The following is a 114614-nucleotide window of genomic DNA, read 5'->3' as shown; positions in this document are numbered from 1 at the left end:
TCTGAGTAAACTGATGTTGATCCCAGCTAACCTACTGGAGAAACCTTTCCCCCAAGCCTTCAATCATGTCGTTGAAAACCTGATGCAGGAACTGGTCTACCTCTGCCTGCCAATTTTGAGCGTTTCCGTTTCATTATCGCTGGTATCACACTTCGCTCAATACGGTTTCCTGCTGAGTGGGAATTCAATCAAACCTGATATTAAAAAAATCAACCCTGTCGAAGGTGCCAAGAGAATTTTTTCTATCAAGAGCCTGGTAGAATTCGTCAAATCAATACTCAAAGTTGGCCTACTCTGTACCCTAATCTGGGTTACTTTGGAAGGTAATCTACAGGGGCTACTAAACCTACCGGAATGCGGGTCAAGATGTATTATTCCTGTACTTGGTATGATGTTAACCCAGCTAATGACTGTATGCGGTATCGGGTTTGTTATCATTTCTATTGCCGATTATGCCTTCGAACATTACCAACATATTAAACAACTCAGAATGAGCAAAGACGAGATTAAACGGGAATATAAAGAAAGTGAAGGCAGCCCAGAGATCAAAAGTAAACGGCGCCAGTTTCACCAGGAATTACAATCAGGCAATATGCGCGCCAGCGTCAAGAATTCATCAGTGATAATTGCTAACCCAACTCACCTTGCCATCGGTATCCGTTATAAAAAAGGAGAAACACCTTTACCTCTCATCACGCTCAAGTTTACCGATGCCCAGGCCCTACAGGTCCGGCGTATTGCCGAGGAAGAAGGTATCCCCGTATTACAGCGAATCCCTCTCGCACGGACACTTTATCAAGATAGTCTCATCGACCACTATATTCCAGCTGATCTTATCCAAGCCACCGCCGAAGTTCTACGCTGGTTAGATCAATGGCAGGATCGCTCTCCTGAATTATAACCTTCTCCATATATTATTAGACTTTTGATAATGCAAAACCGTCCATACCGATAACGCCACAGGTAAATGTTCACTATGTTTCGATCATCGTCGGCAACTCTATTTATTTAAGGTTTGTTCAATTTATAGCTTGTTAAACCACTTTTCTTTTAAGCGACGAAGCAACTTGATAAAAACTCGACTAATTACGTAAAACGATTTGCGTGTCTTGCATTAGTATCTCTCTAAAATTCTTTTGGAGAGTATCTAAAGATGCAAATTCAGATTAATCCTTTAAAAATATCTTCTCCTACTCATGAAGCAACAAAAAATTATACGTCTCCAACAAACGTTACCAAAAACCCCGTAGTTCAAAGTCTCACCAATGCTTTGAAAAGTGCAGCGGCAACTTTACGTCTCCCAACCGAGACGACCGTTCGTAACCTAATCCAGTCTCCAGCCGCACGGGGCAACGCCACTGTTATGGCAGAAGATGCTGGAAAACGAAACATTACGTTAAAACAATTTGAAAATGGTAGTGTCAGCCTGGAGTTGAATCGCCCGCCATTAACTAGCCTGGTACTCAGTGGAGGAGGAGCTAAAGGCGCCGCCTATCCCGGAGCTATCAAAGCCTTAGAAGAGCAGGGAATGTTAAAAGGCATCCGTACCATGTCAGGTTCTTCTGCGGGCGGGATTACTGCCGCACTATTGGCATCTGGTATGAATGCAGCAGGCTTTAAAAAACTCTCTGATGAAATGGACCTAATTTCCTTGTTAGATAAACCCAACAGCAAGGCACAATCAAACTCGCCCCCTATCACCCGCTCCGGTAAACAGTTTGCGGGTCCTTTTGGCGCACTAGGAAAGCTGGTTGACCTGCTTTATAAGCTGCTTCCACGTATACAGTCCAAAGCTGTACCACTGGAAAAAGTTATCCGCCAGGAATCCGCTAAATCAATGCTAAAGCAGATAGCAGCCCACCCAGAACTTTCCAATAAACCTGACATTACGTCCATCCGTGATCGGCTCAGCAACGGGGGAGGAGTGACATTTAAGGATTTGGATATTCTAAGTAAACACATTCCCGAGATAAAAGCACTGAATATTACCGGAACCGCAATGTTTGATGGTAAGCCACAAATGGTCGTTTTCAGCTCAACACTCACCCCTTACATGGAAATTGCCCGTGCTGCCCATATTTCAGGCTCTTTCCCCATCGTATTTTCTAAACCTGAAGAACACAGCCAACCTTTCCAGTCAGAACAAGAAATTACCCAATTCCAGGACGGGGGAGTGATGCTAAACGTACCGGTCCCTGAGATGATTAATCCACATCATCAACACTCCCCCATTCGGCAAAATGACAACCTGATCTTGGAATTTGAAGGAGAGAAGGTAAAGGTACCAGCCAAAGGTAATCTTAGTTCGACAATAGTAGATTGGATCGTAGGTGCCCCTGTCACGGCCAGAAGCGCATTACAAGTCAACGGGCTGAAAACATACAAAGAACAAATAGTCACAGTCCCGCTAAAAACAGAGATGGGTGATTTCAGCGATACGCTCAACGGTACATTGAATTTCACCATGAGCGGGGAAATAAAAAACCAACTACAAGAAAAGTTGGACTCCGCCGTCACAGAACACTTGCAGAATCGGGAAAAACAAACAGAACAGCACCGTTTTGATAACCTGGAACAAGCATTACTCTCTCTAGATGATGAAATGTTCTCAGCTGTTGCGACACAATCCAAAGAAGCAACCTCAGACATTGCGCAATTCCGTGCTGAAGCCCGGGAATTCCTGTCTGAATTAGCGGCGGTGATTATCAGTGAAGAGAACGATCATCAGTTAACCATAACCCCATTCATGCAATCTACATTGCAGAAACTGGATGCCTTAGCGACGACATCTGAGCGTAAAGCATGGATTGCTGGCGAATTGAATCAGAGCGATAACCCAATATTCCAACGATTACTCAGTGCCAGTGCAGGGAAAAAAACTGACTCCCCTGTATTAGGACAAGCACTGACAGAAGCAAGACGCAGAGATGTCGCTAATATTGCGTTGAATATTACACGTGAAGTAGTTTATCCATCATTATTCCGAATGGGACAACCTGCCTCTAACATCGCACTATTACGTAAAGTCGAACATAGCCTTGCCAGAGCAACAACCGCCGAGCAAGTCAATCAGGCTCTCACAGAACTGGCGGATAACTATGGAGCAAGAATGAAACCTTGGAAAAAACCGTTCTCTTCAACAACGGTAGAACTGGCTAAAGCCTGGATGATCAAAACGGCATAGGAATAATATATGTTACAAGAATGGTTAAAAAAATATCAACTAGAGTTGCCTGTAGCGGGAGAGACGCTGTGTATCAAAAACAAACAAGCTCCCGATGTCCTGCTAGAAAGGTTTGATGAGAATTATTTGCTAGCAGTTAAATTAGGTGATTATCCAGGTAAAGTTCTGCAAGGCGTTATGCTGCAATTATTACAAGTGAACAATCCTTTTTCAACTTTATACCCTGTACGGCTCACTGCTGATGTTGCTGGGGATTTGCTACTATGGCTGCCCCTTTCCACAGAAGCAACAGAAGACGAATGTGATTCTGCTTATCATAAATTACTTGATGGTCACCAAGCCCTAAGTCCTATATTAAATCCACCTGACGACGACATTACTAAACCGACGGAGATGATGTTTGTTTAATTCAGATAAACATCACCACCGTGAATACAGTAAACATAATATAATATGAATTGAGCATTGGCGTTAAAGTATTTCCCAATGCTCAATGCAAACAAAAATGACTCAGGCTATCGTTACCAAATTGCATAATTACAATAAGTTTAAGATAAAACAATAAATTTAAGAAAAATTACCAATGATGGCGTAGTATTCTTTAAACGATATTAAAATAAACAATTCAATGCGCTTGGGTTGATTTCTTCTTTTTATCTATTAATCAAATCGTTCAAACCAAATTTGAATTTCTTATCAAATGATCTATTATTATGCGAGGACTATTTGAGCTATCAGGTTTCATTTTATACTGATTTTGTATCTTTTAATCAATAATATTCAGCTAATCATTACAATAATTGACATATTCTGAATTATTTATACATCACTTGAAATAAAAAGGAGAAAATTTAAGTCTGGATAAAAACTCAGTTTATGACTAACTGCCTATCCATTAGGTTATCTTATTTATTTGCTGCGTTGTTTTAATGTAATAACAATGCGAATCTGAGCAGTGTTTACTACTCATACATAAGAATGTCATTCACAAAAACGGTATGCAACAATTCACACTTACTGAGATAGACGCTAAGAATACTAAATCTATAGGTACTTGTTATTATGAATAAAAATTTATCACTTTTCATCTATCGTTTATAAAACGTAAAAATAATACTATTATTTAGGTAGGGATAGTAGGCCCACCAAAAGAAAAACCATTTTAATCAAAAGGCATTACAATTCACTATCCAATTTAAGTACGAAAAATTATTCTTCCTGTCTATTACAGGTAGTAAAATTAAAGAAAACATATAGTTAATATCAATAAAAATAACGTGATTTATATTTTTTTAAGACAACACCAATAGACCCAGGACAATAAAATGAACGGCATCATAACATCAGGGAAAGGAATGGATATCACTCTATTCCAGAGTAGCATGCCTGCCTTCAACGTTATAGAACATCATCAGGAAGGGATATATATCCTGCTCGAAGGTGAAATGACATGGCAGGACAGTACCCATACCTACGATATCTCCCGCAACGAGCTGCTTTTTGTTCGTCGTGGCAGTTATCCAGCAAAAACTCGCAGTGACACCTGTAAGGTACTCTGGTTGCCCCTGAGTACAACTTTTCTTCACGGTTTTCTGCAACGTTTTGGTACTCTACTTAGTGAAGTCGAACGACACAATGTGCCAACACCCGAATTAATTGCATTTATCTCATCCCCTCTATTGTCTCAAAGTATTCACGGATTAGTTGATCTATTGGCTCATGATTATCCTCCCGCCTTGGGTCAACTAAGAGCAGAAGAATTGCTATTGCTGTTGGCATTTGGGGAGCAAGGTAATTTGCTCATGTCAGTGTTACGACAACTAAGCAATCGCCAGGTAGAACGTTTGCAAAGTTTTATGGAAAATCACTACCTCAAAGAGTGGAAACTTAGCGAATTTGCTAAAGAATTCGGCATGGGATTAACCACTTTCAAAGAGCTGTTTCGTTCTGTATACGGAATATCACCACGAGCCTGGATCAGTGAGCGCCGTATTCTTTATGCTCATCAGCTACTCCTCAATAGCGAAATGAGTATTGTTGATATCTCTATGGAAGCTGGATTCTCCAGTCAATCCTACTTTACCCAAAGCTACCGACGGCGCTTTGATTGTACTCCCAGCCGGGCCAGGTATGGTAAAGAGTAACGATTGGCTAAAATAATCTGACGTTTTTTACAAGTTAACCATTGGCCTGACAGATAAAATAAGGCCATTCCTAATTTAATCGACAAGAGTGACTAGCAGCAAGATGAGCATAGCATGAGCCAGCAAGACCATAATCAGACTCGAACCAGCATGTTTCTTGGCCGCAAAATCTCTGTCATGCAGTCTGGGATTCCGCGCCGGGATCAATTACTCGGAAAATCACAGGCAGCCCAATGTCAAAATGTTGACATTATCAATAACCAGCAATCTGTTTTGTTACAACGTCTTTTACCAAGACACCGTCTGGAAAGCTTGATGAAATCAGTCTGGTTTCGCAGAAGATTAAATTGCGGGCAAGTTTTGAGGCGTGATGAACTACAACAACTCATCAGAGCAGCGGCACAACCAGAATGTGACTGGAATAAAGTACTGGGTGACCACATTAACCTAGCCGACAAATGTCTCTTGCAGCACTGGGTACTACAGCCACTATTTAACTGGTGGCTCTGCCTGTTAGAACCAGAGATTGAACTCTGGTTCACCGAACTTGAGCAGTTACAGATTCAAGAACGGCAATTACGTGCTAAAGCACATTTTTGGCAGCAAGCTGAAAACGTACCATCACAATATCGGGAACGACATCAGCAAGAGGTTATATCCTTGCAAACAGAGCTCAACCAGCGCAAGCAACAGTTAGAAAAACAGCTGGTTACAATTGAAACCCATGCCCACGAAGCGTGGCCAAACTGGTTTACTGGGCTAGATGCACTCCAGACCGACGGCAACCTGATGGCTTTTATGCCAGTACCCAAAGCGCTGTCATCGTGCTGGGCTTGGTTAGCTGCCGTAGAATGTGACTCCGAGGCGACCAACCATTTGCAGCAATGGCTTTGTGCCCGGGCTTTATGTTTACCACGGGACAATTTTTACTGGCAATCGACGATAGCCTAATTATTCAGAGGAAACATGCAAACTCTACTCAATCATTTGGCCAATCACTTGGGCCATAAGCCTTTTGTTTCCGACAGACAAGGACACTACCATCTGCACATTGATAACTACAACCTGTTCCTTCGCCAACAGGGAACCGAACTTGTGTTATCCAGTCCGCTAAACTGGCGTCATAACCTAAAAGATCCGACAAGCGCTGAATTACTAAAAATATTACTGCAACAAGTCACTCACTGGGGACGCTATGCTCCTCAAGCACTCGTCTTGGATGAATCAGAGAATCTTATTCTGGAAGCACGTCTTGATCCTGACAATCTAAATGTTCAAATACTGGAACAGATGATAGCCATGCATATCGACCTACTGGAACAGGTAATGACTTTATTACCAGAAACCCAATCTGCACCGCCATGGAAACAGGTAATATGGCAACCATGAAACAGTTCCAACGGCTGTGCCGTTCCTTACTGTTGTCGTTGAGTATCAGCGGAATGACGCTCCCCTCTGCATTTAGCCAGGATCTAGACTGGTTACCCACACCTTATAACTATCTGGCTAAAGGAGAAAATCTACGGGATGTGCTGGTTAATTTTGGTGCTAACTATGAAGCATCAGTGATTGTCAGTGATAAAGTGACTGATCAGGTTAGCGGTCATTTTGAGCAAGATAGTCCTCAAGAATTCCTGCAACATTTATCTTCTCTCTATAACCTAGTCTGGTACTACGATGGAAGTGTGCTTTATATATTCAAAAATAGCGAAATACAATCGCGTCTCTTTAAGCTTGAGCAGACCAATGCAGCAGAGTTAAAGCAGGTCTTAAAACGTGCTGGCATCTGGGAATCACGCTTTGGTTGGCGCCCTGACTCGACCAACCAACTAGTTTACGTATCTGGCCCTCCCCGCTATCTTGAACTGGTCGATCAGACAGCCTCTGCATTGGAACAACAGTCACTACTACGTAGCGAAAAAACTGGCGCATTAACAATAGAAATTTTCCCACTTAAATATGCTTCAGTCGTCGATCGCAAGATCCAGTATCGTGATACCAATATTGAAGCTCCAGGTATAGCCACCATCCTCTCCCGCCTGCTTAGTGATGCCAATGTCACTACTGTCACTGGTGAAACATCATCTATGGGAGGAAACCATTCAAGCCGTGCTGTCATACAAGCAGAACCTGCTTTAAATGCAATCATTGTACGAGACAATCCTGAAAGGATGTCCATGTATGCACATTTGATCAACGCACTGGATAAGCCATCGGCGCGTATTGAAGTTGCCCTCTCCATCGTTGACATCAATGCTGACAATCTTTCAGAGTTGGGTGTTGACTGGCAGGTAGGTATTAATACCGGACCACGCCATATAATTGATATCACAACCTCAGCCAAGGAAAAGGAGAAGAATACAGGAAAAGGCGAAAACATCGGTTCAACTGCATTGGGTAGCTTAGTCGACCGCCGTGGCTTGGATTATCTACTGGCCAAAATAACCTTGTTAGAAAGCAAAGGCAGTGCTCAGGTAGTTTCCCGTCCGACACTTCTCACTCAGGAGAACACCCAAGCAGTCATTGACCACAATGAAACCTATTACGTAAAAGTTGAAGGTGAGCGGGTGGCTGAACTTAAAAGTCTTACCTATGGCACCATGCTACGCATGACGCCCAGAGTCGTCAAAATAGGAGATGCCCCTGAAATCAGTTTAAATCTACACATTGAAGATGGTAACCAGAAACCCAATAGTTCAGGCTTAGGTGGCATTCCTACAATTAACCGAACCATTGTCGATACAGTTGCCCGGGTTGGGCATGGTCAAAGTCTGCTAATCGGCGGCATCTACCGTGATGAAATGAGTGAAACTGTACGCAAAGTGCCATTCTTAGGCGACATCCCCTACCTGGGTGTCTTGTTCCGTACTACCACTGAACAGGTCAGGCGATCAGTACGACTGTTCATTATTGAACCACGACTAATTGATAGTGGAATAGCTAATTATCTGGCTTTGGGTAACGGTCAGGATCTACGTACCGGATTACTAGCGACACAAGATATCTCTAATCAGAGCATTTCTCTAAGCAAAGCACTAAGTAGTGCACAATGCCAGCCATTATCCCCTGCCCGTCAAGTACAAGAAACGTTACGGCAAGCGGGTAGAAGCTCATTTCTGACCTCATGCCGAATGGGCAAAGTTTATGGATGGAGAATCATCGAACAACAATGTTCACTTAAGGATAATTGGTGCGTTCGTGCACAAAATAAGGCGAGCAGATGAGTTGGAAAATTCGCTTTTACCGCGGACTAAATAAAAGTATTGAGGTCAATTTAGCTGAAGGACGTTTAACCATCGGCTCCGACCCTCTACAAGCAGACATCGTCCTGGTAGATGAGGATGTTGCCCCTGTGCACCTCATCTTAGAAGTAGAACCAGACTCAATCCGTCTGTTGGAATGGGCTGGTGAAACAGCACCAAATCAGAACGGCGAACCGTTGTCGCCAGGTGCCTTATTGCAAGCGCTGGCCCGTCAGGAAGCAGGTCCATTGCTGTGGGCCTTCTGTGACCAACAACATACCTTCCCAAACCAACTTGCCGAACCAGTGATAACACCACACCAGCACCCCGCCAGGCAAAATCGCAACCGAGTCGCAGGCTGGATGCTGATATTCTGTCTGGTACTGGCACTCGGTTTTCTGGTTTTACTTGGACATGAAGGATGGCAAAGAAGCAACACGTCCAATGGTATCGCCGAGCAAGAACTACGCCATTTTCTTAATGACGACTCAGCCTATCGTCAAGTTAGTGTACAAATGACACCTAATAACGGGCCTCTACTGATAAAGGGTTATGTGGACCGCAACCACCATCGGCTGGTACTGCAACAATATCTTGATACTCATCCTCTTAATTACCGCCTGGAGTTACGTACTATGGAAGAATTACTTCAGGGAGTAGATTTCATCTTACAGAAATTAGGTTATACCCAAATCCAAAGCAGCAATGGCAAACAACCTGGTTGGATTCGCCTTACCGGAGAATTAACTGATGCTGACCAGAACTGGAATAACATCGAATCACTACTTAAACGTGACGTTCCTGGATTGCTTGGCATAGAAAACCAGACGATGCTAACCGGTGGTCATCTCAAGAAACTAGATCTGCTATTGGCTAAACATGATTTACCCAACACACTGACCTATCAAGATAAAAGTGATCGTATCGAGTTCACAGGTCAACTGGATGAGCACCAAACTCACAGTTTCTACCGCTTACAGCAAGTATTTCAACAAGAGTTCGGTAACCGGCCAGCTCTGGTATTACTGAATAACAACCGGCTCTCCCGCCATGATGAACTGAACTTCGACGTCCGAGCGGTTTCCTTGGGACGCGTACCCTATGTGGTACTAAAAAATAACCTGCGTTACCCGGTTGGAGCAACAACAGAAAATGGTTTAAGGATCGAAGCAATCCGCAACGATGCCATTGTCATTATCAAAGGGGAACAGCAATTTATCATCAAACTTAACAGGAGCCCCGCTTTATGATGACATCCCTGGAGGCCCGACTGTTCGGTGCCGATCCCGATTATGTCAACGAAATACAACACCTCCTCTCTCAGGCGCTAAACGATATCAAACAACGCTTGAGACGTGGAGGTTCGGTACAAGAATACCAACAGTGGCAGTTGGAAGCTGATGCCATCCAAGCTGCAATGACAATACTTAACACAACAGAAGGGGGCCATCATGGCTCAAATTTTTGAACACACAGGCACAGTCAATACACTCGATCAGGTTGCTGAAAAGCTTAATACCCAAGCCAACACAGCTAACACCGACGTTAGTAACGCAATCACCGCTCTTAATAGCGGCCCTGATAACCCCGCGTTGCTGGCTGAATTACAACACAAGATTAACAAGTGGTCGGTAATCTACAACATTAATTCTACTGTCACCCGGTCCATGAAAGACCTGATGCAGGGTATATTACAGAAGATCTAATCATGACACGTTCACTCAAAGGGTTACTGGCAGATATTGCTCTGGTTGGAAGCGGCCATCACTGCCATAACGAAGCCAACATTATTGCCGATTGGCTGATGTCAAGCGATGAAGGACAAGAAGCAGCAAGCCTGATTCGGCTCTCTTCTTTGACGAACCAAGGTAAATATCAACAGGCTCTGGATTTTGGCCGGGACCTTCCCTGGCCTAGCCTTGAACCTTGGTTAGCTTTGTGTGAGTGGCGTCTGGGGCTGGCATCAGCTCTGGAACAAAGGCTGACGCGAATGGCGGGCAGTGACGATCCACAATTGCTCTCCTTTGTTGACGGCATGCGGGAACAACTGACTCATGAATAGGATTGAAGGGTCATCCTATAACACCGTGGCGCAACCAACGACACAGACTCCGGTCAGTTCTGGGCACCAGCATAGCTTCGAGCAAGCACTGGAAATCCTGCCCGATCAGCAAATGCTGAAAGAGCGGCAGCAACGCTGGATACAGGGCGAACCGCTGGAAACTGTCTTAGGCGACTTCGATTCAACGACACAGCGTAAAACTATCTGGCAGTGGTATCAGACCTTATCGCCTGAAAGCCAACCTTCGCAACGTGCCCAGTTAGAGGCCAAACTTACTACCCCTGTCCAAGAACGCTTGTGGTCACAGTTTGGTGGCTTGGCATTGCCCGTCAACCCATCCCTGGATATACCAGAACTCAGAGCAATTGTTCGTGAATTCGCGCCTACAGGCCGACAACAGGAAACCGTACTTCTCAAGGTACTGGGTAAGATTGAACCGTTAGCAGGTAATGAGTACCTGAGTGACCTAATCCAACGTGAGTTGAAAACACTGATCCCCCGTAACGGTATGATGGATAACCTACTACGAAACTCACACAAACTCGATTTGGAGGAATAATGGACCTACCACAAATAAGTGAGACACTGATAACCAACCTGGATGAACTCAACACACCTCAGGCCAGTGCCGAAAATATTGCACGTTTTGAACATGCTATGTCCAATCAAGATCAGGGAATTGAAAACAACCTGATCAGTGAATTGGGTCAGCTCAAACAACAGCTTACTCAAGCTAAACAAGAACTGGAAACACAGCTAGCTATCCCTGGCAGTGATCCCAATAGCCTGATGCAAATGCAGTGGTCTCTGATGCGCATCACCCTGCAAGAAGAGTTGATTGCCAAAACGGTAGGACGACTCAATCAAAACGTTGAAACTCTAATGAAAGCCCAGTGAGGAGTTGTGAAGAAACCCTATATAATCTGCGTTATGCTCGCTGTCCTGATGCTAACTGGCTGTAAAATCGAACTCTACACGGGAGTCAGCCAAAAAGAAGGCAACGAAATGTTAGCCTTGCTCAGGGAAGCGGGCATTTCCTCTGATAAGCAGCCAGATAAAGATGGCAATATCAAATTGTTAGTTGAAGAATCTGATGTCGCACAAGCTGTTGAGGTACTCAAGAGTAAAGGGTATCCACGAGAAAACTTCTCTTCGCTACAAGATGTCTTCCCCAAAGATGGCCTTATCTCCTCCCCGGTAGAAGAACGCGCTCGGCTCAACTTCGCCAAAGCACAGGAAATTGCCCGAACACTTTCTGAGATCGATGGAGTACTCGTGGCACGAGTACACGTAGTCTTACCGGAGGAGCAAGATAGATTGGGTAAAAAACTATCACCTGCCTCTTCTTCCGTGTTCATCAAACACGCTGCTGACGTTCAACTGGACACTTACATCCCCCAGATAAAGCAATTAGTCAATAACAGCATTGAAGGGCTGAGTTATGATCGTATCAGCGTCGTATTAGTTCCTGCGGCTGGCGTGCGTCAAGTACCATTAGCACCAAGGTACACGACTTTATTCTCTATCCAGGTCACTGAAGAATCACAGGGTCGCCTGGTCGGGCTTTTGATTTTATTATTAGCTTTGCTATTTATCAGTAACTTGGCTCAGTTCCTGTGGCACCGAAGCAAGGTGCAATGATGGCGACAGGATTAACTCCTTACCAGTTCCGATTCTGCCCTGCCAGCTATATTCATTCTGACCATCTGCCACCAGAATGGCTTTCAGTCTTGTCCTCCCTTCCTGAATGGCGTAGCTCTCCTAGGATCAATAGGCTGTTGTTGACTCAATTTGATCTGAATGTGGACTATGAATTGCCGACCCGGTTGGGAAATATCGCCCTATTAAAGCAATCCTATCTAGAGCAGATTCTTACCTGGCTGGGAGCCTTACTTCATGGACAAGCTATTCGCCATTGCCTGCTGGCGACAGAACTTCGCCACTTGCATGACTCACTCGGGAGAGAGGGGCATCGTTTTTGCTTAAAGTACCTCGATATCATCATCGGCAACTGGCCGCCCAGTTGGCAACGTCCATTGCCGCCTACAATTACTGCGAACTATTTTCGTACCAGCGCGCTACAGTTCTGGCTAATGGCGATAAGTCCCCTTCCTGCTGATTTCGTTAAATGTCTGAACCTGCGGCTTCCTCTCCATGAAAACCTCCCAGACTGGCCGGTCAATCAGACAGAACGACCATTGGCACAAGCATTGTGTCTCAAATTAGCTAAACAAGTGAATATAGAATGTTACCTTTTATTAAAATAACAAAAGAACACCTTCAACTATCTCCTGAACTTCTGATACTACGTAAAGCAGACTATCAGACCTGTCTCAGTGCCGAATCATTGCTTGATGCCGCCCGTGCCCAAGCGAGAGAAATTGAACGAGAGGCTCAAACAGTTTATGAGCAACAAAAAGAGCTAGGTTGGCAGGCAGGAATTGATGCCGCTCGTGCAGAACAAGCTAGCCTGATTCATCAAACTCAATTGCAATGCCAGCAATATTACCAGCAAGTCGAGCAACAAATGACCAATGTGGTATTACAGGCTGTACGAAAGATCCTGAAGAATTACGATCAAATTTCCCTTACCTTACAGGTGGTTCGAGAAGCGCTTTCATTAGTCAGCAACCAAAAACAGGTCATCCTACGTGTTAATCCTGAACAGGCCGCAACAGTGCGCGAACAGATATCTAGAGTACATAAAGACTTTCCTGAAATCGGCTACTTAGAAGTGACTGCTGATGATCGCCTCGATCAGGGCGGTTGCATTCTGGAAACAGAAGTCGGGATCATTGATGCCAGCTTAGATAGCCAACTCGACGCACTCATGTCCGCGATTAATAGCAAATGGAAAAGTTAACAATTCCATCTTACTGATGGATTGCGAAATGGCTACTTTCAACCTGATAACCAAAGCATTAGTTATTTCTGAGACACCCTCGAAAAAAGACTCAGATTACAAAAAATCAGTTTTGAAGCAGAGATGGCTAGACACACAGTAGCAGCTTATGTCGATGACCAAAAGGGTGTCACCTTCTTCGAGCCTAAAACATGACACACGACTACCACCAACTCATATCTGTTCAGAGCGATCTGGATAGACAAGCCATTTTGTGGTCACTACGCCCCTTAACCGGGGTAGATATGACTGACTACAGGCTTTGGTTAGAGCGCTTCATTGACGGCATTGAGCAACACCTTATACCCATCACGACACAACAGCCAAAGGATCTCCCCTTCCCTAATGAGAGTTTAATTGCCAGATACAAACCACTACTAGGCTATAGTTCAATGGGAGTTTTAATATTCGCTCTCTTTTAAGCTGCCGAGATGAAAGAACAAAACAGAGAGTCAAGCAAAATACAACTGCCACCACGCAAAAAACCCGCAATTAAGCGGGTTTTAACTTATTAACAACTTTAACTGCTCAGGATATTACCTTCATCGCTATCGTAAAGTCGTTAATGGATTCAAGCAATTAAGTCAAATCAGGATAATACGATAACATTTACCGCTGATGGACCTTTAGCACCATTCTCAATAGAGAATGAAACTTCCTGTCCTTCTTCCAGCGTTTTGAAATTATTGCTCTGAATTGCAGAATAATGAACAAAAACGTCTTTGCTACCATCTTTCGGAGAAATAAAGCCAAAACCTTTATCGTTATTAAACCATTTTACTGAACCAGTCATTGCATTAGACATAGAATTTTCCTTTAATTTTATTTAAGTTGCCATAAGGCATATTAGGTCTGTTTTTCAGTTTTACTTATGGGTACTAATTAGAAGGAATTCGCAATGAAGTGGTATCGTGGATAACGCTAAATGGTGAACTGCTTTAACTTGCTTTTCATAAAGTAGGTCTGTACTTCCAAACCAGTGACGCTATTAACTCACATTTAATGGCATTTGGCAAATTTTAATTTCATTTTTTTTCTATTGGTGTTCCCCTGCACCTAAATTGCTACTTTGTCCACATTGAATAACTCCACTATCTATCTATAGCCATAACTGGCTAAACATAAGAAAATTTTATGCTGCAAACTATGTTGTCAGGATTTATGAAAACTGACTTAAATTTACAGTTGTCTCCTAACATTCTAATGTATCCTACAACCTGTAACCTGAGATTAGTTAAACTAAAGTTAATATCCATCTTTAAATAGACATTGCAGTTAACAAACTATTTTCCCAGGGAAATATTCCTGATGTCAAAACAATTATTAGAAATATCTTATAAGAAAAATATTCATAATTAGTTCCAATATAAAATAATAACATAATCCCAATACGGTGTCATAATATGGAACTTAAGTGGCTTAATAATGTTAAAATCAGTATTAGGACCTATTACTGGAACGTTTGCATATATATTATTCAATGTATCATTTGCCGCGATCATATATGATTGCGATAAACTGCCTCCAGACAAGTGTATGTCATCATTGCAGCTTATGAAATTACTAATGCTATAAACAAATGTAGTAATTTGTGAATCAAGGAGTTTTTCTAACTCTACTATTTCTTCATTCACCTATATTATTAACAAATCAAACAAAATAATGATAGCATTTTAAAAAATTAATTTTTTCATTCAAATAATAAAATATATAAATTAATTGAGCTGATGAAATAATCCCTTATCACCTCCTTAAATTAAGTTTTAAGTTAACCTTTATAGTAAACTCTGTTTTTTATCTCACAAATATATTATTACTTTTCATTTATCGTATATTGTTAATGATTGAATATAAATATAGCTAAAGATCTATCCTTTGCCACTAAATTCTTAACATTTTATCCAACATTCATGTTGAAACATCAAAATTCCATAAACTCATTTATGTTAAATAATAGAATCAGATAATTACTTCATTATAAATACAGTCAAACAATAAAAACAGGATAATATAACTCAACTCTGATTATTATTTCACAACAAAATAAAATCACAGAAAAAACACCCCCTAAATGATAATACCACTTAGTAATTATCAATAAAATTCACAAGGATTTGAAATTTACTCTTTTGATCTTTTGGAAATATATGGATAATCTGACTCGTTCAATCTGGAGTCCCATTACCTAATAAAGTAAATGAACTCCTATCGAAATGCACATCGATGTGCTTACTTGGCGATGACTCACATATGGAAAATTGACTCAATCCTTTACAGGTATATCTCAAATATATCCCTCAAGAAACCCATTGACCATATTAAATAAGCACCGTTATTTACCTTAACTAAAACTAGCCTAAATAATTTCAAGACTCAAAAATACTCTGAGAACATCTTGAAACCCACCAATTTTGAACTATATTTACATTAATTCACGTTTATTTAACTGCAAAATAACATTAATTCTTAAAAGGGTAAAATAATGAACGAAAAATTTATCTGGGTCCCTGAGAAAGATCAATCATACCGTCACGAACACGGCAGTCAAATTATTACCCCATCAAGTTCTTTCGATAAAAATGTTGGTTTCACCTTCACTATGGACGCGGGAGAAAATACATTAACACTGGATACCACCACCGATGACACGAATAATACTAAAGCAAATCATATTCATTGACCTTACAAGTTATCAATTGAACTGAACGAAAGCGACAAAGTCTATAAGCCAGAAAATACAGATAAAATTTTAGGGAAAACAATAAATATATCATCATGAAATCTTAAAATATCTGGAAATAAAGAAAAACCTTTTAATTTTTATCTGAATCATCACCAGTCATCTAGATATAGAATTGAACTACAAAACTTAAGTACCTTTAAAATAGAAAACGCTGGCGTTGTAAGAATCAGCGACGACATAAAGACAGCACTAACACAAGAAAAACCAACAGTAGATATGTCAGGAAGCAGTTGTTTTACGATCAAACAAACACCAGAAAATATAGAAAACTTTATCTCACTAAATTGTTATTTCTCTATCAGTAAATTCGCTCAAGCTAGTCTTGAAAGTCACCTTGTTGCTATCGATGGTAGCAGTATTATCTTACAAGATAATGCACAGATGTTAATAAGCGCCCAAGCATTGGATATAAGTAATGCCATTTTCACCCTAAAAGCCGGAGCCACTTCATTAAATCTCAATTCCCTGGATGGCATCAACTTCCCATTAGATATTTACAGAGAAGACTACCCTAAAGGTGTGTTCAATTTCATGGCTAAAGGGGAAAAGAATATAGGAAAAGTCGTCATCGATGTTGCACCAAAAGATGCTAAGGCTTATGGTCTTAATCCAATGCTGCGTAAAAATTTCACAGCCATCAACGGAAGGGTAGTAGAAACCGTAGACCAGATGAAATATTTTGATTTTAATTATGGAACAGATACCCGCAACGGTAAGCCAGTCGGAACTATAACTATCTCTCTTAGAAATCCTAACCTGCAATTACCTTAGCAAATAGATTAAAGGTACGACATAAAATACAATGGCGTACCTCTCAGTATTACCAAATTATCCCTGCACCATACACCTATAAGGCTAAAGTGAATCAAACCCATTAGAAGCCCCTCACACTTACCCATTTTCGCCCTTGCTCCCGCTCAACAACGCTTTCTATACTCCCAATTACCGACGTTTCTGTTACATAGTACCTGTTATCACTTAGGATCTGGTTTCTATGCCCTCAGTCTTTACCAGTTTTGCACAATGGGTTAACACGTTCTCGCCACGTGCTCTACGCAGAAAGTTAACTGCTCCTCCCCCTAAAACTCCTGGCTGTGGTATAGCTGATTTTCTCCTGATGTTGGTGGGAGGTGCCAGTCCGCTACTGTAACAAGGAATTATAGACAAAACGAACATAACCAAATGTCTGATCCAACAGCCCGGCTTGCTAAGATATGGAATAAAAACAATAACTTGTATGCACGCTTCATAGCGTTACGCACTACCATAGGAAAATGTGAAAATGCAAAAATTAATCATTAGCAGAAAAACCGCCTCTTTTCCTTTCCATCCTGAACAGCGAGGTTTCTCGGAGTCTAACTGATGAAGCAGGAAGTCAATCAACGACACCGTGCCCTTTCCGATAGCTACGGCTGGGAGCGGATCTTGACTAACAGCCCCAAAATGATGGCCTTGTGCCGAGATACAGCGAAAATTGCCCGCAGCCATGCGAGGGTATTGATCACCGGCGAAAGTGGCACCGGTAAAGAACTAATCGCTAAAGCCATTCATTACAACAGCCCACGGGCTAAAGGACCGTTCATCAAAATCAACTGTGGAGCTTTACCTGAATCTTTACTGGAAAGTGAACTGTTCGGCCATGAAAAAGGGGCCTTTACTGGCGCACAGATACAACGTCAGGGTCTGTTTGAACGCGCCAATCAGGGCACTCTGTTGCTGGATGAAGTTGGCGAGATGCCTCCTAACTTACAAGCCAAACTACTGCGTGTATTACAAGAAAAAGAATTTGAACGCTTAGGCGGCAATCAGACTATTAAAACCGACATTCGTTTGATTGCAGCAACCAACCGTAATCTGACTGCTATGGTGGAAAGAGGAGAATTTCGTCATGATCTCTTCTACCGTCTTAACGTTATCCATCTTTCTCCACCTCCACTACGAGAACGCCCTGAAGATATTACCTTACTGGCTCATCATTTCCTGCAAAAATTCAGTGCAGAAAATAATAAAGAAATCATCGGTCTAGACGCTAGTACTCAGACGATTCTGGAAGCGTATCATTGGCCGGGTAATGTTCGGGAACTCTCTAACGCTCTTGAACGCGCAGTGATCATGAGCACTGGATTTATTATTTTCCCTGATGATCTACCAGAACATCTGTCATCTGAGCAATCCTCACAGCTAAACTCTGATCGCCAAAACACGCTGGAGCAAAGCCAAAGCCTAAAAGAAAGCGTTAAAGCCTATGAGCGCGAGCTGATCAGTGCTGCATTGGCAAACAATCAAGGCAATCGTGCACAAACTGCCCGGATGCTGGGGATCAGTCGCCGGGCGCTAATGTATAAACTTCAAGAGTACCGTATCTATTCGCCTGAATCTGACAAAATAAACCGGATAAGATAAGCCGCTGACCAAGGAGGCTATGATCATCAAGCAATAACATGCTCATCATGCCAAAAAGATGAAACAAAATGTGCACACCTGTGCAAAATTCTGCACACCTCTTCCCTGTTACTCATGTGGCCCCACATAGTTCCTCCCCCTACCAGAGAAATATAATTCATTAAATTTCAATAAATTATAAATATTTTTCATTTAAACCCAGCATCTTACTACGGCTGGCATAGCCATTGCTTTCCTGATATGAGTCAGTTTCTGTACATCATATATAGGGAATCAATGTGAAAAATAAATGCATTAGCATCCAGCAAGCCGCAAAGCATTTTTATGATGGCATGACTATCATGATAGGCGGTTTTATGGGCATAGGGACACCTCCCCGATTAGTCTCCGCATTACTAAACTCCGGTGTAAAAGATCTGACCCTAATTGCCAACGATACTGGTCACATCGGCATGGGTATTGGTCTTCTTGTGACGAATGACAAGGTGAAAAAAGTCATCGTCTCACATATTGGTACTAACCCAGAAACCGGACACAAAATGATTGCTGGAGAACTAGAAGTGGAACTGGTTCCTCAGGGTACGTTGATTGAACGTATTCGCTGTGGCGGAGCAGGTTTGGGCGGATTCTTGACCCCTACTGGAGTAGGTACTGTTGTAGAAGATGGAAAACAAAAAATAACCCTCAATGGAACAGACTATTTGCTGGAACTGCCGCTGCGCGCCGATCTAGCACTCATTCAGGCCCATCTTGCCGACTATCATGGTAACTTGACCTACCAATTAAGTGCGCGAAATTTTAACCCTTTGATCGCTCTGGCTGCTGACGTCACGCTGGCTGAGCCGGATGCGCTAGTTGAAGTGGGAGAAATTGCACTGGACTACGTTATGACACCTGGCGTACTTATTGACTACATCGTTTATCCGGAGGGAAACTAATCATGAACGCCAAACAACTTATTGCCCACCGTGTAGCACTTGAACTACAAGACGGTGACGTTGTCAACTTGGGTATCGGCATACCCACGCAAGTCGTGAACTATCTGCCCGATAATATTCATATTACCCTCCAATCAGAAAACGGTTTTCTCGGCCTGGGGCCCATTACAGAAATCCACCCCAACTTGGTTAACGCCGGTGGAAAACCCTGTGGCATTCGGCCCGGAGCCTCCATGTTTGATAGTGCCTTCTCTTTTGCTCTGATCCGCGGTGGTCACGTAAGCACCTGTGTTTTGGGCGCTCTTCAAGTTGATCAACATGCCAATCTAGCTAGCTGGACGATACCGGGAAAAATGGTCTCCGGCATGGGGGGCGCCATGGATCTTGTCACGGGTGCCCGCAAAGTGATCATTGCAATGGAACACTGTACCAAAGATGGTTCTGCAAAGATTGTCAAACAATGCACTCTACCACTTACCGCCGTCAATAAGGTCAACATGATTGTAACTGAACTGGGTGTCTTCTACTTTGAACAAGGCCAGTTAATCCTGAAAGAACATGCACCAGACGTCACACTAGAGATTCTGCGGGAAAAAACCGAAGCAGAATTTAGCGTCGCACATGACCTCAAAGTCATGCCCATTCCAGTATAAGAGCATGGCGTCTAAATATCCGTGCCATTCACCACTTATTTTAATAAGTCTAGCAAATATCTTCATAAAAAATTTCATGAAGGAATGGAAAAATAATTTTCAGCTATTAAATATAAATAGCCTGGCTATATTTCCGGTTACAAAATGTTAAATTATTTATTTACACTAATTATACAAAAATAGTTAACCACCTAAGTTATAAGGACATTTCATTATTCTTATCCCGAACTAGACTATGATTAACGTGAATTACACAGCGTTATTTTTAAAATAATTCAATATGTTTATTATAAAATAGTATTATTTAACTTGAGGAAAGTATATGAGTCCCAAGAATGATTTTAAAGCTTTTTCCATTAGTAATAATGCGAATGTAGTGAGTCAAGAAAGATATGAAGAAAACCCGACTTTAAAGACTGGATTTCCACCAGAAAATATTACCACTCATTTACTCAATAAGGTATTACGTCAATCTTCAACAATATCATCTATAATAGCTGACTTTATCGCTACACAATCTGGCAATGATGTTCTTGATGATGGAGATATAGTCAAACTCACTACTCAATTAAATAAAGCCTTAGAAAAAAAGATCGCAACAGAAGTTCCCAGTGCTTCATTAACTCAAAAAGGAATAGTTCAACTCACAGACAAAACCGGCAATAGTAATTCACTTGCAGTCACTCAGAAACTTGTTTCTGATGTAAATAATAATGCTAACAACAGATTGGCAAAAAACCAAAATGGCGCAGACATTCCTGATAAAAATGCGTTTGTGAAAAATCTCGGATTGACGGAAACGGTGAGTCAGGCCAAGAATGCCGTGCCAAATAGTAGAAAAATTAACGGCAAGGCGTTGACTGGAGATATCATTCTAAATGCTGGGGATGTGGGAGCATTTAGGCTCGGATTAACAGAAAGATACACTGTTAATAACCAAGTCCCTTGGAACGCCAACACAGGGTTATATGATTTGCTGAACCCTGGAATAGATTCTTCACATATCGCTCATTTCAATAATGGCATTGGAAGTTGCCCAGCTTTTCAATTGAAAGTGCAATACAGAAATGGCGGGATTGCTTATCGCTCTGCCCGTGATAGTTATGGTTTTGAGGAAGATTGGACTTATATTTACACAACAAAACATAAACCGACTGCGGCGGATATCGGAGCATATGCAAAATCCGAAGGATCTGAATTTATCCAGCCAAAATATGTGACTCAAGCGAATATAACTGATTTTACAGCATGGATAAAATCATTGCCGCAGGGCGGTCATGCATTCAGATTTAACGGGGATCATGGCATTGGCTATCCATGGTCAGGCGGCTATATAACCAGAATGAATGATATATGGGCAGGATTTGTCGCGCATTATGGCTATAACGATATTAGCTTTATCCACGGAAATGATGGGGGCGGAAATACAAAAGTTAGCCGGCTTTGGACAGATAAAAATGCACACCCTGACGCTAACGGCATTCTTAGAAGAGCCAGCCCAGTTGTAGATATTCATCCAGACGGAACCTACGAATTAACCAGCGAAGCTGAGGGAATGACTGTTAAGCGTGTAGATACCGGGAAATATCGTATCAGTGGCTGCAACGGTTTTGCCAAAGATGGAGCATGGGGAATTCACGGTGGAACTGTCGTTCCAGCAGATAGCAACGGGTTAAACCTTATTTGGGTTTGCGAATCGGTAGACACATCCAGCGGTGATATAACCATCGAATGTTACCATCGTCAAAATACAGACGCGCCGAAATTTGCTCAAAATAAGCGTGTCAAAAGCGTAACTGCCACAGGAGAAATCGTTTATTACAATGATAGTGAACCATGCGATATTCCAGACGGAAGAGTAATTAATATTCGAGTGCAACTACCTGAAAAACAATAATAATGTAATCAGGGCTATATAGCCATGTAATAGAATCTCGGTATTCCTCTCCAGGAAAAATAAAAGCGGTGTAAATATGTATTACCAATAAAGCAATAAACATTCTCATTGATATAATGCCAAGTGAAAAATCACATTATTTCACTTGGCAGACAACAGCCAACAATTCCCTATTCTTACTTTTGGCACCTCCGGCCATCCAACATTAGCAGCTTGTAAAATATCTACCTTGCTTAGTAATACTCTGTATTACTTCCATTCTGGTAAAGCAGCCTCTTCTGTTTTTTGAAGCTTTTAATAAGCGTATTTTTGTTCAGTCATTATGCTGCTCTTACTATGTAATTAAAAGCAATGTTGCGGGGACGGGTTTCATGTTCACCATTCATTCCAATAGATTTACCTTCCCCTAAACCCCCTCGATAGCTAGCTCCTCCAGTCATACTGCCACGCACAGGATCTGTATCTTCAAGAGTTTGACTCGGGCTATCAGTAGTCGAAATGCAATGATTGTGCCTTTTAAACGCATCAGCCTGAGCGCTCAATAGATTACGTCCAATATCGATGCCACGCCCATCATCCCATCCGCGGATAAACTCACCCCTTAAATCGGGTAATCTACCATCAGGATAAGCTTCAGCTAATTTCGGGTACTGTAATTTATTAAAAGCTGAACCGTTACAAGTGAAATAGCCAATAGGTGGATGGGGCAACGGCCACGGAATAGGAGAACCGACAGGAACTTCACTGGCTATTTTAATCCGATTATCTATCTCTTCACGGGTATATTCACGTAATGAACTTATTACCTCCTGAATAAGCTTTTGTGTAACCGCCAATGTGTCGCTATTGCCAATCACATTGGTAAGCTGGACAACACCTTTTTGTATTAATGAAGCACTGGGAATATCTGTTGTAATTCTTTGTTCTAATGCTTTGTTTAATTGGTCGGTGAGTCTAGCTATATTTCCATCATCAAGAACATCATTGCCAGATCGTGTTGCGATAAACTCAGCCACAACAGATGATATGGTTGATGTTTGACGTAATACCTTATTTAACAAGTGAGTAGGAACATTATCCGGTGAAAATCCAGTCTGCAAATTCTGGTTTTCTTCATATTTTTCTTGGCTTACTACATTCGCATTATCACTAATAGAAAAAACCTTAAAATCATTCTTGTGACTCATATACCTTCTCCTTAAATTAAATAATTTTCTTTATAATTAACATACTGAATTATTGTAAAAATAATCCCTTGCAATTCACATCAATCAAAGTCTAGTTCATAAAAAAAATAATGCAGCATAGCCAACAGACCAATTCGGTAATTTATAGGAATGCCATTCTTTAGCTATAACTTCAAAAATATTAGTTGCTTGCCTGATTAGCTCCTACAGGATTCGATAAAGTGAATTATTTTATTGTTTTTAAATGATTTTATTTAGTTCAATTATCTTATATGCCCCAGATAAATTTCTTTATCGATATATATCCAAAGGAGGCCCTTCATCTGGATGATTTGGGTAATAACTTTCACTATTATCAACGTCCAGTAATACTTTACCATCAATAGTGGTCAATTCTCTTTGGTTTATTTATAAACAGAACACATCCATCTGATAAAAAAGTGATTAAACTGCTCTGGCTTGATACGAGAAACCGTCAGGGCAATAGCACCATTAACAGATACACTTTCTTTTAACATGTCTGCCTTAGGTGATCTTTCTCATATTCCCACACATCACTCATCTTGCAACAAGTATAAAGTATTTCTCATTATCCAGAATACAGCAGCATATGTCTGGGCAAAATACGCTATAATCACGAGTCATACTTGAAAAATAGTTAGCAGCCATTGTAAATCATAAAAGAAGAATAATGACTTTGTTATGCAGAATAAAAAAGGCACTTAGCAAAATTTGGACACCTTCTTCTTGCCAAGATGCAACAGAGAACATATCCAATGATATCCAGTATGATACACTGACCCCAAAAATAAAAACTGATGACAGCGTAAATGAATACTTTAAAGCACTAGATTTTGCATTTTCAAAGAAAGATGTAAAGAATATTGCTATCACTGGACCTTACGGTGCAGGTAAAAGTACAGTGATACTTTCATACATGAAAGCTCGTCACGATAAAAAACACATTAATGTGTCTCTTGCTGATTTTAATATTTCTGAAAAAGGAAGTGGGAAGCCTTCTGAAACCTCTGAGATTGAACTCAGCATACTTCAACAAATACTCTATAAAGAGAACAGAGAAAATCTACCAGATTCGCGGATAGATAGAATAAAAAATAGAAATAAAAAACATGTCTTTTCAATATTTTCTTCTTTCCTTTGGTTTGTCACCCCTTTATTTATTTTATGCTTAACTGTTTTCACCCCCAAAATACTTATATTTTTCGAAGCAGAAAAAGAGGTTATTCTTTATTTTAAAGAACATTATATTTATCGTATGATTTTATCAATAATCTTTGCACTGATTGGTTTATTTTTCATTATTAGAGGAGCGTCAAAGGCTGGCATTTTTGATAAGAAATTAAAGTTAAGCAAGATAGCCTTTCTGCAAGGTAAGGCTGAGATGACTTCTCAGGAATCTTCTTCCTTACTTAATAATTGCTTAGATGAAATTGTATATTTTTTCTCTGTATCAAAGTATAAAATAGTAGTTTTTGAAGATCTGGATAGGCTAGGGAATACTGAGATATTTGTTAAGTTAAGGGAAATAAACCAGATAGTAAATAATAATATTCGAGGAAATTGGCCGGTTATATTTATTTACGCCGTTAGAGATGATATATTTTTAGGTTCAGATGTACGAACTAAGTTTTTTGATTTTATTTTACCGATAATTCCAGTCATGGATAGTCGTAATGCTTATACTATTTTAAAAGAAAAAATTAAAAATTTTTCAGAGTCTGAGCATAGTCTTCTTAAACAGACATCTTTATATATAAGCGACATGAGATCACTTCAAAATATTGTTAATGAATTCAATATATTCAGAAATATTGTTGATAACAATCAAAATGAAGCAAAGATATTTTCTCTAGTCTTTTATAAAAACCTTTACGCACAAGATTATAATCTCATTGATAAAAAATCAGGCGTCCTGTATTCACTTATAAATGATTACAGGCTAAAGAAATTACATGAAGAATATTTCAAATCTCTTGATGATAAATTATCTTCTCTTTATTCAAGACTAGAAAAACTAAAAAACGAAAAGGCTATATCAGACTCAGATGTAAGAAAGGAGTTGTTGTGTAGGTTTATATCTGAAAAATTATGGCCATATGTTTGTTTTGCACATAAAATTGATAGCTACTATAGTCATTTCAAAACATATAATGCAGAAGAATTTTATAAAAATGATGATACATTTCAAAGTTTCTTTAATTTGAACATCACATTATATATAGGGTATTATTTCAACAAAAACAATCAACAACATGTTGAAATTGAAGGAAATAATGTAATTAATGAGTATAATAAGCGTATAGAACTAGTTTCATCTGATAGAGATAGAGAATATAAAAAAACTCTGGGAGAAATAGAAAAAACCAAAGAAATTATCCGTATACGAAATGCAATATCTCTTGAAAATTTAATTAAATTAATAGGAAGAGAAAAATTCATTAAATTAGCTTATAAATATCTTAACTCTATAAAGGTTCCGGATATTATAGGAAAAGAACAGCTAGGCACTATTCGTTCTGAATTTAAACATGGAGGATTGGACGCACTTTATTATCTACTATCTAATGGTTATCTGATGCAAGACTTTATGATGTTCAGATCTATTTTCTATAAAGGAGCTATTTCAGTTAATGATAACGATTACATTAAATCGGTAGGATTTTATGTAACTTGTGAAGACGCGAACCAAAATTTTGCGCTTGATAATGAGAAAGATGTTATTCAGGACTTGATAAGCCAGCATTTTATATATCGTGAGGGGGCTATACATCATCAACTCATCACATATATGCTGAATCATGAAAACACCTATAATACCTATCTTGATGAAATCATTTCGAACCTCTTTAGTAAATCTGCTAGTGAAATACTAACAGTATTTACTATTCTTGATGAGAAATTCGCTTATTCTGATTCTTTTAGAAAACTTATCATCACTGCACTAAGTAAAAATCATCACTTCGATAAGATGGTTTCAATACTTAATGAAAACGAACTAGGGATCATACAAACGAAGATTGCTGTTAACATAGTAGCCTTTATTGCCCCTGATATATCCTCTCATAGAAATAAGTATCGTGACTTTGTTGTGAATACTGGATATGGATTAGTATCTCATCTTGACAAAGAAACGATAGATTCATCCCTCAATAATATAAAAGTGTTAGACATCATGTATGAGGATATTACTTCTCCTGTTTCTGATATTGAATATCAGGCTTTAAGGTTTGTAGCAGAAAACCATATGTACAGTCTTTCAAAAGATAGCTACAGAATTGTGGTATCCACATTACTGAAAGAAAAAAGTATCACCTATGAGCAGGTTGATAGACAACCAATGTCTTTGATTGTGGAAAATCATCTTCAGGCCGTAAAACAATACATAGATAAAAATATTGATCTTTTTGTTCGTAACATCTTTATCGATTCGGAAGAAGAAAGTGCGACAATTGTTGAGATGCTTAAACATTCTGAATTATGTGATGAACTGAAGACTCAGATTGTAAAAGAAATGTCGTTTACTGTATCAGAGCTTACTATGTTTGCGGAAACAATTGATGTTAGCTCGTAATGTTTAGAATGGTTGCATAAAGATTGAATTATTTTAAATTCTGTTAAATTCCATAACCTATGATCAAGTTTTTCCTCTTTAGACCATTTATCTATTGACTTAGAAACGTAATTTTTACCATTCCCCATGTGTATCCACTCTTTCAAATGATACATAGGAAATAGAGCATCTATTAATGATTCTTCAGTCTGTAATTCTTTGAATATATGAATTTTCTTTTTCAAATGCTCAAACATAGCTTCTGCTGTAGTTGTATTAAAAAGCCCACCCATTATTTTAACCCTCAAATAAATCAAATTCAGTGTAGGATATCGAAAAAAATTTCTAATAATGATACATAAATCTGAATTTTAATAATTTTAGAGTATGTGATAAAAAAGGCTATAAAAATATAGCCATGAATATCAATTAATAACTACAAACATTATTCTATCTCATGGCTAATTCCAGTGGCACCAAACTATTCAGTGGAAACTTTATAAATTAATCGTTCAATAAGCTGACCGTCCATATCAAAATATCTACCAGGCCAAATTTCAAAAAGATGTATTTCGAGATAGCTAGCAATAATCCACTCGTCTTTAGACCAAGGGCAATTCAAAGTATTAACTAATGCAGATGAACTGAGTCCCGCTTCACACGATACAGCCTATACCCCCAATGCAAGCAACTTCTCTTTACCTGCAATCCGATATTTTAGACGCTAATAACGCGCTCCGCTATTCTTCACCAGTAAATACAAACCACTACCATCAGCTAATTTATAATCAGTAGCTTTGGCCTTTGCTGACTCTATCTGTCTGGCATTTAATTTCATATGGGGGTATCACTTTTCATTGAACCTGAACTCCTACAGGATTCGATAAAAAGAATCATATTATTGTTTTTAAATGATTTTATTTAGTTCAATTAGATAACATGCCCCCTATAATGCCCCCAAATTGTTTATGGCTTGAAAAACCTGACTTACATGAACAGCCTAATGCATAATTAATAAAAAATGCTCATCTCTGTATTAGCAAATAGAAATAAAGTATTTCCAAATCTATCATTACGTAGAAAAAGCTTCCATGAAATGCAGCTATATGAAAAAGATTCAATAAATATTTATAATAATGTTAAGTGATAATTACTTTATTAAATAAAGTGTAAAACAACCAAACAGTTTATAAATTAGTTGATTATACTATTTGTTATGCACTATGATATGGAAAATATTATAGCATTAGGTTGTGATTATTAATATCAAAGGAGTAAAAATGGAACTTAATATATTTTCTAAAAATATAAAATCCAGTGGATTTATATTGGAAAATAAAATTTCCAGCATTTTATCTAGTAATAAATGGAATGTGATTAATAATAAATACTATATCGATGATGTTGCTAAGATCGCGAGAGAAATAGACATTATTGCTTATAAAGCGGCTAAAATCGAAGATATATATGTTTATACAACTCTAATAATTAGTTGTAAGAAAAATGAAGATAAAATTTGGGCGTTATTAACAAAAGATCTAAATAAAAACGATCCAAATATAGACCTAGAACCAATTAATAATTGGTCAAATCATCCTATAATAAAACATCAACTTACTAAAAACAATTTTGATAAAAAAAGCATTCCCACTGGTGAATTATATAATAAGCTATTTGGTACTAATAAGCAGATTTTTGCATTTCAGGAGATGTTTAAGAAAAATGGTAAAGTGGATAATGATAAAAATATATTCAACTCAATCACTTCTTTAATGAAATCACAATCTTATGAAATGGATTCTCTATCCAAAAGAAAAAAAGATAGATGTGTGTATTTTTTCCATCTACTATCTATAATTGATAGTGAATTAGTTCTTCTCGATTTTTCCAGTGAAGATATTAGAGCTAAAGAGGTGAGTTCTCAGGTCTATATTAGCAATTACATTATTAACGGAGAATCCGTTTCGTCAAAAATAAATTTCATGACAACAAATGGGTTTGATAAATTAATAATAAATTACAATCAACTTCACAAACACAATTGTAAATACACAAAAAACTGCCACAAAGAGTTTTTCAATGAAGCGTTCAAAAGCTTCGATAAAAGAAAAATATTAACCAGTGAACTTAAAATAAAATATGGGATAAAATTAAAATCTCTCATTTATAAAGAACTAAAGATATATGAAAAATTTGAAATAACCGATATCTGGAAACACAATAATAAAATCCAAGTGGATATAAAAACACAGAGCAATAAATTAATTTATGATTTAAATGATAACAATGAAATAAAAAATGAAATTTCAAATATGATTGAGGACATATTTAAAATAAAAATAGAAAATAGTATTTATTTTAATGATGACATCCCGTTTTAAAAACAAAAAATAAGATATAAAAATTATCAAGTACTTTATATACAATATATTGATAAATCTAACTTACATTCACTGGTGGAAAATGAATACTTTGATTAAAATAATGGAAAAATTCAGTTCACGCCCCCTATTCTTTATTTTTAGCGGATTAACTTTATGTAACTTTTTATCACACAAATCAGCTCTTAAAGATCCATCAATAGAAAATATTTTAATTTTACTTACCGCAATGTGTATTATAGTTTTTATAATGTGGGGATTCGAATGGTTAGTTAACCATTTCAATTACAGTCTTCAAGAAAACGATCGTGGAGACATTGGCTCTTTGATCGGGACTGCAGCTTTAGCCATCTATATAGTCAATATATTTCATTTTCTTAGCGAAAACTCCAATACTTTGAGCTTAAAGATGCTAACGCAGCCTAATTTTATTTACAGTACAACATTATTGCTCTTTGCATTAGAAACAATGAAAATGAGCAGATTCAAACAACGCTAAAATATAATTACTATTAAAAACTCTGGTGCAAGCATTGGAGAAATTAACTCCTAAGAGATTAAAAATACATTATTTACTCTTAATCAATTGGTCGGGAGTTCGAACCTCCCACGACCCACCATAATTATCAAGGATTTGCGTCAAATTCGTGAGTCCTTTTCTTTTTCAAGGATACCTATAGGATACCTTTTCAAAGTAATAGAAAGTATAACGAGTTAATGTAATTGCTGTACAAAACAAGCAGCACACAAGAACAAAAAAACCTTGATCTTAAAAAATGGTTAGATATTGCTCCATTTTTAATCTCAAGGCTCATATCAAAAATTATTCTTTTCACAAAATAAATAACATTGGGTAAGTAATTATTGTTGTGGTTTATTTCTAACCTTTCGCTCAATAAGCTGACCGCGTTGATCAAAATAGCGGCTAGGCCAAATTTCAGAGGGATGTATTTCGAGATAATTAGCGATGATCCATTCGCCTCTAGGCCACGGACGGCTAAGAGTATTTGCCAATGTAGATGAACTGAGTCCCGCCTCACGAGAAACGGCCGCTAAGGTTGTACCACGCTTACGCAATGCAGCGATAATGTCGGCTTGGTGCCAGTCATTTTTAACGTTATTCATTCCTGCTACCCCTTCCATTAATTGAGAAAATTGATGGTGGCGATTCAAACAGGGTTCGCAGTACCGGGAGTAACCATCCGGCGAGGCCGAAGCCTCCCCTGCCTGAACCACCATTGAAAGGGCGATAACAGGCACACTGGTAGAAATTTCCTACCAGTGGGTTACTCTTTCAAGGCTGCGAAACCTTGACCATTGGATTTTGCCAGTGGCGGAGGTACTTTAACTGATTGGTTTATCTGGTTCAATAAGCAAATCAGTATAAACGCTTAACTTTTTGCGTTATAGACCATGAAATATGTTAAGGTGCTGCTGCCCTTCATTTCAGATAAAAATAACTAACATGAATATCGATACATTAAGCGACAAGGAAAAAACAGAAGCATTTATATATATCTTAATCGCACGTGCTACTCATGGTGAATATGACTCGCAAGAATATAAGATTCTACGAAATTTTCTAGTAGGATCTATGGCTTACTCAAGTTTACTACCATCATTTGTTAAAACCTGTCGAGATCCCGATCAATTTTGGCACTTTATAAAGCCAAGATTTAATACTTATGCTGAAAGGCGTGATTATATTTGGAAGGAATTTAATCCTCTTTTAGAACATATAGAAGGAACAGGCCTCGCTGCTGCTGACCAAACTATCACTGATGGCTTACAAAGTTATGATGCTGTTGGAGTCAATGCTGCTTGGGCTAAAGCTCTTGATAGGAGATTAACTGATCCTGATGGCGCAATAACAGCTTCTCGGACACTAATAGAGACAGTATGTAAGCATATTCTTGATGAACAAAAAACTGAATATAACAAGAATAGCGATCTACAAGATTTATATAAACTTGTAGCTACTGAATTGAAAATTTCAGCCAACCAGCATGATGAAATTGTTTATAAGCAGATATTAAAAGGTTGCTCTTCTGTTGTCGGAGGACTAGGAACTTTACGAAATAGACTAGGTGATTCTCATGGACAAGGGAAAAGAGGAGTGAAACCATCCCCCAGACATGCTGCATTAGCAGTTAATATGGCTGGTACTATGTCATTATTTTTGATAGAAACTTGGCAACAAAAATTCAAATAACATCAATTATTCTTAAATAAAATATTTACCTATTTCACTGAGGGCTTGAATGCAAACCCTCAGATAATTTATCTAAATTAAATCACTTTCAATGCAAGTAATTCTCGTTTAAAACTATCACTCATCCCATAGTTTTTATGCTTAATAACCACACGACCACCTGAATTAATTTTTAGCAGCCATTCATTCACTTTTTTAGTGAATTTAGGATCCCATCCACTCAATGTAGCCCAGTTATTGAGGCTTTGAGAAGATAATTCACAATTTTCTTTCTTTAAAAATTTCAATGTATCTTTAATTTTACATTCATCGCTAGAATGCAGTGCTGATGTATTTAATGCATTGAAATTTTGAAGAACTAGTTCATGTATTTTTTGCATAAATCAATCCTAATAAATATCCAAGTCCATAGGTTAAGAGAACAATTATAGTACATAAAATAATCTATATTCCATCAAAAGAAGCTAATTTCTGCTGTTGTTCTTCACTGAGACTAAACGCAAACTCTTCATGCTCTGCCTGCCATGTGCCAAAGCTCATCAGAAATGCAATCGCAGGATCGATTTTATTCGCTGATTTCTTCTTATTCGGTTTTATATTGGCGTTTGCGTCCATTTCCATCACAACGTTGGCTATCGCCCATGCCAACACCGGATCGCCGTTGTGACGAATGACTTTGCGATTAACAAACACCTCAGCCGATTTCGCCACGGGGCTAAAGCGCATATAGGTTTGCGGGAATGGCTCAACCTCAATCCCTGCGCCCTGTAATTGTGTTCTAAGATGCGTGGCATTCCATGTATCGAAGCCCACCAGTTTGATATCAAAGTGCTGGCTGTCCCGTAAAATATCATCACGGATACGATCATAATCAATACAGTCGCCCGTTGTGGTACGTATCCAGCCCATTTGCGCCCATTGACGATACACTGTCCGATTCTTATTGGCAGGATTCTGTAACTGGGCTTCGGGCAGGTAATGGCGGGTCAGTAATAACAGTTCGTTATCCACGGGGAAGGTGTAACAGATACTGGTGATATCCCCTGTTGAGGATAAATCTAATCCGGCGTAACACTCTAACCCTTTTAGGTCGCTTTCATCATAATCTGTCTGGCAGGCTTTCCATGCCCCTTCACCCATCCACGGTGTTTCACCCTGACACCAGATATTAAAGCGTTTGGTTAACATCTCCGTCCATTGTGACGGAATGCCGCAGGCTTTCTGTATCGTGTCATGCAATGCGTCACTGTCTACCGAGACATTGAGATTGGGGTTAGCCTTGATCCAAAGTGTTTCATCATCAATTTCGTTCTCGTCGTCCAGCTCGTAGATCAGGGCAAACAGCGATGCGTTTTGCTCTTCGCCCTCCAGTATCTGGCAACAATAATCATAGTGCTGTTTACAAGCTGAGATTATGTTACTACCCGCTGTAGTAATGGCAAACAGGATACCTTCAGGACGTGCGCCCATTCCCAATTCAAGGGCAGAATACACCGCGTTATCAGGGTGTAAATGATATTCATCGACAATTGCCAGACTGGGATTAGTCCCTTCAATGGTGGCGGCTTTGGCTGCCAATGGTTTTAACAGGCTGTTGCTCTTTGCATAAGTGACTTTGTGTTGTTGGACAGTCACCCGTTTTTTGAGCGGTTTTGATAACAGACACATCTGGCGGGCATCATCAAACACAATACGCGCCTGATCACGGCTCACGGCGGCGGTGTAGATATCCTGCTGCCCGTCCTCCATCACCAGAAACCAGTTAGCCAGTATCGCGGCAACGGTAGATTTGGCATTTTTGCGCGGCACCTGAATGTAAGCACTGCGATATTTCCGGCGACCTGTAGTCTTAACTTTGAAGCCGAACAGATTAGCAAAGGCGAATTGCTGCCACGGTTCAAGCATAATGGGTTTGCCCCGCAAGTGGCCTTTGACATGCGGACAGTGACGGGAAAATGCAATAAAACGTTCTACCACCTCCGAATCAAACACATAAAGCGGGTTATTCAGGTCGTTAAGGTAGCGTTTTATCGCCTGTTTTACCCGTTTACAGGCCGGAATGGTGCCGTTTTCGATATCAAAAGCGTATTGTTCCCATGCGTTCATAGTCGGTCTAGCTCGTCCTCTTCTTCCGTTTCCACCGGATTTTTCCGCCGTGATACCGGATCAAAACCCAGTAATGAAGACATTTTTATCATGATTTTTTCAGCGTCGGCTTTGGCACTCAATGACGGATTACGGCTTTCACTACCCTGACTGTTCACAATGCTAAAGCCTCTGATATCAAGGTCTGCCACCGCTTTTCGGTAAATGGCATAGTTGACGCAGTACAGTTCTAAGTTGTTCCAGTCGGCGGCGGTCAGATCTTCCCGTTCGCCTAAGATTTTTGCCTTGGATTTCCACTGACTGGCGGCAATGTCATTAAGATACGTCGGGGGTTTGGGTGCCCTTGCCATAATTTTCTGTCTCCCTTGTGATTTTATTTTCAAAAAAACTGCCATGCGTAAAAATTGAAGGAGGGGGTCGGTTCCGCTGAGAAGCGCGTTTGTCATTTTTGATACCCCCACCCACTATTTCATTTGTTATTATTCTGCGACTAACCAACCGCGACGCTTTGCCGCTTCTGTTTCCCGTTCCTGATAGATACCCTGTTTGCGCTTCGCTTTGGTGATAGGATCTATCTGTACGGTCTTGCGGTTATGGCAGGGAGGGCATAACGATTGATGATTGGATTCAGGCCAGAACAATACATCAGCTTCACCCTGTATCGGGATAATGTGATCCACAATCGTTGCAGAGGCATAGATATCTTGCTGTAGGCAGTGGACGCACAACGGATTCGCTTTCAGGTATTGCAGCCGATAGTGTCCCCATCGGTTACTGTAGCCTCGTTGGGTTCGGGTTCCCCGTTGTTTGTCCTGCTGCCGTCGGGCTTCCCGTTGGTGTTGTTCACAACGGCCTGACTTCACACGCTCACGGCAATTAGGATAGCTACAGCGCTTTAAAGGTTGCCACGGCATCAGTAAACTCCCACATCACGATAGACAGACCACAATGATTTAATGGTGAAAGGCACCTCTTTAAGATCGGCATCCGTTGCCATCTCCCGATTCTCATACAGCAAACCGATATAAAGCAGACAGCCCACCTTAATAGCAGGGGTAAAGGCCAATCCGTTATCAAACCGCTTGCCAATATGTTGCTGGCAGACTTCCAGCGCGGCTTCGGCATAGCCCATCAATAAGGCATCATCAAACGTGTCGCTTTCATCCAGCCGGCAATGCTGTTTGATTTCATTCAGGGGAATTTCAATTCGGTTCATCAGAATACCCCTCCCTTACAAAGCAGTTCTAAGCGGGTACATTTCGCATCAGGGATAACCGCCACAATGTCAAAAGCAGTTCCTCTGGTATTAGCCCCGTTATAGAGAATGATATTGGCGGTGGTCACGTCATCACGGTAACGCAGCCAGATACGTACAGTGGCCTCAGAGAGCACGGCACCGGATGCCAAACGCTCACGCCCGCTAATCGCCCTCACTTCTGCCCAGACGGTGGCGGCATCCACCCACTTGTCAATAACCTGCCCTGACGGAGCGCGTGACTGCTCGGATTTCTGGATAGTCACCCGATGCCTCAATCTGCCTGCCCTCATTCCTTGCCCTCCGGTTGTTTCTTGATTTCTACCGTTTGCTTCCATGCCTGACTAAATTCATCTCCCCCTTCACGGGGAGCGAGTCCCTCACGTTCACGGGCTTCATTCGGACACATCACCCCCGACTTAATCGCTGTCTCATAGCTTTGAAAGCGTTCTTTCGGATTGGCGCGAAGCAAGTCGGCGGTATCAAACTCCACCTGATAACGAATCCCCCGTTTCGGAGATACCATCAGCAAGGCCGATTTGATTTGCTGTTCAAAGTTGGCGAGCCACGGGCGCATGGTAATGGTCAGAAAGGCGCGGGACGCTTCGCTAAAGTTGCTGTAAGTGCTGTTTGAATACTCTTGCAGAAAGATTGGACTGACGTTGAACATACGGGCGATATCGTCAATCGTGAAACGGCGGGAAGCCAGCCACTCCGCATCTTGGTTACTCATGCCTAATTGCTGGTATTCCATCCCGCCTTCAAGGATCGGCGTTTTCCCTGCATTGCGAGCGCCCTTGTAACGCTCTAGAGCTTCCAGTGCCTTAGCGCCTTTTGTACCATCTAACCAATCAGCGGATTTAATTACCCCTGCCGCCATCATGCCGTCTTTCATGATGCTGGCACCGTGGCGTTGTTGTGCCAGTCCCAGACCTAAAGTTTCACGGCAAATAGTCACAGGTGAGCGTCCAAGAAAACCGTCTTCGGTGGCATAGCGCAGATGCAAGATTTCTTCCTGTAAGTAGGTTTTTACCTTGCCGCTATAAGGTTCGGTGATGGTGTACGCGAACCGGTGATCCGATAATCGTTGTGGTACAACCGTTGACGGTGGGTAAGGATGCAACGATTGTGGCTGACCGTCCCGTCCCCAGACAATCACCGCATAAGCATTGCCATTGAGTAAGCAATGACGCATCAGGGTTCGCTTAAACTGAAACGGCGTTTGACAATCATTCGGGCATTCATTCAGCAAATAATCTACAGGGTGATCACTGAGCCATTCGCGGGATTCTGTCCCGCTCTGGTGCTGAACCCGATAAAGGTAACAGGGCATGGTAGCGACCGCTTCACTGATCACCGTGACAGCATTCATCACCGCAGGTAAGCCCTCCGCCGTAGACGGGGAAACATGCTCGCCCGATTTGGTGTTAGACACGCCCGCCAGAGAAAGAAACTCATCCATGCTCATGCTGCGGGTTTCCGTGTCTTTTCGCTTAAAAGGCCACATAATCACACCTCGGACAGTTGCAGCCAGTAATAACGCAAATCAACATGATTAGGCTTGACGGCATTCAGCGAACGCTTGGCAATCTCTACCCCACTTTCAGGGTAAGCGGGTAAGCTGGTGACAGTGATTTCCCGCAATTCAGCTTCCAAGACGGTTCTGATATACGGTGTTTGACCGACATCCCACTGATCTTTTAGTGCCCTGAATCCAAAGCTCATACCGGAGATATCACCGCGCTCAACCAAAGTCAGCACATCGCGCCCCAGTTGCGTATCAGGCGGCGTTAACTCGAAGCGTAATCCGGTGGCATCTTCGGCAAGCTGTAACGTACCGGACGTGGTACGTCCTAACAGGTTCATGTGGTCATGTTCATACAGTGCCCTGACATCAGCCCCCGAAGTTAAACTGGCGCTAAAAGCATTTGGGGCAAACTGTTCCACAAATTCATCCCATAAAACGTGGGATCGACTGTTCCACTTAATCACATAGCCTGTCAGTTTCTTATCACAGGCAGACAGGGAAGCCGTGCGGATTTCAAAATCGTTATTCATTTTATGGACTCCCAACAAGGGACTTTCGCCCCTTTCGCTTATTTCGACGTGGTTTTCACTTCAAGGATCTTGATTGCATTGGAGTCCACCAGACCGCCACCCAGATATTTATCGGTGTGTACCTTATAAAATCCCGGCTCGGTGATATTGTCGGGGCGGGTGCGGATGCCTGTTTCATGGTCAACGATGAAATAACCGCGTTTGAAGTCACCCAGACCAATCACACCATCGGGCATAAATTCTAGGTAGTGAACAGGCAAGCCCAGTAACATATCAGGATCGCCCGCTTGTAAACGTTCCCGCCAGATATAATCTCCATTGCCATTTTTCAGTTTTTGCACTTGGGCGGCAGTATTGGAGTTCATCACCCATACAGAATTCTTGCGGTATTTATTCTTAAGCAGGAACTTAAGATCAATCAGGCTATCAGCCTCAAGCGTGGTAGCTTCCAGTTTTTGCAATGTGCCAAAATCACGCACCTTGTCGGCTTGGGTGTCACGGGGATAGGACAGGAAGCCTTTCGCTTTCTTGCTACCGTCACCACTCACGAGATCCGTTTCTTCGGTATCCACGAACGTATCGGCAATCTCTGAGGTCAGCCAGCCCAGAACATCTACATCGCTAAAATCGATAATCTCTTGGGTGGTCTTGGGATAAGCGTAAATAGGGAACAGCTTGATGCTCACTTCTTCCATCTTCGGTGTGGTTGTCTCGCCACGTGCCTTGCCTTCTTCGCCGTGTGTCACTGCTGCGCCACCAACCGAAACAAGCTGCTTATACTCGTTGCTGCGTGTGGTTTTAATCGTACAGATTTGGCGCATGACAGATTCATCAGCCAATTGCTGCATGATCTGCTTATTCAGTTCAGGGATAACGGTATAGCCGCCCTCTGACGGAACGCCCGTAGACAAAGTGCGGGTTTCTCCGGCCAGAATATAGTGACGCAATTCGTCATTGCTGAGGTTCTTGCTGATCGGCTGGGGTTTACCTGCCTGATTACGTTCTTCATCAGACAGTGCTTCATAACGGGCAATTTCCGCGTTCAGGGTATCGGACTGGCTGCGCAGTTCGTCGAACTGTTTGACTTCATCATTGGTTAGTGAGCGTTTTTCATCTTCGGCTTTGGTGAGAAGGGAACGCATTTGATTTGTTAGGGTAGATTTTTGCTGGCGTAATTCAAGTAACTTTTTCATAGTGTCTCTATATAAAATATAATCGAGTTAGATTAGCTGTAATTTTTAACACCATGAGAAATAATAGAAAGTCATCGATTTGTGATGAGTAATCACACAATAACATGGGAATAAAAGGAAATTATATATTCAGGGAATTCAATACAAAAATATATTTTATAAACGAGACCAACCTTATTTTTTCAATATATCATATTGCGAAAAAAGAAAATAACGATATTATATTTCTTTTTAATATTTAATTTTATTAAAACCAAGAAACATTTATTATTATTGGTTATTTTAATCTATATAATTAGAAAGTATTAAAGGAAATCTGGAATGAATAGTATTGAATATTACTTTTTGATTTTAAAAATATCCCCATATCAAGGGCCAAGTTTCATTATTGGCATCTTTGAAACTGAACAACTGGCAGAGCAAGCAAAAAAAGAGTATTCCAGCCAAATGAATCAAGAAGACGGAGTTTTGCGCGAAACTCTCGAAATTCAAGCTATCCAGAGTAGTTACAGCTTAGATTCAACTGGTTATGTTGTATCCAGATATGCAGAAGGATTTGGTCAAACATATCGTGATTCTATCAACCTCTACAATGATAAAAAAATAGCAGAACAAGAAAGGAATAAATTGGAAAATCTTATTAATTTTGAAGAAATTACGTTTCCTGAATATCATGCAATGGAAGAAATAAAGCTGAATTTATTAAGAGATATTAAAGAAACTGGCTGGTTATCAAGTGATTATGGTGACGGCGGGTGGAGTTCATTTACTCAAGAAGATACATTGTATGAACTCTTATGACTGTGCTGTTCAGATAGGAGCTTTTATTTCCTATAAAAGCCCCCCTAAAAATCTTTTTCACGCTCTCAGTTATGCACCCTCTGCATAATACTCTGAAAGCCTTGCTACATCTGGGTTTACGGTAATTAATATGATATTCATTAACTGTATCATCTGTTCACTCATTTTTTTACATTAATGAAGAGAATGTATAGTAGTGTATAGCTAAAAAATAACTATACACCTATTATTTCCCTTTAAATACAGATAGATATTTAAAATAGTGCATGGAATGCAGACCTAAACCTAAAAATTTTATACAGCAGGCTTAATTGTTTCGTAACTCAGGCACAGACGGTAGCCACTCTTCTGCTTCTTCGGATAATTCAACGTTATAAGAGTAACCTTTATTGGTTCGCACTTTTCGATACTCCTTGCGGTACTCCAGCATAATTTTGGGAATGGATTCGCCAAACTTGGTTAGCGTCAACGGACGTTCAAAGCCGTGCGCTTCCATAAAAGACAAATAAGCATGATACAGATACAGCCTCGGTGCGCGTGGGCTGATATTCTTATTGCCCATCTTCATCCCAGTAGCTTCATTGACAGACACCAGATAACCGCAAAAGCGATACAGCGGATCGGAATTGCTTTTCACCGTTAACGCTTCATTAGAATCGCGTTGCGCCTGTAGCAGCTTTTTAGCCTTATTCTGGTCGGCAAATTCGCTTAACAAATGCCGAATAATCACAGGCAGTTCCCGGCTGATTTTCTCCGGCAATTGTGGGTCTTTCTCGGATTCTTTGACCGGAATATTAAACGGGAATATCACCCTACGCCGTGCAATCCCGCCGTTACGTTCCGTAAAGCTCATCGGCTCGTTATTGGTGGCTAATACTACCGCTTTAATGACTGTAGAAAATTGCTTCTCATATTTTCCGTCAACTTCAATTAGGTCGCCGCCTGTAATCGCCTTAATGCCTGCCCCTTCACCCACATATTTAACTTGATCGGGTAGCGTAATCAGGCTTTTCCCGACAAATTGATAGCGGCCTCTGGCTTCATCCAATGCTCTCATATTGCCACTGGCTGTATTATGCTCTCCTGCCAATAGTGTTGCTATATAGGTAAAGATACTTTTACCGCTACCACCTTCGCCCGTCACTTCAATAAATAGCTGCCAGTCATAGCGGTTTGCCAGGATCATAAACAGGGCGGCTTTGATGCGATTCATTTTGTGTTCATTGCTTCCCGCCGCATGGGATAGCCAACGGTAAAAATCAGGAGCATGATCCGGCAAATTTTCACCGATAGCAGGCGGGGTGAATGTAATGCCGTTATGGTTCATTAGCCAATGTTCCGGCTGATGTGGGGTAAATTGTTGTGTCGATAATTCATATACACCATTACGAAATCCGATTAAATCCTGCCGCTGTTCGCCGATAACCGGCACTTGTAATTTCATGGCACAGATAGCGTTGTTGATCCCGTTCGGGCTGTAAGGGGTTTCGTGCTGGTCAAAGATTGCCACCATTGCGCGACGCAACTCATTATCTGATACGGTCTGCCATGTCGTTCCGTTAAAATGGTAAACCATATCACTTTCTGGATTGACCGCGACCTCGCCATAGCGCTCGACCACCAACGCCCCGCGCTGACTGGCTGCCATTTGTGCCAGATTGTTGTTGGCTTTTTTTGGCTTCGATTCGTGGATCACCGCTTCTGCTTCCATTAGTCTTTTCTCCCCAACCTGATATAACCCGTTATTAAATGCCTGCTTTGCTGCCTCAATGCCGTGATGCTGGCGATAATCGTCCCAATCGACTTTCAATGCCGTTGACGGTAGTGTTACCCAGCCACTAATCGCTATAGCGGCCTTCTCTGCCGCAATCTTGCCAACGTTCTTTTTCAGCCTGCCGTTTTTGTCCCGTTCGTCCGGCTCGTGCCAGTCATTATCAGCAGCAATAATGATTTTCGCATCTGGCCACTGAGTTCTGACTAGCTCGGCAACTATAGATAAATTGCTTTCATCAATCGCCGCCAGCACGACACCTTTATGTAATTGCCTGACCGTTAAAGCAGTGGCGTAACCTTCGGTGATGATGAAAATGTCCGGCGTTCCGGTAATTTTGGATAAGGGGATAAAGCTGCCTTTCTTCTGCGTACCGGAAACAAGGCGCTTTTCCCCGTTCGGCTTGATGGTCTGAGCGCCCGTGATTATGCCGTCAAGCGTCTGAGTCACCAGCAATAGCGAGCCATCTTTCAATAGCCGTTGATTGGGGCATTGCAGCCCCTTTTTCGCCAGATATTGAGATTTCCCCGTGACAGAGGTTGCCACCAATGCCGCGATACGTTCCGCAATAAGTTTCACTGTTCGAGGCTTTTCTTTGGCGGGCTTAGGTTCCGGTAAGGGCAGTGCCAATGCGCCCGAAACCAACTTAGCCGCTGCAAAAACAGTGATCCCTTTAGCTCTTGCCACTAAATCCAACCCATCACCGTGATTCGGCTGGTCACACTGGCGACAATGCCAGTCACCGTTATTGTTATCATCCATAAAATGAAAACGATCAGTACCGCCGCATATCGGGCAAGCACCATGCTTACCCTTCGCGGGAACACCAACGCCACAGGCTGGCAAAAGGTTTTGCCAGTGATTTATGGCTGATTTCTTCACCGTATGGATAAAATCTATCGGGCGGATTACTTCGTTGTTTTTGCGGCTGTTATATCCATGTGAAGAGGTTTTTTTCATGATTTATTCCTCATAAACAGCCGCTTGAAGCGCGTGATAAACTTCCTGATTGATATCACAGGCCAGTGAAATTAAATCATGTAATTCGGTTGAACAATTATTGCTGGTTTGGTCGAGAATGATGTTAAATAAAGAGATCCCCAACCCCGCACGGTACATTGCCTGATCTAATGGAATAGATTGCTTATGCATGGAGTAGCTCAGCAATTTCAACATTAATGGCTTCGGTGAATGTTTCAAAAGCGCATGCTGAACTTCCTGATTAATATCACGCGCCAGTGCAATCAAGTTATTTAAGTCTATTGAGCACTCGCCCTTAGATTTTTCGAGAATGAATGTAAATAAAGACGTTGCCAAACTCGCACGATATACCGCCTGTTTTAATGAGATAGGGTTATCACGCATGGCTTACCTCCTGAATAGAAATAAGAGGCATAGAGGGAATTTCAGATAAACGGGCTTTGCCCTTTCCGGTTGGGAAGGTATATTGGTACATAGCTACCTCGATACTATCGTTATCGTTGGTGGTTAGATGCCTCGTTGGTGTTCCAGCACTACGAGGCATTGTTATTTTTACATTCAAGGATTGCTTTGATAAAATATGGTAGTTACCATACCTGAACTCATTATAACGGCGGTAGTTACCAATGCAAGAGAAAAAAGAAAAAAAATCATTCGATCGCTCAGGCAGCACAATGAAGCACATTCGCTTCGAAGATGAGCTACTTGAGCAAATAGATTTTGTTGCAGGAAAAGGCAACTTTAGCGCATGGGTTAAAGATGCCTGCCGTGAAAAACTCCTTAATTTAGGAATTGAACCAAAAGGTTGAATTGAGTAAATTTCATTAACTAGGCTCACCAATTTATTTATTCTATAAAATAAAAAGTTAATCATTTTAAGGGTAGCTTTCACAAGGCTATCCTTTTCTTTTGTTACCCAACTAACCATTTTATAAATGGTTGAAATATTATTTTCCTGATTTTTGGCATAGAAAACCCCATCACGGTTATTAGCCATGCTTTTCGTTACCATCATTTTTATTTACTGTGCTTTTTTCTGGTTTTCGGGTGGTTGAGTGTATTTTTTCATTACATCATCTTCACCGCGAGATTCTGCGATACGTTGAGCTATCCAACCATCAACTTCTGATTCAATAAAAGCTATTGAACGAGACCCAATTTTAACCTGTCTAGGAAACTTATCTTCCCCAATGAGCCTGTAGATCCATGCTTTACTGTAACCGGTTCTTCGTTGGACTTCTGGCAAGCGAATAAAATTTTCTTTAGATTCGGTAATTGCTGGCATATAAACCCCTTGTTAACTTGTCCATATTTGATGTTTCTAGACGTGATTAGAACAGGGATAATTAAACCGAAGTCATAATGTGAGATCATCACATTAGAATAGTAATTTGCTTCATACAAAGAATGTATTATGTCTGATAATTTTAATATTTAACTATTTTTAGTTAGAAATAACTATCGGTAGGAGATATGCCAGCCCGTAGAGGTGTACGGATTTTCGGGAGCGACCCTAGGCATAGCTTTATTCTTTAACGTCTTGGGTAGTCTGCTAAAGGCAATTATCGCTTTCTATTCATACAGCTAAGCTCGTTTCTTAAATTTGCCCTGCACCACATTTTCGCCCTGTCCGAGTACATCCATATAGTCGGCATACCATTGCAGCATTTCCCGACGACCATCTAGATATTGGGCGTGGTTATAAGTTCCTCGGATGCTGTTCTTATCAACATGCGCAAGTTGTGTCTCAATCCATGCAGTGTTATAGCCCTGTTCATGCAAAACTGTACTCATGGTATGACGGAATCCGTGGCCTGTTGCCCTTCCATCATAACCAATACGTTTAAGAACCTGATTAATGGCGGCTTCACTCATTGGCTTACTTGCATCATTCCTGCCATGAAAAGCAAAGTTAAATCGGCCTGTGATCGCTTCCAGCTCTTTCAGCAAGGTCAAAGCCTGTTCGGAAAGGGGGACGATATGAGGCCGACGCATTTTCATGCGTTCTTGTGGGATTTCCCAAATTGCTTTATCGAAATCAATTTCTGCCCAAGTAGAGGCTCGCAGTTCTATTGTTCTTAATCCGGTAAGTAAAAGTAATTTGGTAGCGATTTGAGTAATCTTTGTGGGGAGGTGATCAATTCTGCATTAAATAAAAAGATAGGGATTTGGCCGAAAGGCCTTGATATGATTGAGGTATAGGGGGAAGAGGCGATTTTGCACTATTCAGCGAGAATTGATAATTTTTGTTATTTTATGCGTTTAATTCTGCACTGTTTTGATCGTAGTTTGATAATGTTTAAACAGCATTTACAGGGTGATTGAATAAATATCAAATATCATAATCACCCTGCATTTTTATTTACCGCCTGAACGATACCAGTTTCAGGTTCCACGCTCCTTTCATCATTGCTAATGCGGCGCAAAATCTCTTTGTCCATCGCTTCATCACCAGGCAACGCAATCCTAATTGCTTGCTTTAACGTGTCTCTAATAGGCAAGGAATTGATAGCATCCTCAACATCTTGTTTTACTTGAGGTGTTTGTGTCATTGTTAATAATCCCTCTACACCTTTTCGGTGAATTAATCTCAATAACTCATTGATATCTTTGGCAGATAACGATTCAAATACATATTGCCATGCAGTAGATAACTGTTCGTCTTTCTTTTGCTCCATAAATGACAAGGAGTCTTTTCTGCTTGTGATTTCAGATGTACCTGCGGCGATCCACTCTACGCTCACTTGCTCCACTTGTGATATCTTTAGTGCCACATTGAGCGATGGCTCTGTTCCTCTTGTTAAGTAATTGTTTAACGTAGAAAAAGACAACCCCCAATCTTTCGCAGCAGCCCTAATACTGCGATCACCTATCAGTTGCTTTAACCTTCCTGCAATACTTTCCTTTGTCGGCTCGACAAAGGAAACTTCAGCTATTTTCTTTCCATTCATTTTCTTTTCTTTTTACATGTTGATTTATAAGGGAAAAATAAGATTAACTTTGACTTGATTCACATGTGAGAAAAGAAAGTGATTTTTTTGCTTTACATGACTCACTTGTGGATCAATACTGTATCCAGACGGATAACCCCAGCGGATTATCCGCGTGGATAATATTTTAGGGTAGTCGAAATATGAATGGAAATGAAGTGGTAATTCCCGTTGATTGGCATCGCATTGATATTGTGGCGGCTATACACAAAGCAGGTTTCACAATGAGAGCACTTTCAACCTCGGCAGGGTTAGCCCCTGACACATTAAAAAATGCCTTGGCTCGTTCTTATCCCAAAGGGGAGCAAATTATTGCGGATGTTCTGGGGACGACACCGGAACATATTTGGCCCAGTCGTTACTCATACAAACGTAGGATGTGATTATGTTTCTGACAGCGAATGAGTTAATAGGATTGCCTGCATTGCCCGGTTCGGTTCAGGGGATGCGTATGGCATTGAACCGGTTAACCGGGGATAACCCTGGGTTTGTTCGCCAGCGTCAGGGAAGTAAGGCGATGGAGTACCATATTGATTGTTTACCGGATGCCGCACGGGAGGCAGTACGCCGCCAGTATTTTGCGGCCGTACTGGCGCAGCCCGTCAATCAGGATGCGATCAATACCCCGGTTGCGCAGCCCGTGAGTCCGTTGGATGAATTGCAGTTAATGCGCCAGTGCCCGGCATTATTGTCCCGCGAACTGGCCACACTGACAGCACAGCAACGGAACGTCGCAGATGCCCGCGCCCTGCTGGCGCTGGAAGTTTTGAACTTACGTGATGCGGGCATGTCCCGTTCGGCGGCGGTGCAGTATCTTTCTGACGGGTCACGTCAGGGCACGCTACCCAGTGCGTTACAGTCGGCCGCCGATTGCGCCAATGCCCGCAAGGGGCGCCGTCGTGGTGTCGGAACCCGTGCCTTGCAGGAGTGGGTCACGATATACCAAAGCACCAATAATGGGGATGAGCGACTGGCGCTACTGGCACCCGGCCATAATAAAGAGGTGCGGCCAGAACACGTGCAGTGGTTTCCTATGTTCCTGTCGCATTATCGTAATGTCAATGGCCCGTCATTACAGGCTGCCTACCGCAGCTTCTGCGAGGAATGGCAACAGGTCTATGCTGACCAGCCCGCCATGCTGGAAACGCAGCCCTCATATGATGCCGTACGACGGGTGATGGCAAAATTACCGAAACGGGAGAAAGCGCGCGGCAGGCTCACCGGATCGGCTGCCCGTGCGCTGGAAACCTACCAAAAACGGGACTGGTCACAGATGCCGGTGAATGGTTGCTGGATCAGTGACGGTAAGAGTTTGAACCTGAAAGTGGCGCACCCCATTCACGGGCGTCCATTTACCCCGGAACTGACGTTAGTGATTGATGGCCGTACCCGCTATGTGGTTGGCTGGTCGCTGGATTTATCCGAAAGCACGATCGCCGTGGCCTCAGCATATCGTCATGCCATGAAGCATCACGGCAAGCCGCTGTTCGTCTATTCCGATAACGGCGGCGGCCAGACCAACAAAACGCTGGATGCCGATATTACAGGGATTTTCCCGCGCTTAGGCATCCGCCATATGACGGGGATTCCGGGCAACCCGCAGGCTCGTGGGATTATCGAACGCCTGAATGCGGTGATCCCCCGGCGCATCGCCCAGAAATTCCAGACCTATAACGGGTTAGGTGCTGACCGTGAGCATGTCCGTTTGACCGATCGCCGGATTAACTCCGCCGTGAAGGCACTGGAAAACCAGCGGGAACTGAATGCCGTCCAACAGGCCGCGCTGGCAAAACTGCCGTCATGGCAACAGTTGCTGGATGCGATTGAGGAGGAAGTTGAGCGTTACAACACCCAGCATGAGCACAGCGAATTGCCAAAACACAATGGCCGCCATCTGACCGCAGCGACGTACCGCCGTGCCGTGCTGGAGACCGAGGGGGATGAAATCGAATATCTGACCCAAATCGAATTGCGTGAGATGTTTATGCCCGAAGTTCAGCGGAGCGCCCAGCGTGGCTGGGTCGAGTTCAACAACAACCAGTATTTTGCTGAGAATCTGATCCAGGTGGACGGTGAGAGTGTGCGCGTGGCGTATGACATTCATGATGCTAATGAGGTCATCATCCGCAAAATGGATGGCACCTATGTTTGTACCGCTATCTGGAACGGTAACCGGGTGGCCGCCGTGCCAACCACAGCAATGGCGCAGGCTGTTGAGGCGCGACGCAATCGCCGCCTGGCGCGGGTTGAAGATAAGCGCCAGGAGATTGAGGCCGAGGCGCGGCCTGTCCTGGAATCCACGCCCTTGCCGGACTTTGGCGGATTTATTCCAGCGCCAGAAAAAACAGCAATACCGAACCGCAGCTATTCCTTCCTGCAAACGGAATTTGAGCAGCATATGAAAGATGCAGGCAATTACTAATATTTTAGGGGGTTATGATGTCTCTTGTTCAAGAACTGACGGAATTAATGGACGAAAAATGCTTTTCTCAGGCGCAAGTTGCGCGGGGCATTGGTCGCAGTACTGCCATGATTAACCAGTATTTACAGGGTAAATACAACGGTGATACCGCCACGCTGGAAAACCAACTGCAACAGTTTATCCGGCGTGAACGTGACCGGGCAAAACTCCGCCAGATTGTTCCTGAATTTATTCCAACCTATACCGCACGTAAAGGACTTGAGGTGATCAGGTTGGCGCATATGGACGGTGAAATCAACGTTATCTATGGCGATGCGGGCATGGGGAAAACGATGGTCATGCGAGAGTATGCCCGAACCAATGCGGATGCCATTTTGATTGAAACTGACCCCGGCTACACCGCCCGCGTGATACTGGAGGAACTGTGCAATCGTCTGGGTGTCAATCGTCGCGGCAACCTGCACGACATGAGCGAGGCGTGCATCACTGCCCTGCGTGGATCTGGGCGAATTATCCTGGTGGATGAAGCGGAAAACCTGCCGTACCGCGCACTGGAAACCCTGCGCCGTATCCATGATAAATCCGGTGTAGGTATCGTTCTGGCGGGCATGCCTCGCCTGATACTCAACCTGAAAGGCAAGCGCGGCGAGTATAAGCAGCTTTATAGCCGTGTCGGTTTTGCCCTGCCAATGGGGGACAGCCTGCCGGAAGCGGACATTCAACAGATTGCCAGCAGCCTGTTGCCGGAGGTTGACGGGGATGATATCCGTCAGGCGTTGTTTAAGGCGTGCAAAGGGAACGCGCGGCGGCTGTTTAAATACCTGCGGGGCGTGTCCCGTGCCAGCCAGTTGAGCGGGCAGCCCGTTGACGTCGGCATGATTAACGAATTCTCAAAAATGCTGATTAATTAATGAGGCACATATGTTAATTGATTTGGATACCCAAAATAGCCAATTGTTGTCCGCATTGATTCAGGCGGAATCGGTGGTCACCGCGTTATCTGAGCGGGGTATCACTGTCCTCAGTGTGATGATGCGGGATAACCGCCCCCGTATCCACATTGCCCGTCACGCTTACTGTGAGCAGTTGATCCGTGAGGGTCAGGCCGCTTATCTGCATTTTGGTCAGGGGCAGTTTAAACAGGGGATTTTTAATCAGGGTGGTTGTCAGGTTTATTGGTCGGAATCTTTACATTAAGGGGCGCAATATCATGGCAGTAAAAATTGAGATCTTAATTACCAGTGAGTCGGGGGAATTGCGGCATGAGCTGCAAGCAGGCGCAGCCGTTGCCGGGGAATTCACCCACCAGGAATACCGTGCAGCCGAAAGTTTGTACAGTGCGATTGGTGAATTGCTTAAGAACCATAGCGAAGGTTTGGTCATGCATCAGGCCGCCACACAACATAATCTTCACTAACTTTAACGTAATCAGGAAAAAACATGTCAACGAAAATACAACAATTTACTAAAAAATCCGCACCGGACGGCTATTGGATCGATGCGAAAGGGGTGTTGACTCCGGTGGAAATCATCAAAGAAATCGACTTTGAGCGTGACGCGCTGGTAGGGGAGCTTGTGCAGATGGCTTTTCGGGCGAATGAAGTGCTCGAAGAGCTTAAATTACGGGGATTTGCGGATATACAGGCGTTTGTTGATCTCTCTGCCGAGAAGTACGGCGCAGTCAAAGGCGGCAAAAAAGGCAATGTCACGCTGTATTCCTACGATGGGGACTACAAAATCCAGCGTGCCATGCAGGACAGAATTGCCTTTGATGAACGTTTGCAGGCAGCCAAGACCCTGATTGATGAATGTCTGGCAGACTGGACGGAAAATGCCCGCCCGGAAATTCAGGTGCTGATTAATCAGGCCTTTATCACCGACAAAGAAGGCGACATTAACACCGGGCGCGTGCTGGCTCTGCGTCGTCTGGATATCGACGATGAGCGCTGGGGGAAAGCCATGATGGCCATTGGTGAAGCTTTACAGGTGGTGGGCAGTAAATCCTATCTACGGGTGTATGAGCGTATCCGGGATACTGACCAGTACCGCCCCATTGCTCTCGATATCGCGGGGGTGTGAGATGGCCGGACGCAATCACTATGCTGCCTACTCATCCGTTGCCGCCCATGCAGAACGCAATACCGATTATCTGAATGCAGCAATGCTATGGGATAACGCGGCGCATTATGCCCGCAGCGCAATGGCACGTATCTGGGCAGAACGGCGCTGCGCATTTTGTCAAAACGCCGCCACCAGGGAATGGGGAAAGCCGGATGAAAGCGCCGCAGTTTAACCAGCGTTTCCCGATAGGGCACTGTTTTATCTATCAGCCTAACCGGGTTTTACGGGGCGGCCAGACCGTCAGAACGATTGAGCGGGCGCAGGACTTAAATAATATGACCGTGGTGGAAATCAGTACCGAACCTTATTTAGTCCGAATTGAACATTTAACACCGGCTTAATGTAACAAACTAAAAATTAAATACTTTTTAATATGGCGTAAATCTGCCAGGGGTTGGTTTACGCCAAAATTCAGCTAAATTAATGAGGAAGTTATGTCTTATTCTTATATTGTGACCCGTACAGGACGTCATTTGAACTATTCCAATGTCACGCCTGCTGATATTGATATTCGTGATATTGCGCAGGGTCTGGCAAATGAATGCCGCTTTAACGGCCAAATCCAAAATTTCTATTCTGTTGCCCAGCACAGCATTTACGTTAGCCAGCTCGTTCCGCCTGAGTATGCGCTGGAAGGTCTGTTGCATGATGCCGCAGAAGCTTACTGTAAAGATCTCCCCAGCCCACTCAAGGCTCTGCTGCCCTCCTATCAGGTTATTGAACGGCGTATTGATGCCATTATCCGTTTGAAATTTAATCTGCCAGTCCTCACTAGCGATGCAGTCAAGCACGCTGACTTAGTGATGCTGGCGACAGAACGCCGCGATTTGGATGTTGATATAGCGGGAAAGCCCTGGCCTATCCTGACGGGGATTTGCGCCAGTGACGATATCGCCATCATGCCACTCACCCCACCACAAGCCTTGTCTGCTTTTATGAACCGTTACCATGAATTAACGGAGGCGTTATGAATCCACGTCACCAATGCACAGCGTGCGAGAAATTCAAATCGGTTGATCGTTCCGCGTTGTCAGTGGGCGACCGCGTGACCTTTACTCACACAACCCGCCGGGAAACCCGCAACCGTATCACCTACCAGATGAAAACCGTCAAGGGGCGCATTCAGCAAATACAGGGTGAACAAGTGGCGGTGCGTTCCGGCAAGAAACTGTATTCGTTACCTCTGAGTGCTGTTAATCCGGCAGGCGCACCCTCAGCACTCTTCTATGCCATGGTGGGAACCTGTACGTGTGGGGGCAATAATGAGCATTGATTTAGCATTATTAAAACAAGAAATTGTTGACTGGCATGATGTTGCCAATGAGGGCTGTGATTTATTAATCGAGCATGCTGATAAGAAGATGGATTTTCAAATTGGCAAAATTTTTCAATGTAAAACTCCCGAAGAACAACGTGCATTCAGAGTCGGCGTTCTTCTTGCAAAGGCTCAATTTAGGGATTTGCCCTTCAAGACAGAACAGGAGGAAGATCATGATTAAACAGCTTTCACTGGTTGCCGCCATTGCGATAGAAATTAGCAACCAGCACCCCGGCACCACCCTCAGTCAGGCGCAATTAGCGACCATCATCGCCGCGGCCAATAATATTTGTGCGGCATTTGCACAACCTGAAATCCCAGAGCGCGATCTCTGTGATAGCTGTAATGACTGGCCACGTGGCGGCTGCCATTCCGGCTGTGTGGCCTATAAGTGAGGTGATTTATGACCAGTCAACAGCTTATTCGCCTGATTCATATCGCCAAAACCCAACTCAAATTGGATGATGAAACCTACCGGGCGGCGCTGGTTGCCGCGACGGGCAAAACATCCTGCCGCGGTCTGTCTCATCTGGAATTGAAAACGGTCTATGATGTGTTTGTCGAACGTGGATTTAAACGCCGTTTAAAACGTGAATATCAACGGGTTAAACCCGGTTTAAAGGGGCAGCCGCGAGCGCCTGAAATTGCCAAAATCCGGGCTATTTGGATCACCATGCACCAACAAAAATTTGTGATTGACGGTTCTGAAACGGCGCTGAACCAGTTTGTCCAGCGCCAGACCGCCAAAATCAATGGCGGTGTTGGTGTGGCCGAAGTGGGCTGGCTGGATGAATCACTGGCCTGTCAGGTTTTGGAGTCCCTGAAACAGTGGCACGGCCGGCTCATGTTGGGCGTTATGCATGTGCGGGGTCAGCACCTGCCGGAACGGCGGGGATATGATGCCCTGTGTGATGCATACAATAGGGGGAAATCCTGATGAAAATTGGTCGCTGCCCCATTTGCCATTCTGATTTTCACCTGGATGCCGTACTGGAGGATGATGCCGCCCGTCAATTACTGGCAAAACTGGTTGATTTGCCCGCAGGTTGTGCCCGTCATCTGGTTGCGTATATCGGGTTATTCCGCCGGGAGCGGAATAACCTGTCCAATAGCCGGGCGTTGAAACTGGCGGAAGGTGGTGCAGAATGGCTAAAGAACCAATAGCACTGGAACATGTCCAACAATTATTGCCGGAGTCGCTCCGGCATATTGCCACCCTGATCGGTTATCCCGCAACGTTGAAACTGATTGAGACATTCGGCGGCACCACTTTCCCATTCAGTCAGGGAAAGCACCCCCGTGGGCATCATCGCCAGAAAATGCTGGCGAACGCCATCGGAGCCGCCGCCGCGGACTGTTTGTCACAGCATTTTGCTGGGACGGAAGTGTACATCCCCAATGCTGCGGCAGCCATGCGGGAATGGCGTAACCAGCGGTTTTTATCGGAGTTCAACCAGTTGCTCAATGACGGGAATTCGGCATTGATGGCAATTTCCAAACTGTGCCCTATATTTGGTTTTAGTGATAGACATGCGTGGTCACTCTTATCGCGTTACAAATATTCTGATACGCTAAATCATCAATGTAATTTGTTTTAAACGGAGGTGATGAGAATGAAAAGAGTTTTACTGGGGCTGATGCTATCAACGTTATCACTGAGTTCTTGGGCTGTGGATGGTTATAAAGGTGTTAAATTTGGTTCATCTATTGATGATGTGATTAATTCCAAATTATGCACATATAAAAAAATAGAGAATAGTGTTTATAATATTAAAGAAGTATCATCTTATGTATGTTATGACCTCAACTTTTCAGGGAAAAAAACAACAGCGATATTTACGTTTATCGACAATAAATTTCAAAGAATAAGCATAGATGTCGACCCAGATACCGCCTACTTGATGGAGGCTTTGCAACATAAATATGGTCGCCCGTCTTCTAGACCTGACCAAGACCAAATTGCCCTCTCAAAAACCACTGGTATACCAGTGTCATTTGGTTTTGATGATGATACTATTTTTGTAGCAAAAAGATATACGAATGGAAATAGTTCAGCTCTACTGATTTACACAACTTCACATTATGAAGAAAAAATTCGTCAATTATCTACTTCTAATCTTAGTCAAGATATTTAGGTAACCACTGAACCCCTTCAACCTGTCTAATGCCGCAAAACCTGAAATACTGAACACCTTCCATTTTTTGGCAGGTGTTTTGTTTTTTGGGGGAAACATGCAGATCACTATCGAACACACCGAATTAGCGCAACTGGAATCCCTGCTACCGGATTCCGCCCTGCAATTGATCGACGTTATTGGTTATCCGGCCACTGCCCGGCTGATTAGCCGTTTTGGGGGCGTAACCCTGTCCGCCAAAACCGGCAAAGCCGCCGAACGCAGCGGCGGCGTCTATCGCCTGTTACGTGAGGTGTTGACTGACGAGGAGTGTAAAACGTTGATGGGCTATTTAGGGGATGCGCCGTTTTACATTCCCCGCTGCGAAACCGCGTTTCGTTCCCTGCGCAATGCCCGCTTTCTGGGGGAACTGACAGCATTATGCCAGGAGGGATTATCCCGCCGTCAGGCGATGGCGCGGTTGTGCCCCCGTTATGGCTTCAGTGATCGCATTGGCTGGAAACTGGTCAGTGAGCAGGCGGCGGAGGCTGTCCCTCAGTCACGTTTATTTGATTGAAATGTCCCTGATATCTGTGACACACTAAACCATGCCATCCAGCAGGCGACTGGCCTGCTGAACCCCCTCAAACGCTCCCCCCTTTTACCCTGCCATACACTGCGTTCATTGATTAAACAATGACATGAGGCACCGCAGGGATGAACGATGATAAATACTCCCATGCCACGTACGGTATTTCCGGCCTGATTGCCTGTTTTACCGGATTGTCCCTGTACGAATGGGGGTTCCTGATTGGTGTATTTGCCAGTATCCTGCTCGGCACATTGACCTACCTCCTGAACCGTCGTGAGCAGCAAAAACGCACCCGCATTTTGCAGCAAATTCTGGATCGCAGTGCGTCCCCGGAAACGCTGTCCGACATCGTGTCCCGTTCGCCAAAGGATGTCTAGTCATGGAGATGAAAAGCCGATTGAGCGCTGCCGTTATCGCCGCCATTCTGGCGGGCGCGGGTTCGGAGGTCATTCTCTCTCAGTTCCTCAATGAGAAAGAGGGCAATCGGCTGTCTGCCTATCAGGATGCGGGCGGGGTCTGGACGATTTGTCGCGGCATCACGCGGGTACAGGGTGCGCCCGTTCGTCGGGGTATGCGGCTAACCGCTCAACAGTGCGATGAATTAAACCGGATTGAAGCCCAGCGGGCCATTGACTGGGTAAAACGCCATGTACAGGTGCCGCTGACTGAACCGCAAATCGCCGGCATTGCCAGTTTCTGCCCGTACAATATTGGTCCCGGCAAATGCTTCTCTTCGACGTTCTACCGGAAGCTCAATGCCGGCGACAAGAAAGGAGCCTGTGCGGAAATCAAGCGCTGGATATTTGACGGCGGTAAAGATTGCCGCAAAACCCAAGGCCAAGCCAATGGCTGCTATGGTCAGGTTGAGCGGCGTGTTCAGGAGGCAGAGTTAACGTGTTGGGGGCTGGATAAATGAATCTCAGGCTCACCCACTATACCCTCATTGTGTTGGTTATTGCGGTAGTTTTAGCTGCATTCGTCGCCCACTTGTACCGCGCAGGGTATCAGGAGCAACAGCGGGTTAACCGCAGCCAAGCAAACGAAATCCAGCAACTGACCGACACCATTAACTACCAGATCACACACATTGACATGCTGCATGAACAGGATGCTAAACGTCTTAAGGTACTCGCCAATGCCAAATCTGAAATTGACCGGCTGCACACTGCTTCTCTTGCTCATCCTGAGCGGGTGTACATCAAGGCCTCCTGCCCCGTGCCTAAAACCGTTACCGCCCCCCGCGTGGATGATGCAACCCCCGCCCAACCTGCTGACGCCGCTGTCAGAAATTATTGGTTACTCCGAGAACGCATTGCCACCTCCGAACAGATGATTCTGGGGTTGCAGGACTATATCAAAACACAATGTCAATAAGGTGACCGATGACTAGTCAGATTAATAACGAATATGCAGATTCCGTATTGTCATTTTATTTGTTTGAGGGTGATTTTGGTGATGGGAGTGAACGCTGCCTAAAAGACAAGATCGGCGTAACTCGCAAAACCTGCCGCTGCTATATCTGCGATAAAATCATTCCGCCGAAATCCACCGCCAGATTATCGACGTGGATTTTTGACGGTGAAATTCATAATTATCGCTGTTGTTCTGATTGTTGTGATGCGATGGCGAAAAATGTGAATGGCGATAACGATGATGATTATTACCTCATTCATGATCGGTATGAAATGGGTGAAACATCCAGAATGAATAGGGGGCATCAATAATGAAAACATATGATTTTCCTCCGTACAGGATCAGTAGTCGGATGTATCCAATAACCGTTGTTTTAGAGCGTATTACCCATTTTCAGCCCATTGATTACAACGGTAATAGCGGAACGGCTATTTTTCTGGATACCGGTGTAGAGGTTTACACCAGCATGGGTAGTTGGGACGTCAGAAAATTGTTGAACGATGCTAATGGAGAAAGAGAAACACTATGAGCAAGCAACCCCGTAGCGGGAATAATCAGGTTTTAACAGCGCTGAACGCGTTAAATGATCGCCTGGATCATATTGATGACCAGATGGAGGCCATTCGCGAAGATGCCACCAATGGGGCGATGCGACGCGGGGCGATTGCGGGGGCAGTTTCCGGCACGGTGGCGGGCTGTCTGGTTTCGACGGTCGTGTTGTTGTTACGTACCAAAATGGGTGTCTGAGATGGCCTATCCGCAGGAGACGCGAGATAAACTCCGCCGCATGTATATCTTCAATCAGTTATCACTGGAAGTGACCGCCGCACAGTGCGGTGTGGCGTTCGTCACTGCCCGGCGCTGGAAGAAGGAGGCACAGGAACGCGGCGACGACTGGGACAAAATGCGTGCTGCGCAGACGATGGCAGGCGGCGGCATTGAAGAAGCCGGCCGCGCGGTGCTGATGAGCCTGGTGGTGCAATGCCAGACCACAATGGAACTGCTCAACACCACGCCGGATATGCTGCCCCAGCAGCGGGTGGAGTTATTGGCGAGCCTGGCGGATGCGTTCAATAAGGCGACCAGTGCCAGCAAGAAAATCTTACCGGAAACCAACGAACTGGCAACCGCACTGGAAATTGTCCAGAAACTGGGTGCATTTATTAACGAGCGGTATTCACAACATAACGCGGCCTTTCTGGAGATTTTGGAAGCGTTCGCCATGGAGTTAGAGCAACATTATGGCTAAAAAATTCTCAATCAAAGACTTTCGCGCCTCGCTTCAGGACTACATTGTCAGCCTGCGCCAGACCATTGAGGCGGAGTGTCTGGGGTTTGATGCGGACGCGAACGCGGCTAACGAACGCCGCCATAATGTGGACAACGTGGTTAACGGCTATAGCTTCTTTGTCGAGACCTATTTCCCGCACTATGTGCGCCACCCGTCGCGCAGCCAGTTGCATAATTACCTGTTTACCCGCCTGCCACAGATTGTGGCCAGTTCGGCGGCCGAAAGTGACGCCATTGCCGCACCGCGCGGTGAAGCCAAATCGACGCTGGTCAGCCAGTTGTTTGTGCTCTGGTGCATTATTCGGGGCATCAAGCGTTACCCGGTCATCATTATGGACAGCATTGATCAGGCGTATCCGATGCTCGAAGCCATCAAAGCGGAGCTGGAATATAACCCGCGCCTGCGTAATGACTACCCGGATATCTGTGGTCAGGGGCGCACCTGGCAAATGGGCACCATTGTCACCCGTAACAATATCAAGGTGACGGTGGCGGGCAGCGGCAAGAAGTTACGCGGTCTGCGCCACGGCCCGTATCGTCCTGATCTGGTGGTACTGGACGATATCGAAAATGACGAGATGGTGCGCAACCCGGAGCAGCGTGACAAATTGCATGCCTGGCTGACCAAGACCGTGATGCCGCTCGGTGAGGCAGGCGGCAAAACCGATATGGTCTATATCGGTACAATACTGCATTACGATTCCGTGCTGTCCCGTACCCTGAATAACCCCATGTGGCGAACGGCGCGGTTTAAAGCCATTATCCAGTGGCCGGCCAATATGGCGCTGTGGGATCAATGGGAAGGGCTGGTCAATAATAAGCTGTTGGATGCCGCTGACCGTTTCTATCACGAGCACGAAGCCGCCTTACTGGAAGGGGCAATCGTTTCGTGGGCAGCGCGTCCCCTGCTGGCGCTGATGCGTATCCGCGTGCGTGACGGGCACGGCACCTTTGACTCGGAATACCAGAATGATCCAGTCAGTGGGGAAGATGCGATTTTCGCCAACAGCATCATCTTCTGGTCGAATCATTTATCTGACTGGCTCTATTACGGGGTGTGTGATCCCAGCCTGGGCAAAATGAGTAAAAACCGTGACCCATCCGCCATTCTGGTCGGCGGCTTTAACCGGATGACGGGTATCCTGGATGTGGTGGAAGCTGATATCCGCCGCCGCCTGCCTGACAAAATTATTGCCGACATTATCCAGTATCAGCGCCAGTACGGCTGCCTGACCTGGTCGATAGAGTCCGTCCAGTTTCAGGAGTTTTTGCGTACTGAGTTGGTGAAGCGGTCGGCACAGCAGGGTATCCCCGTACCTGCCGTTCCGGTGATGCCATCCAGTGACAAAATCTTACGTATCGAGTCGTTACAGCCCCATATGGCGAACGGGCTGATCCGTTTGCACCCTACCCAGCACACCCTGATTGACCAGTTACGTCATTTTCCGAAAGCGGATCACGACGATGGCCCCGATGCCCTGCATATGTTGTGGTCACTGGCGGTATCCCGCGCGGGCAGTACCGAAATTTATACCCGTGCCCGGCGTGATGGCGGACACCGTTTTGGGTCGGGCGCGTGGTAATTGTGGAGAATATCATATGAATAGACACAGGGTTATAGCCTATCTGGGGTTTGTTGGGTTTTGGTTTTTTGTCACGCTGGTGATGGGTATTGTGCTCTCTAACTGAGGAAAAATGTCGTATGGCAATTGTTGATATCTACGGTAATCCCCTCCAGCGGGAGGCACTGAAAACACCCCAGACAGTGAAAACGGCACAGATGCAGCGCATCTATCCTGACCATCCGTCGCGGGGAATGACCATCCGTAAACTGCCACGCATCCTGCAAGCGGCCGAACAGGGTGACCTGAGTGCGCAGGCCAGCCTGTTTGGCGATATGCTGGAGCGTGATGGCCACATATTTGCGGAAATGGAGAAACGTAAAAACGCGCTATTAACGCTGGACTGGTCGATTGAACCACCCAAACGGGCGACAGCACAGGAGCAGGCCATCACGGCACAGGTGCAGGAATGGTTTGATGCCCTGCCGGAGATTGAGGATATCATCCTGAATGGGATGGAGGCAGTCGGGCACGGGTTTAGTTGTCAGGAAATCGAATGGGAGCAGGTGGACAAAGTGTGGTTGCCGCGCGCGTTATATTTACGGCCCCATTATTGGTTCCGTACCCTGCCGGAGCAACGGGATGAGATCCGCCTGCGGGACAATAACGGGTTGTATGGCAGCCCATTATGGCCGTTCGGCTGGCTGGTGCATCGCCACAATGCCCGTAGCGGGTTCGTGGCAACCAGTGGGTTGTATCGGGTATTGGTGTGGCCGTACCTGTTTAAAAATTTCAGCCTGCGGGATCTGGCTGAATTTTTGGAAATCTATGGCCTGCCCGCCCGCATCGCGACATACGCCCCCGGTACGTCCGATGATGACCGCGATCGGTTGCTGGATATGCTGGTCCGTTTGGGTCATGATGCGGTCGCGGCTATCCCTGCCGGAAACGAGATTAAATTCGAGAGTGCGGCATCGGGTGGCAGTGACCCGTTTATGGCGATGATCAACTGGGCCGAACGGACACAATCCAAAATCATTCTGGGCGGCACACTGACCACGCAGGCAGATGGCAAATCGTCCACCAACGCGCTAGGGAATGTGCATAACGAGGTTCGCCACGATTTGATGACCGCCGATGCCCGCCAGTTGGAAGGCATGTTTAAGAGTTTGATCCAGATGATACTGGCGCTCAATGGTCATACACATGTCAATCCGCACCGGATGCCACGCTTTGTGTTTGATACCCGTGCCGCCGTTGATTTACCGCAGTTTGCCACGGCCATATCCACTCTGGTTAATCAGGCGGGGATGGAATCTATCCCGGTTTCCTGGGTGCATAAAAAGGCCGCCATCCCGACCCCACAGGATGACGAACCGACCTTACAACCCCGCATCACGGGCATACTGCCAACGCCATTGAGCCACGGCCTGTCCCGTTCTGGTCTGGGGGTCTTAAGCCAGGTTCATGAGTCAGCGGATATTGATCCGGCCCAGATTGCCCTGGATAATGCCCCGCCGCTGTCTGACCCGATAGGGGCGGCCATGAGCCAGTTACTGTCCCCGCTGGTCAGCGCCCTGCAATCCGGCCAGAGCGTGGATGAGGCGATGAATATTGTGGCGGCCAGCTACCCGGATTTGGATGACAGCACGTTACAGCAGCTACTGGCACAGGCGATTTTTGTGGCCGATGTCTGGGGGCGCCTCCATGCCGACACGTAATAAAATCAACCTGGGGTATGTGATCGGTTTGCCGCCTAAAGAAGCGATTGACTATTTCCAGCGTAAAGGTTTTGCCATCGGTTTTAACTGGCACGAGGTGGAAGCGCTGGCGCATGCCCGCGCGTTTACCGTGGCTGGCGTGTTAAAACTGGATGTGCTGGCCGACATCCGGGCGGAACTGCAAAAATCACTGGAAACCGGGCAGACCTTCCGCGACTTTCAACGCAACCTCCTGCCGATACTGGAACGAAAAGGCTGGCTCGGTAAAGGGCTGGTTGCCGATAACGACACCGGCGAACTGCACGGTAAGCGGCTGACACCCCGCCGCCTGGATACGATTTTTAATACCAATATGCAGTCAGCCTATATGGCTGGCCGCTATCAGCAGCAGATGGACAGCGTGGATGAGCGCCCCTATTGGGAGCGCGTCGGGATTATGGACAGCCGTATCCGTCCCAGCCATGCGGCGCTCAACGGGTTTATCGCCCGCTATGACGATCCCATCTGGCAATCCATCTACCCGCCGGACGGCTATCGTTGCCGTTGCCGGGTGCGTACCCGCAGCGAAGCGGATGTCGAGCGGCTGGGGTTGATGGTGCAGTCGACCGAGGGGCGGCGGGTTGAAGTGCAGCAGGAATATGGCGTTCCGGGTGAAACCCGTCCGGTAATGGGCTTTGAAAACCCGATGACCGGCAAGGTGTATACCCCCGATCCGGGCTTTGGGTTTAACCCCGGTCAGGTGAGCTGGCAGCCCGAACTGGACAAATACCCGCAACCCGCCGCCAGTCAGTATGTCACGGGGACGTTAACCGGACCGGACTTTATCCGGGTATTTAAACAGGCACTGAAACAGGATGCACCCTCATCGTTACAGCGTTATCCGGTTGCCGTGCGCCCGCGCTCTGGCGGGTTACCATCTGACCCGGTGACGGTCGATGCGCCGACCCTCAAGCGGCTGGCAGATCAGGAACAAATTGACCTGGCCGATTATCTGGCGCTCCAGCAGATTATTGAGCAGCCCGAACGCCAGCACCTGGCGAAAGACGGCACGCAGTATTATGGCGCAAGGCGGACAGGAGTATGGTGGATAGTCAGCGTGCGCGAGGGACAATTACACAATGTGACCCAACAGGCGGATTTCCATGTTCCAGATTGATATTGATCTCAAAGAATTTCAGCAGGTGATGCAGCAACTGACGGACGGGCTGGGTGACCGCACCCCTATGATGCGCCAGATTGCTGCGACGATGGCCGATGCGGTCGAGGAAAATTTCAAGCAGCAGGGGCGACCTGCCTGGCTGGGCTGGAGTCCGGCTTATGCCAAAAAGCGGGCGGGCGGGAAAATCCTGCAACACACCGGGCGACTGGCGAGCAGCATCCAGCCATTCAGTGATAACGATGAAGCCCTGGTCGGTACGAATGTGATCTACGCCCGTATCCACCAGGAGGGCGGCACTATTAATATGCCTGCCCGTAGCCAGCAGGCGCATTATCGGCACAAAAAGGGCAAGCGCCGTTTTTCCAGCAAAGCGAAAGCGGATCACAGCCAGTGGAACACCCTGCCGGCTTACAAAATCCAGATGCCTGCCCGCCCGTTCCTGAAACTGACCGACAGCGACGCGGGACAGATCCAGGATATCCTGGAACGTTATCTGCAACAGTTGATGGATGCGCCCCGATGACGGGAGTGTAAAAACGCCCTGCGTGCCATTATGGGGCGTTTGAATCTGTTTTGATACAATGTGTTGCCTTTAACCGGTTACGCCCGTTTAAATCGTTTTTAAACGGGGTTTAAATGGGGTTCCGGTTCAGGGCAAAGCGCGATACACTGCCTGCCAGCATTTTCCGCCCCTATTTTTCGTTTTCTGCTCGCTATTCAGTCACCTGCTGAACCCCCTCAACCGCATCCCCGATAATGGTGCCGTTATGCTGCGGGCATGAAAACGACCATTGCCGCTTTAACCTCGCTTATCCGGGGTAACCACCAGAACGAAATCCAGCTTTTCCCGGCCGGAGAGTTTCGCGCTAACGATGGCCGCCCGGCGGATTGTGCTAGCTGGGTGATGACCCGTGAGATTGCCGACCACCTGATCCAACAGGTGGCTGTACGTGAAACGCCGCTGGTGATTGACTACGAGCACCAGACCCTGCGTGCGATTAAAAACGGCCAGCCCGCCCCGGCGGCGGGTTGGTTCCAGACGCTGGAATGGCGCGAGGGCGCAGGCTTGTACGCCACCAACGTTGAATGGACAGACAAAGCCCGCAACGCGATTGCCGCCAAGGAATACCGCTTTATTTCCCCCGTATTTTTGTATGACCAACAGGGTCACGTGACTGCATTACTGCATTCGGCGCTGACCAACACCCCGGCACTGGACGGGATGGACGCGGTGATGCTAGCCGCTGCCTCCCAACTGGCTGCCCTGAATACCCCACAACCGGAGGATCATTCCGTGGATGACGAACTCATCAAGGAACTGCTAAACAATTTACGCTGGATGTTGAATTTGCCTGCTACTGCCACGACGGAAGACATCAAGGCCGAGCTGCAAAAAGCCATTGATTTAATTTCGAACGGTCAGGGCACCGCCACGGCGGCCAGTCAAGGTCTGCTCGCCTTGCTGCAAGCCCAGAAGACCCAGATTGCCGACCTGTCATCAAAAGCCTATGACCCGGCCAAGTACGTCCCGATTGCAGGCTATCAGGAGCTGCAGGCACAACTGAACAGCGAACGCCAGCAATCGCAGGTGAGCCAGGTTGACAGTCTGGTGCAGGCAGCGCTGAGTGATGGCCGTTTAACCCCGGCGCTGGAGGACTGGGCTAAATCGTTGGGTCGCACGAATTTTGCCGCACTGACGACCCATCTGGAAAAGGCGCAGCCCATTGCCGCGTTGTCATCGCTGCAATCGGGCGGACAAATCCCTGCCGCAGTGCAACCCACATTAACACAGACAGCGGAACTGGACGCGGATGCCCTTGCCATTTGCAACCAGTTCGGCCTGTCCCCTGATGACATTCAGAAACAACTGGGAGAACAATAATCGTGGCAATCGATCGCAATACCCCTCATCGCGAGGGTGAGTTATTCAGTGTGCCCTGTGACGCGGGTGCACAAATCGGGGGCGGCCATCTGGTCTGCGCCAATGCCGCCGGTTTTGCCGTGCCGGGTCAGGCCGATGCCGGACTGACGGTGCTGGGCGTGGCCGATGAGTTCGCCGATAACCGCGATGGTAAACAGGGTGAACGCCAGGTCAGGGTACGCCGTGGCCGTGCATTCTATTTCGACAATGACAGCGCCCAGCCCGTGACCCAGGCGCAGGTCGGCCAATCCTGCACCCTGACCAACAGTGTGACGGTCAAGGCCATCAAAGGCGACACCTTGCCCGTGGTCGGTCGTGTGCTGGAAGTGTCTGTCAGTGATGGCGTTCTGGTTCTGATTCAATAGGAAAATCTGATGCTTGTTAATAAATCCAATTTAAATGTGCTGTTCCTGGCGATTAAAAGCACCTTCCAGAATGCACTGGATGCCGCGCCGTCGCAGTGGGAAAAAGTCGCCATGAAGGTGACCTCAACCAGTAAGGTGAACGATTACACCTGGTTGTCGAACTTCCCAGCCATGCGCAAATGGGTCGGCGAGAAAGTGGTTAGATCCCTGTCCGGGCATAAGTACACCATTGAGAACGACGACTGGGAAGCCACGATCGAAGTCGATCGCAATGATATCGAAGACGACCAGACCGGCCAGTACGCCATTCAGGCCAAAAGTGCCGGCCAATCGGCGGCGGCACTGCCCGATGATATTGTTTTCGAACTGGTGAACTTGGGATTTGAACGCCCGTGCTACGACAAACAATATTTTTTTGACAGTGATCATCCGGTCGGCACCCGGTCGGTTTCCAACAAAGGGAAAAAGGCGCTGTCCATTGAATCGATGGCGAAAGCGCAGGCGTCCTACGGTGCCGCCCGCACAGCCATGCGTCAGTTTACTGACGATGAAGGGCGTCCGCTGAATATCAACCCGAACATTCTATTGGTGCCGCCCGCGCTGGAATACACCGCCCGCGCACTGATGACTGCTGACCGTCTGGAAGACGGCAAAGTCAACCTGTTTAAAGGCACGGCCGAAGTCGTCGTCGAACCGCGCCTGACCCATGACAGCCGCTGGTATCTGCTGGATACCACAAAATCCATCAAACCGATTATTTATCAGGAGCGCAAAGCGCCGGTGATGGTGGAACAAACCAGCCTGGACAGTGACGATGTGTTTACCCGCCGTCAATACAAGTTTGGCGCCGAAGCCCGTGCCGCAGGCGGTTTTGGCTTCTGGCAATTGGCTTACGGATCAACCGGAGAAGAACAATAATGCCGATCTTAATTACAGCTAAAGTCGCGGGTTTCCGCCGCTGTGGTATCGCCCACAGTGACAACACCACGTCCTACCTGGATGATCGTTTTACCGCCGCGCAACTGGCCGAACTGCAAGCCGACCCGATGTTGGTGGTGTCTGTTGTCAATGAGGCAGATGTGCCGTCACCGGGGGTTGATATCCAGACTCAGGTTGCCGGACTGACTGAGGAAGTCTCACGCCTGACTACCGAACTGGACACGGTGACCGCAGAGCGTGATGCCCTGAAAAAAGACCTGGCGGCACTGAAAAAGGACGCGAAGAAGCCAACTAAAGAGGACTAACTATGTATGCCACCCAGCACGACATGATCCTGGCCTTTAGTGAGCGTGAATGTGTCAGTCTCTGCGATCCCGAAATGACCGGACAGATTGATGAGCAAACCATGAATGCAGCCTTAACCCGTGCCAGTGCCGAAATTGACGGTTATCTGGTCGGGCGCTATGCCACGCCGTGGCCGGATACCCCGCGCATTCTGGTCGGCCGTTGCTGTGATATTGCCCGTTACCACCTGACGACAGCCCATCGGGTGATGTCAGACGAAATTCGCCAACGTTATGAGGATGCGATCCGGTTTCTGGAAAAAGTGGCCGCCGGGCAAATCAGCCTGGGACGGGCTGATAACGGGCAAATTATCCAGTCCACACCTCAAATGGCGTTTGGCAGCAGTCCCCGCCAGTTCGGCCGTGATGCGACAGGGGGAGGGGCATTTTGATCACCCAGATAGAACAGGCCATTTGTCAGCGGCTGGCCGAAGGATTAGGCAAGATGACCCGTACCGTGACCAGTTACGGCGGGGAAATCGACGAGGATTTGGGGCGGATTGTGCGCGTGTTACCGGCGGTATGGGTCACGTTTGGCGGTATCAGCAAAACCGAGCCGGTTAGCGTGTCCAAACGCCAGTACAAACCGACCGGACAATTTGTCGTGATTGTCGGGGATTACAGCACCCGCAGTGAAGCGGCCTCCCGTCGGGGTGGCGTCAACGTGAATGAGATCGGGTGTTATCGCCTGGTCTACGCGGTCAGGCGGCTACTGACCGGGCAGGATTTGGGATTGAAAATCAATCCCCTGGTGCCGGGTCGTGTCCGTACCCTGTTTAATACGCAGGTCGCTGACCGGGCGCTGTCGGTCTTCGCTTGCGAGTTCGATACCCAATGGCTGGAGGGGGCACTGGCGTCAGGAGCCTGGCCCGAACACACCCGTGACCGGGCACACCCTGACTGGTTGTATAACGAATACAGCGGCCAGGTGTCCCAGCCAGACCCTGACCTGTTACGGGTGGGCACGAGCTACGACCCGCCCGGTATGGGATCACCCGATGACCCGGCTGATTTAGTCAATCTCAGGAAAAACACATGAGTACGTTAATTGTGACTGCCGCGCCGGGGCTGCGTGTCCCGCTGGAAAACCAGTCGCGGCGCTACATTGGTGCCGAACCCGTGACGGTGCCGGATAGCGCCTATTACCGTCGGTTAATCACGACGGGGGATTTAGTGCCTGTTGTTCCCACCCCGACAAAGGTGGGTAAGTCGAGGAAACATGATTAGTTTTGATACCATTCCGTCCAGCATCCGCAAGCCGGGCAAGTATTTTGAATTTAATACCCGCCAGTCATCCCGCACCTTGCCGGGCAACCCACAACGGGTATTGATTATCGCCCCGATGGACTCTGACGCCCAGGCCGCAGCACTGACCCCGCTGGATATCTATTCCGATAACGACGCCGCCCGTCAGTTTGGCGCTGGCTCACTGGCGCACCTGATGGCCCGTGCCGCCATTCAGGCCAATAGCTACCTGCAATTGCAGGTGATTGGCATCAAAACCGCCACGGCGGGTCAATCCGCCCGTGCCACGCTGAGCCTGACGGGTCCCGCGACAGGCAGTGGCACCCTCTATTTGTGGGTCGGTGATCAACGCCTGGATATTCCGGTGGAATCCGGCGACAGCCTGGAAACCCTCAACGGGGCCGTCGTTGCCGCCGTGACAGCGGCAACCGCATTACCCATCACGGCCAGCACGCTCAATCAAGGCAGTGACGAGTCGCCCCGCTACGTGATCACACTGGCAGCCCGTCAGGCGGGGGAATTTGGCAATGCCATTCGCCTGAAAACCGAATGTACCGCGAAAGGGGTCGGGGTAACGTTGTCCGCGATGGACGGCGGTGAAAACGATCCGGATATCCAGCCGGCACTGGACGCGGTGTTTGCCGCCGGCCATCAAATCATTGTCAGCCCCTTCAGTACCCAAACGGCGTTACGGGCCTTGCGTACACACCTGGATAAAACCGGCAACGCCATGGAGCAGCGCGGGGCCATTGGTGTGGCAGGCTGGACAGGCACACTGGCAACGGGCACGACGCTGGCAGGCGAGATTAACGCTGGCCGCCTGACGCTGGGCTGGTATCCCGGCTCAGCCAAATTGCCCGCGGAACTGGCCGCGGCCTACGGTGCGGTGATTGCCAGTGAGGAAGATCCGGCGCGTCCCCTCAATACCCTGCCGTTGACCGGCATGGATATCACCCCCGTGACGCACCGTGCCAGCCGTAACGAACAGGAAAACGCCCTGCATAACGGGCTGACGCCGATTGAGGTCGGGGCGGGTAATCGTGTGCAGATTGTGCGAGCCATTACCACCTATACCCGAAACGCCGAGGGCGTGGATGATATTGCGTTATTAGATCTCACCACCATCCGCACACTCGATTACACCCGCAAGGCGTGCCGTGAGCGCATTTCACAGCGTTTTCCCCGTGACAAGCTCAATGAGCGGACACGCCAGAAAGTGCGCTCTGAATTGCTGGATGTCCTGCTCAAACTGGAAGAGTCTGAGATTCTGGAGAACGTCGAAGAGAACAAGGACAAGCTGCTGGTCGAGCGCAATGATAAAGATCCCAATCGGCTGGATGCGGAAATTCCGGCGGATGTGGTCAATGGCCTGCACGTGTTCGCCGGCCGTATTGACCTGTATTTATAAGAGGTGTTAACCCATGTTAGAAGAATATGTCGGCGCGATTGTGCTGGAAGTCGATGGCCGCGAAATTGAGGTCACCGATTTGGACGTGCAAATCAACACCGGCCGCAAGCTGGTCAAGACCATGAATAAAACGGGCAGAGCCAAGGGCTACACGAGCGGTATTGCCACTTATGACCTGTCGTTGTCGGTGGTCATTCCGCTGGATGGCGATCTGGACTGGGGCAACCTGGTCGGCGTCAAAATCACCCAGTACCCGGTCAATGGTAAAGGGGGGCGACGTACCTCCTATCTGGACTGTTTCACCACCGAAGTCGGCGCGAAATACACGGTCGATAACGAAGCCAAGCGGGATATCAAAATGGCGGCCGTCCGGGAGGTCATCGAATGATGACACACACCGGAAAATTGCTGTATGGCGTTGAACATGGCGGGCAACTGCACTACGAATTTGAGGTCAAGTTGCCGACCATGCGCCAGAGCTATGAGGCGCTGGATGAAACGGAATCCGTGTGCGGCTCTGTGGACGGGCACGCGTCTGACCTGCATTACCGTATGGCGGTGGTGACAAAATGCCTGGTGAACCTGGGCAACATCCCGGCCGCGGACATCACCACAGAATTACTGCTGGATCAACTGACCAGTGATGATTTTGACCGGCTGGAGCAAGCCATTGCCGATGTTAAAAAAAAGCGGCTGCGGCCACCGAACGACGCAGCGGAATAATGTTTGTCAGTATCGCCCTGGGGCAATACGGCCTCAGTCATGAACGGATTATGGCAATGAGCCGCCCTGAACTGGATGGCTGGATTGCCGCCCTGGCGCGGCTACAGGGTGCACCAGCCAAATCCCCGCGCCATAAGCGGAGCAAATCCCTGCGCCAGACTCAGAAAAAACAGCCCATCCAGCGAGGTTAAGGCATGTCACGTGATCTAAAAATATCTTTGGCGGTGTCGTTCCGGGATGAAGCGTCGCGGGATGTCATCAAACTGTTGCGGGATGTCACCAAAGGGGCGGAAGATGCCGGAAAGGCCGCCGACCGTGCGGCTGAGCGTGAAGGCCGCCAGCAGCAACGTCGTCGCAAAGCCTCACAGGAGATGACCGCCGCCGCCCGCCGGCAGGCACGGGATGACCGTGCCCGCGAAACGCTGGGGGTGCGTGCCGAGCGGGCCATCCAGCGGGAAATCACCCGCACCATTGCCAGCTATAACCGGCTGGCTCGCAGCGGAACCTTGTCCGTCGCCGAACAAAGCCGGGCCTATGATGCGATGCGCCAGCGGGTGGCGGCGCTGCGCAATGAAATGCAGGGGGTCAGCCGGCTGGCAAAGTTAGGGGCATTTGGCAATAAATTTGGCAATAAGATGATGACCGTGGGCGGCGGACTAGCAGCGGGCGGGATGGTCGTGGCGAAACCGGTCAAGGAGCAAATGGGATATGAACAACGGCTGGCGTACCTGAGTAACACCGCGTTTAATGAGCGGGATGTCGCCGGCCGAAAAGCGGGCAAGGCCGAGCTGCATAACATTATTCGCACGTCGGTTGAAGCGGGTGGCGGCACCAAGGAGCAGGCCACGGATTTACTGAGTGAAATGTTAGCCAATGGTGCGTTCAGTTTTGATGAAACCAAAACGTTAATGCCCATATTACAACAATATGCGACGATCACCCAGGTCAGCGGCGCGCAGTTAGCCAAAGTTATCGAATCGCTTAAGGGCTATGGCATCACCTCCGCCGACGATATGATGAAAGCCTTGGATGCCGCCATCCGGGCAGGACAGGAAGGATCGTTCGAATTTGCCGATATGGCCCGATGGTTACCGGAAATTTTGTCAAAAGCCAAGGAAAACGGCTACGCTGGCCTGGAGGAACTGGTTAAAATTCTTTCCTATACGCAATCGGCGAAAAAAAATGCCGCCTCATCCGATGAAGCCGGCAATAACCTCGCGAATTTAATCGCTAAACTGAACAGCACCGATTTATCCCGGCGGGCGGCCAGGATTAAGTTTGATGGTTATGGTATCGATATTGCGAAAACCCTGGCCGATGCCCGGGGAAAAGGCATCGATCCGCTGGAAACCTTAGTTTTATTGACGGACAGGATCGCCACGCAAAACCCCGAATTACGCAATATAGAAAAGGCCCTGGCGAGTACGGACCAGAAGTCACCGGAATATCAGCGGTTATTACAATCGCAACAAAAGATATACGAAAGCTCGTCTATCGGCAGATTACTGGCCGACCAACAGGCGATGATGGCCTTGTTGGCGATACGTAACTATCGTCAATTCATTAGCGATGTTCAGGCGGATGTGCGCAAACAATTAACGATGCCCAAAGGCCAGGGTGAAGGGGCGAGGTCTCTGGTCGTTATTGCGGATGAGAATGAGTTTAAACTCCAGCAGGCGAAAAATGCCAAAGACTTTGCTGAGATGGATGCTGTCAAACCGTTGTCAGACTTCACGGGCGATGTCTCAAAATTGCTGACCGATTTAAGCAAAGAATTCCCCACTCTCACTACCGCCGTTGTCGGGGCTACCACGGCCATTGAGGCGATGGCGGTCGCGGCGGTCGCCTTTGCCGGCCTGAAATTTATTACCGGCCGGAGCGGTATACCGCCCGGCAGTACGGCGGCGGCAGGCGGCGGCTCTGGTGGCAACACTGGCCGATTTGGACGGGTTGGCCGTTGGCTGCGTACCTCGACCAGCGGCCTGACAGGGAGTCTGTCACGGCTGTTATCCACGCCAGCGGGTCGCGCCATTCCGGGTATTGGCGCCGGGCTGGCGGCCTATCAGGGCACCCAGGATTTTCCCCTATTCCAGATCCAGAGCAAGGATGAAAAGCTGGCCGAAGTGCGCCAGCGTCTGGGACGTGAACTCACCGAACTCGAAACGGCCCTCTATGGCACCGCGGGGGCAAAGGATGCCTGGAACGACATTAAATCCCTGTTTGGCGCTGATGAGGAACTGGCCATTAAAAAAGCGCCTGTCACGATGCAGGACGTGGAAAAAGCTGGCATTGTACCTACAACAGTCAATACCTTCCCAAAATCACAGACCAACACGGCACCGCCTCCACTGCCACCGATTACCATTAATTCTCAGTTAACGGTCGATGGACGTGTACTGGCCGAGGCGACAAATCAATACAATGCCGCTGAGGCGGGACGCGGAACCGGAGGGCTATATCCATGAGCTGGCGTGATGATCTGCAAGACGCGGCCTTTCGTGGGGTGAAATTTGATGTCCTCAATACCCAGGACAGTATCGCCCGTGATCATGAAGACCATGAATACCCCTTTATGGATGGGGCAACCGTCATGGATTTAGGCCGCAAGGCGCGAAATTTCCGTCTGTCTGCGTTCCTGTGGGGTGACCGTTATAAACGTCAGTTGGATGCCCTGATTAAGGTGCTGGACACGCCCGGCACGGGCGAACTGATACACCCGATTTATGGTTCTATTCCCAAAGCACAATGTATCGAGTACCAAATCCAGCATGAAGCCGAAGGGGTCGATGCCTGCAACGTGGAGCTGGTTTTTCTGGAGTCCACAACCGGCACTCAGCTACACGGCTCGGCACACCCTGAACAGTTGGGTGACAGCCTGTTTGATAACATCACCGAACTGACTGAACGCGCGTCAGATTTGTTTGAGCAGGTGATGGCGCCCGTCCATAAAAATATGCGCTACCTCGCCAAAGGCAAGGCGGCGTTGTCCGGCATGTTAAACACCCTGACCCTGATGCGTGGCGAGATATCCAGCGTGGTCAGTCAGGGGATTGATTACCTGAATTATCCCCGCGCATTTGTTCACGACCTGCAATCCATTCTGGATGTGCGCACGGGCGGCATCGGGGATTTGCTGAATCTCAAATTCCCCGGCGTGATCAATTTGGGTCGCAGTGGGCGTTCATCGGGTAGCAGGGATTCATCGGACAGCCCGGCCTATTCTGCCCGTCAATCCGCCTCGCGCCGCCAAAATGAGGGGTATTTGCCGGGTAGGACAACCACGGCCGCCGTCCTCAGTCAGGGGATCAGTGCGACAACCTTGTTATCGGCGTGGGGGGACAGTGTCGCGGTCATACACCAGTTAACTGCATTGCCTGCGGCGCTGGTTCAGCGTGATATGGCCGCCCCCGTTCCCATGCCGGTGGATGCCAGTCTGGCGGATGTCCGCGATCTGGGTGTGCTCTATCAGGTCATGGCAGCGGGTGAACTGGCGAGTCTGGCAACCGCGATTTTATCTGATGAGGTACAGCCTGACCAATTATCGCCGGATGATATCACCAGCATCATCAATACAGTCAGGACTGCTATTCTGACCGCGATGGTCGAGGTTCGGACACAATACCAGCCCAGCACCCAGCGCATGAGTGAAGACAGCGAGCCGGTGGGGTTGTTGTGGCGTGGCGTGGTGTCCCAGTTGAAACTCATCGCCCTGGAATTGCAGACGCTGGCGATCATCGTCATGAACCGCCGCCCGCCGTTAACCCGTCGCACGGTCACCTCATCAACCACCAATTTGTATTTGCTGGCGCATGAGTGGTATGGCGACTATCGCCGTGCCGCCGAACTGGCTCGCCTGAATCCGTGGTTACGTGATCCGAACGCGATTAAAACCGGAGATATACTCAATGCCTATACCCGATAAGACAGCCGTGCCATTCGAGGATAAGCCTGTCCTGTTGTTAAATGGCAAGGTGCACGGTGGCTGGCAGCACTACCGCATTGATAGCGATTTTCTGAAATCCGCCGATGCCTGGCAATTGTCGCTCGGCCTGCCAGATGGGGTATTCCCGGTGGATGCGGTACGCGGCGCACCCGTAAAAGTGAAAATCCGTGATACGGTGATTTTGTCCGGCCGGGTTGACAGCGTCACGCGGGACGTTTCCCGCCGTGGCGTCACCCTGAGTTTGAGTGGCCGTGATGATGCGGCGATTTTGGTGGACTGTGCCGCCCCTATTTTTAGTGCCCGCCAGTTAAACCTGGATGAAGTCATTGCCAGTATCGTTCGCCCGCTTGGTATCACCCGCATCCGTATTCAGGCGAGTGGCATGACACGCAACGATCGGGTTCATATCGAACCCGGTGAACGGGCATGGGATGCCCTGGCACGGGCCGCGGCGGCGCGAGGCGTTTGGCCGTGGTTAGATCCCGATGGCACGTTGGTTATTGGTGGCCCAGACTACAGCAGCCCGCCCGTGGCAGATCTCATCATGCGCCGTGATGGTCAGGGCAATAACCTCATTTCGTTGTCAGACATGCGCAATATACAGGGCTGTTTCTCTGAATTAACCCTGCTGGCACAAAGCCATGCCTCGACCACCGATAACCAGAAACTGAAGCCGGTGGATGTCACTGCCCCTCAAAAGTTTACCGTCACTGACACTGATGATGATTCAGGCAACCAGGCGAAAACCGGACACCATAATTACCGGATTAAAGTCACTGACCCGACTGTTCCCTATTATCGCCCGCAAATCCTGACGAACGGGGATGTGGACAACCAGCAACAATTGCAGTACCGCGCCCGTAAAGCGCTGGCTGACGCCCGTTTAACCGGGCTGGATATTCGGGCGGAAGTTCACGGCCACCGTACCCCCAACGGCGAACTGTGGCAACCGGGGCAACGGGTGCGTATCCAGAGCGAACTGCATGGTATTGACGGCATCTACTTCCTGATGGGTCGTGAGTTCATCGGCGGCCGTCCGGGAGGGATAATGACCTCACTGCGATTTAAAGAGGATGGTGTGTGGATCCCTGACGCCTATCCAGACAAGAAAAAGAAGAAAGGCAGCAAGAAAAAAGGCAAAGATCAACTCCGGGCGGTGCCCGTGTGGGAGAATAAATAATGTGGCCGCAAGTCAACCAGCGTATTAACCAAGCATTAAACAGCATTAGAATGGCCTTCAGGGCGGTGTTAGGCACGACCGACAGCCGGGGTAAAGTGCAGACGATTCAGGCCGAGGGGCTGGCGGGCGAGCAGCTTCAGGGACAGGAATTTTTCCAGCAGTATGGCTACACCTCTAACCCGCCACCGGGCACGATGGGCATTGTCTTGCCCCTGAACGGCCGAACCTCACACGGCATCGTCATCGCCACCGAGCACGGCGCGTACCGCCTGACGGGGCTGAAAACGGGGGAAGTGGCTGTCTATACTGATGAGGGCGCAAAAATCGTACTGAAGCGTGGCCGTCTTATCGAAGTGGACTGCGATACCTATCGGGTTAACTGCAAAGTATTTGAGGTCAATGCGGCGACCAAAGCCGACTTTAACACGCCCCTGGTCACGACCAGCGAACAACTCACCGCAATGGCACAAATCACGGGTCACGGCGGGATGGCGATTCAGGGTGGTAAAGGGGCGACGTTTGAGGGTAATATTAGCCAGACCGCGGGCAGCTATCAGACCACCGGAGACGTTCAGGCAGGCAACATTGCCTTGAAAGGCCACAAACATCCGAACGGTCACAACGGCAGCAATACCGGCTCTTCCATCCCATAATCATCTGCTGAACCCCCTCAACTGCTGATATTTGCCCATGCTGCCACACTGTGCAGCATGGACAGATTATTAAATCCCCAAACGGGTGACTATACCGGCACCCGAACAAACAGCCTGGAAAATGCGGTTTACCTGCGGCTCATGACGCCATTGGGTAGTTACTGGGCTGATCCTGCGCTGGGTTCCCGTTTGCACGAACTGACCCGTGAGAAAGACGTGTCACGCATTTATGTGCTGGCGCGTCAGTATGCTGAACAGGCGTTACAGCCGATATTGGATGATGGCCGTGCCGCATCAATCAGCGTGACGGTACATCGTGACCAGCACAAGCGGGCGCTGCTCTGGATTGAGGTCACTGATGCCGCAGAGCAGACCCATATTTTTAAACACACCGTGAGAATCGCCTGATGTGGATCACCCCGGAATTTCAGCAAATCCGCGATGACCTGTTGCGAGACATCAAGAATCAATTGCCAGATGCCGATACCGGCGCTGACAGTGATTATTTTGCCCGCGCCTCATCGGTGGCGAGCGTGGCCGAGGGGATTTATCAGCATCAAGGCTGGATTGTCCGTCAAATATTCCCGGATACGGCCGATAGCGACTATCTGGAACTGCACGCCCGTACCCGTAACCTGACACGCAAACCCGCAACAACGGCTAAAGGTATCGCGAGCCTGACGGGTTCACCGGGCGCAACCCTGCCCGCCGGGGCGGAAATGCGGGGTGAAACCGTATCCGTTAAAACCACGGTTGCGGTGACTATTGATGAGCATGGACAAGCGAAAGTCGCGGTTATCGCCAACCAGTCCGGTGTCGCAGGCAATCTGCCATCACCCGCCGATGCTGAACTGGTCAGTGCCCCAATGGGGATGAATAGCCGTGTGGTTGTCCAGACATTAACAGGCGGCACCGATGCCGAAACCGATGCCAGTTTGCTGACACGACTCCTCGATATCATTCGCCGCCCGCCCGCGGGGGGCAACAAATACGATTACCGCCGCTGGGCACTGGAAGTACCGGGCGTCACCGCTGCATTTGTTTACCCGTTACGCCGTGGTCTTGGTACGGTCGATATCGTGGTCACGTCAGCCGATGGATTACCGTCAGCAGACACTATCAAAGCGGTGCAGGAACACATTGACGGTGTTCGTCCTGTCACGGCCAAAAACTCACTGGTATTGGCACCCACATTACGCCGCGTGGATTTTGCTATTGAGGTTGTTTTGGATGGCATCACATTGGCAGCGGTTCAGCAGGAAATCCAAAACGTTATCACCGACGCCATAGGACGGTTAGCACCCGGTGAACCGTTGATCCGCAGCCAAATTGAAATGCGTATTTCCCTGATCCCCGGCATTCGTGACCGCCATATAGTTGCGCCAGTAGAAAATGTTGTCGCATTGGTGGACAAGGATCACCTCGAATGGTTGCGGGTTGGTCACATCACCGTCAGGCTTTTTGCTGCATGAAATCATTACTGAAACAGTTATTACCCCCCGTCAGTTACGCACTGGATGCTCCGTGTCTGGATGCAGAACTGGAAGCGGAAGCGCGACAGTTGACGCAGGCAGAACACAGTGCCGCGCGTGTCAGTGGTGCAATTACGCCATTTTTCGCCCAGTCACTGCTGCCTGATTGGGAACGTGTTCTTGGCATCACCCCAAATGCAAAACATAACTATCAGCAACGGCTGGAAATGGTCTTACTGAAACTGGCCGAAACAGGCGGGCTGTCGATTCCGTATTTTACCTCGTTGGCTGCCCGTTTGGGCTACACGATCACCATTAGCGAACCCCAGCCCTTTCAGGCCGGTATAAACCGGGCGGGTGACAGGCTGATGCACCCTGATTCATTGTGGATCTGGATAGTAAATATTCATGGTGCACGCACGCAAATATACCAATTCAGGGCGGGCAGTTCGGCGGCAGGCGAGCGGTTGTTATCGTTTGGCGATCCCGTTATTGAGTCTGTTTTTAACGAACTGAAACCTGCTCATACATTCTGTCATTTCACGTATCAGGAATAGGAATATGCAAGAATTAATGCCCCCTGTCAGTACGCCTGACAATGTGTTTCATGATGGCGACCCCACCACGGGCGCATTCGGTACGATAGTCCCTGCATTGTGGCTAAATAATATCCAATTTGCCGTCAGAGATCTCCAACAGGAATGCAAAAACATTCTGACTAGCGCGGGTTTTGCCCCAGACCCCAGAAAACAAAATCAACTGGCCGACGCGATCAGTCAGTTGATTAAAATTTCTGTGCCGGCCGCGACTGTAGGCCGTTCGGGGATTGTGTCACTGAGTAACGCGACTAACAGCAACAGTGAAACCGATGCCGCTACATCAAGGGCAGTTAAAGCAGCCTATGACAATGCCAATACCCGGCTGGAAAAATCCAAGAACGGCGCGGACATTCCAAACAAAAACGAGTTTGTGAAAAACCTCGGTTTAGCGGCAGGCTCGGCGTTACCCGTTGGTGTACCGATTCCATGGCCGCTGGCAACGCCGCCGGCTGGGTGGATGAAATGTAACGGTGCTACATTTACCGCTGCTCAATATCCCGAACTGGCACGGGTATACCCCGCATTGCGATTACCAGATTTGCGTGGGGAATTTATTCGAGGATGGGATGATGGGCGAGGAGTCGACGCTGGGCGTGCACTGCTTTCATTACAACGCGATTTATTTAAGTCGCACAATCATTATATTTTAAAATCATGGGCTTCAGATAGAGTCGACCCGTCAGGAGGCGGTTACGCCGTTGGCGCAGATGCAGGAGGTTATCTGACCGATATACCTATTTCCAATGAATATACCGGGGGCAACGAAACCCGCCCACGTAACATCGCATTTAACTACATTGTGAGGGCAGTATAATGATTGCAAAATTAGACAAAAATCATATCGCCACTGTTGCGGGTAATATTACTGTTTATAACTATCATAGCGAGACACGGGAATATAGCTCTGCATCTGAGGAGTATTTACCCATAGGTTTTGGCGTCCCTGCACATTCCTGTATTGATGCACCAGATGACCACAAACAGGGTTATACCATCTGTCGGTCATTGGATTTATCCGCGTGGGAATACGTCGCAGATCATCGCGGCGAAACTATTTACAGTATTGAAACAGGTGCCGCGCAGGTGATTACCGAACTCGGTGATTATCCACCAAAAACAACACCAGAGGCACCCGCAACACCGTTTGATAAATGGAACGGCAAACGGTGGGTCACAGATACTCAGGCACAACGCCAGTATGAACAGCAACAGGCTGAACAGCAAAAATTATCATTGCGACAACAGGCTGATATTGCTATCACTCCATTACAGGACGCCGTTGACCTCAATATCGCCACCGATGCCGAACAGTTTGCGTTAACCGCATGGCGACGTTACAGGGTGCTGCTCAATCGGGTGGATTGTTCGACCGCGCCCGATATCCAATGGCCGGAGCAACCGGAGTGATAAAAGGGGCTATGCGCCCCTATATTATTTGTATTATTCCTATTCAGCTAATTTTTTCTGTTGTTGATTCCAAATGGAGTTTTCCGGCATTTGCACTCGGATGGATATAGACCGTCCGCCAGGAATATCAACCGGATCGCCATCTGAATACCCCTGCCGCACATTTTTAGCGAACTCCGGTGCATTATGGTGCTCTCGGTGATAGGTCATTAATTTAATGGAACCGTCCGGCAGCACTTTGTAATCGACCCAAATCAACGGCAGTTTATTTTTGCACATCGGTATTTCCACCCCGCCATCAACACCGCCCCACGCAGCATCGGCATTGAATCCCAGCACGTTTTTGATGAGATAGACGCCCTCAGATAAACGTTCAACCGTTGCGCCTGCTGATTCGTCGTTGGTCTCGAATTCGCCAGCGCTCCAGATTTTGATGATGGGTGAGGCGCGTTTCATGAATCCGTCAACGATGGTGTAATCTGTGTTGAGGGTGATCGTGCCGCTACGTTGTGGTAGAAATATGACATATAAATTATTGTCCGTTCCTGTATACCGCTCGTAAAAATACAATTGAGGCTGTCGAATGGTAAAATCAGCCTCAAATCCAAAAAATGTATTGCGATATTCATCGGATCGAAAATTAATACGAGGCCATCGTCCTGCTACCTCGGCGGTATTAGACCTTTGTCGGAAAAATCTCTCAGAAACCCAATCACGGTCAGCCGCATTCGCCGCTAGTCGCTGTGTTTCCGCCAAACCGAGGTTTAATACAAATCAATATATTGACCTATCCATCTGATATAATTGCCAATTATGGAATAAATGGAGTTTCAAATGGCAAAAATTGGCTATATCCGCGTGTCAACAAATGACCAAAACAGTGATTTACAGAGAAATGCATTGATCGGGGTGAATTGTGAACAGATTTTTGAGGATAAAATCAGCGGGAAAACAGCCAATCGACCGGGATTAACACAGGCGTTGGCGCACCTGAAATCAGGCGACACACTGGTAGTCTGGAAATTAGACCGATTGGGGCGCAGTGTGAAAAACTTGATTGCGCTGAACGAGCGGCTTAACAATGATGGGGTTCATTTCCAGAGCCTGACCGACAGCATTGATACCAGTACCCCGATGGGACGGTTTTTCTTCTATGTCATGAGTGCGCTGGCCGAAATGGAACGCGAGCTGATTATTGAACGTACGAATGCTGGATTAGCGGCAGCACGGGCACAGGGGCGAATTGGCGGGCGTCCAGTGGCACTGCCGGAAGATAAATACCAGCAGGCGATCCAATTATTGAATCAGGGAAAAACACGGCGTGAGATCGCCAACGCGTTTAATATTTCACTGTCAAGCACTTACAAATACCTGCCTGTAGGTCGTGCGGCTAATGATGATACTTTTAATTAGGTGTTTTATTCTGCACTGTGCATTATGGGGCGGTAATTTCACTTGAAATAGTGCAGAATATACCGCCAAATAGTGCAAAATTGGCCGCCGCGCTACATCTTACTTCCGCTATAGAGGGAAAGTGCCTGTAGAAACGCGGGTAATTCATCAACATTCAAATGCGGGAAATGTTTGGCTTTCGGTGTTGCTAATGCTCCAGCCAGTTCAGCAGCAGGATTATATTCTGCTCTTCCTGTGACAATTGCGTATCTGAAAACTTGGTTACATGCCTGCCTGATCTTTTTCAACTTATCAAGAACGCCGCGCTGTTCCATTTTGCGCAGGACGGTGAGCATGTCTAAGGGTTTGATATCAGTGATGGCATGTTTGCCGATATAGGGGAAAATATCTTTTGTGAAGCCTTCTAAAAGGTCATCTCCATATCCCTTTGACCAATTAGGGAGCTTGTAAGCGTGCCATTCAAGGGCGATTTTTTCAAAGCTGTTATTTACTATGAGAGCCTTTTCTCTTTTTTCCTGTCTTTTAACTTGCCCTGGATCATCGCCATTTACCAATATTTTCTTGGCGTCCTCTCGTTTGTTTCTGGCTTCTACTAACGTTACGGTGGGATAAGTGCCAAATGCCAATCGCTTCTCTTTACCAGCAAAGCGATATTTTAACCGCCAACATTTGGAACCATTCGGGAAAATTTCTAAGTACATGCCCCCACCATCGGAGAGTTTGTACGTTTTGTCTTTGGGCTTTGCGGTGTCTATCTGTCTGGCTGTCAACTTCATTTGGGGGCATCCATTTTGATTGAACCTAACAATGCCCCCTATTATGCCCCCAGAGATCTGTAGATTTCAACATACCTTAGTAGACGCTGGCAGACTGGGATTTCTTAATTTTCGTTGTTTTTTAAGGGATTTGTAGACTTTAAAAGATGTTTGAAGACTTAGAGATGGTACGCCCTACAGGATTCGAACCTGTGACCTACGGCTTAGAAGGCCGTTGCTCTATCCAACTGAGCTAAGGGCGCATCTTGGGAGATGAGCTGCATCAGTAATGCTTCGATGCGGGGTGAGATTATACGGGGACAAACCCTTGAGTCAATGGCTTTTCTTCTTATAAATCTTCATCTGGCTATTTTCTGATTATCAATAAAACTGACAGCACGTTCATGTTCTGACAAAATAGGCGACATCCCAATGTTTGATTTATGGATTTATGAGTACATGCCAGCAAAAATTATTGACGGGAAAACGATTGCGCAGACAATTAGAAGTGAAGTAGCCGAACGTGTTCAACAACGTGTCGCAGCGGGAAAACGTGCTCCCGGTCTCGCCGTTGTTTTAGTCGGAGAAAACCCCGCCTCTCAGATTTATGTCGCAAGTAAACGTCGTGCCTGTGAAGAAGTCGGGTTCGTTTCCCGTTCCTATGACCTGCCAGATACCACCTGCGAAGCAGAATTGTTGAACCTTATCGATCAGCTTAATAATGATTCAAATATTGATGGGATTCTGGTTCAACTTCCTCTACCCGCCGGAATTGATAACGTCAAAGTTCTGGAACGTATCCAACCTGATAAAGATGTTGATGGCTTCCATCCTTATAATATTGGCCGTCTGTGTCAACGCGCACCAAAGCTACGCCCTTGCACCCCGCGCGGCATTGCAACTTTGCTTGAGCGTTGTGGAATCAACACATATGGCCTGAATGCCGTCATTATCGGTGCCTCAAATATTGTTGGTCGTCCAATGAGTCTGGAATTGTTACTGGCTGGCTGTACCACTACGGTTACTCATCGTTTTACCAAAGATTTACGCCACCATGTGGAACATGCGGATTTGCTGATTGTGGCTGTCGGTAAACCAAACTTTATCCCTGGTGAGTGGATTAAACCAGGTGCTATTGTTATTGACGTCGGAATTAACCGACTGGAAGACGGTAAAGTCATTGGTGATGTTGATTTTGAAACTGCATCAGAGCGAGCAAGTTGGATCTCTCCTGTTCCAGGTGGTGTTGGTCCAATGACAGTGGCTACGCTTATCCAGAATACCTTGCAAGCTTGCGAGGAATATCACGATGTGGAAAAAAACTGAAGGTTGCTCATGGAAATTTTTTATTTGGAAGGTCATCCCCATGTGGAACTGTGCGATCTGCTGAAGTTTCAAGGATGGAGTGAAAGCGGCGCTAGTGCCAAGGCAGTGATTGCCGAAGGTCTGATCGAAGTCAATGGTCAAACAGAGACTCGCAAACGCTGCAAAATTACAGCCGGACAGGTTGTCACCTTCAATGGTGACTCTGTTTGCATCAAAGAATAACTAAAATAGGCTCCCCAAAAGGGAGCCCTAATTACCAAGGCCGTTATACTCTATCGAGCTTATTTACGACGCCAGCTCGTCCCTTGCGGACCATCTTCCAGTTCAATGCCCATCTCATTCAACTGATCACGAGCAGAATCTGCCAGCGCCCAATCTTTGTTTTTACGAGCATCATTACGCTGCTTAATCAATGCTTCAATTTTGGCAATGTCTTCATCATCAGCCTGAACACCACTATGCAGGAATTGTTCCGGCTCTTGTTCCAACAGACCTAAAATTCCAGCCAGTTTACGCAACGCAGCCGCCAAACCATTCGCAGCAGATAAATCTTCTGATTTCAGGCAGTTGATTTCACGTGCCATATCAAACAGTACTGAATAAGCCTCCGGGGTATTGAAATCATCATTCATTGCTTCAATGAAACGCGCTTCAAACACTTCACCTCCTGCTGGCGGGACAGAAAAATCTGTGCCACGCAGAGAAGTGTAAAGACGTTCAAGCGCAGTACGTGCCTGTTTCAGATTTTCTTCAGTGTAGTTAAGTTGACTACGATAATGACCTGATAGCAGGAAATAACGTACCGTTTCTGCATCGTAATATTTCAGTACATCACGGATAGTAAAGAAGTTGTTCAGCGATTTGGACATCTTCTCTTTATCCACCATGACCATTCCCGAATGCATCCAATAATTCACATACGGGCCATCATGAGCACAGGTAGACTGAGCAATTTCATTTTCATGATGTGGAAACATCAGATCAGCACCACCACCATGAATATCAAAATGATTACCCAGCTGTTTATTGTTCATAGCAGAGCATTCAATGTGCCACCCCGGACGCCCTTTTCCCCACGGCGATTCCCAGCTTGGCTCACCTGGCTTAGACATTTTCCACAATACGAAATCCATTGGGTTACGCTTGACATCAGCCACTTCTACTCGTGCTCCGGCCTGTAACTGACTAAGGTCCTGACGGGAAAGCGCTCCGTAAGCCAAATCACTTTCGACAGAGAACATGACATCACCATTATCTGCAACATAAGCATGACCACGTTTTATCAACGATTCGGTCAGTTCAATAATTTCCGGTATATGACGAGTTGCACGTGGTTCCAGATCAGGGCGTAAAATGTTCAGTGCATCAAAATCTTTATACATTTCAGCCAACATACGGCTAGTCAGTTCATCACAACTTTCATGATTTTCTGCTGCACGTTTGATGATCTTGTCATCAACATCGGTCACATTCCGCACATATGTCAAGTCATATCCCAGGTAACGCAGGTAACGAGCAACCACATCAAAGGAAACAAATGTTCTGCCGTGACCAATATGGCATAGGTCATAAATCGTGATACCACACACGTACATCCCTACTATCCCTGGATGAATTGGCTTAAATTCTTCTTTTTGACGACTGAGGGTATTGAAAATTTTTAGCATCGGGATTTTCCGTAAATTCACTGTACGCGTGATTAAAAATAACAAATTGATAATTCTGGATTTATGTCCTTATCTCATGAATAAATTTTCGATACGACATAGTCCAATAAGATATTGAAACCTGATATTAAGCACTTTGCAAGGTTGACGATCAAGATAGCTTACTGAAATTAATAGGTACTGACTCATTATGGTAGATGTGATATAAAAGCCACCTGGTCCGAATGCCCTGAATCGGGTTAATCAAAACTATTATTAGGATTTCAATCATGGTGACTTTCCATACCAATTTTGGCGATATCGTAATTAACACTTTCGCCGATAAAGCTCCTGTAACTGTTGAGAATTTCTTAAACTACTGCCGCAATAGTTTCTACGACAATACTATCTTCCACCGTGTTATTAACGGTTTCATGATCCAAGGTGGTGGATTTGAACCTGGTATGAAACAGAAATCGACTGATGCAGCTATCCAAAATGAAGCCAACAATGGTCTGAAAAATAACCGTGGTACTCTGGCAATGGCCCGCACCAACGATCCACACTCAGCGACCGCACAATTCTTCATTAATGTTGTTGATAACGATTTCTTGAATTTCCGCTCTGAGCGCCCTGATGGTTGGGGTTACTGTGTATTTGCAGAGGTTATCGAAGGTATGGACGTTGTTGATAAAATCAAAGGCGTTTCTACTGGCCGAAGCGGTATGCATCAAGACGTACCACGTGAAGATGTCATTATCGAAAGAGTGACCATCAGCGAGTAATTTACTGCGTATGTGCACACTTTTTATCGCGGATTTACATCTAAGCGAACACGAACCGGCGATCACTGCCGGTTTTCTGAGTTTTCTGCGTAAGGATGCTCTTCAGGCAGATAGCCTTTATATCCTCGGTGATCTGTTCGATTACTGGATTGGTGATGATGATGATAATCCTCTCCACCGTGAAATCGCCAGTGCATTAAAAACCCTGCATCAACAAGGTGTTACCTGTTATTTCATTCATGGCAATCGTGATTTTCTAATCGGTTCCCACTTTGCTGAAGAAAGCGGAATAATCTTGCTACCACAGGAAAAAGTCCTAGAACTGTATGGTAAGCGGGTGCTAATCCTGCACGGAGATACCTTATGTACTGATGACGAAGGTTATCAACAATACCGTAAGCGGGTTCATACCCCATGGATTCAACGTCTGTTTTTACTATTACCCCTGTTTATCCGTCAGAAAATTGCCGTAAAAATGCGGGCAAATAGTCAATCTGTCAACAGTCGAAAATCAGAAGCCATTATGGATGTCAATCAGCAAGCTGTTATTGATGCTTTTGAGCGGTATCAAGCTGACTGGATGATCCATGGGCATACTCATCGTCCTGCAGTACATGAAGTTGCTCGACATAATAAAATGTATCACCGCGGTGTGCTTGGTGCATGGCATCATCAAGGATCGATGTTCAAAATAACGGACAAATCAACCGATCTTATCTTTTTCCCATTCTGAATCACCCTTACCAGGTATCAAAATGCAAAGTATAAAGTAACGCAATCGTTTTCCTTAGCGTGTGAGCATGATATGATCCGCGGCCTTAAAGCGCTATATTCGTTCTGGTGGACGTTAAAATACAGGAGCATTTGATTTATGACTGCCCGGCCTGATTCAGCAGGAACAGCTCAGCACAACGCTAAAATCGCCATTGTCATGGGGTCTAAAAGCGATTGGGTAACCATGCAGCACGCAGCTGATATTCTCACTTCTCTTGATGTACCTTTCCATGTTGAAATTGTTTCTGCCCACCGCACACCAGATAAATTATTCAGTTTTGCCGAGCAAGCTGAACGAAATGGTTTTGATGTCATTATCGCTGGCGCAGGCGGTGCCGCCCATCTGCCGGGAATGTTGGCCGCTAAAACCTTAGTGCCGGTTCTGGGTGTACCCGTACAAAGTGCCGCGCTTAATGGCGTAGACAGCCTTTACTCTATCGTACAGATGCCGAAAGGTATTCCTGTCGGCACATTGGCGATTGGGAAAGCAGGCGCCGCAAACGCAGCACTGTTGGCAACACAGATTCTGGCTCGTCATGATAAAGATTTGCTGAAACGCCTTACTTATTGGCGTGAAACACAAACTCAGGATGTACTCGATAATCCCGATCCACGGGAGGAAGTATGAAGCCAGTTTGTGTATTAGGTAATGGTCAGCTTGGGCGGATGTTACGTCAGGCCGGTGAGCCTTTAGGTATCTCGGTTTATCCTGTTGGTCTGGATGCAGAACCCGAAGCCGTTCCTTACCAGAATAGTGTGATTACCGCCGAAATTGAACGCTGGCCGGAAACAGCCCTTACCCAAGAACTCGCTCGCCATAAGGCTTTCGCTAATCGGGATATTTTCCCTCGTCTGGCAGATCGTTTACCGCAGAAGCAATTAATAGATAGCCGGAGGCTTGCAACTGCTCCGTGGCAATTACTTGCTGATACCAGCCAGTGGCCGCAGCTGTTCACTGAACTCGGTAATCTGGTCATCGTTAAACGCCGTATTGGTGGTTATGATGGTCGAGGACAATGGCGCATTCATCCCGGGGATGAAACAGAGTTACCGGATGATATTTATGGCGAATGTATTGCTGAGCAAGCCATTCCATTCTCTGGCGAAGTTTCTCTGGTCGGCGCCCGCAATGAGAATGGCGATTGTGTGTTCTATCCATTAACGTACAACTTGCACCAGGATGGCATTCTGCGTACCAGTATTGCTTTTCCTTCGGAAAATTGTCATCTACAGCAACAAGCTGAAAGCATGTTGTCAGCCATTATGCACGAGTTGAAATATGTCGGAGTGATGGCAATGGAATGTTTTATTGTCGGCGATAATTTACTGATTAATGAACTAGCGCCGCGGGTTCATAACAGTGGTCACTGGACTCAAAACGGCGCGTCTATCAGCCAGTTTGAATTACATCTCCGCGCTATTCTAGATTTACCCATGCCTCAGCCAGAAGTTAACGCGCCATCAGTCATGGTTAATTTGATTGGTACAGATACCAATCCGCAATGGCTCAGCTTGCCATTGGTACATTTACATTGGTATGAGAAAGAAGTTCGCCCGGCACGTAAAGTTGGTCATCTTAATCTTTCTCACACAGATAAAAACGAGTTAAAAAATACATTGCAGAAACTTATTCCAATGCTGCCGCCTGAATACCAGAGTGGCCTTGAATGGGCGCAGGAAAAATTAACTTAGTTAACCTCAGATTTGTACAAGCGAAGCTGAGGGTAAGCCTGATACTGACGTTGTTTGTTTATTGATCTGATTATCTTATTGATTTATAAGAGAACTGAGCAAGAAGTTCTTTTATATCGGATCAGAAGCCATGCAAAGTTATTCAAGATGTGAGACTTATCTTTAATAGCCCAACTCCTTGGGCTATTTTTTATTAAATTAGCTGAAAAAATCCCTAATGAATCAGGAGGATGTAAGGCTTATTACTCTGAATTCCAACCTATTTATGTTGCTTCAATTATCATATTGATCTATTCGCATTAACCGTTCTAGATATAGTATCTACAATCGTTCTGGCTGTTTGATCTATTTCATAGTTAAGTAAATCACTAACTTTAATATTACCCAGATTAGTAGCCCTTAACGTTTCTGGAATTAAGTTCAATTCTATGGTTTTATTTTCTTCATTTATACCATTCATTGTTAAGCTACAACCATGCAGCCTATTTTGCTCAAATTATTACGTTACCGGAAAACTAAAATATTATTTTTCTGTTGATAATGGCATGCCCTACCAGTAAGGCCGATATCTCTTTACCATAATATCCTTATCATGACACACAACAAAAAAGCGGTATTATACCGCTTTAATTCATTGATAAGTTTGATCTCTTTTTAACTCGAACCTGTTACCAATTCAATAGGACCACACTGTCGTTGTAATGGTTATTGTTACCATTTTCGGCACCAATAATGACAGTCCCCGGTTTTCCATCAAATGTGTTATAGGCATAGCGGAGTTTGCATGGTTTGCCATCTCCTGCGATCTCAATGCAGACTTTGCCTGCACCCGACGAATAGGATTTTATCGCTATTAAGTTATCTATTCCCTTACCGGTTAATGTATCTACCAGAATGTCATCAACATACACTTTTACAGTTTGCTGATGAACATCAGTATTTGTGTAGGTTGTCAGCCTAAATCGGGTGTTTTTAGATAATTGGAAACAATATTTACCGATATCATTATTACCACATGTTCCGCCACATTGTTTGCTACCTAATAAGTCAGTATCGACTGATACAGCAGCCTGAATTTTTTTGAAATCGACACCTATCCAATTAGTTTTATTAGGGGTATATGGTCCTCCATCAATGGCATTTAATTTAAGATTAAATCGGATATTAGAATTACCTTTGAAAATGAAGATATAATGGTATCCTCGGGTCCTCCATAAAATAGCTGCATCAAGATTTGCACTGAATTCTGCATATTTCCCTGTTGCTCCTAATTTTTCCGAGATAGTTTTCTGGTTAATCGTATGTGAGCTCACGGTATAATCGATACAATCGCTACCCTTAAAGAAACAAACAACATCTGTTTTGTCTGGGGCATTTATATCTATCCATTCCGTGGCTGCATCTATCCCATTTTCAAATTCGGTTCCTGCTAATCCAGGCCATCCTTCGACAATCGGCTTCGGTCCATCACTTACTTGCGCTTTTTCTATATCGAATTTAAGATATTGTGAACCTTTAAAAAAATATAAATAGCCATTTAAATTAATAATATCGTCGATATGCCTTTGAAATTCGACAGGAAGGTTAGGCCAATCATTATTGATATGTTTTGGATAACCTGCATATACGCTATTAGAACCAGAGATTTCATTGTACTTAATATTTTCTGAATTAAGAAAGAGATAACTTGATGTATTCATTATTATATATCCTTTTTGGTGTTTTTAATCTAATGTGCTGCTTTAATTTTTTGTTTGAAATTAAAATATGGCAAGAATGATTTTAAGATATTCTGCTTTAGTTATGTCATATGGTTTACCTTTTAACATATAGGATGATTTATATTGTTGAAATTAATACTTATGATAGGTCATAAGCAATGTTATATATTATCAACTCGTTAATAGGTTTAATATTGTTGATTTTTCTGTAACTATTTATGCTTTCATGACAACACAGTCTTTAATGACATTTAACTTAGGTTATAATTAACACTTGGTCATAAAAATAACATCATCATGATTGGATGGTAATTATTTTAAAGAGATTAAAAATTCCCGTTGATAATTTTCATAAGTTATAGCAATAAAAGAAATCATAATTTTTATTGTTTATATACACTTTAACGAACGTCTTAAACAATCTCTTTAATGACGAGTAACGACACCAACTAAGTTGGCTCATAAAATGATACCAAATCATGTTATAAAAATATAAAAACTATTCATCCTATATAATCATGAAAGAAAAATGAAGGACAAGTGTTTCCGCTGAATATCTCCCTTAAATAGATTACAGGACACAGCCTAAAATAAATATCCATTTATTACTCCTCATCATAAACCCGAATTAATTAACAATCCTCTTTCAAATTTTCAACACAAAATCACTAAGGTTAAAATAATCTTGTTTTTCTACTCCCCTCACCTTTTATCAATAAAATCAAATATCCCTTTGACAAAACCATTCTATTAGATCAATGCTAGCTACCATTAGCCCAATACCGCATGAGAAGGGGTACCTTTGTGTTATTTGCCTCAAAAACCCACGATACGGAAAACTGCCCACTGCTTTTTTTCTCTTCAAAGATCTCTTTTCCATTTTATTGTACCGCTTATTTGGCAATCGTCTGGCGCTGGATCAACACCTGCTTAAAGAAGAGCCGATTACTTTCAATACTTTTATTGCTGCCAGCAATCAATCAAGCTCAAGCCAGTAATTTTGTTAATTTTCAATCTATTGATACCAGCCTTTATATGCAATTTGAGAATCGGGTCGATCCCCGAAAAACCCTTTCACCGATTTTAGAGGCTTTCGGCGACTATAGTGTCGGCGATATGTACGTCTATAGTATTTGGCAAAACTCGCTGCAAAATGATTATAAAGGTGATAAAAGCACCTACTATTATAAATTTGTACCAAGAGTGAGCTTTAGTAAAGTCACCGGGAATGACATCTCTTTTGGGCCGTTAAAAGATATTTTGTTCGCCCAATGGGTTGCTAAAACTAAAGGCATAGATTACGACTATTTCCCAGGCATCAGTATTGACTGGCAGACAAATTGGATTAGTTGGTTGCGTACAACTTTTTATTTTGAGAATAACGGCAAAAATAGCTGGAATGATCAGCGAATTCATATCGACTATGGAATTCCCTTCAACAATCGTTTAGGTGATTTCCGTATTGTTGGGACTTTTGATTATACATTAGGTTTACATGGACAACCTGAAACTATCGATTTCAAACCAGAGTTACATTACGATTTAGGAAAACGTCTTGGCAATCAACCCGGTCATTTATGGACAGGTATTGTCCTGAACCCAATAAAAAATAAATACAAAATAAGAGATACATCTTATTATCGAACGGATCAATTTAGCTACGGGATCTTTATTCGATATAGTTTTTTCTGATACCACAATAAAATATCAGGAATTTTCTGATCCCCTTTATCCATTATGGAGTCAAGATGCCCATTCAACATGACAGGTTCGGACGTACTTATCAGTGGCTCCTGCTGATACTTTTGGGTTTAGTTTACTTTTTGGTCACCGCAACCACATTTACCTCACTGGGCGTTGTGCTACCCAGCATGATCAAGGAATTAAACTGGAGTTGGACTGATGCAGGTCTGGGATTCACTTTACTTGGTCTATCATGTGGATTATCCAGTTATCTCCCAGCGATGTTGATTCGCCGTACCGGTGTCCGGGCTACCTTACTGATCGGTACACTAACTTTTATCACCGGCTTTTACATCCTCTACAACACTCACAATATCGCCGCTTATTTCACCGGTACAACACTACTAGGGATCGGTTTTAGTCTTATGGCTACTGTTCCCGGAACTTATGTCATCAGCCGACTTTTTGAAAAACAATCACTCGCTTTTGGTATCTATTTCACCATTGGAGGATTAGGTGGTGTGGTTGGTCCGTGGATCTATTTCCTGGCAACGGTATTTTGGGGAAACTGGCGTATGCACTGGGCAATTTCCGGAGTATTACTTACGTTGATCAGTCTATTGACCATTTTAGTTATGCGAGAAGGCAAAAAGGAAAATGCCCATGCTGAAAGAGTCAGCAAACATCAACAAGACCATGTCACTTCCAGTATCTATCGCACCAAAGAAATATGGAATGTCCGGCAAGCACTGCACACCTGGCAATTTTATGCCATTGCAGCCGCTTATACCTCTTTCTTACTCTGTGGGATAACCGTCAACAGTTTTGCTGTAGCTCATATTACTGAAAATGGATTCAGCGAATCTGTTGCTGCTTCTTCGCTCAGTATTTTAGCTTTTATTAACGCATTCTCAAGATTTGCAGGAGGTGCTGTTGGTGAATGGCTCGATCCCAAAAAACTGCTTATCGGCAGTCTGTCGATAATTATCTGTGGTCTTATCGCACTCAGTGCCGCCACCTCATGGACATTTTTAATCCTATTCACTTTGTGTATTGGTATCGGTTATGGCATGACCTTTCTGGCATCCAGCATATTACTGTTCAATTATTTTGGGCGCGCGCCCTATCTGGAATTATTCTCAGTGGTGAACTTAATCTCCACTATCGCGTGTTTCGCCCCTTTTCTGGTGGGAGCCATTAAGGATTATTCAGGTAGTTTCACACCCGCATTTCTTATTATTGCTATACCTGTGCTTACCATTCTGATTATCACATTTACGATGAAACCACCTTTACAAATAGCAAGGAAACATTCTGGCAACAGTTCCTTACTTAACTAAATTTAAAAATAAAATAGACCTGAAAAGGTATTCCTTACAACATAAAAAGAAGGAATCAATGATGGAAAATAAAGAATTCGGAGTATTTCTACCTATCGCTAAAGGTGGATGGATTATTTCTAAAAATACCCCACCACTGGATGCTTCTTATCAGCAAAACCGTGAAGCAGCTATTCTGGCTGATCAAATTGGCCTGGATTTTATTATGTCCATGAGTAAATGGCGTGGCTTTGGCGGCGAAACAGAACATTGGGGCAGTTCGCTGGAATCTGTCACAATGATGGCAGGTATTGCCGAAGTCACTCATCACGCCCGGCTTATCGCGACCATGCATGCCGGGCTACATAACCCTGCCGTGACAGCCAAAATGATCGCGACATTGGATCAGATAAGTCATGGACGTGCCGGACTGAACATCGTCTCTGGCTCCTTTAAAGACGAATTTGAACAAATGGGGGAATGGGATAGCAATTTAGATCACGATCAACGTTACGCAATGACCGAAGAATGGACTCAATTGATCAAACGACTTTGGTGTGAAAAGCAGGTTGATCATCAAGGGGATTACTTTAAATTAAATAATTGTGTTTCCGAACCCAAACCTATTTCCGTTCCTCGCCCTTATTTGGTATGCGCCGGTCAGTCAGAACGTGGGCTGCGTTTTAGTGTACGCCATACCGATGTGTGTTTTATTGGTGGTAAAGATGAAGAAGAAACACGACAAATCAGTCTGACAGCTAAACGTATTGCAGCAGAATACGGTACCACCGCCAAAACCTTTTGTATGAGTACGATTATCTGCGCTGAAACAGATGAAGAAGCTGAAACGCTGGCTCAGCTCTATCGTGATGGTCTGGATATAGAAGCAGTTAAAAGCATGATGCACAGTTTTGGCGTCGATGTTGGCGAAAAAAGTAATGCTATGGTTGAAAGATCCCAAAATGCCTTCATGACCCACACAGCTATTGGCAACCCGGAAACATGTCGCAAACAATTATCAGATTTACTACGTGAATGCGAACTAGATGGGGTCATGTTGATCTTCCCTGATTATGTTAAGGGCTTAACCACTTTCGGCGAAAAAATCCTGCCACAACTCAGAGCTGAATTTGCCTAAACATCGATAAAGAGGTCAACAAATAAAATACTGTTTTCCTCTCTTCTGGGAATGGGCTCGCGACAAACTTACCCATTCCCCAGATATCTACAATTATCCCTTTTGAACCTGCCGATGTAATCCGGTTCCTCGTAACAACCTAATTCCCAGCCAACTACCACACAAAGAAAGCAATAAGCTGCTGATTATTGGCAGTAAGAGCCACATCTGCCATTCTGGTTGCCATGGAAAATCAAAAACCTTTGTTTGCAACAACCAAAGCGCAACCTCCGCGCCTAATGCCGCCGCAAAACCCGCCATTAGCCCAAGCAAAGCAAATTCACTCCAGAGAGTACGACGCAGTAATTGCTTACTCGCTCCCAAGGTACGGTAAACGACTAGTTCAAGTTGCCGCCGGTGCATTCCTACCTGAATCTGTGCTAACAGGAGTAAGATGCCACATACCATGACCAACCCAACCATAACCTCCAGTGCCTTACCTACCTGTTGCAAAATATCCTGAATTTGCTTAATCATTGCCCCCGTATCAAGCAAACTCAATGTTGGAAACTGACGATTAAGTTCAGTCAGAAGGCGGCCATCACCTTCATAATGGAAGCTGGTCAACCAAGTTTGCGGCTGATTTTCCAATGTTCGTTTTGGGAAAATAAATATGAAATTTGGCCGCAAGCTTTCCCAATCCACCAACCGGATACTGCTGACTATGGCACTGAATTGCTGTGTATCGCCACTGAATGTCAGTTTATCACCGATTTTGATTGCCAAACGCTCAGCAACCCCCTGTTCAATAGAAACTTCATTTTCTTTTGGAGGCCAACTACCTTCTGTCAAAGTATTAAACGATGGTAGTTCTTCTTTCCATGTCAGGTTCAATTCTCGCCGCACAATGTTGCTGTCCGGTTCTTTGGTATCTGCCCACGCTATGGCTGATTGATCATTAATTTCCGTCAAGCGGGCCAATACCACTGGATAAAACTCCGCTGGTTTAACCTGATACTGAGCCAGTAAATGCTTTACCCGTGGAATTTGCTGTCCAGTCATATTAATCAGAAAATAGTTTGGGCTATCTGGTGGCAATTGTTGCTGCCAGCGGTCAAGTAAATCGCCCCTGACCGCCAACAACAAAGCAAGTAACATAAATGATAAAGAGAAAGCCGCCAATTGAGTCACCGTCTGAAATGGCTGCCGCAATAATCGGCTAACCGCTAAACGAAAACTGAGATGGCGGGATTTCAGATGACGCAATAGCCACAATCCTCCCCAACCGAGTACAGCCAATAACACGGCAACAATCATTACACCAGCAAGTAACGCCCATAACATAGGGCTGGTACCAGCCAGAAAAACCAGCCCACTAACCACAACCAATGTCACCAATGGCAAGTAATAGCGCAATGGCCAGATGGGGGCGATAATATCATCACGCAGTACCCGTGATGGCTGGGTTGCCATTAATTGCCTGTATGGACGTATTCCCACCAGCAAAGCAATCACAGATAATGCCCCCAATGCCCATACCCACGGCCAAAATCCTGCTTCTGGTAAAGTCTTCGGCAACATAGGTGCCAAAATATGCACTAGCAGATATTCAAACATTAATCCTAAAAGCGCGCCCACCAATGCTGCCGCACCCAATAACACCAACCACTGACCAATCACCCACTTACGCAAAGCCCAGCGCCCCGCACCAAGTGTTTTAAGTACAGCGATCAAGTCATGGCGGCTATGGCAATAGTGAGTCATTGATACTGCCACGGCAGCAACGGCAAGTAATAACGTGAGCAAAGCGGATAACAACAGGAATTGTTGCGCTCTTTCAATAGATTTTGCCAGCGCGCCACTATCCTGCTTCAAGGTATACCAGCGCTGATCAGCCTTAAGTTGTGGATCAATTAACTGCTGATATTGATAAACCGCTTCTTTATCACCGGAAAACATATAACGGTAAGTCAGTCGACTACCCGGCTGAATCGCACCGGTAGACTGGGCATCATCAAGACTGATTAAAATCCGCGGCGCAATCTGGAATGGATTGAAACCACTGTCTGGCTCCTGAATTAATTCTCCGCTGACTCTGAGTGTGGTGTCGCCTACATCCAGATTATCGCCAATTTTGATTTTCAACAGTTCAAGTAAGCGAGGAGCGACCAGAACAGTACCTTTTTCTGCTTTCAAACCGGGTGGATGAGTTTCCAACTTGCCATATAACGGATAGAGACTGTCTGCGGCTTTTACATTAGCCAGTTGAGGGATATCCCCCGCATAAGTCATCGTGGTGAAAGAGAGCTGGCTACTCAACTTTAACCCAAGATCTTTCGCCTGTTGTAACCATCTATTATCTACCGGATAAGATGCTCGCAGAACCAGATCACCGGCCAGAAAATCCCGGCTCTGGTAATGAACACTTTGATCAATGCGATCACTGATCCTGCCTAATGCCAACACGCAGGCTACTGCCAGAGTGAGGGATAACCAAACAATCAATAAAGAGGGAGTGCGCCATTCGCGCCAGAACCAGCGCCAAATCATCTTTCTTCCCTCAATGTTCCATCAACCAGCCGCAAGCAACGTTGGCAACGGGCAGCAAGCTGGCTGTCATGAGTAACCAGAATTAGCGTTGTGGCATAATCACGATTCAGAGAAAACAGTAAGTCAGCGATGCGATCACCGGTTTGTCGATCCAAATTACCGGTTGGTTCATCAGCAAACAGAATTTTGGGCTGGCTGCTAAATGCCCTAGCCAACGCCACCCTCTGTTGCTCTCCACCAGAAAGTTGTGCCGGCATATGTTTCAAACGCTTCCCCAATCCGAGTTGTTCAAGCAATTCGATTGCCTGCTTCTTACTACTATTTTCAGACTCACCACGTAATAAAGCAGGAAGCTGGACATTTTCCAATGCATTCAAAGTCGGAATTAACATAAATGACTGGAAAACAAAACCGACATTCTCAGCCCGTAGTTGTGCCCTCTGCTCTTCATTCATCTGGCTTAAATTATGTCCCAACAGCCGGACTTCACCGTCACTACCATCATCCAACCCGGCAATAATACCAAGCAGTGTGGATTTACCAGAGCCAGATTCTCCCACCAGAGCAATAGTCTGCGCAGGCTCGACAACCAGCCCGACTCCCTGCAATATAGTGATCCTGTGTTCCCCCTGACCAACGTGCTTACTGAGATGCTGAACTTCAAGAATATTTCCCGTTACCATTTACTTTTCCTATTACTATTGGTGTTATCCAGCGCCAGAGCTATTGCGGCGGATACCCTGCTGATTCTGGGTGATAGCCTCAGTGCAGGTTACCATCTGCCTGTTGAACAATCATGGCCTGCTTTGATGGAAAAAAAGTGGCAGAAATCCGGCAATAAAATCACTGTCATCAACGGCAGCATCAGCGGTAACACTGCTGCTCAGGGCCTTGAAAGGCTACCTGAATTACTTAAACAACATCAACCCCGTTGGGTACTGATAGAATTGGGTGCCAATGATGGATTACGCGGTTTTCCCCCACAACAAACAGAACACGATCTGCAACAAATCATCACCTTAGTGAAACAAGCCAATATTCAACCTTTATTGATGCAGATCCGTCTGCCACCAAACTACGGGCGCCGTTATACTGAATCTTTTGCCAGGATTTACCCCAGACTGGCAGAACATAATCAAATTCCCCTGCTCCCGTTTTATATGGAACAAGTCGCTATTAAACCGGAGTGGGTGCAACAAGACGGATTGCACCCTAATCTGGCCGCCCAGCCATTTATCGCTAATTGGATGTCTGACACACTATCAGCACATCTTAATTATTCTTAAGTAGTAAACTATTAGTTTCAACAAATTGATGTATATAAACAGGTAAAGTTATGCAAAAGTCAGTTCTTATCACCGGCTGTTCCAGTGGAATCGGTCTGGTAGCGGCTAAAACACTACATCAACGGGGCTACCGAGTATTAGCAGCCTGCCGAAAACCCGCAGATTTACAGCATATGCGCGAGCTAGGACTGGAACCTATCGAATTGGATCTTGATGACAAAATGAGTGTTGAACGTGCCGCTGCCGAGGTCATCAGGCTAACCAATGGCCGCCTTTACGGACTGTTTAATAATGGCGGCTTTGGTATTTATGGCCCTTTGAACACTATCAGTCGTGAACAACTGGAACACCAATTCTCTACCAATCTGTTTGGTACACATCAACTTACCTGTTTACTACTCCCAACCATGCAACTTCATGGTGAAGGTCGTATTATCCAAACCAGTTCGGTTATGGGACTAATTTCAACCCCAGGCCGTGGTGCTTACTCTGCCAGTAAATATGCTCTGGAAGCATGGTCAGATGCGTTAAGAATGGAGTTGGCAGGTACCGGCATTAAAGCCAGCTTGATTGTGCCAGGTCCGATAAAAACACGTTTTACCGAGAACGTGAATCAGACACAAAGTGATAAGCCGGTCAAAAACCCCAGCATTGCCCGCCATTTTACACTGACACCCGAAGCCGTTGTGCGTAAATTGATTCACGCTTTAGAAAGCCCGAATCCTAAATTACGTTATCCAGTGACTTGGATAACTCACGCGGTAACCATTATGCGCCGGATTTTACCGGGAAGATTAATGGATAAGATACTGACTAAACAGAGTGGTACAACTTGAAAGTTAGGAAAGTAACCTCATCTGTTCAATAATACCCTACAACACCGAATTTAAGAGACTCATTATATGCTAACAACCACTACTGGAATTGACATCAACGAAAGTAATCTGCATCAAACTATTGAACAGTCTATGACTGTGCCGGTTTTATTTTATTTCTGGTCTGAACGTAGCCCTCACTGTCAGGAATTAAGTGTAACGCTGGATAAACTAGCCGCAGAATATGCCGATCAATTGGTCCTGGCAAAAGTGGATTGCGATAAAGAACAAATGATCGCAGCACAATTTGGTTTACGAGCCATTCCTACTGTTTATATTTTGCAACAAGGCCAACCCGTAGACGGTTTTCAGGGCCCACAACCCGAAAAAGCTATCAGAGAGATGCTTACTCGCGTATTGCCTAAGCCGGAAGAGTTAAAAGCGGCTCAAGCTGAGGAACTTATCGCAGAAGGAAAACATCAGGAAGCACTACCGTTATTGAAAGAAGCCTGGCAATTAGCCCCCAAAAACAGTGAAATTGCACTAATGTTGACCGAAGTGCAAATTATGCTCAATAATATACAAGAAGCCCAGGAAATTCTGAATCTTATTCCATTACAGGATCAAGACTCACATTATCATAGTTTACTGGCTCAAATTGAGTTACAAAAGCAAGCCGCGGATACACCGGAGATCCAACAATTGCAACAAGAATTCTCCATTCAACCGGAAAATGCAGAATTGGCGGTTAAACTCGCGCTGAAATTGCACGAAGTCAGTCGTAATGAAGAAGCTCTGGAATTATTACTGGGCTTCCTGAAAAAGGATCTTTCTGCTGCCAATGGTGCAATACGGAAAACAATGATGGATATTATGTCTGCAATGGGAACCGGTAATGCTCTGGCTTCGAAATATCGTCGCCAGGTTTATTCGCTGCTTTACTGATTTATTTGATTAAGGAATTGCTATGGATTTATTTGCTTTTGGTGCCGTACCTATTCTGATATTCATTGCGGTGGTGATTGTATTTACTTGCGTAAAAACAGTACCGCAAGGTTATCAATGGACAGTAGAACGCTTTGGCCGTTATACCCGAACTTTATTGCCGGGTCTGCATATTATTATCCCTTTTATCGACCGCATTGGCCGTAAAATTAACATGATGGAACAAGTGCTGGATATTCCTTCACAGGAAGTTATTTCCCGCGATAACGCCAATGTGACCATTGATGCGGTCTGCTTTATTCAGGTCGTCGATCCTGTTCGGGCTGCCTATGAAGTCAGCAACCTTGAGCTGTCCATCATTAACCTGACAATGACTAACTTCCGTACTGTTCTGGGTTCGATGGAACTGGATGAAATGTTATCTCAACGTGACTCCATCAACAGCCGCCTACTGCATATCGTCGATGAAGCGACTAACCCATGGGGAGTAAAAATTACCCGTATTGAGATCCGTGATGTTCGTCCACCGAAAGAACTGATTTCTGCCATGAACGCCCAAATGAAAGCAGAACGTACAAAACGTGCTGATATTCTGGAAGCGGAAGGTATCCGTCAGGCTGCTATTCTGAAAGCAGAAGGTGAAAAACAGTCTCAGATTCTAAAAGCAGAAGGGGAACGTCAGTCTGCATTCCTTCAGGCAGAAGCGCGTGAACGTGCCGCCGAAGCAGAAGCACGGGCAACCAAAATGGTTTCTGATGCGATTGCTGACGGTAACATGCAAGCAATTAACTACTTTGTTGCCCAGAAATATACGGATGCACTAACCTGTATTGGTGCCTCCAATAACAGCAAAGTGATTATGATGCCTCTGGAAGCCAGCAATCTGATGGGTGCTATTGGCGGTATTACTGAACTGATTGGCGAAAGCAAAAAAGGTAAGTAAACATGATTGCACAGATTACAGATCAGATCCCTTGGCTCTGGTTCTCCTTCGGGGGCTTACTGTTAATCGCAGAGCTTCTGGGAACCGGCGGCTATCTATTATGGACGGGTACAGCCGCTATCGTTGTTGCACTTGTCACTTGGTTTCTGCCGGGAATAAGCTGGGAATGGCAAGGTATTCTGTTTGCAACTCTGACACTGCTATCTGCGATACTGTGGCGCTACTGGTTACGTCGTCACCCGGCAAAAGGTAACGATACACTGAATCAGAAAGACCACCAGCTCATCGGTATCCATACCAAACTGACCGCCGATACCGAAAATGGTTACAGTCGGGTCAAGCTTGCTGATGGCAGTTGGCGAGTTCACTGTGACAGTGAACTACCAGCCAACACCGAAGTAGAAGTCATTGCTGTTGATGGTATTACTCTGAAAGTAAAACCCATCAATTCTCAGTGATGAAGGCAACAACCCGATAAATGATCTATGATGGGGCATGCAGCCCCGTCATCTCCAGGGCACTCTTCCGCCAAAGAAAGCAATTTACTTCTGATTTTCTGTAACTCTTCAATCGTCTTTTCTATCTCAGCCACTTTATGCAGCGTTGCCGCTTTTACATCGGCACTGTGACGATTGGGGTCGCGAAATAACATTAAAAACTCACGACATTCATCAAGCGTAAAACCGACCTGTTTCGCCTGCCGCAACAGCGTTAATTCATCAATATGTTTCTGCTGATAATAACGGTAGCCGTTATCTCCTCTTTCAGGCGGTGTGATCAGATCCTTTTCTTCATAAAACCGAATAGCTTTGCTGGTCAGACCGGTTTTTCGAGCAATTTCACTGATGTTCATTTTTTCCTCTTGACCTTCCCCTGACGGGAAGGTTTAACCTTCGTAACAAGCCAGAGATTCACTTGGGTTGTAGTAAATATAATCAACAATTATTACACAAGTGTAAAAAATAATTACGTCACTATGTATTAGGAGGTTTTTTTATGTCACATACAACTATTTTAACCTTACAGGGACTCTCCTGTATGCACTGTGTTAACCGTGTGAAAAAAGCACTGGGAAATCGTGCAGACGTGGAACAGGCAGAAATTACTCTCAATTACGCCAAAGTCACTGGCGAAGCCTCCCCTAAATCCTTAATCGAAACGATTAAGGAAGCCGGTTATGATGCCGAAATTGCCAGCCAGCCTGATATCGAACTGGCACTATCTGGCCTCAGTTGCATGCATTGTGCCGGTACAACACGTAAAGCTCTGGAAGCTGTAGATGGCGTTGTTGCCGCAGACGTGAATACTAAAACAGCCAAAGTGTATGGCAAAGTCGATACCGATATGTTGATTGCCGCAGTTGAACAGGCGGGTTATCACGCAGAACTGGCTTCTGGACAAAACTTCCCAAAATCTGAGCCGCTGACAATACCTGCTTCAAATAGACCGGAACCTTTGGCAGCGGCAATCTCTTCTGTTCCGGTCGAAAAAACCGATGAATTCGTTATCAGTGATAGCGATGACAGTATCCAGTTGCTGCTGGATGGCATGACTTGTGCCAGTTGTGTGAATAAGGTTCAGAAAGCGTTGCAGAGTGTCGAAGGCGTGGAAAATGCCAGAGTAAACCTTGCTGAGCGCAGCGCTTTAATTACCGGTAGCGCATCACCTGACGCACTAATTCAAGCCGTGGAAAAAGCCGGATACGGAGCAGAACTGATTCAGGATGAAGCCGAGCGTCGTGAACGTCAGCAACAAGTTTCTGAAGCCAATATGCGCCGTTTTCGCTGGCAGTCAGCATTAGCATTGGTCGTCGGTATTCCAGTGATGGTGTGGGGTATGATGGGCGATAATATGATGCTCACGCCAGAAAACCAGACTATCTGGCTGACTATCGGGATTATTACGTTTGCTGTGATGATCTTTGCTGGTGGTCATTTCTATCGCAATGCATGGCAAAGCCTAAAAAACGGCAATGCCACCATGGACACACTCGTAACATTGGGAACAGGTGCAGCCTGGCTTTACTCTATCAGTGTCAACCTATGGCCGGATGTTTTTCCACCACAAGCACGCCATCTTTATTACGAAGCCAGCGCTATGATTATCGGTTTGATAAATTTGGGTCATGCTTTAGAACAACGTGCTCGTCAACGTTCCTCAAAGGCGTTGGAACGTTTACTGGATCTGACACCACCGACTGCCCGTGTAGTGACAGAAGATGGCGAAAAAGAGATACCATTGGCTAATGTTAAACCGGGCATGATATTACGTTTGACGACCGGTGATCGTATCCCCGTTGATGGTGAAATCATTCAAGGTGAAGTTTGGATAGATGAAGCAATGTTGACCGGTGAACCGATTCCCCAGCAAAAATCCAAAGGCGATAACGTTCATGCCGGTACGACTGTACAGGATGGCACAGTACTATTTACTGCCGCCGCAGTGGGTAATCAAACGGCATTAGCACGGATTATCAAACTGGTCCGTCAGGCACAAAGCAGTAAGCCAGAGATTGGTCAGTTGGCAGATAAAATTTCCTCAGTGTTTGTTCCGGTTGTCGTCGCGATAGCTCTGATTTCAGGTGCTATTTGGTACTTCATTGGCCCAGCACCACAGATTATGTATTCGTTAGTCATTATTACCACGGTGCTGATTATTGCCTGTCCTTGTGCCCTTGGGCTGGCAACACCTATGTCGATTATTTCTGGCGTTGGTCGAGCAGCAGAATTCGGTGTTTTGGTTCGGGATGCCGATGCCTTGCAACAAGCCAGCAAATTGGACACGATTGTCTTCGATAAAACCGGAACGCTGACTGAAGGCATGCCACAAGTTACTGATATCCATACTTTCAATGGGTACAGTGAACAAGAAGTATTGTGTTGGGCAGGCGCACTGGAAAATGGTTCGAACCATCCATTAGCCAAAGCGATACTTGCCAAAACCGCAGGATTGTCATTACCGCAAGTTGAACAATTTCGCACTATAGCTGGGCTGGGTATCAGTGGTGAAGTACATGGCACAACCTTGTTGTTGGGTAATCAAACATTGCTGGAACAAAATCAGGTTGATACAGAGGAACTAAAACCACTGATTGCCCAACAGGCAGAGAAAGGCATCACACCGGTTCTTCTGGCTGCGGGCGGTAAAGCGGCAGCAGTGTTATCAATTCGCGATCCACTTCGTAAAGATACTATTACTGCATTGGAACGATTACATCATCAGGGCTACCGTTTAGTGATGCTGACCGGCGATAATCCAGTGACTGCCAATGCGATTGCGCAAGAAGCAGGGATTGATGAAGTTATCGCAGGTGTGTTGCCTGATGGCAAAGCTGAGGTTATCCAGAAACTTCAGGCGGCAGGTCGCAAGGTTGCTATGGTGGGGGATGGTATTAACGATGCCCCTGCACTGGCGCGGGCTAATGTCGGGATTGCCATGGGCGGTGGTAGTGATATCGCGATTGAAACCGCGTCGATGACCCTGATGCGCCACAGTTTGCATAGTGTCGCTGATGCGGTTGAGTTGTCTAAAGGAACGCTGCGCAATATGAAACAGAACCTGCTAGGGGCATTTATCTACAATATACTGGGTATTCCAATCGCAGCCGGGGTGCTCTATCCATTTACCGCAACATTGTTAGATCCCGTGATAGCGGGTGCAGCAATGGCGCTTTCTTCAATTACGGTGGTAAGTAATGCTAACCGTTTGTTGAGATTTAAGCCTAAATCATAATGCATCGACTTGGTTAGATCGTAAAAGTGCGGTATCTATGATCGCACTTTACATTTCTCACCTATCTGACTGACAAATTAACAGCCAAGGCGTACTGGTTTGTTTAAGTGACAGATTGCATTACATCTTTGTTACCTTCTATTTCTGAATTACTCCGGTTATGACCACTTCTGCTGGCTGCGATCAATGTAGCCCAGTCATCGGGTGGATTTCCCCGTCCCAGCATCTTCTCGAAGACCGCATAGGGGTCGGACTTACTACCTTCCGAACGCAACGTCTCCTCATCGTTGACCCAAGCATACACAATGACCTTAGCCTTGGAATCATAACGGAAGAATAGGAGAAACCTTCGACCAATTTTAGATCGACGCCAATGGCGATAGGCGGACCCCAAAGTATTTCCTTGCCGATACTCGCCTCGGGAGGGATCACTTGGCACCACATCTAGAATCAATTTACTTAGTGCTCGAAACAACTTGACGTTAGCATTGCTCTCAAACTTGTCAGGGTCACTCTGCTCAGCCCTTTTTACTGCGTCATGCAGCTTCTGAAGCTGCTGTATTACACAGGAGTGATACAACAGTGTCCATCCATGTCGTTGCATCAAATTACCACATCTCCGTCAATGTCTTCATTTAGATCAATAGTATGATCAGCATTGTATTGCATAGCCTCGTATAACTCTTTAGGTAAACCATTCACATGGCGCCCAGCTCGAATGTCCGCAGACAGTAGATCAAGGAATGCCCCAATAACAGGATCTTCGTGTTCAGCCCCGGCGCGAGTCATGACTACTTCACCACCACGCAGCTCAAAGGCCAGCTTGCTACCTGTATCAATACCTAATGCCTGACGGATAGGCTTAGGTAACGTTATCTGACCTTTGGAAGTCAATGTTGCAAGTTCATAGATAGATATCATAGTAACTCTCCAGTTATTACTTTAATTAAATGGTAAGGAATATTCCTTACATAATTAAGGTAATCTTGTATGCTGATAGAAGTAAAGAAATATCAATGGAAATAAGTAAAGATACAGCAGAAGTACAGCTGTAATATTAACTTGAAAATGGTTAGCCTAAATAAATGCTGAACCGGAGACACAAATGGGACGACTGATTAAACACCTTACTAATATGCTGGGGCTAAGTTCTTCCCGCCGTTATCCTTATCCAGCTTATGATATTACTCTGACAGGTGACAAACATTTGCATCTGGTGGGCAGTATTCATATGGGGACTGAAAATATGTTTCCACTTTCTCAAATATTAATGGATCAGCTTAATCAATCCGATACATTAATTGTGGAAGCAGATGTTACTCAAGCAGGTTTCCCATTTCATAACGAATTTCAATCACACCTCCGTATCGAACAACGTCTATCTTATGAGATGTATCAGGATTTTCGGCGCTATTGCAATGAAATTCGCCAACAAGAAGAACCACTCAATTTATTACCTTCATGGCAAATCGCGTTAATTTTGCAAGCTGGACAAGCACAAAACCTTGGATTACACCCCCACTACGGTATTGATTATCAGCTACTGAATGCGGCCAAAGCACAAGGAAAAATGATCACCGAGCTTGAGGGGACTGACTCACAGATTCATTTACTTAATCAGCTCCCGAATAATGGTCTGTCACTACTAGAAGATACATTGTTACATTGGCACGCCAACGCCCGTGCTTTACAAACAATGATAAGCTGGTGGATGGATTATCAACCTAAACAGCAAACACATTCTTTACCAACAACTTTCAGTGAGGATATCTATCAACTACTGATGATTGATCGTAACAGACAGTGGAATAAATACTTACGGGAATTGCCTGCCGGGCGGTATCTGGTTGTTGTTGGTGCTTTGCACCTGTACGGCGAAAGCAATTTACTTCAGATGTTGCTAGAAGAATCGAGATAAAAAAAGGCCAATATTTCTATTGGCCTATCAAAGAGGAATAACCTGTTATTTTCGTTATTCTTATTATTCGGAGTATCACCTACAGGCAACAGAGCCATAATCAGAGTACCAATTTCAAGATTCCATTTCATCCATTGTCCTTAATTATAAAATTATTCTATGTAATGAAATTGTGACACTAGTGATCATTTTACAAAAGAAACAGAACGTTAACTTTACTTTCATATTTTTAATATCACCTGAAAAGGGCTGCCAGATTGCAGCCCTTATTTGATTTATACTTTATCCGGGGTCATTGATAAACAATTTCACCTTTTGGCTCATAGACAGTCGCTTTCAAGGGTGAATGCTTCTCGATATAATCTTTCAGAACTTCTGCATCAACAAAACCCATGTTGACATAGGCCGGATGATTATCCAGACGAGGGTAACCATCACCACCGATAGCATTAAAGTCAAGCATTGCCAGGCGGTAAGGTTTATTGGGTTCCAGTGGCTTCCCTCCTATTTTTACATCTTTAACACCCTTGCCATCAGCAATCAAATTGACATTCAAGAACTGAGCATAAGCACCAGAGTCAACTTTCATGTTAGCAACTACTGCCAGATACTTTTCAACTTCGCTACCTTTCAGATCAACATAAACCAATGAGTTGGCAAATGGATGCACTTTCAGTACATCTTTATAAGTGATATCGCCGGATTCAATTGAATCACGAATACCGCCGCCACTTATAATAGCGAAATCAGCATTAGCGCGTTCCATCAAAGCAGAAAGGATAACATGAGCCATATTGGTCTGAATAAAACGAACCTTGTTGCGATCACCTTCCAGTTTACCCTCAACAGAACCCACTTTTACGTTTAACTGTTTATCACCTTTATTCTGGTAAGGTGTTAGCAACTTTATCATCTCCGGGTTTTGAGCAATTTCATGAGTGTAATAAACTCGTTCAGTAGAACCGTCTGGTTTTTTCACATTTTTATTAAGATTAATGGGAATTAACTGATAATGTGTCAGCTTAAATTCACCATTGCGGAACTCAAAATCAGCACGGCCAACATATTTACCCCACTCGTGCGCCTGAACAATCCAAGTACCATTCTGACGATCAGGCGAACATGGCGTTCCCGGTACATAATCGATCTGTTTGTAGTTTTTATTTTCCGCAGACATACAAACCGGATCTTGTGAATGGCCACCTACAATCATATCCAAATAACCCGCAGGCAAACTACGCGCCATTTCAACATCACCCGGCGCGTTAGAACCATGATTACCGTTGTCATAGTGCCCCATATGGGTTGCTGCAATAATCACATCTGGTCTTTCATTTTTTTTCAGTTCCTCTACGACCGTTTTCGCTTCTATCGCGGGAACGCGAAATTCAACATTAGGGAAATTAGCAGGGTTACCGATTTTCGCCGTATCATCAGTCGTCAGGCCGATAACCGCAATTTTCACCCCTTGTTTATCAAAGATGGTATAAGGCTTGAACAAACGTTTACCGGTGCCAGTATCGTAAATATTGGCCGCGAGGAACGGAAATTTCGCCCATTTTTCCTGCTGACGCAATACTGACAGCGGATTATCAAACTCGTGGTTACCCAACGCCATTGCATCATAACCTACCAGATTCATTCCTTTAAAATCAGGCTCCGCATCTTGCAGATCAGACTCTGGTACACCAGTATTAATATCTCCACCGGAAAGCAATAACACACTGCCGCCTTTCTTGGTGACTTCTTGACGGATTTCATCAACAACTGTTTTTTGAGCGGCTAAACCATATTCACCGTGGTCGTTATACCAAAAATGCCCATGATGGTCGTTAGTGTGCAAAATAGTAATGTCATAGGTTTTATCTTTTTCCCATGCATTTGCCATTGCTGGAAGTAATGTCATAGAAACAACCAAAGCACAAGCTGAGGTCTTAAACGAAAACTTCATGGTATATCTCCATGTTTTTTTAAGTGAATTGCCATGCAAGAACAGCTTCAAAAGCTAACAAGGCGGGATTAACAAATCATTTCTGAGATAGGTTACGTTATGTGATTATTAGAACATGTTTCGTTTCATTTTTTTGAGCGTATCATCAAACTATCTACGGTGTAGTAAAAAATTAACTATCAGCCTAATATATAAAATGTAACAAATAACGAACAAACTCACCCCCTAAGACAAGCTGGCAGTCAATATGAGCGAACAGAGCAACACAACTACAGTCTCCTCTCATGCAAGTAAAACCAAGAACACCGTTTTTACTATTCTTGGGGCGATTAGCATCTCACACTTATTGAACGATATGATCCAATCGCTGATCCTAGCGATTTATCCTTTATTACAATCAGAATTCAACTTGAGTTTTGTGCAAATCGGTATGATCACGTTGACCTACCAAATTACCGCGTCGCTATTACAGCCACTGATAGGTTTCTATACCGATAAACATCCACAGCCTTATTCATTACCTATTGGGATGAGTTTTACCTTATCGGGCCTGCTACTGCTGGCTCATGCTAACAATTTCCCGTTAGTTCTATTAGCATCTGCATTAATTGGCACTGGCTCTTCGGTATTCCATCCAGAATCATCGCGCGTAGCACGCATGGCATCTGGGGGCCGTCACGGACTGGCTCAATCGCTCTTTCAGGTCGGCGGTAATTTTGGCAGTTCTCTTGGGCCTTTATTAGCCGCTGTATTTATTGCGCCTTATGGCAAAGGCAATGTTGGTTGGTTCTCGCTGGCAGCATTACTGGGAATTATCGTGCTGTTGCAGATCAGTAAATGGTATAAGGCTCAGAATTATATTAAGAATAATCAAGTCAGAACGGCTCCTGTCGTTAAAGTTTTACCAAAAAAAGCCGTGATAGGCTCTCTGATTATTTTGTTAATTTTAATATTTTCCAAATACTTTTATCTCACCAGTATCAGTAGCTATTATACTTTTTACTTAATACACAAATTTGACATTTCCGTACAAAGCGCCCAGCTTCATCTGTTTGTTTTTTTATTCGCAGTTGCAGCCGGAACCATTATTGGGGGACCTCTTGGCGATAGAATCGGCAGGAAGTATGTCATCTGGATATCTATCCTCGGAGTAGCCCCTTTTACATTAGTTCTGCCTTACGCTTCTCTGTACTGGACAAGTATTCTGTCAGTGATTATTGGTGTGATTCTGGCATCTGCGTTCTCTGCAATCCTGGTATACGCACAGGAACTTATTCCCGGTAAAACCGGGATGATATCCGGTCTATTTTTCGGACTCGCTTTTGGTATGGGAGGTATCGGCGCAGCGGTACTTGGTAACATTGCGGACAGAACAAGTATTGAACTAGTTTATCAGATTTGTGCTTTTCTACCGTTACTTGGAATATTTACCGCTTTATTACCTAATATAGAAGACAATAACTAGAAAAATCACCATAATAGCCCCACATAAAAGTCATTTTTTATGTGGGAATAGCCTTTATATACCTCATAAATAATCAAATATATCAATACAAATCCCTGTTACGGGTGATTTAATCCTTTCAATCGATATTTTTTGATGTTTCATTCATTTTTTTAGCGAATTTACCTCAAATTATCTATAAAATACTATTACACCTACCTCTTCACTATGCTATTTAATAGCCTCAGCAAGAAGGAATCTTAATGGAGCATTCGACACCACTTATCACCACTCTCGTTGGCGGGTTTGTCCTCGCTTATTTGCTTGGCATGCTGGCACAACGCCTGAAAATCTCACCACTGGTCGGTTACCTTACCGCCGGTGTACTCGCAGGCCCTTTCACTCCTGGTTTTGTCGCTGATGCCTCACTGGCACCGGAACTGGCAGAAATTGGTGTTATCTTATTAATGTTCGGTGTCGGGCTACACTTTTCACTTAAAGATCTGCTGGCAGTAAAATCCATTGCTATCCCTGGCGCTATTGCGCAAATATTGGTCGCAACACTGCTTGGTGTAGGACTATCAGCAATACTGGGTTGGGAATTATTTAGCGGTATCGTCTTTGGCCTCTGTTTATCAACCGCCAGTACCGTTGTTCTGCTACGAGCGCTAGAAGAGCGTCAATTGATTGATAGCCAACGAGGTCAGATAGCCATCGGCTGGCTGATTGTCGAAGATCTGGCAATGGTGCTGACTCTGGTATTACTGCCTGCTGCTGCCGGTATCCTTGATAATAAGGAAACCAATATCGGACAGTTAATTATGGAACTTGCGATTACAGTCGGAAAAGTTGTTGCCTTTATTTTACTGATGATTGTTGTTGGGCGCCGTCTGATCCCATGGATACTGGCAAAAACCGCCAGTACCGGCTCCCGAGAACTGTTCACCCTCGCTGTATTAGTCATTGCTCTGGGTATCGCTTACGGCGCTGTTACGCTGTTTGACGCCTCATTCGCACTAGGTGCATTCTTCGCCGGTATGGTACTGAACGAATCAGAACTCAGCCACCGCGCCGCTCAAGATACGCTGCCGCTCAGAGATGCTTTCGCCGTCTTGTTCTTCGTGTCCGTTGGTATGCTGTTCGACCCAATGGTACTCATCCAGCAGCCACTGGCGATACTGGCAACGCTAGCAATTATTATTATCGGTAAATCTGCCGCTGCCATGTTACTAGTGAAAATGTTCGGCCATTCACGCCGTACTGCACTAACAATTTCGGTCAGTCTAGCTCAAATCGGTGAATTTGCCTTTATTCTGGCAGGTCTTGGTGTTGCACTTGGCCTACTTGATGGGGATGCCCGTAATCTTGTTCTGGCTGGTGCAATTGTTTCTATTATGCTGAACCCAGTTCTGTTCAGCTTGCTGGATCGCTATCTGGAAAAAACAGAAACTATTGAAGAACAATTATTAGAAGAAACTCTGGAAGAAGAAACTCAAATTCCTGTCGATATCTGTGGTCACACTATTATTGTCGGCTATGGACGTATCGGCAGTTTGCTATGCCAACGCCTACAGGAACAAGAATTCCCTCTAGTTGTTATTGAAAATACCAGAGCCAAATTTGAAGAACTTGGTGAGCAAGGTATCAGTGCCGTCATGGGCAACGCCGCTAGCAAAGATATTATGTCATTGGCGCGCCTGGACTGTGCCTGTTCCCTATTACTGACAATACCGAATGGCTATGAAGCAGGTGAGATTGTTGCCAGTGCAAGAGAGGTTCGGCCAGATCTGAATATTATCGTTCGAGCTGACTATGATGACGAAGTGACCTATATCATGGAGCGTGGAGCTAGCCATGTCATTATTGGCGAGCACGAAATTGCCAAAACAATGGCAAATGTGTTGGCAAGCAGTAAAAGCCAAGGCCATTTAGTTGAGCCTCCCCCTGCATCACCTTTTGTGCCATTAATTTGAGGAAACGCAGAGCCTCTGATGGAATAATTCTTCATTCTCATCGCTGAGCTGGACCATGACTTTACCCTGTATTCTATGACACCACATGAGCCGTTCTGACCACTTCAAGTAGCAGTGATAGGAACGGCTCAGAGAGAACAACACTTTCATTAAAACAGAAATTGAGACAAAGAAACCCTACACAATCCGTCTCTCCATACCCCCAATATGAAAAGACCAATAGGACGACAGCACCAAAGCTCTACGTCAGAGATATAAAACACCTTTTATTGACGTATAAAACATTGAGAACGAAAAAACAGATAATACTAAAGAAGCAAGACGATAAAACAGTTCGGGTTTTAAACAGCTTCTTCCCATATTTCCCAGATATAGCACTTTTCCCGCGCCCACCCAAATCAGGGAAACAGGTAATAACGCACAAACAAAAGTCATCATTGAAAGAGTATATTCTGACCACACAGTAAATGCCGTAAGAGGAAATATGTATGTAGCAAACACAAAAGCTTTAGGATTAAGCAAAGTAGCAAATAATACCGTACCAAAATGAACTTTTGCCTCCCCTTTACCTAATGAGAAATGCCAAACTTTAAAAGCCAAATAAGCAATGTATGTCGAAGCGCAGAGCTTTAAGGCAACCAACAACCATATGAAAGTGTGAGAGATTGTAGATAAAAACACCCCCCACAAACTAATTGCTGTTAAATAACCAAACGCCTCAGCCAAAATCAGCCTGAGTGTACTAATAAAACCATGTGAATATCCAGATGATACCAAAAGAGTATTTGTTGGTCCTGGCATAATTAAGACCATACTCACCATACTGGCAATGATTATATAATCGTAATAGCTATTCATAGTATCCTCAATGGCTGTTATATATAATAATTAATCATTTGAAGTGTAATAGGAAACTCTTAATATAAACTTCATCATGTGCCTTTATCTCCTTAAATTAATAATCATAAAATTATTGTCATTAAATATCATTACTCTCACTTAGCAGCGACCAACTGCATCTTTTGTTAGAATGTTAATAATCTCAATCTCTCCGATTTAATAAAAAACCAGATAAAAAAACCTGTACAAATATCGGCAACAAAACCAAACAATTGCGACAGGCAATAAATATTTCACTGAATGATCTTTCTAAATTATCAAGCATCTCTAGAGCTGCACTATCGAAACCAGAATCGATAAACCCTAACCTAAGTATCGATACACTAGATTCCATCGCCATTGCACTACGCCTCCCTTTTGGCGATCTCCTGACAGGAAATAACGAACAGCATCCCTATTTAGAAAAATGCCAATCTATGAAAGGATACTATGCAAAAAAATATAAATTTCTGTATCGGCTCAAGACATGTAAAATAAACATGACATTTCCAATTCATATAAACTAATATCACTCCCATATATCACTAATAAAGAAATATTTTCCAACCGACTATCTTGATTCTAGTTAACAGAATCAGCAATTGTAAAGGTCAGGTGAAAAATTTTTTATAAATTTCGATTCTAACTCAGTCCATCCTTTAACCAAGCTAAGATTTCCCTAGCATAAATCGCAAAATCAAGGGGTTTTATCTATGATTTTTTCCTCAATCATTCTCATTATAAATACAGAAAATAAAATAATTCCATTCCTACATTTGGCAGTAACCATAAAAAAATAATGGGTAAAATAACAATATTCTTGCAAGTAAAATGCTTACACTATAACTAATTCAGTTAAGGTAACATTCACCAATAAATAATTTTTACCTACTGTTTACTTTCTAAATTTCATCGACTCTTTCCAGCGTTCATTTCCATTTAAGAAAAACAATCACTGAAATTATTAATATGACTTCCTTCTACAATACTTAATTAAATCGCTAACATAGGACGCCCCCATACTCACGATTGTTAATAATGACACTTTCTTCAGAAACTATAAAATCAGACTTCCATTGTATATATTTTGAATATGCTTAACAGCAATGTAATTATGTTTCACTTACTATGAGAAACTGAGATAGATTACCAAGATTAATCATATAACCGACAATGGAGGTTGAAAATCACACTAACCATTTGAGTGATAGTAAAGTAAAAAACTATTTTACGCAGAAAACTAAGATATACAAAAAAAATTAAATCAAACGATTAATTTAAATTTATAACACAATGAAATAAAAAGACATTTTAATAATTTAAAAAAAAACACCATTTTTTTTATTTAAGTTGTTGAAAAAGATCATATTTTAGTTAATACTCCCCAACGTCGAGTGATAATAGTCCTACAGAAAGATGAAAATTCCGAATTGAAAATAAATTGAAGACATTAGAAAAAACTTATTGCTATCGTAACGTAACGAGGATGGCATTTTTTCTAATTCTATTCCAAAAAAGTTTTTCACTGCATTATAGCAATCATCTTGTAAGAATTTCATTACTGATATGGCAATTTATCGCTTGCAATATTGTAACAAAAATAAGAATCATTATCGATAAAGCTAACATACTTACAGTAAAAGATGCTATTTGAGAGAACAAAAAACAGACTTTATTGTGCCAGAATTAATATCAGAGATTATTATCAATAAACATGATGATATACTAAAAATAAATATTGCCTTGAATACCCATAAGAGAATAACGACAATTATTCAAAAATGGTGATATATGCAAGCTACAGTAAACGGGAAATAAGTGCCAAAATGGGTGCGGTTTATTCATCATCGAAATGATCAAGGAGACTATACAAGAATTCTTCATTAGTAAAAAATTGCTTATTCACATCGATTAAAAAAGACAAAAATAGAGGTAAACTCAATTGAGTTTCACACCGCTATAAAAATGTCTGCAATCATATAATCAACTACTAAATTATAACTTTAGTTAGATATAGAATTTTATTATATAGACAAAACTAAAACACATATTTATTAAGGTAAGGTATTTTTAAATGAAAAAGAATTTTATTTGGGCTTCTTTAGTGATGATATTAGGGACTTTTAGCAGTTTCAGTGCATTATCTTATGATGGGAAAATTCAATTTAAAGGTAAGATTATTGAAAATGGATGTACTGTAGCTGCGGGAACAGCGGGAAAAGACATTACCGTAGATTTCGGTAAGTTGTCAAAAAACGTATTTCAAAATAACTTGGGTGCTATTGAAATAAATACGGTTGGAAAAAGTGAAAACTTCACTATAAATTTATCCGCCTGTAGTGTTACCAGAAATCTGGGAATCTTATTCACTGGTACTTCAGATGATGGTAATAGAAATTTTTATGCTTCAGGGGTTGATGGGGTAGGCATTAAAATACACAAACAAGGTAGTGATACAGCAATAGCCCCGGGAGTAAATGTCGCTGACATCGCTACAATCGTTTCAAACAAAGCAGCTATGAATTTCATAGCAGAATTAGTTGCAACAAAAACGACTATTGTTCCTAATGACATTAATCAAACACTCAATTTCACAATCATATATCCATAATTACCAAATAAATATCTTTAATTAGTAAAGGAGTAAAAATGCTTCGCTTTATTACTCCCTTTTTACTTGTCTTTTTTATAGGACAAGTACAAGCAGGGATTACCTTAGGCGGAACCCGCCTTATCTATAATGGCTCACAAAAAGAAGCCACGATTTCTATCACCAACTCGGATACAGAAAGACCTTATCTTGTTCAATCATGGGTAGATAATATCGATAATAGTCAAAACAAAGTGCCGTTCATTATTACACCACCATTGTTTAAGATGGCGAAGGAAAGCGAGCATCAAATCCGTGTTTCATATGTGGGAAATTATCTACCATCGGATCGGGAGTCGATATTTTTGCTCAATGTTAATGCAATTCCGGCGGTTGAAAAAAATGACAACAGCAAGATGATCATAACCATCAAAAACATTATCAAACTGATTTATCGCCCAACAGGGCTATCTGATGATGATGCGAATAATGCTATTCATCGTTTGGAAGCATCACGTAATACCAATGGTGTTCAATTAACTAATCCCACGGCTTATTACGTTAATCTTAATGAGATGAAAATCGATGGAAAATTAATAGCCAGACCAGGATTTATTCCGCCTTTTGGTCACAGGGTATTCCCAGCCCAAAGTGGCATAAAAAGCGTGACGCTGACGGCTATCAATGATTACGGTGGCACAACAAAAGAGTACCAGTTTAATTTCTGATAATATTATCTGATGAGAGTATCGTGAGAAAAGTAATTAGCTTTGCTTTAATAACTTTTTGTTTATCATTGCCAGTACATGCAGAGCTGTACTTTGATATAAATGCATTACAATTATCAGATGAAGACAGAGAAAATATTAATCTGGACAGTTTGGCAAAAACAGATAGTCACATTCCGGGTATCTATAAAGTGAATGTTATCGTCAATCAAAAGGATATTGGCATCAAAAACCTATCCTTTATTGACTGTGGTGAAAAACTCTGCCCTGAATTATCTGTCAGCTTACTGAAAGAAATCGGGGTAAAAACAGAAAGCTTCCCTGAATTAGCATCACTTTCTGAACAAGAAATCATTTCTCAACCAGAGAAATATATCAAACATGCATCGACAGAACTGGATTTAAGCCATCTTACGCTGACGCTGAATTTCCCTCAAGCTGCAATGAGATCACAAATCAGGGGAGATATCTCTCCTGATCAGTGGGATGATGGTTTGCCTATGTTCTTCACCAACTATCATCTGACGGGAATGCAATCCTGGAATAAAAATCAAAGTGAACAAAATCAATATGTGAATTTACGTAGCGGCTTTAATTTAGGTCCATGGCGCGTTCGCCATAATAGTTACTATAATCATACTGATAAGACATCTGAATGGAAATCGCTTAAAACCTATGCTGAACGGGATATTCGCCCATTAAGATCCCGCTTAGTATTGGGAGAAACAACAACTGATAGCATGGTTTTCGATAGTTTCAGTTTTAATGGTATTAAACTGATGTCTGATAGCCAAATGTTACCAGATAGCCAGCAAGGATTTGCGCCTGTCATTCGCGGTATTGCCATGACTCACGCAAGGATAGAGATACATCAGAAAGATAATCTGATATATCAGACTTTTGTTCCGCCAGGCGCGTTTGAAATTACCGATATTTATCCCAGCAACTTAAATGATGATCTGGAAGTCTCTATTTATGAAGCAAATGGCAAAGTCAGAAAATTTACTCAGCCCTTTGCTGCCTCACCATTGACGATCCGTGAGGGGCAAACAAAATATTCTGTTAATATCGGTAAATTCAGTGGCAATAAACAAACCAACAAAAAAAGGTTTATCCAGACAGAAGCCACTTACGGGCTATGGGACAGCACTACAATTTATGGTGGAACAATTGTTTCTTCCGACTATCAAAGTCATGCATTAGGTTTAGGGCATAATCTCGGCCCATTTGGTACTGTATCAATAGATGTCACTAAGGCAGCAACGCGTTTCCCAAATAGAGAAAAGAAAACCGGCCAGTCTTATCAGATACGCTACGATAAAAGTTTCACTACAACGAATACAACGGTGACACTGGCTGGCTATCGTTACAATACTAATGGTTTTTTCAGTTTTAGCGATGCTAATAATAACGACCAATTCACTGATAACGACAGAAATAGCGCGCCGAAAAACCGCATGCAAATAACAATGGGCCAGAGTTTAGGTCAATATGGTAATCTTTCATTATCAGCCTGGCAACAAGATTACTGGCAAGATAAAACCAGCAAAAATCAATCATACATGATGTCTTATAACACCGATATTCATGATATCTCCTTATCATTGAGCTACAATTACCATCGTAATCGTTCAAGTATTAATAACGATCAAACTTTTTCGTTAAATATTAGTGTTCCTCTGGATAAATGGTTGCCATCAAATAATCACAGCGCAACAGTAGATTATGACACCACTTATAATAAAAACAGTAGCAGCCAACATACGATGACATTATCCGGCTCCTTACTGGAACAGCAGAACCTGAACTATATGATCTCTCAGAATTACAGCTACGAAAAATCAGAGAAAGAAAAAGAATCAGGTAATGCCGCCAGCCTATATTACAGAGGCTCATATGGTTCAATTAATGTAGGTTACACGACCGATCATAGAAAAAGTCAGCGTGTGAATTATGGATTAGAGGGCGCGATTATTGCACATCCCTATGGTGTTACTCTGGCGCAGAATATTAGCGAAAGCGGTGCCTGTGCTTTAATTCGCGC

The 114614-nt window shown here is 44.8% G+C and carries 129 protein-coding genes, 1 tRNA gene and 6 pseudogenes (2 of these 136 running past the window's edge); 101 read left to right on the top strand and 35 right to left on the bottom strand.

What is annotated here, in order from left to right; all coding sequences use genetic code 11:
- From sctU to C5469_RS01240, 18 genes and pseudogenes are all read left to right on the top strand, one after another.
- Positions 1–901 carry the 3' portion of a type III secretion system export apparatus subunit SctU gene (gene sctU, locus C5469_RS01325; RefSeq protein WP_166301253.1) on the top strand. Its footprint begins 155 nt before the window's first position, so 901 of the gene's 1056 nt are visible here — the last part of the coding sequence; its start codon lies beyond the left edge, outside the window; its stop codon occupies positions 899–901.
- A gap of 252 nt (positions 902–1153) precedes the next feature.
- Entirely contained in the window at positions 1154–3184 is a 2031-nt protein-coding gene (locus tag C5469_RS01320; protein ID WP_166301251.1) for a patatin-like phospholipase family protein, read from the top strand.
- 9 nt (positions 3185–3193) lie between these two features.
- Positions 3194–3592 (top strand): type III secretion system chaperone family protein, encoded by a 399-nt coding sequence (locus tag C5469_RS01315; protein WP_054477428.1) that lies wholly within the window; start codon positions 3194–3196, stop codon positions 3590–3592.
- Between the two features lie 917 nt (positions 3593–4509).
- Positions 4510–5328, top strand: coding sequence for a helix-turn-helix transcriptional regulator (locus tag C5469_RS01310; RefSeq protein WP_166301249.1), 819 nt, complete (start codon positions 4510–4512; stop codon positions 5326–5328).
- Between the two features lie 114 nt (positions 5329–5442).
- Complete coding sequence (locus C5469_RS01305; RefSeq protein ID WP_166301246.1) at positions 5443–6279, top strand: T3SS regulon anti-activator ExsD domain-containing protein; 837 nt, start codon at positions 5443–5445, stop codon at positions 6277–6279.
- 15 nt (positions 6280–6294) lie between these two features.
- Entirely contained in the window at positions 6295–6717 is a 423-nt protein-coding gene (locus C5469_RS01300; RefSeq protein ID WP_166301243.1) for a YscB family type III secretion system chaperone, read from the top strand.
- Positions 6705–8552 carry a type III secretion system outer membrane ring subunit SctC gene (gene sctC, locus C5469_RS01295; protein WP_278249735.1) on the top strand — a complete coding sequence of 616 codons (1848 nt, stop codon included), beginning with the start codon at positions 6705–6707 and terminating at the stop codon, positions 8550–8552. Before C5469_RS01300 ends, sctC begins: the two co-directional genes overlap by 13 nt.
- Positions 8549–9820 carry a type III secretion system inner membrane ring subunit SctD gene (gene sctD / locus C5469_RS01290; RefSeq protein ID WP_166301237.1) on the top strand — a complete coding sequence of 424 codons (1272 nt, stop codon included), beginning with the start codon at positions 8549–8551 and terminating at the stop codon, positions 9818–9820. The genes sctC and sctD overlap by 4 nt, the downstream gene beginning before the upstream one ends.
- On the top strand, positions 9820–10038 hold the full coding sequence (locus C5469_RS01285; protein ID WP_242689351.1) for an EscE/YscE/SsaE family type III secretion system needle protein co-chaperone: 219 nt from the start codon (positions 9820–9822) through the stop codon (positions 10036–10038). The genes sctD and C5469_RS01285 overlap by 1 nt, the downstream gene beginning before the upstream one ends.
- Entirely contained in the window at positions 10022–10276 is a 255-nt protein-coding gene (gene sctF / locus C5469_RS01280; protein WP_166301231.1) for a type III secretion system needle filament subunit SctF, read from the top strand. Before C5469_RS01285 ends, sctF begins: the two co-directional genes overlap by 17 nt.
- Before the next feature lie 2 nt (positions 10277–10278).
- Positions 10279–10632 (top strand): YscG family type III secretion system chaperone, encoded by a 354-nt coding sequence (locus C5469_RS01275; protein ID WP_166301228.1) that lies wholly within the window; start codon positions 10279–10281, stop codon positions 10630–10632.
- On the top strand, positions 10625–11191 hold the full coding sequence (locus tag C5469_RS01270; RefSeq protein ID WP_166301225.1) for a YopR family T3SS polymerization control protein: 567 nt from the start codon (positions 10625–10627) through the stop codon (positions 11189–11191). The genes C5469_RS01275 and C5469_RS01270 overlap by 8 nt, the downstream gene beginning before the upstream one ends.
- Positions 11191–11529 carry a type III secretion system inner rod subunit SctI gene (sctI, locus tag C5469_RS01265; protein ID WP_166301222.1) on the top strand — a complete coding sequence of 113 codons (339 nt, stop codon included), beginning with the start codon at positions 11191–11193 and terminating at the stop codon, positions 11527–11529. Before C5469_RS01270 ends, sctI begins: the two co-directional genes overlap by 1 nt.
- A gap of 33 nt (positions 11530–11562) precedes the next feature.
- Positions 11563–12273: a type III secretion system inner membrane ring lipoprotein SctJ gene (sctJ, locus tag C5469_RS01260; RefSeq protein ID WP_166301676.1), complete on the top strand. Its 711-nt coding sequence runs from the start codon at positions 11563–11565 to the stop codon at positions 12271–12273.
- Complete coding sequence (locus tag C5469_RS01255) at positions 12249–12899, top strand: Yop proteins translocation protein K (RefSeq protein WP_339413317.1); 651 nt, start codon at positions 12249–12251, stop codon at positions 12897–12899. Before sctJ ends, C5469_RS01255 begins: the two co-directional genes overlap by 25 nt.
- Positions 12878–13495 (top strand): HrpE/YscL family type III secretion apparatus protein, encoded by a 618-nt coding sequence (locus C5469_RS01250; protein WP_166301219.1) that lies wholly within the window; start codon positions 12878–12880, stop codon positions 13493–13495. Before C5469_RS01255 ends, C5469_RS01250 begins: the two co-directional genes overlap by 22 nt.
- A gap of 96 nt (positions 13496–13591) precedes the next feature.
- Positions 13592–13690, top strand: a pseudogene (locus tag C5469_RS01245) (YopT-type cysteine protease domain-containing protein); the annotation flags it as partial.
- A complete protein-coding gene (locus tag C5469_RS01240) occupies positions 13687–13956 on the top strand; it encodes a type III secretion system chaperone family protein (protein ID WP_166301216.1) in 270 nt (89 codons plus the stop codon). The pseudogene C5469_RS01245 and the gene C5469_RS01240, both read left to right, overlap by 4 nt.
- Before the next feature lie 167 nt (positions 13957–14123).
- On the opposite strand, the gene cspE is transcribed toward C5469_RS01240, so the two are convergent.
- A complete protein-coding gene (cspE, locus tag C5469_RS01235; protein ID WP_021323801.1) occupies positions 14124–14339 on the bottom strand; it encodes a transcription antiterminator/RNA stability regulator CspE in 216 nt (71 codons plus the stop codon).
- Positions 14340–16016: 1677 nt separating this feature from the next.
- Here cspE and C5469_RS23420 point away from each other — a divergent pair.
- Together C5469_RS23420 and C5469_RS23415 are read left to right on the top strand one after the other, a co-directional pair.
- On the top strand, positions 16017–16214 hold the full coding sequence (locus tag C5469_RS23420; RefSeq protein WP_242689350.1) for a hypothetical protein: 198 nt from the start codon (positions 16017–16019) through the stop codon (positions 16212–16214).
- A gap of 279 nt (positions 16215–16493) precedes the next feature.
- Complete coding sequence (locus tag C5469_RS23415; protein WP_242689349.1) at positions 16494–17048, top strand: hypothetical protein; 555 nt, start codon at positions 16494–16496, stop codon at positions 17046–17048.
- Between the two features lie 370 nt (positions 17049–17418).
- Here C5469_RS23415 and C5469_RS24375 read toward each other — a convergent pair.
- Positions 17419–17481 (bottom strand): annotated as a pseudogene (locus C5469_RS24375) (helix-turn-helix domain-containing protein); the annotation flags it as partial.
- Between the two features lie 158 nt (positions 17482–17639).
- On the opposite strand from C5469_RS24375, the pseudogene C5469_RS01220 reads away from it, so the two are divergent.
- The 4 genes and pseudogenes from C5469_RS01220 to C5469_RS01205 all read left to right on the top strand — a co-directional run.
- Positions 17640–18680 (top strand): annotated as a pseudogene (locus C5469_RS01220) (sigma 54-interacting transcriptional regulator); the annotation flags it as partial.
- Between the two features lie 278 nt (positions 18681–18958).
- Positions 18959–19618, top strand: a complete 660-nt coding sequence (gene atoD / locus C5469_RS01215; RefSeq protein WP_166301213.1) for an acetate CoA-transferase subunit alpha — start codon at positions 18959–18961, stop codon at positions 19616–19618.
- A 2-nt stretch (positions 19619–19620) separates the two neighbouring features.
- Positions 19621–20271, top strand: a complete 651-nt coding sequence (locus tag C5469_RS01210) for a CoA transferase subunit B (protein ID WP_166301210.1) — start codon at positions 19621–19623, stop codon at positions 20269–20271.
- Between the two features lie 322 nt (positions 20272–20593).
- Complete coding sequence (locus C5469_RS01205; protein ID WP_166301207.1) at positions 20594–22168, top strand: phage tail protein; 1575 nt, start codon at positions 20594–20596, stop codon at positions 22166–22168.
- 320 nt (positions 22169–22488) lie between these two features.
- Here the strand turns inward: C5469_RS01205 and C5469_RS01200 are convergent, their stop codons facing one another.
- Complete coding sequence (locus C5469_RS01200; protein ID WP_166301204.1) at positions 22489–23355, bottom strand: tail fiber protein; 867 nt, start codon at positions 23353–23355, stop codon at positions 22489–22491.
- Positions 23356–24046: 691 nt separating this feature from the next.
- Here C5469_RS01200 and C5469_RS01195 point away from each other — a divergent pair.
- Entirely contained in the window at positions 24047–26947 is a 2901-nt protein-coding gene (locus tag C5469_RS01195) for an AAA family ATPase (protein ID WP_166301201.1), read from the top strand.
- Here the strand turns inward: C5469_RS01195 and C5469_RS01190 are convergent.
- Together C5469_RS01190 and C5469_RS01185 are read right to left on the bottom strand one after the other, a co-directional pair.
- A complete protein-coding gene (locus C5469_RS01190; RefSeq protein WP_166301198.1) occupies positions 26872–27219 on the bottom strand; it encodes a hypothetical protein in 348 nt (115 codons plus the stop codon). The genes C5469_RS01195 and C5469_RS01190 overlap by 76 nt on opposite strands.
- Before the next feature lie 188 nt (positions 27220–27407).
- Positions 27408–27596, bottom strand: a pseudogene (locus C5469_RS01185) (helix-turn-helix domain-containing protein); the annotation flags it as partial.
- Between the two features lie 610 nt (positions 27597–28206).
- Between C5469_RS01185 and C5469_RS01180 the strand changes: the two are divergent.
- Entirely contained in the window at positions 28207–29307 is a 1101-nt protein-coding gene (locus C5469_RS01180) for a hypothetical protein (RefSeq protein WP_166301193.1), read from the top strand.
- Positions 29308–29389: 82 nt separating this feature from the next.
- Positions 29390–29806, top strand: coding sequence for a hypothetical protein (locus C5469_RS01175; protein WP_166301190.1), 417 nt, complete (start codon positions 29390–29392; stop codon positions 29804–29806).
- 362 nt (positions 29807–30168) lie between these two features.
- On the opposite strand, the gene C5469_RS01170 is transcribed toward C5469_RS01175, so the two are convergent.
- On the bottom strand, positions 30169–30432 hold the full coding sequence (locus C5469_RS01170; protein WP_166301664.1) for a helix-turn-helix domain-containing protein: 264 nt from the start codon (positions 30430–30432) through the stop codon (positions 30169–30171).
- Positions 30433–30772: 340 nt separating this feature from the next.
- Between C5469_RS01170 and C5469_RS01165 the strand changes: the two genes are divergently transcribed.
- Entirely contained in the window at positions 30773–31519 is a 747-nt protein-coding gene (locus C5469_RS01165) for an abortive infection family protein (RefSeq protein ID WP_166301187.1), read from the top strand.
- Between the two features lie 77 nt (positions 31520–31596).
- On the opposite strand, the gene C5469_RS01160 is transcribed toward C5469_RS01165, so the two are convergent.
- The 9 genes from C5469_RS01160 to C5469_RS01120 all read right to left on the bottom strand — a co-directional run bounded on the left by C5469_RS01160 (position 31597) and on the right by C5469_RS01120 (position 38131).
- Complete coding sequence (locus tag C5469_RS01160; RefSeq protein WP_166301184.1) at positions 31597–31899, bottom strand: DUF1889 family protein; 303 nt, start codon at positions 31897–31899, stop codon at positions 31597–31599.
- Between the two features lie 64 nt (positions 31900–31963).
- Complete coding sequence (locus C5469_RS01155) at positions 31964–33625, bottom strand: terminase large subunit (protein ID WP_166301181.1); 1662 nt, start codon at positions 33623–33625, stop codon at positions 31964–31966.
- Positions 33622–33975 carry a phage terminase small subunit P27 family gene (locus C5469_RS01150; protein WP_166301178.1) on the bottom strand — a complete coding sequence of 118 codons (354 nt, stop codon included), beginning with the start codon at positions 33973–33975 and terminating at the stop codon, positions 33622–33624. The genes C5469_RS01155 and C5469_RS01150 overlap by 4 nt, the downstream gene beginning before the upstream one ends.
- A gap of 129 nt (positions 33976–34104) precedes the next feature.
- A complete protein-coding gene (locus tag C5469_RS01145) occupies positions 34105–34539 on the bottom strand; it encodes an HNH endonuclease (RefSeq protein ID WP_166301175.1) in 435 nt (144 codons plus the stop codon).
- Positions 34539–34841 carry a head-tail connector protein gene (locus C5469_RS01140; protein WP_046335581.1) on the bottom strand — a complete coding sequence of 101 codons (303 nt, stop codon included), beginning with the start codon at positions 34839–34841 and terminating at the stop codon, positions 34539–34541. Before C5469_RS01140 ends, C5469_RS01145 begins: the two co-directional genes overlap by 1 nt.
- Positions 34841–35173, bottom strand: a complete 333-nt coding sequence (locus C5469_RS01135) for a phage head closure protein (RefSeq protein WP_166301172.1) — start codon at positions 35171–35173, stop codon at positions 34841–34843. Before C5469_RS01135 ends, C5469_RS01140 begins: the two co-directional genes overlap by 1 nt.
- The gene (locus tag C5469_RS01130) at positions 35170–36387 is read right to left on the bottom strand and encodes a phage portal protein (RefSeq protein ID WP_166301169.1); all 1218 of its coding nucleotides are present in this window, start codon (positions 36385–36387) and stop codon (positions 35170–35172) included. Before C5469_RS01130 ends, C5469_RS01135 begins: the two co-directional genes overlap by 4 nt.
- Before the next feature lie 2 nt (positions 36388–36389).
- Positions 36390–36938, bottom strand: coding sequence for an HK97 family phage prohead protease (locus C5469_RS01125; protein ID WP_166301166.1), 549 nt, complete (start codon positions 36936–36938; stop codon positions 36390–36392).
- A gap of 38 nt (positions 36939–36976) precedes the next feature.
- Positions 36977–38131: a phage major capsid protein gene (locus tag C5469_RS01120; protein WP_166301163.1), complete on the bottom strand. Its 1155-nt coding sequence runs from the start codon at positions 38129–38131 to the stop codon at positions 36977–36979.
- 321 nt (positions 38132–38452) lie between these two features.
- On the opposite strand from C5469_RS01120, the gene C5469_RS01115 reads away from it, so the two are divergent.
- A complete protein-coding gene (locus C5469_RS01115; RefSeq protein ID WP_166301160.1) occupies positions 38453–38932 on the top strand; it encodes a hypothetical protein in 480 nt (159 codons plus the stop codon).
- Positions 38933–39239: 307 nt separating this feature from the next.
- On the opposite strand, the gene C5469_RS01110 is transcribed toward C5469_RS01115, so the two are convergent.
- The 3 genes from C5469_RS01110 to C5469_RS01100 are packed head-to-tail and all read right to left on the bottom strand — an operon-like array spanning position 39240 to position 42228.
- Complete coding sequence (locus C5469_RS01110; RefSeq protein ID WP_166301157.1) at positions 39240–41663, bottom strand: primase-like DNA-binding domain-containing protein; 2424 nt, start codon at positions 41661–41663, stop codon at positions 39240–39242.
- Between the two features lie 3 nt (positions 41664–41666).
- Positions 41667–42068, bottom strand: coding sequence for a hypothetical protein (locus C5469_RS01105; protein WP_166301154.1), 402 nt, complete (start codon positions 42066–42068; stop codon positions 41667–41669).
- The gene (locus tag C5469_RS01100; RefSeq protein ID WP_166301151.1) at positions 42061–42228 is read right to left on the bottom strand and encodes a hypothetical protein; all 168 of its coding nucleotides are present in this window, start codon (positions 42226–42228) and stop codon (positions 42061–42063) included. Before C5469_RS01100 ends, C5469_RS01105 begins: the two co-directional genes overlap by 8 nt.
- Positions 42229–42310: 82 nt before the next feature.
- Between C5469_RS01100 and C5469_RS01095 the strand changes: the two genes are divergently transcribed.
- Positions 42311–42493, top strand: coding sequence for a YlcI/YnfO family protein (locus tag C5469_RS01095; protein ID WP_038196713.1), 183 nt, complete (start codon positions 42311–42313; stop codon positions 42491–42493).
- 212 nt (positions 42494–42705) lie between these two features.
- On the opposite strand, the gene C5469_RS01090 is transcribed toward C5469_RS01095, so the two are convergent.
- From C5469_RS01090 to C5469_RS23405, 3 genes and pseudogenes are all read right to left on the bottom strand, one after another.
- Positions 42706–42969, bottom strand: a complete 264-nt coding sequence (locus C5469_RS01090; RefSeq protein ID WP_051870627.1) for a helix-turn-helix transcriptional regulator — start codon at positions 42967–42969, stop codon at positions 42706–42708.
- A gap of 299 nt (positions 42970–43268) precedes the next feature.
- Positions 43269–43805 (bottom strand): annotated as a pseudogene (locus C5469_RS01085) (tyrosine-type recombinase/integrase); the annotation flags it as partial.
- A gap of 224 nt (positions 43806–44029) precedes the next feature.
- Positions 44030–44635, bottom strand: coding sequence for an XRE family transcriptional regulator (locus C5469_RS23405; protein WP_242689348.1), 606 nt, complete (start codon positions 44633–44635; stop codon positions 44030–44032).
- Between the two features lie 182 nt (positions 44636–44817).
- Here C5469_RS23405 and C5469_RS01075 point away from each other — a divergent pair, with 182 nt between their 5' ends.
- From C5469_RS01075 to C5469_RS00840, 48 genes are all read left to right on the top strand, one after another.
- Positions 44818–45057: a helix-turn-helix domain-containing protein gene (locus C5469_RS01075; protein WP_166301148.1), complete on the top strand. Its 240-nt coding sequence runs from the start codon at positions 44818–44820 to the stop codon at positions 45055–45057.
- A 2-nt stretch (positions 45058–45059) separates the two neighbouring features.
- Positions 45060–47096 (top strand): Mu transposase C-terminal domain-containing protein, encoded by a 2037-nt coding sequence (locus tag C5469_RS01070; RefSeq protein ID WP_166301145.1) that lies wholly within the window; start codon positions 45060–45062, stop codon positions 47094–47096.
- Between the two features lie 17 nt (positions 47097–47113).
- Entirely contained in the window at positions 47114–48007 is an 894-nt protein-coding gene (locus C5469_RS01065; RefSeq protein WP_166301142.1) for an AAA family ATPase, read from the top strand.
- Between the two features lie 10 nt (positions 48008–48017).
- Entirely contained in the window at positions 48018–48293 is a 276-nt protein-coding gene (locus tag C5469_RS01060; RefSeq protein WP_166301139.1) for a hypothetical protein, read from the top strand.
- Positions 48294–48306: 13 nt separating this feature from the next.
- Positions 48307–48513 (top strand): hypothetical protein, encoded by a 207-nt coding sequence (locus C5469_RS01055; RefSeq protein WP_166301136.1) that lies wholly within the window; start codon positions 48307–48309, stop codon positions 48511–48513.
- Positions 48514–48536: 23 nt separating this feature from the next.
- Entirely contained in the window at positions 48537–49175 is a 639-nt protein-coding gene (locus tag C5469_RS01050; protein ID WP_166301133.1) for a DUF3164 family protein, read from the top strand.
- Position 49176: 1 nt separating this feature from the next.
- Positions 49177–49389 carry an ANR family transcriptional regulator gene (locus C5469_RS01045; RefSeq protein ID WP_166301131.1) on the top strand — a complete coding sequence of 71 codons (213 nt, stop codon included), beginning with the start codon at positions 49177–49179 and terminating at the stop codon, positions 49387–49389.
- Complete coding sequence (locus C5469_RS01040) at positions 49370–49558, top strand: hypothetical protein (RefSeq protein ID WP_166301128.1); 189 nt, start codon at positions 49370–49372, stop codon at positions 49556–49558. Before C5469_RS01045 ends, C5469_RS01040 begins: the two co-directional genes overlap by 20 nt.
- Positions 49559–49651: 93 nt before the next feature.
- Positions 49652–50188, top strand: a complete 537-nt coding sequence (locus C5469_RS01035) for an HD family hydrolase (protein WP_166301125.1) — start codon at positions 49652–49654, stop codon at positions 50186–50188.
- 74 nt (positions 50189–50262) lie between these two features.
- Entirely contained in the window at positions 50263–50490 is a 228-nt protein-coding gene (locus C5469_RS01030; protein ID WP_166301122.1) for a hypothetical protein, read from the top strand.
- On the top strand, positions 50480–50716 hold the full coding sequence (locus C5469_RS01025; protein ID WP_166301119.1) for a hypothetical protein: 237 nt from the start codon (positions 50480–50482) through the stop codon (positions 50714–50716). Before C5469_RS01030 ends, C5469_RS01025 begins: the two co-directional genes overlap by 11 nt.
- On the top strand, positions 50709–50930 hold the full coding sequence (locus tag C5469_RS01020; RefSeq protein ID WP_166301116.1) for a hypothetical protein: 222 nt from the start codon (positions 50709–50711) through the stop codon (positions 50928–50930). Before C5469_RS01025 ends, C5469_RS01020 begins: the two co-directional genes overlap by 8 nt.
- 8 nt (positions 50931–50938) lie before the next feature.
- Positions 50939–51472, top strand: a complete 534-nt coding sequence (locus C5469_RS01015) for a gp16 family protein (protein WP_166301113.1) — start codon at positions 50939–50941, stop codon at positions 51470–51472.
- Positions 51472–51699 carry a hypothetical protein gene (locus C5469_RS01010; RefSeq protein WP_242689347.1) on the top strand — a complete coding sequence of 76 codons (228 nt, stop codon included), beginning with the start codon at positions 51472–51474 and terminating at the stop codon, positions 51697–51699. Before C5469_RS01015 ends, C5469_RS01010 begins: the two co-directional genes overlap by 1 nt.
- A complete protein-coding gene (locus C5469_RS01005; protein ID WP_166301111.1) occupies positions 51681–52133 on the top strand; it encodes a Mor transcription activator family protein in 453 nt (150 codons plus the stop codon). Before C5469_RS01010 ends, C5469_RS01005 begins: the two co-directional genes overlap by 19 nt.
- A gap of 15 nt (positions 52134–52148) precedes the next feature.
- Positions 52149–52670, top strand: a complete 522-nt coding sequence (locus C5469_RS01000; RefSeq protein ID WP_166301108.1) for a hypothetical protein — start codon at positions 52149–52151, stop codon at positions 52668–52670.
- Between the two features lie 97 nt (positions 52671–52767).
- Positions 52768–53226: a mor transcription activator family protein gene (locus tag C5469_RS00995; protein ID WP_166301104.1), complete on the top strand. Its 459-nt coding sequence runs from the start codon at positions 52768–52770 to the stop codon at positions 53224–53226.
- A 140-nt stretch (positions 53227–53366) separates the two neighbouring features.
- The gene (locus C5469_RS00990; protein WP_166301101.1) at positions 53367–53618 is read left to right on the top strand and encodes a phage holin family protein; all 252 of its coding nucleotides are present in this window, start codon (positions 53367–53369) and stop codon (positions 53616–53618) included.
- A gap of 2 nt (positions 53619–53620) precedes the next feature.
- Entirely contained in the window at positions 53621–54157 is a 537-nt protein-coding gene (locus C5469_RS00985) for a lysozyme (RefSeq protein ID WP_166301099.1), read from the top strand.
- Entirely contained in the window at positions 54154–54615 is a 462-nt protein-coding gene (locus C5469_RS00980; RefSeq protein WP_166301096.1) for a lysis protein, read from the top strand. The genes C5469_RS00985 and C5469_RS00980 overlap by 4 nt, the downstream gene beginning before the upstream one ends.
- Positions 54616–54623: 8 nt before the next feature.
- Entirely contained in the window at positions 54624–54965 is a 342-nt protein-coding gene (locus tag C5469_RS00975) for a hypothetical protein (protein ID WP_166301093.1), read from the top strand.
- Complete coding sequence (locus tag C5469_RS00970; protein ID WP_166301090.1) at positions 54965–55183, top strand: hypothetical protein; 219 nt, start codon at positions 54965–54967, stop codon at positions 55181–55183. The genes C5469_RS00975 and C5469_RS00970 overlap by 1 nt, the downstream gene beginning before the upstream one ends.
- Positions 55180–55401, top strand: a complete 222-nt coding sequence (locus tag C5469_RS00965) for a hypothetical protein (protein ID WP_166301087.1) — start codon at positions 55180–55182, stop codon at positions 55399–55401. Before C5469_RS00970 ends, C5469_RS00965 begins: the two co-directional genes overlap by 4 nt.
- A 1-nt stretch (position 55402) precedes the next feature.
- The gene (locus C5469_RS00960) at positions 55403–55903 is read left to right on the top strand and encodes a DUF1804 family protein (protein ID WP_166301084.1); all 501 of its coding nucleotides are present in this window, start codon (positions 55403–55405) and stop codon (positions 55901–55903) included.
- The gene (gene terL, locus C5469_RS00955) at positions 55896–57527 is read left to right on the top strand and encodes a phage terminase large subunit (RefSeq protein ID WP_166301081.1); all 1632 of its coding nucleotides are present in this window, start codon (positions 55896–55898) and stop codon (positions 57525–57527) included. The genes C5469_RS00960 and terL overlap by 8 nt, the downstream gene beginning before the upstream one ends.
- Positions 57528–57646: 119 nt before the next feature.
- On the top strand, positions 57647–59227 hold the full coding sequence (locus tag C5469_RS00950; RefSeq protein ID WP_166301078.1) for a DUF935 domain-containing protein: 1581 nt from the start codon (positions 57647–57649) through the stop codon (positions 59225–59227).
- Positions 59214–60383, top strand: coding sequence for a phage head morphogenesis protein (locus C5469_RS00945; protein ID WP_166301075.1), 1170 nt, complete (start codon positions 59214–59216; stop codon positions 60381–60383). The genes C5469_RS00950 and C5469_RS00945 overlap by 14 nt, the downstream gene beginning before the upstream one ends.
- Positions 60370–60909 carry a phage virion morphogenesis protein gene (locus C5469_RS00940; protein ID WP_166301072.1) on the top strand — a complete coding sequence of 180 codons (540 nt, stop codon included), beginning with the start codon at positions 60370–60372 and terminating at the stop codon, positions 60907–60909. Before C5469_RS00945 ends, C5469_RS00940 begins: the two co-directional genes overlap by 14 nt.
- 255 nt (positions 60910–61164) lie before the next feature.
- Positions 61165–62268: a phage protease gene (locus tag C5469_RS00935; protein ID WP_166301069.1), complete on the top strand. Its 1104-nt coding sequence runs from the start codon at positions 61165–61167 to the stop codon at positions 62266–62268.
- Positions 62269–62270: 2 nt separating this feature from the next.
- Positions 62271–62672, top strand: a complete 402-nt coding sequence (locus tag C5469_RS00930) for a hypothetical protein (protein ID WP_207628623.1) — start codon at positions 62271–62273, stop codon at positions 62670–62672.
- A 9-nt stretch (positions 62673–62681) separates the two neighbouring features.
- Complete coding sequence (locus tag C5469_RS00925; protein ID WP_166301066.1) at positions 62682–63590, top strand: Mu-like prophage major head subunit gpT family protein; 909 nt, start codon at positions 62682–62684, stop codon at positions 63588–63590.
- Complete coding sequence (locus C5469_RS00920) at positions 63590–63916, top strand: HI1506-related protein (protein WP_166301063.1); 327 nt, start codon at positions 63590–63592, stop codon at positions 63914–63916. Before C5469_RS00925 ends, C5469_RS00920 begins: the two co-directional genes overlap by 1 nt.
- A gap of 2 nt (positions 63917–63918) precedes the next feature.
- Positions 63919–64347 (top strand): gp436 family protein, encoded by a 429-nt coding sequence (locus C5469_RS00915; protein ID WP_166301060.1) that lies wholly within the window; start codon positions 63919–63921, stop codon positions 64345–64347.
- Positions 64341–64994 (top strand): DUF1834 family protein, encoded by a 654-nt coding sequence (locus tag C5469_RS00910; protein WP_422615844.1) that lies wholly within the window; start codon positions 64341–64343, stop codon positions 64992–64994. The genes C5469_RS00915 and C5469_RS00910 overlap by 7 nt, the downstream gene beginning before the upstream one ends.
- Positions 64991–65182, top strand: a complete 192-nt coding sequence (locus tag C5469_RS00905) for a hypothetical protein (RefSeq protein WP_166301054.1) — start codon at positions 64991–64993, stop codon at positions 65180–65182. The genes C5469_RS00910 and C5469_RS00905 overlap by 4 nt, the downstream gene beginning before the upstream one ends.
- Positions 65175–66608, top strand: a complete 1434-nt coding sequence (locus C5469_RS00900) for a phage tail sheath C-terminal domain-containing protein (RefSeq protein ID WP_166301052.1) — start codon at positions 65175–65177, stop codon at positions 66606–66608. Before C5469_RS00905 ends, C5469_RS00900 begins: the two co-directional genes overlap by 8 nt.
- 13 nt (positions 66609–66621) lie before the next feature.
- Positions 66622–66996 carry a phage tail protein gene (locus C5469_RS00895; RefSeq protein WP_166301049.1) on the top strand — a complete coding sequence of 125 codons (375 nt, stop codon included), beginning with the start codon at positions 66622–66624 and terminating at the stop codon, positions 66994–66996.
- Positions 66993–67331, top strand: coding sequence for a hypothetical protein (locus tag C5469_RS00890; RefSeq protein ID WP_166301046.1), 339 nt, complete (start codon positions 66993–66995; stop codon positions 67329–67331). Before C5469_RS00895 ends, C5469_RS00890 begins: the two co-directional genes overlap by 4 nt.
- 50 nt (positions 67332–67381) lie before the next feature.
- Positions 67382–67522 carry a hypothetical protein gene (locus tag C5469_RS00885; RefSeq protein ID WP_166301043.1) on the top strand — a complete coding sequence of 47 codons (141 nt, stop codon included), beginning with the start codon at positions 67382–67384 and terminating at the stop codon, positions 67520–67522.
- A 3-nt stretch (positions 67523–67525) separates the two neighbouring features.
- A complete protein-coding gene (locus C5469_RS00880; protein WP_166301040.1) occupies positions 67526–69796 on the top strand; it encodes a phage tail tape measure protein in 2271 nt (756 codons plus the stop codon).
- Positions 69793–71253, top strand: a complete 1461-nt coding sequence (locus C5469_RS00875) for a DNA circularization protein (RefSeq protein WP_166301037.1) — start codon at positions 69793–69795, stop codon at positions 71251–71253. The genes C5469_RS00880 and C5469_RS00875 overlap by 4 nt, the downstream gene beginning before the upstream one ends.
- Positions 71237–72454: a phage baseplate assembly protein gene (locus tag C5469_RS00870; RefSeq protein WP_166301034.1), complete on the top strand. Its 1218-nt coding sequence runs from the start codon at positions 71237–71239 to the stop codon at positions 72452–72454. The genes C5469_RS00875 and C5469_RS00870 overlap by 17 nt, the downstream gene beginning before the upstream one ends.
- Complete coding sequence (locus tag C5469_RS00865; protein ID WP_166301031.1) at positions 72454–73107, top strand: phage baseplate assembly protein V; 654 nt, start codon at positions 72454–72456, stop codon at positions 73105–73107. The genes C5469_RS00870 and C5469_RS00865 overlap by 1 nt, the downstream gene beginning before the upstream one ends.
- Positions 73108–73164: 57 nt before the next feature.
- Positions 73165–73515: a phage GP46 family protein gene (locus tag C5469_RS00860; RefSeq protein WP_166301028.1), complete on the top strand. Its 351-nt coding sequence runs from the start codon at positions 73165–73167 to the stop codon at positions 73513–73515.
- Entirely contained in the window at positions 73515–74579 is a 1065-nt protein-coding gene (locus tag C5469_RS00855; protein WP_207628621.1) for a baseplate J/gp47 family protein, read from the top strand. Before C5469_RS00860 ends, C5469_RS00855 begins: the two co-directional genes overlap by 1 nt.
- Positions 74576–75136, top strand: a complete 561-nt coding sequence (locus C5469_RS00850; protein WP_166301025.1) for a YmfQ family protein — start codon at positions 74576–74578, stop codon at positions 75134–75136. The genes C5469_RS00855 and C5469_RS00850 overlap by 4 nt, the downstream gene beginning before the upstream one ends.
- A 4-nt stretch (positions 75137–75140) precedes the next feature.
- Positions 75141–75992, top strand: coding sequence for a phage tail protein (locus tag C5469_RS00845; protein WP_242689346.1), 852 nt, complete (start codon positions 75141–75143; stop codon positions 75990–75992).
- On the top strand, positions 75992–76585 hold the full coding sequence (locus C5469_RS00840; RefSeq protein WP_166301022.1) for a tail fiber assembly protein: 594 nt from the start codon (positions 75992–75994) through the stop codon (positions 76583–76585). The genes C5469_RS00845 and C5469_RS00840 overlap by 1 nt, the downstream gene beginning before the upstream one ends.
- A 39-nt stretch (positions 76586–76624) precedes the next feature.
- On the opposite strand, the gene C5469_RS00835 is transcribed toward C5469_RS00840, so the two are convergent.
- Positions 76625–77341 carry a phage tail fiber protein gene (locus tag C5469_RS00835; protein WP_166301019.1) on the bottom strand — a complete coding sequence of 239 codons (717 nt, stop codon included), beginning with the start codon at positions 77339–77341 and terminating at the stop codon, positions 76625–76627.
- 78 nt (positions 77342–77419) lie between these two features.
- Here C5469_RS00835 and C5469_RS00830 point away from each other — a divergent pair, with 78 nt between their 5' ends.
- Positions 77420–77998, top strand: a complete 579-nt coding sequence (locus C5469_RS00830; protein ID WP_166301016.1) for a recombinase family protein — start codon at positions 77420–77422, stop codon at positions 77996–77998.
- Between the two features lie 95 nt (positions 77999–78093).
- Here the strand turns inward: C5469_RS00830 and C5469_RS00825 are convergent.
- Positions 78094–78774 (bottom strand): annotated as a pseudogene (locus C5469_RS00825) (tyrosine-type recombinase/integrase); the annotation flags it as partial.
- A gap of 165 nt (positions 78775–78939) precedes the next feature.
- Positions 78940–79016: transfer RNA gene (locus tag C5469_RS00820), tRNA-Arg, on the bottom strand.
- A 196-nt stretch (positions 79017–79212) separates the two neighbouring features.
- Here C5469_RS00820 and folD point away from each other — a divergent pair.
- Complete coding sequence (gene folD, locus C5469_RS00815; RefSeq protein ID WP_166301652.1) at positions 79213–80079, top strand: bifunctional methylenetetrahydrofolate dehydrogenase/methenyltetrahydrofolate cyclohydrolase FolD; 867 nt, start codon at positions 79213–79215, stop codon at positions 80077–80079.
- Positions 80080–80088: 9 nt separating this feature from the next.
- Positions 80089–80301, top strand: a complete 213-nt coding sequence (ybcJ, locus tag C5469_RS00810; protein ID WP_166301014.1) for a ribosome-associated protein YbcJ — start codon at positions 80089–80091, stop codon at positions 80299–80301.
- Positions 80302–80360: 59 nt separating this feature from the next.
- Here the strand turns inward: ybcJ and cysS are convergent, their stop codons facing one another.
- Positions 80361–81746, bottom strand: a complete 1386-nt coding sequence (cysS, locus tag C5469_RS00805) for a cysteine--tRNA ligase (RefSeq protein ID WP_166301011.1) — start codon at positions 81744–81746, stop codon at positions 80361–80363.
- A 269-nt stretch (positions 81747–82015) separates the two neighbouring features.
- On the opposite strand from cysS, the gene ppiB reads away from it, so the two are divergent.
- The 4 genes from ppiB (at position 82016) to purK (ending at position 84976) form a co-directional block, all read left to right on the top strand.
- Positions 82016–82510 (top strand): peptidylprolyl isomerase B, encoded by a 495-nt coding sequence (gene ppiB / locus C5469_RS00800; protein WP_166301008.1) that lies wholly within the window; start codon positions 82016–82018, stop codon positions 82508–82510.
- 10 nt (positions 82511–82520) lie between these two features.
- The gene (gene lpxH / locus C5469_RS00795) at positions 82521–83243 is read left to right on the top strand and encodes a UDP-2,3-diacylglucosamine diphosphatase (protein ID WP_166301005.1); all 723 of its coding nucleotides are present in this window, start codon (positions 82521–82523) and stop codon (positions 83241–83243) included.
- 138 nt (positions 83244–83381) lie between these two features.
- Positions 83382–83912 carry a 5-(carboxyamino)imidazole ribonucleotide mutase gene (gene purE / locus C5469_RS00790; RefSeq protein WP_166301002.1) on the top strand — a complete coding sequence of 177 codons (531 nt, stop codon included), beginning with the start codon at positions 83382–83384 and terminating at the stop codon, positions 83910–83912.
- Positions 83909–84976, top strand: a complete 1068-nt coding sequence (purK, locus tag C5469_RS00785) for a 5-(carboxyamino)imidazole ribonucleotide synthase (protein WP_166300999.1) — start codon at positions 83909–83911, stop codon at positions 84974–84976. Before purE ends, purK begins: the two co-directional genes overlap by 4 nt.
- Before the next feature lie 280 nt (positions 84977–85256).
- Here purK and C5469_RS00780 read toward each other — a convergent pair whose 3' ends face one another.
- Together C5469_RS00780 and C5469_RS00775 are read right to left on the bottom strand one after the other, a co-directional pair.
- Positions 85257–85457, bottom strand: coding sequence for a riboflavin synthase (locus C5469_RS00780; protein WP_278249736.1), 201 nt, complete (start codon positions 85455–85457; stop codon positions 85257–85259).
- A gap of 187 nt (positions 85458–85644) precedes the next feature.
- Positions 85645–86676 carry a fucose-binding lectin II gene (locus tag C5469_RS00775; RefSeq protein WP_166300996.1) on the bottom strand — a complete coding sequence of 344 codons (1032 nt, stop codon included), beginning with the start codon at positions 86674–86676 and terminating at the stop codon, positions 85645–85647.
- An 825-nt stretch (positions 86677–87501) separates the two neighbouring features.
- On the opposite strand from C5469_RS00775, the gene C5469_RS00770 reads away from it, so the two are divergent.
- From C5469_RS00770 to C5469_RS00760, 3 genes are all read left to right on the top strand, one after another.
- A complete protein-coding gene (locus C5469_RS00770) occupies positions 87502–88389 on the top strand; it encodes an outer membrane protein OmpK (protein ID WP_339413268.1) in 888 nt (295 codons plus the stop codon).
- A gap of 56 nt (positions 88390–88445) precedes the next feature.
- Positions 88446–89720, top strand: coding sequence for an MFS transporter (locus C5469_RS00765; RefSeq protein WP_166300993.1), 1275 nt, complete (start codon positions 88446–88448; stop codon positions 89718–89720).
- Positions 89721–89781: 61 nt separating this feature from the next.
- Positions 89782–90837: an LLM class flavin-dependent oxidoreductase gene (locus C5469_RS00760; protein WP_166301646.1), complete on the top strand. Its 1056-nt coding sequence runs from the start codon at positions 89782–89784 to the stop codon at positions 90835–90837.
- Between the two features lie 93 nt (positions 90838–90930).
- On the opposite strand, the gene ybbP is transcribed toward C5469_RS00760, so the two are convergent.
- Together ybbP and ybbA are read right to left on the bottom strand one after the other, a co-directional pair.
- Positions 90931–93366, bottom strand: a complete 2436-nt coding sequence (ybbP, locus tag C5469_RS00755) for a putative ABC transporter permease subunit YbbP (protein ID WP_166300990.1) — start codon at positions 93364–93366, stop codon at positions 90931–90933.
- A complete protein-coding gene (gene ybbA, locus C5469_RS00750) occupies positions 93363–94049 on the bottom strand; it encodes a putative ABC transporter ATP-binding protein YbbA (protein WP_166300987.1) in 687 nt (228 codons plus the stop codon). Before ybbA ends, ybbP begins: the two co-directional genes overlap by 4 nt.
- Here ybbA and tesA point away from each other — a divergent pair.
- The 5 genes from tesA to C5469_RS00725 all read left to right on the top strand — a co-directional run bounded on the left by tesA (position 94017) and on the right by C5469_RS00725 (position 97813).
- A complete protein-coding gene (tesA, locus tag C5469_RS00745; RefSeq protein WP_166300984.1) occupies positions 94017–94652 on the top strand; it encodes a multifunctional acyl-CoA thioesterase I/protease I/lysophospholipase L1 in 636 nt (211 codons plus the stop codon). The two genes, ybbA and tesA, sit on opposite strands and share 33 nt — an antisense overlap.
- A gap of 50 nt (positions 94653–94702) precedes the next feature.
- Complete coding sequence (locus C5469_RS00740) at positions 94703–95488, top strand: SDR family oxidoreductase (protein ID WP_054477496.1); 786 nt, start codon at positions 94703–94705, stop codon at positions 95486–95488.
- A gap of 66 nt (positions 95489–95554) precedes the next feature.
- Positions 95555–96412 carry a co-chaperone YbbN gene (locus C5469_RS00735; RefSeq protein ID WP_166300981.1) on the top strand — a complete coding sequence of 286 codons (858 nt, stop codon included), beginning with the start codon at positions 95555–95557 and terminating at the stop codon, positions 96410–96412.
- Positions 96413–96434: 22 nt separating this feature from the next.
- The gene (locus C5469_RS00730; protein WP_166300978.1) at positions 96435–97355 is read left to right on the top strand and encodes an SPFH domain-containing protein; all 921 of its coding nucleotides are present in this window, start codon (positions 96435–96437) and stop codon (positions 97353–97355) included.
- Between the two features lie 2 nt (positions 97356–97357).
- The gene (locus tag C5469_RS00725; RefSeq protein WP_166300976.1) at positions 97358–97813 is read left to right on the top strand and encodes an NfeD family protein; all 456 of its coding nucleotides are present in this window, start codon (positions 97358–97360) and stop codon (positions 97811–97813) included.
- Here C5469_RS00725 and cueR read toward each other — a convergent pair.
- Positions 97807–98208 carry a Cu(I)-responsive transcriptional regulator gene (gene cueR, locus C5469_RS00720; RefSeq protein ID WP_166300973.1) on the bottom strand — a complete coding sequence of 134 codons (402 nt, stop codon included), beginning with the start codon at positions 98206–98208 and terminating at the stop codon, positions 97807–97809. The two genes, C5469_RS00725 and cueR, sit on opposite strands and share 7 nt — an antisense overlap.
- Positions 98209–98351: 143 nt before the next feature.
- On the opposite strand from cueR, the gene copA reads away from it, so the two are divergent.
- Complete coding sequence (gene copA / locus C5469_RS00715; RefSeq protein WP_166300970.1) at positions 98352–101087, top strand: copper-exporting P-type ATPase CopA; 2736 nt, start codon at positions 98352–98354, stop codon at positions 101085–101087.
- 103 nt (positions 101088–101190) lie between these two features.
- Here the strand turns inward: copA and C5469_RS00710 are convergent, their stop codons facing one another.
- Together C5469_RS00710 and C5469_RS00705 are read right to left on the bottom strand one after the other, a co-directional pair.
- On the bottom strand, positions 101191–101691 hold the full coding sequence (locus C5469_RS00710; RefSeq protein ID WP_166301643.1) for a type II toxin-antitoxin system YhaV family toxin: 501 nt from the start codon (positions 101689–101691) through the stop codon (positions 101191–101193).
- Complete coding sequence (locus tag C5469_RS00705) at positions 101691–102008, bottom strand: type II toxin-antitoxin system PrlF family antitoxin (RefSeq protein ID WP_166300967.1); 318 nt, start codon at positions 102006–102008, stop codon at positions 101691–101693. Before C5469_RS00705 ends, C5469_RS00710 begins: the two co-directional genes overlap by 1 nt.
- A 184-nt stretch (positions 102009–102192) precedes the next feature.
- Between C5469_RS00705 and C5469_RS00700 the strand changes: the two genes are divergently transcribed.
- Positions 102193–103005 (top strand): TraB/GumN family protein, encoded by an 813-nt coding sequence (locus C5469_RS00700; protein WP_166300964.1) that lies wholly within the window; start codon positions 102193–102195, stop codon positions 103003–103005.
- A gap of 292 nt (positions 103006–103297) precedes the next feature.
- Here C5469_RS00700 and ushA read toward each other — a convergent pair whose 3' ends face one another.
- On the bottom strand, positions 103298–104956 hold the full coding sequence (gene ushA / locus C5469_RS00695; protein ID WP_166300961.1) for a bifunctional UDP-sugar hydrolase/5'-nucleotidase UshA: 1659 nt from the start codon (positions 104954–104956) through the stop codon (positions 103298–103300).
- Positions 104957–105203: 247 nt separating this feature from the next.
- Between ushA and C5469_RS00690 the strand changes: the two genes are divergently transcribed.
- Together C5469_RS00690 and ybaL are read left to right on the top strand one after the other, a co-directional pair.
- A complete protein-coding gene (locus tag C5469_RS00690) occupies positions 105204–106421 on the top strand; it encodes an MFS transporter (protein ID WP_166300958.1) in 1218 nt (405 codons plus the stop codon).
- Between the two features lie 242 nt (positions 106422–106663).
- Complete coding sequence (gene ybaL, locus C5469_RS00685; protein ID WP_166300955.1) at positions 106664–108373, top strand: YbaL family putative K(+) efflux transporter; 1710 nt, start codon at positions 106664–106666, stop codon at positions 108371–108373.
- 246 nt (positions 108374–108619) lie between these two features.
- Here ybaL and C5469_RS00680 read toward each other — a convergent pair whose 3' ends face one another.
- Positions 108620–109231, bottom strand: coding sequence for a LysE family translocator (locus tag C5469_RS00680; protein ID WP_166300952.1), 612 nt, complete (start codon positions 109229–109231; stop codon positions 108620–108622).
- A gap of 184 nt (positions 109232–109415) precedes the next feature.
- The gene (locus tag C5469_RS24190) at positions 109416–109613 is read right to left on the bottom strand and encodes a hypothetical protein (protein WP_339413442.1); all 198 of its coding nucleotides are present in this window, start codon (positions 109611–109613) and stop codon (positions 109416–109418) included.
- Here C5469_RS24190 and C5469_RS00675 point away from each other — a divergent pair.
- The 4 genes from C5469_RS00675 to C5469_RS00660 all read left to right on the top strand — a co-directional run.
- A complete protein-coding gene (locus tag C5469_RS00675) occupies positions 109537–109779 on the top strand; it encodes a hypothetical protein (RefSeq protein WP_339413418.1) in 243 nt (80 codons plus the stop codon). The genes C5469_RS24190 and C5469_RS00675 overlap by 77 nt on opposite strands.
- A gap of 1547 nt (positions 109780–111326) precedes the next feature.
- A complete protein-coding gene (locus tag C5469_RS00670) occupies positions 111327–111863 on the top strand; it encodes a fimbrial protein (protein ID WP_166300949.1) in 537 nt (178 codons plus the stop codon).
- A 38-nt stretch (positions 111864–111901) separates the two neighbouring features.
- A complete protein-coding gene (locus C5469_RS00665; RefSeq protein WP_166300947.1) occupies positions 111902–112570 on the top strand; it encodes a fimbrial biogenesis chaperone in 669 nt (222 codons plus the stop codon).
- Positions 112571–112593: 23 nt separating this feature from the next.
- On the top strand, positions 112594–114614 hold the 5' portion of the coding sequence (locus tag C5469_RS00660) for a fimbria/pilus outer membrane usher protein (protein WP_166300944.1). 460 nt of this gene lie beyond the right edge of the window; the window shows 2021 of its 2481 coding nt (coding positions 1–2021); its start codon is at positions 112594–112596; its stop codon lies beyond the right edge, outside the window.

The organism is Photorhabdus cinerea (assembly GCF_011189575.1).
Classification (GTDB): domain Bacteria; phylum Pseudomonadota; class Gammaproteobacteria; order Enterobacterales; family Enterobacteriaceae; genus Photorhabdus; species Photorhabdus cinerea.
This window is presented reverse-complemented; position numbering and strand designations above follow the sequence as displayed.

Coding starts and splice junctions, on each gene's coding strand:
- C5469_RS01310 (WP_166301249.1), top strand. CDS start 4,510: ATGAACGGCATCATAACATCAGGGAAAGGAATGGATATCACTCTATTC.
- C5469_RS01140 (WP_046335581.1), bottom strand. CDS start 34,841: ATGAACCGAATTGAAATTCCCCTGAATGAAATCAAACAGCATTGCCGG.
- C5469_RS00860 (WP_166301028.1), top strand. CDS start 73,165: ATGGACAGATTATTAAATCCCCAAACGGGTGACTATACCGGCACCCGA.
- sctC (WP_278249735.1), top strand. CDS start 6,705: ATGGCAACCATGAAACAGTTCCAACGGCTGTGCCGTTCCTTACTGTTG.
- C5469_RS00725 (WP_166300976.1), top strand. CDS start 97,358: ATGATTGCACAGATTACAGATCAGATCCCTTGGCTCTGGTTCTCCTTC.
- C5469_RS00855 (WP_207628621.1), top strand. CDS start 73,515: ATGTGGATCACCCCGGAATTTCAGCAAATCCGCGATGACCTGTTGCGA.
- C5469_RS00765 (WP_166300993.1), top strand. CDS start 88,446: ATGCCCATTCAACATGACAGGTTCGGACGTACTTATCAGTGGCTCCTG.
- C5469_RS00710 (WP_166301643.1), bottom strand. CDS start 101,691: ATGCAACGACATGGATGGACACTGTTGTATCACTCCTGTGTAATACAG.
- cysS (WP_166301011.1), bottom strand. CDS start 81,746: ATGCTAAAAATTTTCAATACCCTCAGTCGTCAAAAAGAAGAATTTAAG.
- C5469_RS00895 (WP_166301049.1), top strand. CDS start 66,622: ATGTTAGAAGAATATGTCGGCGCGATTGTGCTGGAAGTCGATGGCCGC.
- C5469_RS01120 (WP_166301163.1), bottom strand. CDS start 38,131: ATGAAAAAGTTACTTGAATTACGCCAGCAAAAATCTACCCTAACAAAT.
- C5469_RS00990 (WP_166301101.1), top strand. CDS start 53,367: ATGAACGATGATAAATACTCCCATGCCACGTACGGTATTTCCGGCCTG.
- cueR (WP_166300973.1), bottom strand. CDS start 98,208: ATGAACATCAGTGAAATTGCTCGAAAAACCGGTCTGACCAGCAAAGCT.
- C5469_RS23415 (WP_242689349.1), top strand. CDS start 16,494: ATGTCAGGAAGCAGTTGTTTTACGATCAAACAAACACCAGAAAATATA.
- copA (WP_166300970.1), top strand. CDS start 98,352: ATGTCACATACAACTATTTTAACCTTACAGGGACTCTCCTGTATGCAC.
- C5469_RS01095 (WP_038196713.1), top strand. CDS start 42,311: ATGCAAGAGAAAAAAGAAAAAAAATCATTCGATCGCTCAGGCAGCACA.
- C5469_RS01175 (WP_166301190.1), top strand. CDS start 29,390: ATGAATACTTTGATTAAAATAATGGAAAAATTCAGTTCACGCCCCCTA.
- folD (WP_166301652.1), top strand. CDS start 79,213: ATGCCAGCAAAAATTATTGACGGGAAAACGATTGCGCAGACAATTAGA.
- C5469_RS00760 (WP_166301646.1), top strand. CDS start 89,782: ATGGAAAATAAAGAATTCGGAGTATTTCTACCTATCGCTAAAGGTGGA.
- ushA (WP_166300961.1), bottom strand. CDS start 104,956: ATGAAGTTTTCGTTTAAGACCTCAGCTTGTGCTTTGGTTGTTTCTATG.
- C5469_RS01150 (WP_166301178.1), bottom strand. CDS start 33,975: ATGGCAAGGGCACCCAAACCCCCGACGTATCTTAATGACATTGCCGCC.
- C5469_RS00965 (WP_166301087.1), top strand. CDS start 55,180: ATGAGCAAGCAACCCCGTAGCGGGAATAATCAGGTTTTAACAGCGCTG.
- C5469_RS01000 (WP_166301108.1), top strand. CDS start 52,149: ATGAAAAGAGTTTTACTGGGGCTGATGCTATCAACGTTATCACTGAGT.
- terL (WP_166301081.1), top strand. CDS start 55,896: ATGGCTAAAAAATTCTCAATCAAAGACTTTCGCGCCTCGCTTCAGGAC.
- C5469_RS01270 (WP_166301225.1), top strand. CDS start 10,625: ATGAATAGGATTGAAGGGTCATCCTATAACACCGTGGCGCAACCAACG.
- C5469_RS01040 (WP_166301128.1), top strand. CDS start 49,370: ATGAAAGCGCCGCAGTTTAACCAGCGTTTCCCGATAGGGCACTGTTTT.
- C5469_RS00935 (WP_166301069.1), top strand. CDS start 61,165: ATGAAAACGACCATTGCCGCTTTAACCTCGCTTATCCGGGGTAACCAC.
- C5469_RS01250 (WP_166301219.1), top strand. CDS start 12,878: ATGTTACCTTTTATTAAAATAACAAAAGAACACCTTCAACTATCTCCT.
- C5469_RS00700 (WP_166300964.1), top strand. CDS start 102,193: ATGGGACGACTGATTAAACACCTTACTAATATGCTGGGGCTAAGTTCT.
- C5469_RS01045 (WP_166301131.1), top strand. CDS start 49,177: ATGGCCGGACGCAATCACTATGCTGCCTACTCATCCGTTGCCGCCCAT.
- ppiB (WP_166301008.1), top strand. CDS start 82,016: ATGGTGACTTTCCATACCAATTTTGGCGATATCGTAATTAACACTTTC.
- C5469_RS00690 (WP_166300958.1), top strand. CDS start 105,204: ATGAGCGAACAGAGCAACACAACTACAGTCTCCTCTCATGCAAGTAAA.
- C5469_RS01165 (WP_166301187.1), top strand. CDS start 30,773: ATGAATATCGATACATTAAGCGACAAGGAAAAAACAGAAGCATTTATA.
- C5469_RS00945 (WP_166301075.1), top strand. CDS start 59,214: ATGCCGACACGTAATAAAATCAACCTGGGGTATGTGATCGGTTTGCCG.
- purK (WP_166300999.1), top strand. CDS start 83,909: ATGAAGCCAGTTTGTGTATTAGGTAATGGTCAGCTTGGGCGGATGTTA.
- C5469_RS01100 (WP_166301151.1), bottom strand. CDS start 42,228: ATGCCTCGTAGTGCTGGAACACCAACGAGGCATCTAACCACCAACGAT.
- C5469_RS01285 (WP_242689351.1), top strand. CDS start 9,820: ATGACATCCCTGGAGGCCCGACTGTTCGGTGCCGATCCCGATTATGTC.
- C5469_RS01060 (WP_166301139.1), top strand. CDS start 48,018: ATGTTAATTGATTTGGATACCCAAAATAGCCAATTGTTGTCCGCATTG.
- C5469_RS01180 (WP_166301193.1), top strand. CDS start 28,207: ATGGAACTTAATATATTTTCTAAAAATATAAAATCCAGTGGATTTATA.
- C5469_RS00980 (WP_166301096.1), top strand. CDS start 54,154: ATGAATCTCAGGCTCACCCACTATACCCTCATTGTGTTGGTTATTGCG.
- ybcJ (WP_166301014.1), top strand. CDS start 80,089: ATGGAAATTTTTTATTTGGAAGGTCATCCCCATGTGGAACTGTGCGAT.
- C5469_RS00670 (WP_166300949.1), top strand. CDS start 111,327: ATGAAAAAGAATTTTATTTGGGCTTCTTTAGTGATGATATTAGGGACT.
- C5469_RS00890 (WP_166301046.1), top strand. CDS start 66,993: ATGATGACACACACCGGAAAATTGCTGTATGGCGTTGAACATGGCGGG.
- C5469_RS01025 (WP_166301119.1), top strand. CDS start 50,480: ATGAGCATTGATTTAGCATTATTAAAACAAGAAATTGTTGACTGGCAT.
- C5469_RS00920 (WP_166301063.1), top strand. CDS start 63,590: ATGCCGATCTTAATTACAGCTAAAGTCGCGGGTTTCCGCCGCTGTGGT.
- C5469_RS00845 (WP_242689346.1), top strand. CDS start 75,141: ATGCAAGAATTAATGCCCCCTGTCAGTACGCCTGACAATGTGTTTCAT.
- C5469_RS00775 (WP_166300996.1), bottom strand. CDS start 86,676: ATGAATACATCAAGTTATCTCTTTCTTAATTCAGAAAATATTAAGTAC.
- C5469_RS01320 (WP_166301251.1), top strand. CDS start 1,154: ATGCAAATTCAGATTAATCCTTTAAAAATATCTTCTCCTACTCATGAA.
- C5469_RS00740 (WP_054477496.1), top strand. CDS start 94,703: ATGCAAAAGTCAGTTCTTATCACCGGCTGTTCCAGTGGAATCGGTCTG.
- C5469_RS01315 (WP_054477428.1), top strand. CDS start 3,194: ATGTTACAAGAATGGTTAAAAAAATATCAACTAGAGTTGCCTGTAGCG.
- C5469_RS01300 (WP_166301243.1), top strand. CDS start 6,295: ATGCAAACTCTACTCAATCATTTGGCCAATCACTTGGGCCATAAGCCT.
- C5469_RS00950 (WP_166301078.1), top strand. CDS start 57,647: ATGGCAATTGTTGATATCTACGGTAATCCCCTCCAGCGGGAGGCACTG.
- C5469_RS23405 (WP_242689348.1), bottom strand. CDS start 44,635: ATGAATGGAAAGAAAATAGCTGAAGTTTCCTTTGTCGAGCCGACAAAG.
- C5469_RS00865 (WP_166301031.1), top strand. CDS start 72,454: ATGTGGCCGCAAGTCAACCAGCGTATTAACCAAGCATTAAACAGCATT.
- C5469_RS00985 (WP_166301099.1), top strand. CDS start 53,621: ATGGAGATGAAAAGCCGATTGAGCGCTGCCGTTATCGCCGCCATTCTG.
- C5469_RS00975 (WP_166301093.1), top strand. CDS start 54,624: ATGACTAGTCAGATTAATAACGAATATGCAGATTCCGTATTGTCATTT.
- C5469_RS01115 (WP_166301160.1), top strand. CDS start 38,453: ATGAATAGTATTGAATATTACTTTTTGATTTTAAAAATATCCCCATAT.
- C5469_RS01205 (WP_166301207.1), top strand. CDS start 20,594: ATGAGTCCCAAGAATGATTTTAAAGCTTTTTCCATTAGTAATAATGCG.
- C5469_RS00915 (WP_166301060.1), top strand. CDS start 63,919: ATGTATGCCACCCAGCACGACATGATCCTGGCCTTTAGTGAGCGTGAA.
- ybbA (WP_166300987.1), bottom strand. CDS start 94,049: ATGGTAACGGGAAATATTCTTGAAGTTCAGCATCTCAGTAAGCACGTT.
- C5469_RS00925 (WP_166301066.1), top strand. CDS start 62,682: ATGCTTGTTAATAAATCCAATTTAAATGTGCTGTTCCTGGCGATTAAA.
- C5469_RS24190 (WP_339413442.1), bottom strand. CDS start 109,613: ATGGCGATGGAATCTAGTGTATCGATACTTAGGTTAGGGTTTATCGAT.
- C5469_RS01170 (WP_166301664.1), bottom strand. CDS start 30,432: ATGAATAACGTTAAAAATGACTGGCACCAAGCCGACATTATCGCTGCA.
- C5469_RS01090 (WP_051870627.1), bottom strand. CDS start 42,969: ATGCCAGCAATTACCGAATCTAAAGAAAATTTTATTCGCTTGCCAGAA.
- C5469_RS01305 (WP_166301246.1), top strand. CDS start 5,443: ATGAGCCAGCAAGACCATAATCAGACTCGAACCAGCATGTTTCTTGGC.
- ybaL (WP_166300955.1), top strand. CDS start 106,664: ATGGAGCATTCGACACCACTTATCACCACTCTCGTTGGCGGGTTTGTC.
- C5469_RS01015 (WP_166301113.1), top strand. CDS start 50,939: ATGACCAGTCAACAGCTTATTCGCCTGATTCATATCGCCAAAACCCAA.
- C5469_RS01240 (WP_166301216.1), top strand. CDS start 13,687: ATGACACACGACTACCACCAACTCATATCTGTTCAGAGCGATCTGGAT.
- C5469_RS01010 (WP_242689347.1), top strand. CDS start 51,472: ATGAAAATTGGTCGCTGCCCCATTTGCCATTCTGATTTTCACCTGGAT.
- C5469_RS00970 (WP_166301090.1), top strand. CDS start 54,965: ATGAAAACATATGATTTTCCTCCGTACAGGATCAGTAGTCGGATGTAT.
- C5469_RS01110 (WP_166301157.1), bottom strand. CDS start 41,663: ATGAAAAAAACCTCTTCACATGGATATAACAGCCGCAAAAACAACGAA.
- C5469_RS01155 (WP_166301181.1), bottom strand. CDS start 33,625: ATGAACGCATGGGAACAATACGCTTTTGATATCGAAAACGGCACCATT.
- C5469_RS01050 (WP_166301133.1), top strand. CDS start 48,537: ATGTCAACGAAAATACAACAATTTACTAAAAAATCCGCACCGGACGGC.
- C5469_RS01275 (WP_166301228.1), top strand. CDS start 10,279: ATGACACGTTCACTCAAAGGGTTACTGGCAGATATTGCTCTGGTTGGA.
- C5469_RS01135 (WP_166301172.1), bottom strand. CDS start 35,173: ATGAGGGCAGGCAGATTGAGGCATCGGGTGACTATCCAGAAATCCGAG.
- C5469_RS00960 (WP_166301084.1), top strand. CDS start 55,403: ATGGCCTATCCGCAGGAGACGCGAGATAAACTCCGCCGCATGTATATC.
- C5469_RS00880 (WP_166301040.1), top strand. CDS start 67,526: ATGTCACGTGATCTAAAAATATCTTTGGCGGTGTCGTTCCGGGATGAA.
- sctJ (WP_166301676.1), top strand. CDS start 11,563: ATGCTCGCTGTCCTGATGCTAACTGGCTGTAAAATCGAACTCTACACG.
- C5469_RS01160 (WP_166301184.1), bottom strand. CDS start 31,899: ATGCAAAAAATACATGAACTAGTTCTTCAAAATTTCAATGCATTAAAT.
- C5469_RS01035 (WP_166301125.1), top strand. CDS start 49,652: ATGTCTTATTCTTATATTGTGACCCGTACAGGACGTCATTTGAACTAT.
- tesA (WP_166300984.1), top strand. CDS start 94,017: ATGCTGAACTTCAAGAATATTTCCCGTTACCATTTACTTTTCCTATTA.
- sctI (WP_166301222.1), top strand. CDS start 11,191: ATGGACCTACCACAAATAAGTGAGACACTGATAACCAACCTGGATGAA.
- C5469_RS23420 (WP_242689350.1), top strand. CDS start 16,017: ATGAACGAAAAATTTATCTGGGTCCCTGAGAAAGATCAATCATACCGT.
- sctF (WP_166301231.1), top strand. CDS start 10,022: ATGGCTCAAATTTTTGAACACACAGGCACAGTCAATACACTCGATCAG.
- C5469_RS01065 (WP_166301142.1), top strand. CDS start 47,114: ATGTCTCTTGTTCAAGAACTGACGGAATTAATGGACGAAAAATGCTTT.
- C5469_RS00940 (WP_166301072.1), top strand. CDS start 60,370: ATGTTCCAGATTGATATTGATCTCAAAGAATTTCAGCAGGTGATGCAG.
- C5469_RS00705 (WP_166300967.1), bottom strand. CDS start 102,008: ATGATATCTATCTATGAACTTGCAACATTGACTTCCAAAGGTCAGATA.
- C5469_RS01130 (WP_166301169.1), bottom strand. CDS start 36,387: ATGTGGCCTTTTAAGCGAAAAGACACGGAAACCCGCAGCATGAGCATG.
- ybbP (WP_166300990.1), bottom strand. CDS start 93,366: ATGATTTGGCGCTGGTTCTGGCGCGAATGGCGCACTCCCTCTTTATTG.
- C5469_RS00995 (WP_166301104.1), top strand. CDS start 52,768: ATGCAGATCACTATCGAACACACCGAATTAGCGCAACTGGAATCCCTG.
- purE (WP_166301002.1), top strand. CDS start 83,382: ATGACTGCCCGGCCTGATTCAGCAGGAACAGCTCAGCACAACGCTAAA.
- C5469_RS00830 (WP_166301016.1), top strand. CDS start 77,420: ATGGCAAAAATTGGCTATATCCGCGTGTCAACAAATGACCAAAACAGT.
- C5469_RS01145 (WP_166301175.1), bottom strand. CDS start 34,539: ATGCCGTGGCAACCTTTAAAGCGCTGTAGCTATCCTAATTGCCGTGAG.
- C5469_RS01195 (WP_166301201.1), top strand. CDS start 24,047: ATGACTTTGTTATGCAGAATAAAAAAGGCACTTAGCAAAATTTGGACA.
- C5469_RS00735 (WP_166300981.1), top strand. CDS start 95,555: ATGCTAACAACCACTACTGGAATTGACATCAACGAAAGTAATCTGCAT.
- C5469_RS01125 (WP_166301166.1), bottom strand. CDS start 36,938: ATGAATAACGATTTTGAAATCCGCACGGCTTCCCTGTCTGCCTGTGAT.
- C5469_RS01020 (WP_166301116.1), top strand. CDS start 50,709: ATGATTAAACAGCTTTCACTGGTTGCCGCCATTGCGATAGAAATTAGC.
- C5469_RS01190 (WP_166301198.1), bottom strand. CDS start 27,219: ATGGGTGGGCTTTTTAATACAACTACAGCAGAAGCTATGTTTGAGCAT.
- C5469_RS01055 (WP_166301136.1), top strand. CDS start 48,307: ATGGCAGTAAAAATTGAGATCTTAATTACCAGTGAGTCGGGGGAATTG.
- C5469_RS00885 (WP_166301043.1), top strand. CDS start 67,382: ATGGCAATGAGCCGCCCTGAACTGGATGGCTGGATTGCCGCCCTGGCG.
- C5469_RS00730 (WP_166300978.1), top strand. CDS start 96,435: ATGGATTTATTTGCTTTTGGTGCCGTACCTATTCTGATATTCATTGCG.
- sctD (WP_166301237.1), top strand. CDS start 8,549: ATGAGTTGGAAAATTCGCTTTTACCGCGGACTAAATAAAAGTATTGAG.
- lpxH (WP_166301005.1), top strand. CDS start 82,521: ATGTGCACACTTTTTATCGCGGATTTACATCTAAGCGAACACGAACCG.
- C5469_RS00900 (WP_166301052.1), top strand. CDS start 65,175: ATGATTAGTTTTGATACCATTCCGTCCAGCATCCGCAAGCCGGGCAAG.
- cspE (WP_021323801.1), bottom strand. CDS start 14,339: ATGTCTAATGCAATGACTGGTTCAGTAAAATGGTTTAATAACGATAAA.
- C5469_RS00665 (WP_166300947.1), top strand. CDS start 111,902: ATGCTTCGCTTTATTACTCCCTTTTTACTTGTCTTTTTTATAGGACAA.
- C5469_RS01075 (WP_166301148.1), top strand. CDS start 44,818: ATGAATGGAAATGAAGTGGTAATTCCCGTTGATTGGCATCGCATTGAT.
- C5469_RS00680 (WP_166300952.1), bottom strand. CDS start 109,231: ATGAATAGCTATTACGATTATATAATCATTGCCAGTATGGTGAGTATG.
- C5469_RS01005 (WP_166301111.1), top strand. CDS start 51,681: ATGGCTAAAGAACCAATAGCACTGGAACATGTCCAACAATTATTGCCG.
- C5469_RS00870 (WP_166301034.1), top strand. CDS start 71,237: ATGCCTATACCCGATAAGACAGCCGTGCCATTCGAGGATAAGCCTGTC.
- C5469_RS00840 (WP_166301022.1), top strand. CDS start 75,992: ATGATTGCAAAATTAGACAAAAATCATATCGCCACTGTTGCGGGTAAT.
- C5469_RS01105 (WP_166301154.1), bottom strand. CDS start 42,068: ATGCGTGATAACCCTATCTCATTAAAACAGGCGGTATATCGTGCGAGT.
- C5469_RS00850 (WP_166301025.1), top strand. CDS start 74,576: ATGAAATCATTACTGAAACAGTTATTACCCCCCGTCAGTTACGCACTG.
- C5469_RS00905 (WP_166301054.1), top strand. CDS start 64,991: ATGAGTACGTTAATTGTGACTGCCGCGCCGGGGCTGCGTGTCCCGCTG.
- C5469_RS01210 (WP_166301210.1), top strand. CDS start 19,621: ATGAACGCCAAACAACTTATTGCCCACCGTGTAGCACTTGAACTACAA.
- C5469_RS01070 (WP_166301145.1), top strand. CDS start 45,060: ATGTTTCTGACAGCGAATGAGTTAATAGGATTGCCTGCATTGCCCGGT.
- C5469_RS01200 (WP_166301204.1), bottom strand. CDS start 23,355: ATGAGTCACAAGAATGATTTTAAGGTTTTTTCTATTAGTGATAATGCG.
- C5469_RS00875 (WP_166301037.1), top strand. CDS start 69,793: ATGAGCTGGCGTGATGATCTGCAAGACGCGGCCTTTCGTGGGGTGAAA.